The 108,012-nt window shown below is 40.2% G+C and carries 91 protein-coding genes, 2 tRNA genes and 1 riboswitch; of the genes, 52 read left to right on the top strand and 41 right to left on the bottom strand.

Annotation, left to right across the window (positions count from 1 at the left end):
• Nucleotides 1-249: 249 nt before the first annotated feature.
• From OCK74_RS21960 to OCK74_RS21935, 6 genes are all read left to right on the top strand, one after another.
• Complete coding sequence (locus OCK74_RS21960; protein WP_279299241.1) at nt 250-660, top strand: hypothetical protein; 411 nt, start codon at nt 250-252, stop codon at nt 658-660.
• A 1-nt stretch (nt 661) separates the two neighbouring features.
• Nucleotides 662-1,057 (top strand): VOC family protein, encoded by a 396-nt coding sequence (locus OCK74_RS21955; RefSeq protein WP_279299240.1) that lies wholly within the window; start codon nt 662-664, stop codon nt 1,055-1,057.
• Between the two features lie 91 nt (nt 1,058-1,148).
• Entirely contained in the window at nt 1,149-3,473 is a 2,325-nt protein-coding gene (locus OCK74_RS21950; protein WP_279299239.1) for a TonB-dependent receptor, read from the top strand.
• A 4-nt stretch (nt 3,474-3,477) separates the two neighbouring features.
• The gene (locus OCK74_RS21945) at nt 3,478-4,593 is read left to right on the top strand and encodes a PepSY-associated TM helix domain-containing protein (protein ID WP_279299238.1); all 1,116 of its coding nucleotides are present in this window, start codon (nt 3,478-3,480) and stop codon (nt 4,591-4,593) included.
• A 74-nt stretch (nt 4,594-4,667) separates the two neighbouring features.
• Nucleotides 4,668-4,741: transfer RNA gene (locus OCK74_RS21940), tRNA-Met, on the top strand.
• A gap of 333 nt (nt 4,742-5,074) precedes the next feature.
• Complete coding sequence (locus OCK74_RS21935) at nt 5,075-6,253, top strand: site-specific integrase (protein ID WP_279299237.1); 1,179 nt, start codon at nt 5,075-5,077, stop codon at nt 6,251-6,253.
• A 15-nt stretch (nt 6,254-6,268) separates the two neighbouring features.
• On the opposite strand, the gene OCK74_RS21930 is transcribed toward OCK74_RS21935, so the two are convergent.
• The 3 genes from OCK74_RS21930 to OCK74_RS21920 all read right to left on the bottom strand — a co-directional run bounded on the left by OCK74_RS21930 (nt 6,269) and on the right by OCK74_RS21920 (nt 8,088).
• Nucleotides 6,269-6,769 carry an NUMOD4 domain-containing protein gene (locus tag OCK74_RS21930; RefSeq protein ID WP_279299236.1) on the bottom strand — a complete coding sequence of 167 codons (501 nt, stop codon included), beginning with the start codon at nt 6,767-6,769 and terminating at the stop codon, nt 6,269-6,271.
• A gap of 128 nt (nt 6,770-6,897) precedes the next feature.
• Complete coding sequence (locus tag OCK74_RS21925) at nt 6,898-7,182, bottom strand: hypothetical protein (RefSeq protein ID WP_279299235.1); 285 nt, start codon at nt 7,180-7,182, stop codon at nt 6,898-6,900.
• Nucleotides 7,183-7,263: 81 nt separating this feature from the next.
• Entirely contained in the window at nt 7,264-8,088 is an 825-nt protein-coding gene (locus OCK74_RS21920; protein WP_279299234.1) for a hypothetical protein, read from the bottom strand.
• 464 nt (nt 8,089-8,552) lie between these two features.
• On the opposite strand from OCK74_RS21920, the gene OCK74_RS21915 reads away from it, so the two are divergent.
• Nucleotides 8,553-9,419: a hypothetical protein gene (locus OCK74_RS21915; protein ID WP_279299233.1), complete on the top strand. Its 867-nt coding sequence runs from the start codon at nt 8,553-8,555 to the stop codon at nt 9,417-9,419.
• A gap of 131 nt (nt 9,420-9,550) precedes the next feature.
• Nucleotides 9,551-10,636, top strand: a complete 1,086-nt coding sequence (locus tag OCK74_RS21910; RefSeq protein ID WP_279299232.1) for an AAA family ATPase — start codon at nt 9,551-9,553, stop codon at nt 10,634-10,636.
• Between the two features lie 58 nt (nt 10,637-10,694).
• Here the strand turns inward: OCK74_RS21910 and OCK74_RS28020 are convergent, their stop codons facing one another.
• Nucleotides 10,695-10,925, bottom strand: a complete 231-nt coding sequence (locus OCK74_RS28020) for a helix-turn-helix domain-containing protein (protein ID WP_423803172.1) — start codon at nt 10,923-10,925, stop codon at nt 10,695-10,697.
• Nucleotides 10,926-11,161: 236 nt separating this feature from the next.
• Between OCK74_RS28020 and OCK74_RS21905 the strand changes: the two genes are divergently transcribed.
• Both OCK74_RS21905 and OCK74_RS21900 read left to right on the top strand, forming a co-directional pair.
• Nucleotides 11,162-11,767: a DUF4339 domain-containing protein gene (locus tag OCK74_RS21905; protein ID WP_279299231.1), complete on the top strand. Its 606-nt coding sequence runs from the start codon at nt 11,162-11,164 to the stop codon at nt 11,765-11,767.
• Between the two features lie 1,480 nt (nt 11,768-13,247).
• The gene (locus OCK74_RS21900; RefSeq protein ID WP_279299230.1) at nt 13,248-13,778 is read left to right on the top strand and encodes a hypothetical protein; all 531 of its coding nucleotides are present in this window, start codon (nt 13,248-13,250) and stop codon (nt 13,776-13,778) included.
• 158 nt (nt 13,779-13,936) lie between these two features.
• On the opposite strand, the gene OCK74_RS21895 is transcribed toward OCK74_RS21900, so the two are convergent.
• Nucleotides 13,937-15,070 carry an NUMOD1 domain-containing DNA-binding protein gene (locus OCK74_RS21895; RefSeq protein ID WP_279299229.1) on the bottom strand — a complete coding sequence of 378 codons (1,134 nt, stop codon included), beginning with the start codon at nt 15,068-15,070 and terminating at the stop codon, nt 13,937-13,939.
• A gap of 390 nt (nt 15,071-15,460) precedes the next feature.
• On the opposite strand from OCK74_RS21895, the gene OCK74_RS21890 reads away from it, so the two are divergent.
• A complete protein-coding gene (locus tag OCK74_RS21890) occupies nt 15,461-16,222 on the top strand; it encodes a hypothetical protein (protein WP_279299228.1) in 762 nt (253 codons plus the stop codon).
• Nucleotides 16,223-16,386: 164 nt separating this feature from the next.
• Here OCK74_RS21890 and OCK74_RS21885 read toward each other — a convergent pair whose 3' ends face one another.
• Nucleotides 16,387-17,253: an abortive infection system antitoxin AbiGi family protein gene (locus tag OCK74_RS21885; protein WP_279299227.1), complete on the bottom strand. Its 867-nt coding sequence runs from the start codon at nt 17,251-17,253 to the stop codon at nt 16,387-16,389.
• Nucleotides 17,254-17,282: 29 nt separating this feature from the next.
• A complete protein-coding gene (locus OCK74_RS21880; protein ID WP_279299226.1) occupies nt 17,283-18,323 on the bottom strand; it encodes a hypothetical protein in 1,041 nt (346 codons plus the stop codon).
• Nucleotides 18,324-18,555: 232 nt separating this feature from the next.
• Between OCK74_RS21880 and OCK74_RS21875 the strand changes: the two genes are divergently transcribed.
• Entirely contained in the window at nt 18,556-18,903 is a 348-nt protein-coding gene (locus OCK74_RS21875; RefSeq protein WP_279299225.1) for a hypothetical protein, read from the top strand.
• A 34-nt stretch (nt 18,904-18,937) separates the two neighbouring features.
• Here OCK74_RS21875 and OCK74_RS21870 read toward each other — a convergent pair whose 3' ends face one another.
• On the bottom strand, nt 18,938-19,591 hold the full coding sequence (locus OCK74_RS21870) for an AbiU2 domain-containing protein (RefSeq protein ID WP_279299224.1): 654 nt from the start codon (nt 19,589-19,591) through the stop codon (nt 18,938-18,940).
• Nucleotides 19,592-19,656: 65 nt separating this feature from the next.
• On the opposite strand from OCK74_RS21870, the gene OCK74_RS21865 reads away from it, so the two are divergent.
• The 8 genes from OCK74_RS21865 (at nt 19,657) to OCK74_RS21830 (ending at nt 32,483) form a co-directional block, all read left to right on the top strand.
• Nucleotides 19,657-20,556, top strand: a complete 900-nt coding sequence (locus OCK74_RS21865) for an AAA family ATPase (protein ID WP_279299223.1) — start codon at nt 19,657-19,659, stop codon at nt 20,554-20,556.
• The gene (locus OCK74_RS21860) at nt 20,528-21,517 is read left to right on the top strand and encodes a DUF3871 family protein (RefSeq protein ID WP_279299222.1); all 990 of its coding nucleotides are present in this window, start codon (nt 20,528-20,530) and stop codon (nt 21,515-21,517) included. The genes OCK74_RS21865 and OCK74_RS21860 overlap by 29 nt, the downstream gene beginning before the upstream one ends.
• A 48-nt stretch (nt 21,518-21,565) precedes the next feature.
• The gene (locus tag OCK74_RS21855) at nt 21,566-21,796 is read left to right on the top strand and encodes a hypothetical protein (protein ID WP_279299221.1); all 231 of its coding nucleotides are present in this window, start codon (nt 21,566-21,568) and stop codon (nt 21,794-21,796) included.
• A gap of 258 nt (nt 21,797-22,054) precedes the next feature.
• Nucleotides 22,055-22,354 carry a helix-turn-helix domain-containing protein gene (locus OCK74_RS21850; protein WP_279299220.1) on the top strand — a complete coding sequence of 100 codons (300 nt, stop codon included), beginning with the start codon at nt 22,055-22,057 and terminating at the stop codon, nt 22,352-22,354.
• 4 nt (nt 22,355-22,358) lie between these two features.
• On the top strand, nt 22,359-25,436 hold the full coding sequence (locus OCK74_RS21845) for an Eco57I restriction-modification methylase domain-containing protein (RefSeq protein ID WP_279299219.1): 3,078 nt from the start codon (nt 22,359-22,361) through the stop codon (nt 25,434-25,436).
• A 3-nt stretch (nt 25,437-25,439) separates the two neighbouring features.
• A complete protein-coding gene (locus OCK74_RS21840) occupies nt 25,440-27,083 on the top strand; it encodes an N-6 DNA methylase (protein WP_279299218.1) in 1,644 nt (547 codons plus the stop codon).
• A 76-nt stretch (nt 27,084-27,159) separates the two neighbouring features.
• Nucleotides 27,160-30,933 carry a hypothetical protein gene (locus tag OCK74_RS21835; protein ID WP_279299217.1) on the top strand — a complete coding sequence of 1,258 codons (3,774 nt, stop codon included), beginning with the start codon at nt 27,160-27,162 and terminating at the stop codon, nt 30,931-30,933.
• Between the two features lie 596 nt (nt 30,934-31,529).
• The gene (locus OCK74_RS21830) at nt 31,530-32,483 is read left to right on the top strand and encodes a polyphosphate kinase 2 family protein (protein WP_279299216.1); all 954 of its coding nucleotides are present in this window, start codon (nt 31,530-31,532) and stop codon (nt 32,481-32,483) included.
• A gap of 410 nt (nt 32,484-32,893) precedes the next feature.
• Here OCK74_RS21830 and OCK74_RS21825 read toward each other — a convergent pair whose 3' ends face one another.
• Nucleotides 32,894-34,006, bottom strand: coding sequence for a hypothetical protein (locus OCK74_RS21825; RefSeq protein ID WP_279299215.1), 1,113 nt, complete (start codon nt 34,004-34,006; stop codon nt 32,894-32,896).
• A 272-nt stretch (nt 34,007-34,278) separates the two neighbouring features.
• On the opposite strand from OCK74_RS21825, the gene OCK74_RS21820 reads away from it, so the two are divergent.
• The 4 genes from OCK74_RS21820 (at nt 34,279) to OCK74_RS21805 (ending at nt 38,579) form a co-directional block, all read left to right on the top strand.
• Entirely contained in the window at nt 34,279-35,538 is a 1,260-nt protein-coding gene (locus OCK74_RS21820) for a BamA/TamA family outer membrane protein (RefSeq protein WP_279299214.1), read from the top strand.
• Nucleotides 35,539-35,571: 33 nt separating this feature from the next.
• Complete coding sequence (locus OCK74_RS21815) at nt 35,572-35,859, top strand: GIY-YIG nuclease family protein (RefSeq protein WP_341483215.1); 288 nt, start codon at nt 35,572-35,574, stop codon at nt 35,857-35,859.
• A gap of 25 nt (nt 35,860-35,884) precedes the next feature.
• Nucleotides 35,885-35,960: transfer RNA gene (locus OCK74_RS21810), tRNA-OTHER, on the top strand.
• Between the two features lie 426 nt (nt 35,961-36,386).
• Nucleotides 36,387-38,579 (top strand): amylo-alpha-1,6-glucosidase, encoded by a 2,193-nt coding sequence (locus OCK74_RS21805; RefSeq protein ID WP_279299213.1) that lies wholly within the window; start codon nt 36,387-36,389, stop codon nt 38,577-38,579.
• 14 nt (nt 38,580-38,593) lie between these two features.
• Here OCK74_RS21805 and OCK74_RS21800 read toward each other — a convergent pair whose 3' ends face one another.
• The 7 genes from OCK74_RS21800 to OCK74_RS21770 all read right to left on the bottom strand — a co-directional run bounded on the left by OCK74_RS21800 (nt 38,594) and on the right by OCK74_RS21770 (nt 46,183).
• Nucleotides 38,594-40,015: an FGGY-family carbohydrate kinase gene (locus OCK74_RS21800; RefSeq protein ID WP_279299212.1), complete on the bottom strand. Its 1,422-nt coding sequence runs from the start codon at nt 40,013-40,015 to the stop codon at nt 38,594-38,596.
• A 242-nt stretch (nt 40,016-40,257) separates the two neighbouring features.
• Nucleotides 40,258-40,839: a DUF4136 domain-containing protein gene (locus OCK74_RS21795; protein WP_279299211.1), complete on the bottom strand. Its 582-nt coding sequence runs from the start codon at nt 40,837-40,839 to the stop codon at nt 40,258-40,260.
• A gap of 52 nt (nt 40,840-40,891) precedes the next feature.
• Nucleotides 40,892-41,470: a hypothetical protein gene (locus OCK74_RS21790; RefSeq protein ID WP_279299210.1), complete on the bottom strand. Its 579-nt coding sequence runs from the start codon at nt 41,468-41,470 to the stop codon at nt 40,892-40,894.
• 118 nt (nt 41,471-41,588) lie between these two features.
• Complete coding sequence (locus tag OCK74_RS21785) at nt 41,589-42,809, bottom strand: ABC transporter permease (protein WP_279299209.1); 1,221 nt, start codon at nt 42,807-42,809, stop codon at nt 41,589-41,591.
• 6 nt (nt 42,810-42,815) lie between these two features.
• Complete coding sequence (locus tag OCK74_RS21780; RefSeq protein ID WP_279299208.1) at nt 42,816-43,562, bottom strand: ABC transporter ATP-binding protein; 747 nt, start codon at nt 43,560-43,562, stop codon at nt 42,816-42,818.
• A gap of 17 nt (nt 43,563-43,579) precedes the next feature.
• The gene (locus tag OCK74_RS21775) at nt 43,580-44,821 is read right to left on the bottom strand and encodes an efflux RND transporter periplasmic adaptor subunit (protein ID WP_279299207.1); all 1,242 of its coding nucleotides are present in this window, start codon (nt 44,819-44,821) and stop codon (nt 43,580-43,582) included.
• A gap of 9 nt (nt 44,822-44,830) precedes the next feature.
• Complete coding sequence (locus OCK74_RS21770; RefSeq protein ID WP_279299206.1) at nt 44,831-46,183, bottom strand: TolC family protein; 1,353 nt, start codon at nt 46,181-46,183, stop codon at nt 44,831-44,833.
• Between the two features lie 364 nt (nt 46,184-46,547).
• Here OCK74_RS21770 and OCK74_RS21765 point away from each other — a divergent pair, with 364 nt between their 5' ends.
• Nucleotides 46,548-47,051, top strand: a complete 504-nt coding sequence (locus OCK74_RS21765; RefSeq protein WP_279299205.1) for a hypothetical protein — start codon at nt 46,548-46,550, stop codon at nt 47,049-47,051.
• A 22-nt stretch (nt 47,052-47,073) separates the two neighbouring features.
• Here OCK74_RS21765 and OCK74_RS21760 read toward each other — a convergent pair whose 3' ends face one another.
• Together OCK74_RS21760 and OCK74_RS21755 are read right to left on the bottom strand one after the other, a co-directional pair.
• Nucleotides 47,074-49,278 carry an ATP-binding protein gene (locus OCK74_RS21760; RefSeq protein ID WP_279299204.1) on the bottom strand — a complete coding sequence of 735 codons (2,205 nt, stop codon included), beginning with the start codon at nt 49,276-49,278 and terminating at the stop codon, nt 47,074-47,076.
• 398 nt (nt 49,279-49,676) lie between these two features.
• Nucleotides 49,677-50,372 (bottom strand): LytR/AlgR family response regulator transcription factor, encoded by a 696-nt coding sequence (locus tag OCK74_RS21755; RefSeq protein WP_279299203.1) that lies wholly within the window; start codon nt 50,370-50,372, stop codon nt 49,677-49,679.
• An 83-nt stretch (nt 50,373-50,455) separates the two neighbouring features.
• On the opposite strand from OCK74_RS21755, the gene OCK74_RS21750 reads away from it, so the two are divergent.
• Nucleotides 50,456-50,911, top strand: a complete 456-nt coding sequence (locus OCK74_RS21750; RefSeq protein WP_279299202.1) for a hypothetical protein — start codon at nt 50,456-50,458, stop codon at nt 50,909-50,911.
• Here the strand turns inward: OCK74_RS21750 and OCK74_RS21745 are convergent.
• Nucleotides 50,908-52,902 carry a tetratricopeptide repeat-containing sensor histidine kinase gene (locus OCK74_RS21745; RefSeq protein ID WP_279299201.1) on the bottom strand — a complete coding sequence of 665 codons (1,995 nt, stop codon included), beginning with the start codon at nt 52,900-52,902 and terminating at the stop codon, nt 50,908-50,910. The genes OCK74_RS21750 and OCK74_RS21745 overlap by 4 nt on opposite strands.
• 187 nt (nt 52,903-53,089) lie before the next feature.
• On the opposite strand from OCK74_RS21745, the gene OCK74_RS21740 reads away from it, so the two are divergent.
• The 3 genes from OCK74_RS21740 to OCK74_RS21730 all read left to right on the top strand — a co-directional run bounded on the left by OCK74_RS21740 (nt 53,090) and on the right by OCK74_RS21730 (nt 56,012).
• Entirely contained in the window at nt 53,090-54,253 is a 1,164-nt protein-coding gene (locus OCK74_RS21740; RefSeq protein WP_279299200.1) for a GAF domain-containing sensor histidine kinase, read from the top strand.
• A 101-nt stretch (nt 54,254-54,354) separates the two neighbouring features.
• Complete coding sequence (locus OCK74_RS21735; protein ID WP_279299199.1) at nt 54,355-54,978, top strand: class I SAM-dependent methyltransferase; 624 nt, start codon at nt 54,355-54,357, stop codon at nt 54,976-54,978.
• 110 nt (nt 54,979-55,088) lie between these two features.
• Nucleotides 55,089-56,012 carry a carbohydrate-binding protein gene (locus OCK74_RS21730; protein ID WP_279299198.1) on the top strand — a complete coding sequence of 308 codons (924 nt, stop codon included), beginning with the start codon at nt 55,089-55,091 and terminating at the stop codon, nt 56,010-56,012.
• 13 nt (nt 56,013-56,025) lie between these two features.
• On the opposite strand, the gene OCK74_RS21725 is transcribed toward OCK74_RS21730, so the two are convergent.
• The 5 genes from OCK74_RS21725 to eat are packed head-to-tail and all read right to left on the bottom strand — an operon-like array spanning nt 56,026 to nt 62,006.
• Nucleotides 56,026-57,393: an aldehyde dehydrogenase family protein gene (locus OCK74_RS21725; protein WP_279299197.1), complete on the bottom strand. Its 1,368-nt coding sequence runs from the start codon at nt 57,391-57,393 to the stop codon at nt 56,026-56,028.
• Nucleotides 57,390-58,103 (bottom strand): gamma-glutamyl-gamma-aminobutyrate hydrolase family protein, encoded by a 714-nt coding sequence (locus OCK74_RS21720; RefSeq protein ID WP_279299196.1) that lies wholly within the window; start codon nt 58,101-58,103, stop codon nt 57,390-57,392. The genes OCK74_RS21725 and OCK74_RS21720 overlap by 4 nt, the downstream gene beginning before the upstream one ends.
• Before the next feature lie 11 nt (nt 58,104-58,114).
• Nucleotides 58,115-59,263 (bottom strand): iron-containing alcohol dehydrogenase, encoded by a 1,149-nt coding sequence (locus tag OCK74_RS21715; protein ID WP_279299195.1) that lies wholly within the window; start codon nt 59,261-59,263, stop codon nt 58,115-58,117.
• Between the two features lie 9 nt (nt 59,264-59,272).
• Nucleotides 59,273-60,643 carry a glutamine synthetase family protein gene (locus OCK74_RS21710; RefSeq protein WP_279299194.1) on the bottom strand — a complete coding sequence of 457 codons (1,371 nt, stop codon included), beginning with the start codon at nt 60,641-60,643 and terminating at the stop codon, nt 59,273-59,275.
• A complete protein-coding gene (gene eat, locus OCK74_RS21705; RefSeq protein ID WP_279299193.1) occupies nt 60,630-62,006 on the bottom strand; it encodes an ethanolamine permease in 1,377 nt (458 codons plus the stop codon). The genes OCK74_RS21710 and eat overlap by 14 nt, the downstream gene beginning before the upstream one ends.
• Nucleotides 62,007-62,166: 160 nt before the next feature.
• On the opposite strand from eat, the gene OCK74_RS21700 reads away from it, so the two are divergent.
• Complete coding sequence (locus OCK74_RS21700) at nt 62,167-62,862, top strand: 3-keto-disaccharide hydrolase (protein WP_279299192.1); 696 nt, start codon at nt 62,167-62,169, stop codon at nt 62,860-62,862.
• Nucleotides 62,863-62,900: 38 nt separating this feature from the next.
• On the opposite strand, the gene OCK74_RS21695 is transcribed toward OCK74_RS21700, so the two are convergent.
• Genes OCK74_RS21695 through OCK74_RS21685 form a run of 3 tightly spaced genes read right to left on the bottom strand, consistent with a single transcriptional unit; the run spans nt 62,901 to nt 65,043 of the window.
• Nucleotides 62,901-64,142, bottom strand: coding sequence for a S41 family peptidase (locus OCK74_RS21695; RefSeq protein WP_279299191.1), 1,242 nt, complete (start codon nt 64,140-64,142; stop codon nt 62,901-62,903).
• A complete protein-coding gene (locus OCK74_RS21690) occupies nt 64,139-64,597 on the bottom strand; it encodes a hypothetical protein (RefSeq protein ID WP_279299190.1) in 459 nt (152 codons plus the stop codon). The genes OCK74_RS21695 and OCK74_RS21690 overlap by 4 nt, the downstream gene beginning before the upstream one ends.
• Nucleotides 64,598-64,602: 5 nt before the next feature.
• Nucleotides 64,603-65,043 carry a helix-turn-helix domain-containing protein gene (locus tag OCK74_RS21685; protein ID WP_279299189.1) on the bottom strand — a complete coding sequence of 147 codons (441 nt, stop codon included), beginning with the start codon at nt 65,041-65,043 and terminating at the stop codon, nt 64,603-64,605.
• 306 nt (nt 65,044-65,349) lie between these two features.
• Between OCK74_RS21685 and OCK74_RS21680 the strand changes: the two genes are divergently transcribed.
• Entirely contained in the window at nt 65,350-66,885 is a 1,536-nt protein-coding gene (locus tag OCK74_RS21680; protein WP_279299188.1) for a tail fiber domain-containing protein, read from the top strand.
• A 79-nt stretch (nt 66,886-66,964) separates the two neighbouring features.
• Here OCK74_RS21680 and OCK74_RS21675 read toward each other — a convergent pair whose 3' ends face one another.
• The 3 genes from OCK74_RS21675 to OCK74_RS21665 form a co-directional block, all read right to left on the bottom strand.
• On the bottom strand, nt 66,965-68,605 hold the full coding sequence (locus OCK74_RS21675; protein ID WP_279299187.1) for a pectate lyase: 1,641 nt from the start codon (nt 68,603-68,605) through the stop codon (nt 66,965-66,967).
• Between the two features lie 163 nt (nt 68,606-68,768).
• Nucleotides 68,769-70,865, bottom strand: coding sequence for a RagB/SusD family nutrient uptake outer membrane protein (locus tag OCK74_RS21670; protein WP_279299186.1), 2,097 nt, complete (start codon nt 70,863-70,865; stop codon nt 68,769-68,771).
• A gap of 20 nt (nt 70,866-70,885) precedes the next feature.
• Nucleotides 70,886-74,278 (bottom strand): SusC/RagA family TonB-linked outer membrane protein, encoded by a 3,393-nt coding sequence (locus OCK74_RS21665; protein ID WP_279299185.1) that lies wholly within the window; start codon nt 74,276-74,278, stop codon nt 70,886-70,888.
• A gap of 369 nt (nt 74,279-74,647) precedes the next feature.
• On the opposite strand from OCK74_RS21665, the gene OCK74_RS21660 reads away from it, so the two are divergent.
• On the top strand, nt 74,648-75,667 hold the full coding sequence (locus OCK74_RS21660; protein WP_279299184.1) for a metallophosphoesterase: 1,020 nt from the start codon (nt 74,648-74,650) through the stop codon (nt 75,665-75,667).
• Between the two features lie 402 nt (nt 75,668-76,069).
• On the opposite strand, the gene OCK74_RS21655 is transcribed toward OCK74_RS21660, so the two are convergent.
• Entirely contained in the window at nt 76,070-76,276 is a 207-nt protein-coding gene (locus OCK74_RS21655; protein ID WP_279299183.1) for a hypothetical protein, read from the bottom strand.
• Nucleotides 76,277-76,826: 550 nt separating this feature from the next.
• Here OCK74_RS21655 and OCK74_RS21650 point away from each other — a divergent pair.
• From OCK74_RS21650 to porY, 4 genes are all read left to right on the top strand, one after another.
• A complete protein-coding gene (locus tag OCK74_RS21650) occupies nt 76,827-77,036 on the top strand; it encodes a hypothetical protein (RefSeq protein WP_279299182.1) in 210 nt (69 codons plus the stop codon).
• A gap of 860 nt (nt 77,037-77,896) precedes the next feature.
• Nucleotides 77,897-79,387 (top strand): trypsin-like peptidase domain-containing protein, encoded by a 1,491-nt coding sequence (locus OCK74_RS21645; RefSeq protein ID WP_279299181.1) that lies wholly within the window; start codon nt 77,897-77,899, stop codon nt 79,385-79,387.
• A 103-nt stretch (nt 79,388-79,490) separates the two neighbouring features.
• Complete coding sequence (locus OCK74_RS21640) at nt 79,491-80,168, top strand: response regulator transcription factor (protein ID WP_279299180.1); 678 nt, start codon at nt 79,491-79,493, stop codon at nt 80,166-80,168.
• An 18-nt stretch (nt 80,169-80,186) separates the two neighbouring features.
• Nucleotides 80,187-81,452 (top strand): PorY family sensor histidine kinase, encoded by a 1,266-nt coding sequence (gene porY, locus OCK74_RS21635; RefSeq protein ID WP_279299179.1) that lies wholly within the window; start codon nt 80,187-80,189, stop codon nt 81,450-81,452.
• 41 nt (nt 81,453-81,493) lie between these two features.
• Here the strand turns inward: porY and OCK74_RS21630 are convergent, their stop codons facing one another.
• On the bottom strand, nt 81,494-83,317 hold the full coding sequence (locus OCK74_RS21630) for a glycoside hydrolase family 15 protein (protein ID WP_279299178.1): 1,824 nt from the start codon (nt 83,315-83,317) through the stop codon (nt 81,494-81,496).
• A 132-nt stretch (nt 83,318-83,449) separates the two neighbouring features.
• Here OCK74_RS21630 and OCK74_RS21625 point away from each other — a divergent pair, with 132 nt between their 5' ends.
• Nucleotides 83,450-85,732 (top strand): PAS domain-containing sensor histidine kinase, encoded by a 2,283-nt coding sequence (locus tag OCK74_RS21625; RefSeq protein ID WP_279299177.1) that lies wholly within the window; start codon nt 83,450-83,452, stop codon nt 85,730-85,732.
• Between the two features lie 7 nt (nt 85,733-85,739).
• On the opposite strand, the gene OCK74_RS21620 is transcribed toward OCK74_RS21625, so the two are convergent.
• Nucleotides 85,740-87,386, bottom strand: coding sequence for a carboxylesterase/lipase family protein (locus OCK74_RS21620; RefSeq protein ID WP_279299176.1), 1,647 nt, complete (start codon nt 87,384-87,386; stop codon nt 85,740-85,742).
• A gap of 9 nt (nt 87,387-87,395) precedes the next feature.
• Nucleotides 87,396-89,765, bottom strand: coding sequence for a glycoside hydrolase family 3 C-terminal domain-containing protein (locus OCK74_RS21615; protein WP_279299175.1), 2,370 nt, complete (start codon nt 89,763-89,765; stop codon nt 87,396-87,398).
• An 89-nt stretch (nt 89,766-89,854) separates the two neighbouring features.
• Here OCK74_RS21615 and OCK74_RS21610 point away from each other — a divergent pair, with 89 nt between their 5' ends.
• The 12 genes from OCK74_RS21610 (at nt 89,855) to OCK74_RS21555 (ending at nt 99,969) form a co-directional block, all read left to right on the top strand.
• Nucleotides 89,855-90,634 (top strand): NUDIX hydrolase, encoded by a 780-nt coding sequence (locus OCK74_RS21610; RefSeq protein ID WP_279299174.1) that lies wholly within the window; start codon nt 89,855-89,857, stop codon nt 90,632-90,634.
• Between the two features lie 436 nt (nt 90,635-91,070).
• Nucleotides 91,071-91,272, top strand: a riboswitch (cobalamin riboswitch).
• Nucleotides 91,273-91,388: 116 nt separating this feature from the next.
• Nucleotides 91,389-93,326: a TonB-dependent receptor plug domain-containing protein gene (locus OCK74_RS21605; RefSeq protein ID WP_279299173.1), complete on the top strand. Its 1,938-nt coding sequence runs from the start codon at nt 91,389-91,391 to the stop codon at nt 93,324-93,326.
• Between the two features lie 30 nt (nt 93,327-93,356).
• The gene (locus tag OCK74_RS21600) at nt 93,357-93,953 is read left to right on the top strand and encodes a DUF6580 family putative transport protein (RefSeq protein WP_279299172.1); all 597 of its coding nucleotides are present in this window, start codon (nt 93,357-93,359) and stop codon (nt 93,951-93,953) included.
• Nucleotides 93,954-93,958: 5 nt separating this feature from the next.
• Nucleotides 93,959-94,900 carry an ABC transporter substrate-binding protein gene (locus tag OCK74_RS21595; RefSeq protein WP_279299171.1) on the top strand — a complete coding sequence of 314 codons (942 nt, stop codon included), beginning with the start codon at nt 93,959-93,961 and terminating at the stop codon, nt 94,898-94,900.
• A complete protein-coding gene (locus tag OCK74_RS21590; RefSeq protein WP_341483213.1) occupies nt 94,881-95,099 on the top strand; it encodes a cysteine-rich CWC family protein in 219 nt (72 codons plus the stop codon). The genes OCK74_RS21595 and OCK74_RS21590 overlap by 20 nt, the downstream gene beginning before the upstream one ends.
• Nucleotides 95,096-95,623: a bifunctional adenosylcobinamide kinase/adenosylcobinamide-phosphate guanylyltransferase gene (locus OCK74_RS21585; RefSeq protein WP_279299169.1), complete on the top strand. Its 528-nt coding sequence runs from the start codon at nt 95,096-95,098 to the stop codon at nt 95,621-95,623. The genes OCK74_RS21590 and OCK74_RS21585 overlap by 4 nt, the downstream gene beginning before the upstream one ends.
• Nucleotides 95,613-96,365, top strand: a complete 753-nt coding sequence (locus OCK74_RS21580) for a Dph6-related ATP pyrophosphatase (protein WP_279299168.1) — start codon at nt 95,613-95,615, stop codon at nt 96,363-96,365. Before OCK74_RS21585 ends, OCK74_RS21580 begins: the two co-directional genes overlap by 11 nt.
• A complete protein-coding gene (cobT, locus tag OCK74_RS21575; RefSeq protein ID WP_279299167.1) occupies nt 96,362-97,420 on the top strand; it encodes a nicotinate-nucleotide--dimethylbenzimidazole phosphoribosyltransferase in 1,059 nt (352 codons plus the stop codon). The genes OCK74_RS21580 and cobT overlap by 4 nt, the downstream gene beginning before the upstream one ends.
• Before the next feature lie 4 nt (nt 97,421-97,424).
• Nucleotides 97,425-98,210: an adenosylcobinamide-GDP ribazoletransferase gene (locus OCK74_RS21570; protein ID WP_279299166.1), complete on the top strand. Its 786-nt coding sequence runs from the start codon at nt 97,425-97,427 to the stop codon at nt 98,208-98,210.
• Nucleotides 98,195-98,776, top strand: coding sequence for an alpha-ribazole phosphatase family protein (gene cobC, locus OCK74_RS21565; RefSeq protein WP_279299165.1), 582 nt, complete (start codon nt 98,195-98,197; stop codon nt 98,774-98,776). The genes OCK74_RS21570 and cobC overlap by 16 nt, the downstream gene beginning before the upstream one ends.
• 83 nt (nt 98,777-98,859) lie before the next feature.
• The gene (locus OCK74_RS21560; RefSeq protein ID WP_279299164.1) at nt 98,860-99,132 is read left to right on the top strand and encodes a hypothetical protein; all 273 of its coding nucleotides are present in this window, start codon (nt 98,860-98,862) and stop codon (nt 99,130-99,132) included.
• Nucleotides 99,133-99,150: 18 nt separating this feature from the next.
• Nucleotides 99,151-99,969, top strand: a complete 819-nt coding sequence (locus tag OCK74_RS21555; protein WP_279299163.1) for a universal stress protein — start codon at nt 99,151-99,153, stop codon at nt 99,967-99,969.
• A 20-nt stretch (nt 99,970-99,989) separates the two neighbouring features.
• Here the strand turns inward: OCK74_RS21555 and OCK74_RS21550 are convergent, their stop codons facing one another.
• Together OCK74_RS21550 and OCK74_RS21545 are read right to left on the bottom strand one after the other, a co-directional pair.
• The gene (locus OCK74_RS21550; RefSeq protein WP_279299162.1) at nt 99,990-100,262 is read right to left on the bottom strand and encodes a hypothetical protein; all 273 of its coding nucleotides are present in this window, start codon (nt 100,260-100,262) and stop codon (nt 99,990-99,992) included.
• A gap of 193 nt (nt 100,263-100,455) precedes the next feature.
• Nucleotides 100,456-100,902 (bottom strand): response regulator, encoded by a 447-nt coding sequence (locus OCK74_RS21545; RefSeq protein WP_279299161.1) that lies wholly within the window; start codon nt 100,900-100,902, stop codon nt 100,456-100,458.
• Nucleotides 100,903-101,255: 353 nt separating this feature from the next.
• On the opposite strand from OCK74_RS21545, the gene OCK74_RS21540 reads away from it, so the two are divergent.
• Entirely contained in the window at nt 101,256-102,698 is a 1,443-nt protein-coding gene (locus OCK74_RS21540; RefSeq protein WP_279299160.1) for a glycoside hydrolase family 28 protein, read from the top strand.
• Nucleotides 102,699-102,828: 130 nt separating this feature from the next.
• On the opposite strand, the gene OCK74_RS21535 is transcribed toward OCK74_RS21540, so the two are convergent.
• The gene (locus OCK74_RS21535) at nt 102,829-103,140 is read right to left on the bottom strand and encodes a hypothetical protein (protein ID WP_279299159.1); all 312 of its coding nucleotides are present in this window, start codon (nt 103,138-103,140) and stop codon (nt 102,829-102,831) included.
• Between the two features lie 157 nt (nt 103,141-103,297).
• Between OCK74_RS21535 and OCK74_RS21530 the strand changes: the two genes are divergently transcribed.
• Entirely contained in the window at nt 103,298-103,858 is a 561-nt protein-coding gene (locus OCK74_RS21530) for an acyl-CoA thioesterase (RefSeq protein WP_279299158.1), read from the top strand.
• Between the two features lie 36 nt (nt 103,859-103,894).
• On the opposite strand, the gene OCK74_RS21525 is transcribed toward OCK74_RS21530, so the two are convergent.
• The gene (locus OCK74_RS21525; protein WP_279299157.1) at nt 103,895-104,143 is read right to left on the bottom strand and encodes a DUF2158 domain-containing protein; all 249 of its coding nucleotides are present in this window, start codon (nt 104,141-104,143) and stop codon (nt 103,895-103,897) included.
• Nucleotides 104,144-104,223: 80 nt separating this feature from the next.
• Nucleotides 104,224-104,544: a hypothetical protein gene (locus OCK74_RS21520; protein ID WP_279299156.1), complete on the bottom strand. Its 321-nt coding sequence runs from the start codon at nt 104,542-104,544 to the stop codon at nt 104,224-104,226.
• A 744-nt stretch (nt 104,545-105,288) separates the two neighbouring features.
• Between OCK74_RS21520 and OCK74_RS21515 the strand changes: the two genes are divergently transcribed.
• The gene (locus OCK74_RS21515) at nt 105,289-105,576 is read left to right on the top strand and encodes a hypothetical protein (RefSeq protein ID WP_279299155.1); all 288 of its coding nucleotides are present in this window, start codon (nt 105,289-105,291) and stop codon (nt 105,574-105,576) included.
• Between the two features lie 52 nt (nt 105,577-105,628).
• On the opposite strand, the gene OCK74_RS21510 is transcribed toward OCK74_RS21515, so the two are convergent.
• A complete protein-coding gene (locus OCK74_RS21510) occupies nt 105,629-107,716 on the bottom strand; it encodes a HEPN domain-containing protein (RefSeq protein ID WP_279299154.1) in 2,088 nt (695 codons plus the stop codon).
• Between the two features lie 20 nt (nt 107,717-107,736).
• Nucleotides 107,737-108,012, bottom strand: a 276-nt coding sequence (locus OCK74_RS21505; RefSeq protein ID WP_279299153.1) for a thiamine pyrophosphate-dependent enzyme, incomplete at its 5' end; no start/stop codon positions are given.

Here is a 108,012-nt window from a genome sequence, read left to right as displayed (position 1 = left end):
GAAACGTTAAAAACAACGAACCCGTCCATAATTTTTTTTCCAATTTCTTCATCAAAACTTAACATCCTGATAATCAGCAGCATCTTTCCAAGCCAGGGAACAGGGACTTTTGGACGAAAAGTAGAAGCCAGGGCCAATTTGCTAATAGGCAGGCTTGGGAATATTGATGACATATAAAATATTCCATATAATATTGTATCTTTTATAAATCTTATATGGAATATTTTATTGAACCAAAAAATCAATAACATGAAAAAAACATCTACTATTGTAATGCTCCTTCTCATTACTTTTTTGATCGTTTCATGTTCTAAAACTATTACCTTAACCAATTCTCCGGCTGTACCGGGAGCTGAAGGAAAGGTGAAGGTCACAAAAGACAAAAACAATAATTACAAGGTTGTCGTCGATGTGGTCAACCTGGCTGAATCAAAAAAGCTGTCTCCCCCGAGAAATACGTATGTAGTGTGGATGGATACCGAAGGAAACCCTCCCAGAAATATTGGCCAGGTCTCACCTTCTTCGAACATGTTCTCCAAATCAAAGAAAGCGCAACTGAAAGCGGTTACTACGGCAAAACCAACCAAAGTCTATGTTACTGCTGAAGACAGTGGCAATGTCCAGACGCCTGTTGGTGATACAGTACTCTCGTCTAAATAAGATGAAACAAAAAATAGCCCAGGTGGCCATTGTCGTTGATGATTATGACGAAGCCATTCAATTTTACACAGAGAAACTTCACTTTACATTGGTTGAAGACACCGTTTTAAGCGCTACTAAACGATGGGTCGTTGTGGCCCCTCCGGGCTCGTCCGGATGCCGGTTGTTGCTGGCAAAGGCAGCCAATGAAGAGCAGAAAAGCAGGGTCGGCAATCAGACCGGGGGAAGAGTTTTCCTGTTTTTACACACAGACAACTTGCAAAGAGATTATCAGAACCTGCTGGACCATAAGATCAAGATTATCAGGGAACCTGCTAAAGAAACCTGGGGCACAGTCACAGTATTTGAAGATCTATATGGAAACCTTTGGGATATGATTGAACCCAACACTTTATAAATTATTTTTTACCGATCTCGTAACAGCTTTTACCGATTCTGAAAACAGGACCTCTCTGTCCAGGATACCTTTGCGGAGCAAAAAATTAAAGATGAGGTTTACGATAGTTTTATTGTTCATAAGTGTTTTTAGTGTTGCAGTTAAGGCTCAATCGATTAAAGGCCGGATTATAGACGAACAAGATCAACCCGTACCAGATGCTTCTATTACTATTAAAGGCTCCTTTATAGGCGCTGTTTCAGACCGCGAAGGATTGTTCAAAATTTCTCTGAAGCAGCCCGGCACCTATACAATTATTGTACAATCAGTTGGATACCAGCCTAATGAACAGGTAATTGATGTACAAAATTCGGAAGCAGCCACCAGTTTTACCCTGGTAAGGGCGGCAGGCTCTTTAAAGGAGGTCACAGTTACAGCCAGCAGGAAAGCAGAAGTCGTGGACCGCACGCCAGCATCCGTGCAGGTGGTGAATGAAAAACAGCTTCAAACTCAGTTACTGGTTTCACCCAATTTGTCAAATATTCTAGGACAGATCGTCCCCTCACTGGCGTATAGCTCCAATGCCACCAGCAATACCGGTCAAACCCTGCGTGGACGTACGCCATTGATCCTGATTGATGGCATTCCCCAATCCACTCCGCTTCGTAACGGAGCCCGTGACTTCCGTACCATTGACCCTTCTGTACTTCAGAGAGTGGAGGTGATCAAAGGAGCCACAGCTGTTTATGGAAATGGGGCTGATGGTGGCGTGATCAACTATATTACCCTGCAGCCGCAAACGGCTAAAAAATTCAATGCATACTCCTCCATAGCCAGGACTGGCATGCTGGCCCACGCTGATGGAACGGGTGGTTTCCGGTTGAACCAGCATTTCACTGGCAAGGCTGGCAAGATTGATTATGCAGTAGCAGGCTTATATGAAAAGACTGGCGAGTATAAGGATGCCAAGGGCGGAATTATTTCGCCTGTCTATGGATTGGGAGAAACTGATATCGTGAATGTATTTTCCAAATTGGGCATTAACCTGAACGACAAGAACAGGATTGAAGTGATGTACAACTATTTCGGATCAGGACAGAAAAGTAAATACATACAGCAAATCGGTAAATATGGCGTAACGCCAACTATAGGTGTGGAAGGTGAGACAAAGGGCGAAAAAGAAGGTACCCGCTATAATCATAATGCTTATGTGAAGTTCTTGTCTAAAAAGCTGTTCCTCAATTCGACACTGGAAACCAGTGTGTATGGACAGAAATTCTATACGGTATATGGCTGGTCCGCCTCTTTTGAAAATGGAGGACAATCCACCATCCGCTCAGACAAGAAGGGTGTTCGTTCTACCATCAATACTCCCTGGTCAATTGGCAACAGCATCCGGAATGAAGTGCTGTATGGTGTTGACTACATGAATGATGTAACCTGGCAGGAACTGACCGATGGCAGGATCTGGGTGCCCAAGATGGACATGAACAACCTTGCTCCTTTTGTGCAACTGCATTCTACCATCAAGGACCACTGGATATTCAAAGCAGGATATCGCCTCGACCAGGTAAAAATTGATATCCCATCCTTCACACAGATCAAGACATCCACAACCACAGGCGGCAAATTGATCAACGGAGGCAAGCTTGACTTTACAGCTTCCACATTCAATTTTGGCCTGCGTTATGCGAAATGGGAGCTGTTCAAGCCATTTGCCAGCTTCACACAAGGATTTTCCATGGTGGACATTGGACATTATGCGCGTGGTGCAAAAGAGAATGACATTGCCAATATGAACCTGGAGCCTATTATCGCTAATAACTACGAAGTTGGTTTCTCATCCTCGGTTAATAAAGTTTCACTGAACATAGCGGCATTTGCCAGCACTTCTAAACTGGGTTCTACGCTTATTGAAAACAACGGCTTCTTCGAGCAACAAAGAGCCCCTGAGCGGATCTATGGTATTGAAGGTTCGATCGATGTTGCCAGTATTAAAAGTTTCCTGTTTGGCGTAGGTGGTGTTTATATGGAAGGAAAGGCTGACCTGAATAAGAACGGCAACTATGATGATGCTGCAGACGCTTACCTGACAGGGCGCCGCATTACCGCACCAAAGGTGACGACCTATGTGAAGTATGTGCCTAACAACAGGGTACTGGTACATGCAGAATGGTTGTATAGTGGCGACAGGAAGCGCTTTCAACCAAAAACAAACGGCACTTACACTTTCGGCGAAGGACCTGTAAACTCGTATGGGATTGTGAACCTGAGTGCCAGCTACAAGACGAAAAAGGATATTCATTTCTTTGGCGGCATTGAAAACCTGCTGAATAAGGACTATTACGCGGCATACGCCCAGTGGTATGCAATGAATGATTATTATATCAAGTCGAACGGTATCCGCTTTAATGCTGGTATCGGATTAAAATGGTAACCTGTTGAAAAGTTCTAAACGGATTTTTGCCTGGCATCATTGGTGCGGATTGATCGTGGGGTTCTTCCTCCTGGTCATGAGCACCAGCGGTGCCATTTTGGTTTTTTCGGAAGAAATAGAGGAAGTGGCTGACCACGCATGGGCAAAGGTGGACAATCCGGCGGGGACATTTGCATATGATGCCTCTTTTAAGGCTGTCCGTGAAAAATATCCTGAATGGGAGATCCGCATATATCCCCAGCACGGTCCCAATAGAGCTATAATTTATGACCTGCGGAAGAAAGAGCAGCGGAAGAAGATTTTTGCCCATCCTTTAAACGGGCAGATCCTTCATATTTCGGACAATGCGCATAAGGCATTTGAAAGACAGGTGTTGCTATTGCATTATACCTGGTTTGCCGGCACTCCGGGCAAGGTGTTCGTGTTTCTGATCGGCGTTTTGTTTCTTGTTTCACTGGTAACAGGTTTGTATGTATACCGGAAAGCGATTATCAAGACATTTTCCTTTAAGGTGCGCATAAACAGGAGAACAGCAAGGAGCTTCCATTCTTCGCTCCACCGCGTTGTGGGGGTGTGGTCGTTGGCCTTCAACCTGCTGATTGTCGCTACAGGGTTGGCGCTTAGCGGGAAAATTGCACTGACGGCATTAAAAGGGACAAAAGCGAGCGCTGCTGAACAAGAAAACACAGTTGTATCGATCGATAAGAACAAGAATTTTATAGATAAGAATTTCAGTCAATTCGAAATCCACCTCATAAGAAGCCGCCCGGGAAGTTCATCAGTTCAATTTTCTGGCAGGTACCTGGATGATCCTTTTTACTACGGTAACTACAACAGCAATTTTACTTTAAATGGAGCGACACAAGAGGTGGAAAAGAAACAGGTATTGCGGCAGTTGCCATTAGGAGAGCGTTTGCTGGCATTCAGCAGTCCCCTGCATTTTGGCGCGTATGGCGGTATATGGACAAAGGTGCTGTATTGTTTGTTGGGGCTCACACCTGGGTTGCTGAGTATTACGGGGTTTGTGTTGTGGAGGAGGAAAGCAAAATCACACCCCAAACCCTTAAAGGGGAATTTCAGCGCAGCACGCGAATCGGCTATTTCTTCTAAGATTTTCTAAGGGGAAGAAATTTTAAAAAATTGGTTTTCTTTTGAATAGCTGAAGTCCTTATCTTTGCAGCCCGCAAAAATGATGGCGAGGTAGCTCAGCTGGTTAGAGCATCGGATTCATAACCCGAAGGTCGGCAGTTCAAGTCTGCTCCTCGCTACGCTTTAAAGCTCTGGATGAAAGTTCGGGGCTTTTTTGTGCCCATACCTCAAGGCTTATTAAGAAGCCATTTTCTTTAATTGATTGGTTTTCAATAACATTTACAAAGCTTAGGGCACTTACTTTTTTACTTTCCACTTATTTCCCTCAACGGCTACAGCCTCCTTAACGCTATAAAAAGGTCACAAAACGAGAGGTTTCAATTCAAAAAAGGTTATGAACCCTGTTTCCGGGAAACCCTCTCCTGTCAACGATTTACATCCTATTAGATTCAAGAGGCTCACCGCTATGAAAAAGTGTGACCTCCATTTATTTACCTCCTAAAATCAGTTTTATGAACATATTATTCTGGCTATATAAATCAAGAATGAATAAAAAAGGGCTTGCTCCAATCATGATGCGGATTTCTCTTGAAGGAAAACGAATCAACTTTCCCACACAAATAGAAATAGAAGAAACCCAATGGGATAAAGACAGGCAAAAGGTTAAAGGTTCCAACGATTTGGTAAAGGCATATAATAAACAGCTTCTAATATTAAATACCAATGCATGGAATTACTATAATGAATGTTTGAGACAGCAAATGCCCCTTGCTCTCGGCGATATAAAACAGGCATTGCTAGGTGAGAACAAGTCTGAACATACCATTCTTGGCGCAATTGAGTATCAGATAGCAAACCTTAAAGCAAGAGTACATAATGATATTGCCCCAAGGACTGTAAAGAAATACGAAACAGTAAAACGAAAAGTGAAAGAGTTCCTTGCAGAGGAATGGAAAACAGAGGATATTCTACTTTCTCAGGTTAACCATCAATTTATTTTTGAGCTAGATACTTTCATGAGGGTAAAGCAAGGTCTTCATAATAATGGTGTAGCTAAGAATATGCAGCAATTGAAAAGGGTTATTCGCATTGCCATGTTGAATGAGTGGATGGAAAAAGACCCGTTTGCAAAGTACCAGTGCAAGTTAATTGAGCCAAAAAGAGTTCATCTTACCAATGAGGAACTGCAACATTTGGAACTTTTACCATTACCCAGTGAGAGGCTAATTAAGGTAAAGGACATTTTTGTTTTTGCCTGCTATACAGGTCTGGCATATGCCGATGTTTCAAAACTTTCAAAAGAACATATCCAGTGGATTAATAAAAGGAACTGGATAATTCTTGACCGAACAAAAACAAAAAACCAGTCTACAATCCCTTTGCTTCCTAAAGCTGAGGAAATCTTGAAGAAATACGGTGGGGAAAAGGGAAAAGAATTATTACCTGTCATTTCCAGTCAGAACCTAAATAAGTACCTTAAGGAAATAGCTGGTATGGCAGGGTTTAAAAAGAGACTAAGCTTTCATGCAGCTCGGCATACATTCGCGTCTTTAGCCTTAAACAATGGCGTAGATATTACTACTGTGTCAGCCATGCTTGGACATAAGATGCTGAAAACCACTCAAATTTATGCCCGGGTTAATCTGAATAAAATTGCAAATGATGTAGAGAAGTTCTATAAAAAGGGGTAGTAAACTACCCCCTCTTTAAGCAGCATATCGAAGGCAGGTGGGATTTGTACGCCCGCCATTTAAATAGTTCTTACAGGTGCTGTAAGCTATGTTCAGAGCTTTAGCCGCCTGACTAGCACTATCGTATACCTTATTGGTGCAGGTATCAATAACCTTCCGGCAACTTTTCTCAGGGACTTTACTTAGCCCAGTTTCATAGGCATGTTTTGCATTCTCACTCGGCGTACACCATTCCAAATTGCCAATTTCATTGTTTAGCTTATTGCCATCTTTATGGTTTATCCATGGTTTTTCTTCAGGATTTGAAATAAATGTAAAAGCCAATAACCTGTGTACAAACTCTGTGTAATCTTTTGCCCTTTTACTTAAGCTGACTGTCAAATAACCTCCCCTACCTATACGTTGGGGCATTATTTCATGAAAGTTTCTTTTATGGAGACTTCTTACTTCTCCTTTTTCGTTAATCTCATAGTACCCTTCATAGTTTTTTACAGGTACCCATGTTAATTCTTGCATTTAGGGTCTCGTTTTCTGACCCAAATAATTATGGTGTTATTTAAAAGCGACATTGCTCAAATTTTGTTTCTCTGTAGGTATGAACTACCTACTGCTTACCGGGCATCAAGTGATTTACGACTTCTATATCAATACTTTTTAAAATATCGCCAATAATCCATTTCCACTAAGTCAGCCTGCTTTTTACTCAATGGATATTTCTCCATCTGCCATAAAAGGGATTGATAGAACCTTTTCTTAGGATACTTTTTTATTAACTGTTTAAGCTTATCCTCCACAGACAGAGTTCTTCTTGAAGGAATAGAAGTTTGATACATCTTTTCACTATGTCTTTCTACTGAATCCAGCAATGCGGTACCACGTCCAGCCCAATTGGCTGACCATCTTGTTGCGTTTTGACTATTTACTTTCATTTTTCGGTTTTTATAATGTGCAAAAAGTGGGAATATTATAAAAGGATTTTAGTAGGATATTATGTACTACCAAACTCATTTTTATAAACACTCCTCATTTGCGATATTTAACCTTCTAACAATAGACTTTTGGTTTACAAATTCCATAAGAGAAATAATTTCGTCATAGCTTCTCTCTCGGAATTCATAATATACCCACCCATTACGCTTTCTTCTTTTTACATCGTAAATGCGGTTAGATGGTAAATTTTTGAATAAAGAGAAATCTGGCTTACTAGAAGTATGTATAATATTATACTTCGCCTTGGTTTTTATATACTTCAACTTACTCACTCGCTTTTTGATTCTATCGGCTTGTGATTTACTTACGCCCCATAGCTCTCCAAGCTTTTCAAGAGAAAGACCGATATAGACAGAAATATCACCATTTGCTTTCAGTTCGTGTAATGCTCTTCCTTTTTTTAAAGCGGAACTTCCTGCAATCTTGGCTACTTTCGAGTTACGACCCCTCATCCTTCTTTTGATTTCAAAGCATAATAAAACACCCTGAATAAATTCAGTAATATTTGCAGCGTCTTTGGAAACGTGGAATACGGCACTTAGGTACTTATGAAAGCCAGATTGTACTCTTAATGTTTTGAAACTTCTTATGTAATAGGTACGACTATTTTTATTATACCCAACCCAGTTCAATTGAATCAGCTTGTCCAAATGCTTTTTAAATGTGCGCACGTCTTTAAGCCCCAGAGCAGCCATTATACATGACCTTTGCTCTACGGATAGAAATAGATGACCATCACAAGATGCTTTCAAAAGCAAATAGATACCTAATGCTTCGTGCAACTTGTTATCATGAACTAAATGAACTAATTCGATAGGAACGTTAAGCGTATGTGTCTTAAACAACTGTCAGCCATTACTATTACGATAGGATTGTTTCGTTAACTCAAGGAATAAGCCATCCTGTGGGCTCAACTTATGTTGAAAAGGAATTCCGAAATTGGAAGTAGTGCTTTACAGAACTAGTCTGCGAGAGTAATTTCTAAATGCGATACAAAGATATGTAAAATTATTATATAATCCATATAAAATAATGAAATTCACTTATTTACATTATTAATATTATTACAATATCAACTAATGCAAACATAAAGAAGATTAAATTGGTAATTTATTATAGTGACCATTAAGTCATTGAATTAAGTCAATTATAAATTGATTAGGTCTTTAATTAAATAATTTACAAGGTTGCATATGTATAGCAGACGTACCATGATTTGTGCATTATAAAGCAAGAAGCTGTGTGAGCAAACTATTTTTGCAATACAGAATAGAATTAATAATAAAGGTCAGGAACGTAAATTAACCACATGAAAAGTGAAATAGATATACTTGCCAATATTGAAAACTTCCTTGTTAAAGGTGGTTTACAGGAGTTCATAAATGATTTTAGGAACCCTTCCATTGATGCGATGGTTCATGCACAAGCCGTATATATCAGAACTGCTGATATTCTAGGAACCACTATACATGGGTATTATGAATTTCCTTATGACTTCTGTTTAATAAGGTACTTTAAAGTGGAGCTGGAAAGGAAACTAAATAAACTTAAATCCGAAGCCCTGCACCTAGTTGAAAAATTCAAACAGAAACATAAAAACAATCCCAGCAAATTAAAGTGGCTTAACGATAACCTTGTTGAAGAGTTTAAGTCCAAGGAGCATCAACTCAAACAGGAGAAAGAGCTTAGCGAGTATTGGTCGTTGCTTGAAACCTTCTTATCAGAAACAGCTTTGGAATCTTTAAGTATCATTACTGAACAAGTAGCCAGATTACCTTTTAAACTCTCGTTCAAGAAGCGTTGCAGTGAGAAAACATTATCAGAGATTTATTATTTTGATATGAATAAAGGTTCTTTTATTGATAGAGATGGAACTACAAAAGAAGACTTCGTAACAATCTTTACTGCTACAAACATCTATGAGGTAGATGAAAAAATCAAGATTCACCTCGATTGCAATACCAGAACTGCGGCTTATATCCTTGAACAAATGGAACGTTTGTTTTTTACAAATCTTAACCGCAGAACTATAGGCCAGTCCGAAAAATTTTACTCCAAATGGGGAGGAATCATAACGCAAAACGGCTTGGAAGTTGCCCTCGATGAGAAAAAAGGTGAAGTAAAATACCAAAAGGATATAGATAAATTTTTCGCCAAACTCGTACTTGCTGATTAAAAACAGTAAGTATGCTTACTGTTTTGCTGTTTTCATTTTTTAAGCCTGATAAGTTTGCGTTGTATTCGGAATTTCAAGGCGCCTGCAATTCTGAATAGTAATTATTTACAGAACTTTAAAAATTAGGCTTTATGGAAACTTATAATACAGGAAAATCCTATAGAGTAGTTAAAAAGAACACCGCATACAATAGGCATACTAATGAATCAGGAAAAACTACACAAGAAAATGAGGGAAAGGAACAATCATCTGCGAGCACTGAAAGCAGGGTGGTGTATACTGGCAAAGATTTATTAGATATGAATATAAAAGAGATTCCTAAACTGTGGGACCCACTATTACAACAGAAAGGACTCGCCGGGTTAACAGGTTCAAGCGATTGTGGCAAATCAATTCTTTTACGTCAGCTGGCAATAGCTATAGCTACCAAGCAAAAGACTTTTTTGGGTTATCCTTTAAATGTCCGGTTTGGCAGAGCAATTTGTATATGTTCTGAAGATGACGCTCCGGGGATAGCTGCCCTTCTCAATAAACAGGCAGGGCATTTGGAAAGAGATTGTTTAAAAAATCTACATTTCATTTTTGATTGCGAGAACTTATCAGAAAGAATCAATAAACTCCTTTCTATCAAGAAAGCTGATTTAGTTGTTCTTGATGTCTGGTCTGATACCTTCACAGGTAATCCTAATAACTGGGCAGAAGTAAGAAATAATCTTGCACGCCTAAAACGAATTGCGGATGTTCACGGCTGTTTAATTGTCCTCTTGCATCATACAGTAAAAAACTCGGAAAAGCAAGCTCCGGATAAAAGTAAGCTGAATGGGTCACAGGCAATTGAGGCAAAGCTCAGGTCATTGCTTGAACTTAGAAATGGAGCAGTCGAAAACGAAAGAATTTTATACGTTTTAAAGAATAATTCCATGTCCAATAAGGAGAAGTCTAATGGCTTGGTATTAGAATTAAACTCTCAGAGTTTGAATTTTTCGTTTACAGGTAAAAAGCTATCTAAATCAGGCGAGAACAACAATAAAACATATGATATAAACATTTGGATGCCTTTAATGATAGCACTCCGTGACGAAGAGGGGCTTTCCTTTGAAAATGCCAGAAAAAAATTGGTTGAGAAACACACAGAAGAGGAAGTGCCGGGTTTAACTTGGTTCAAGAACAATTACAAAAGTTTCGGCGGTCAGTCTTCTACTACAGAAGAATCCTGACTGACTAGTTAAGGGTTGATTCGATTTAAGGCCTGTGCGGATCGCACAGGCCTTTTAATTATAAAAAATTAAACAAATCACATGGGGTTACGCCCAAATGCTTCGCAAGCAGCGCAACATGGCTGATTGAAGTGTTCACCTTGCCAAGTTCAATTCTGTTAATTTGGGAATATTCCAAGCCACAAGCAAGCGCAAGTTGCTCCTGAGATACGTTTTTGGACAGACGAATCTCTCTTAGCTTTTTGCCAAAATTCTTGATTGTTTTATCGTCTCTGTAATAAGGAGGCACAGTCGGCAAAGTGCTCTATTGCTTTTTACTGAACCAGAGCAAATTTGCCTTACTAAGAATATTTTTTATCTTGTATCGCTTTTAATCGTTCAAGAACTAACTTTTTTGAGAATGAAATCCTTTGAAACATTTGGGAAAGAAGCCCTGAAAACAGTAATAATTTCTACGCCAGAACAGAACCTAAATAGAACTTACAAGCTTAATTAAGCTATTCCGTAATCTTTAATAAAATAATAATGAGTCAGTACTTTTATAGCAAAGGTAATTACAGGTATGGTCCTGTTTCAGTGCAACAATTAAGAGAGCAGAAACTTTCAGCAGATGACCTTGTTTGGAAAGCAGGCATGCCTAAATGGATACCTGCAAATCAAATTGAAGAATTGCATGACTTATTTTATGAGACACCTCCCCCAATACAACATGGTAATGTTAACAACAAAAAAAAGGTAGCTAAGGAAGTATTATTATTCCAGTATATAGCAGGATACTCAGCCATCATTGCAATATTCGTGACCGTTATATGCCTTTTTGTTTTTCAACCATACAAATTTGATGGAGCAAAATATAAGGAAATTCAAGGCATTACTTCAGCTTCTATCTCAGATATAACTACTCCAATTTACTCGCCATTGTGGTGGTCTGAAGGATTCGACGAATATTGCGATAATAAGGTTGGATTCAATTCATATTCTCCACAGATAAGCTATGAGCAGAGAAAAGAATATTTAATCTGGAAAGCAATCAAGTTAGGATTGTATACATTTTTATTATGCCTTGGAGGGTCCTTTGCTTATAGGTACATGTCAAAAGCGCAAAGATGGATTATCAAAAATGCTGATTAGAATGTAAACAAACTTATTGCAAACGTGTTATGGTTCTAATTTTATAAAATTAGAATTTTACTAAAAACATGGCCTATTTAGGTAAAAATGGAGAATGGTGGACTTCTCTAATGGTAAAATTGATAAATGTTTATTATTGAGGATGTTTACATCTTAAAATTTTGGCTTTGTAAGAGTGTTTCATGATATAACTACAAAGCCAAAATTCAATTCTAAATAACAAGATTTGAATGTTTATAATAAAGCCAAATGTTTTTCATTATAAAATACATGAAGCTTTATAGCCAAATCAGCGTTTCACATTGCTAAGTTGGCAAGAATAAATTACCTGCTTAATAGAGGTGAGAGGGTTTAAACAAAGTCTTATTAACTAGCCCTATAAAGCAAGAATTTCATGCCTTGTAAGGAAAACGTTTTGCTTACCCTACTAAGCCAGAAGTTTAATACTTATAAACTATTTTCATTCTTAACAAGACATAAAAAGTCCCCTTACGATTTGAGTTTCCAAATCATAATTCCCGCCTTATAGCAATAAGGTGCACTTATAGGGCTGTGAAGTGCATGTTTCGTTCTTTACTTTCAGTTGCCCCGTTTCTAGCCTCATACTATAAAGGACTCCTCCTTTAAAGCACCTCGGTAGTTTAAACTGTTGTTCTCGTCATTTCGAGACCCCTCTGACATCTGCCAGAAATTGAAGGGTAATACCACCAAGCTGCAACCTTATATAAAAAACTTTCGCTTCCCGTAGAATAAAACTATCTCTTATGTTGCTCCTATTTAATAGAAGCGGTAGAGAATACAAATCCTACTGCCAATGGTGCTTCGCCCTTTTCATCAGGCTACCTTCCATCGTATGAGACCTCAGTCCTCTAGAAGCTTTATTGAATTCACCTCCGTTGGTAGGAAATTTTACACTGGAGGTTATTGAGAAAGAGATTTTTTTTCAATACTCTGCAATATACGACATTATTTTCGATTATCCAAATAATCTTTTGATTTCCAGCCGATTATAATTGAAATAATCAAATGCTATTATCTCAATTATTTACTCGTTCAATCAATTGTGTATTCTTAGAAAGGTATCACTTCAAAACACAGCCAAAAGTACGATTTGTAAACCGCTAATGAATGGAATAACCTATATATTATACAATAGCATTTTTGTATAATCACATGCAATATACTTTTAAGTTAGATAATACTTTTCCTACCTATACCTAATAAACTTACCGGAATAGAGGGAATAGGCTGATTAAAATGGCTTTAAACAAATGCTATTATACAAATGTGGAAAGTAAGAAGAAAAGGATTATGTTGGGTGCTACTATGAACATTACATCTAACTGATGTGATGGTGAAGTTTACTGTGGTCAGTCTTCTGTTAAAATAATTGCCTGACCGACTGAAAGTAAGGATGACTTATGCCGCTCTTACTTTTATTTTTTCAATTAGTATTTTTAGAAAATAAATTGATAGTCAAATGTCAACAACTTGGAAAGATATAGTCAAAGACTGGGAAAAGGTACCCGTCGAGGCATACAAGTTTTTATTCAGTCAGGCTAAGGACAGATACGATGAATTTATGTCAGAATCAGAGTCTATTACCAATAAAGCGATTACATTAACAACAATCACAGTAGCTGCAATATCTGGCTTTGTAAGTTATAAGTTTACTGCAAGTCCAAATAAAGGCTTTGTCGTTCTTTTGACTTTTTTATTCTTAGGAGATTTATTTTGCTTGGGAAAGTTATTATTCCCTAAACGAATTACTCAAAGAGGTTCGCCACCAAATGAAATATTTATTGATTACTTAGATAACAACGAACTAGAAGAAGATGATAAAACAAAGCTTGTTTACTACCATGAGCTAAAACGATACCAAGAAAATATGGATATGATGGAAAAAAGGAATAGTGTCCGACATTGGTTTTACGGAATAGCTTTGTGTCTAACTATTATCGCCACTGTAATTACAGCAGGCATCATTTTAAGCACTATTTACCACCCTTAGTTGATATTGTCGAGCCACTTGGTTTTGTAGTTCCTGTAGGTTTTGCAAAATGCATCATTAATAGTTTAAAAATGAAAAATAGCTTTTTAAGAATTGTAGCGGATTTAAATATATTGGTGAATAAAAGGAATAAAGTATCATAAACAAATTGACTGAGGTTATTTGCTAGACGTTTCCCATAAAAAACCTTTAGCCAGTTTTCCTTTATTTAATACTGTGCTGATGTATGTAGGACTGATACCATGTGCTGCCGCAGCATCTTTAACACTTGGATAAGTAGTAAGAAGCCTTCCTTCTGGGGAATATTGATACACTTGTTTGAATCTTTTTTGTGCTCTCAATGCTTCTCCAAAGACATAATTACTAAGGTCTATCTCTGGTTTACCCCATCCCTTTTTCCATATAAAACCACCTGCACTTCTCTGCTTTCCACTTAAAGCAGCACAAATACCATCACTCCCAAGTCCTGTGGCTCTTGCTGCATCGCTTATGGTAAGGAAAGTGGCTACTCGTTTACCTTCAGGACTGTACTGAGTTACTTTCTGTCCTACAAGCTTCTTACGGTGAAGGCTTCTCTCTTCCATTATCGCTTTCATGTCTACCCGTTTTTCCTCGCCATAACGCCAGACATACCCGCCACAGGAAACCTGCCTGCCTTTCAAAACACTGTTTATTCCGTTTTCAGAAATACCCAACACCTGAGCAGCCACCTGTGTACTGGGGTATGTCTGGATTCTCTTTCCTTCCAACGTATACTGTGAAATCTGTTTACAAAAGGGATTAGTGGATTTTGTTAACCCTTGGCTGACAAACTCATCGTAAGCATCGGGTAAATGCTTTATAAGGCGTCCCCTATCAAAAATCCGCTGTTGTTTCTGGCTTATATCTACCAGTTTTAAGTTTTTGGGATGAATATTTTTACCGTTCCCATCTTTGGGTATCACTACTAAGGATTGGTTTGAGAGGTCGAAGTTTTTAACAAATGAATAGTAGACTAGTCTTGCTACACTGAAGTTATAAACCACACCAGCTTGCATAATTTTAATCCGCAGGAAGTAATTCTTGTCATTTACAGAATGGTTCTCTTGTACCGCTAATTCAGGTGCTAATATTTTTTCTTTAATGCGGCGAATCTGACTATTGCTACAGAGGATTTCAAAGGCCATTCTTTTAGTGCGCCCCAAGTTAGAAATACGGTAATATCCATCCAGACCGGGAATATCTTCCCATTGTTCTCCCTTTATATCGGTTAAGTCAAGATTTTGATATGGGTATGTAAGTTCAGTTTCCATTCAGATAAAAATAGTTTTTCTTTATATCAATTATAGGAAAATAAAATATCAGAGGGGTAGAGTGAATAAAATTTTCTTTTATTCATGCAGCAGGAAGCCAAAGCGTGGTTATTTAAAACAGTAATTCTTGATAGACATTATAGGAAATATAGTTCAATATGGAGTATAATAGTCAGTCAGTCACTGGTATAGGATTACGACTGACTGACTATAAAAGGTGGATATACATTGTTTTTTGTTTTACCCATTTTCAGAAGAAAGGGAGCCCAATAACGCAAACCCAATATTATGCTAATACAAATACTCTATGGAAACATGGAATGTATCTCAATTTAGTTGAACTATATGTAAGTAAATTAGTATGCAGTTCGCTACTTAAACTAATAAATTATGAATATTGAACAGGAATTTGAAGACCTGAAGAATTGGGCAGAAAAAAATAGTATTCTACTTGCAGAAGGAGATTTTACGCAAGGAAAGTGGTCTTCTATTGTTGAGCTCCCTTATAAGGGAAAGGATTCGATTGAACTCTTCAAGCAGATTGTTAAGAGACTTAACGTTAAACTGATTGTTTATGAGTTGGTTTCTCTTGATGCGAAAAACTATGAAATCCTAGAGGAGACAATTGAATACCTTAATGATGAAGAAATAAAAGAAAAATTTGAGCGAATCCACAACTACCAGAATAAGTTTTTTGGTTACACCCTTCATTTCTTTGAAAATGGAATGACTTTTAAAATTGAGAATTACGTTAAGGAAACTGACGATTATTTGGATGTTAAAGATTCTGTTTATGAATTTATTGAGGAAAATGGAACTAGATATAAAATTCTTCCACAGGAAAGAGTTATAGAGCTTGGTAAACAGCTTGCATTACATGAGAATTACCCAAAGCTGAAGAACAGGACACAAAGAGTAAATCTAGCAGAGCAGCTGTTTAATAAACAATTCGATGAAATTAGCGTACAACATTCTTATGGAGCTCGTTTGGTTGTAGCACAGGCGGAAACCTATTATGAAACAGTAATCAAGCCTAGGAAGGACAAGGAGTTAAAGAAGAAAATCAAAGAGTTATTAGATGAAGGCTGGACTAAAGTGAAAATTGCAGCAGAATTGGGCATTTCAAAAGATATAGTAAATAAATATATTTAAAATGGGAACAATTTTGAGAATCTCCAGCTATCTCCCCAAAACATATGGATATTTATGCTGGTTGTCATTTTATACTTCGACTTTGGAGACACTAAACATTACATATAAAGCTATGTTCTATAAGTTTTTAAAACTTATAGCTCTTATTTGAGACTCATCTTGTGTTAGAAATTATTTTTCTCAAGAGTTTCTTTTGTTCCAATTAATAAAGACCTTCTACTAACCAGTTTATCAATCAAGTCATCTCCGTGCAAACTTTTTAATTCACTTACTATTTCATAAATTTCTTCCTTATTTTTCACTAAAATAGCTTTTACATCTTTGATTGAAAATTTCAAAAGGAATGGCTCATTGTTAAAATGTGGTTTTGGTGCATTTATCCAATGAGTATAATTTTCTTCCCCTTCAAAAAGAATATCCAACTCTGGATACGATTTCCTCCATTCCCTATCATTATAAGCAATGAATTCCTTATCCTGAACATTTTTTACTTTATACTGCTTCGTTATTGCAAATATTTGAATGTTCTTTAAATGGATAGCTCTTGAGTGTGCGGATATACTATCTATGAGTTCGTCTTTATAATTAAGTGTCAAGTAGTCTAATAAATCCAGTGCTTCTTTTGTGGTATTGGTTAAATTAATGTGAGATGAGAATTTCATTCCATTTGAATTGAAAAGTTTGAGCTTGTCTCTAAATTCTGTAATGAAACTCAAGAAAACCGTGTTATCTAAAAAGGATTTTAAATTGTTTTGCAATAGCCCATTTTTATACGTATATACCACTGGGTTGAATTCATTCCTTATACCCCATTCTCTTTCAAATCCAATTGCATATTCACCATAGTTAAGTACCTCGACATTACCTACGTCTCTTAGTAGGATGTTACTGAATGACACCATTGGTACTAAAACATTACTGTCTGCTAATGTCTCACGTGCATACGATGGTTTGAATCCGGTATTTAATATTTCTTTTAATGTATTCAGCTCTGTAGTAAAATGGAAGATATGGTCAACTTGCTTAAGCATTTCACTATGATTTTGTATTGTTGGTTATTTCATTTATTTCCAATGATTTCTAAATATGCATTATTGATTCCTTCTAAAGCATCAGTGCCCTGCGCTTTAATGAGTTCCAAGCGATTTTGTAGAAATTCAGCTGCGTTTTTTAAACTTATTCCAGTTTCCGCATGTATTCTTTGAGCAACGACAAATAAGTATTTTTTTGAATACTCTGCCACAAACTGATAATTTATCTCTTTCCAATGTGTTTGATTAATATAAAGTGTTTTTATTGGAGAATTTGCATTTCCGTTTTGATAATTTCTATTTATCAGTTCAGGCTTTACAACTAATTCTTTTGTAGATATATCTGTAAAATTGTGATACATTAGTACTATATACCTCCCCAAAAAAAACATTTCTGGATTTGTTTCAATTACGTTTGGATTAATGTAAGTTGCTGATTCAATGTCTATGCTATCATCAGTTAATAAAATAAATGGATAGGGAAGTTCAATGGAAGAATGTTTGATTTGATGTTTTGTTTTATCAATATAAGGAATTAATGTATCTGCCAGTTTCTGTTCGAACTGTGGATTAATTGGACTTTCATAATTATTCAACCTTTGTTGAAGGCACATTCGCCATATCAAGGAATATACAAACAGATTGATAATGTTTGCATCAACTATTTTTGAGACTTTTAGGTTATTGCCATCTCCCAAATCTTCTACTTTAAATTGTTGCTCAAATCGCTTATTTCTTAGCTTTTCATTGAAGAAATTGCAGCCCTCGCTTTCCAAGGTACTAAAGTAGCTTTCACATTGCTGGCAAAATATATAATCCTCTGTATGGGGATTAGGTGTAATAATGGTTGACGGGCTATTTTCTCTTCCGAATGAAACATCTGCAGAAGTTTCCGAGGCGTCTATTGAATAGGCGGTATAACTATTTCTTTTACCGATAGTATGACTGAGCATACATTGAGAGACAAAATGTGAGCCGGAGGCATTTGCTTTTCTTATATTGCAAAGCAGACAATATTGCTCTTGGTTTCGTTTGATATTCTTTACGATTTTGATTGGCTGCCAAGTCATTATCTTATACTTGTGTTTTTACTTATCGCGAAAAATAATTTCAAAAATAGAATTTAAACTGTATTCGATAAAGAACACTATAGGCCCAGAATCCTGTATATCTTAAACATAACCTCCCCGGTACCAACACCTCCGCCCCCATAAAAACAGCCACCGGTACTGCCCCGGAGGTAATCTTTTTCAATTCTTATAGGGCAGATATTTCTCATCAAAAAAATCAATTTTAATTATTATGGTAACCATTATCAATTATTCCATTCGGGAGAATGGAGAAGGAAAGTCTTTTGTCTCATTGGAACTTCAGGGTGACGTTGAGATGATACAATCAGCCCAGACTGGTCGTTTTTATGCTACTGCAAGGAGGTGTACAATCCCATCTACCTTCACCGAAGACATTGCAAAAACGCTTATTGGCAAACAAATTAGAGGTAGGATTGAGAGGGTACAAACTGAAGGCTATGAATATACAGTTAAGGAAACAGGCGAAGTAATCACCCTCACACATTCCTACACCTACAATCCAGAAGAAAGGGAATCAATGCCATTATCAAAAGCCTCAAATGCTTTGATAGGTGCGTAGTAAGTGCAAAAGCGAGGAGAAATCCTCGCTTTTTTTAAAAGGTCTCATCTGGACGGTACTTCTTTATCCATTCCTTTGTGGATTCAACTAATTGCTCCATTGTCTTGAATGTATACATATACGCATAATCAGACATGCAAACTCTCATGCTTCCTTGATTTACTTTATTATAGTGAAACCCTATTATTGATTGGAGTGCTATTAGTATGTCTTCTAAATCTTCATACGTATTTGGGAAGTCCTCCTTGATTTTGTTTTGCTTTAAAAAATACTCTTTGTCAGCATGCGCATAATATTTATCACGCTGTTTTTTTATTCTGGTTATTTGTTCATTGGTATCTGTTAATAGCTGTTCTTGTCTTTGCAATGCTGATTCGGATAAATCAGGGTATTCTTCTTTAAGTACAGGGAGATTATCTTTTACAAAAGCAATAAAATTTTGAATAGTCCTCGCTGACCTCGACCCTTCAGTTATTTTACTAACTGTTATTACACAATCCACATGGAGCGATTCTAACATAAAATATAGAAGTGGAAAACTTTTAATTGTTCTTTCCATATCTCTTTTCATGTATTCATCAAACCCCTTAAATGTCGCAAGCTTCATTGCTATGTTATCATAGATGATGCTGACATATTCATTTGTGTATCTCTTATACAATTCAATTGTTTCTTCTCTTGAATTCAAGGTTAATCATTTAAGGATGCTAAAATAATACACAATATTTTTTTTTAAAACTAAACAGTCATTTTATGGAATTACAAATTGCAAAACGAAAACAAGCCAAGATTAAGCTTGGTATTCAAGGCTGCTCCGGTAGCGGTAAAACAATGGGGGCATTACTGATTGCCTATGGTTTATGCAGTGATTGGGGTAAGATAGCAGTAATAGATACCGAAAACTATTCGGCATCCCTATATGCTCACTTAGGTGGATTTTCAGTCGTGAATATAGCAGCTCCTTTTTCACCTGAAAAATACATAGATGCCATTAGGCTCTGTGAAACTGCAGGCATGGAGGTTATAATTATTGATAGTATTTCCCACGAATGGGAAGGTTCTGGCGGAATACTGGATATTCATGGGAACATGGCGGGTAATTCTTTCACAAACTGGTCTAAGATTACCCCTCGCCACAATGCCTTTGTTCAGGCAATCCTTCAAAGTACTGTACACATTATCGGCACTATCCGTAGTAAGCAGGAGTATGTACTTAATGAAAAGAATGGTAAGCAAGTGCCGGAAAAGGTGGGGATGAAGGGGGTTCAAAGAGATGGACTTGATTACGAGTTCACCATTGTTCTGGATGTGGACATAAAGCACCATGCTTTGGCATCCAAAGACAGAACTGGTCTATTTATGGACAAACCTGAGTTCAGAATCACCACGGATACAGGCAGGTTGATACAAGGTTGGTGTGGTCAGGGTATTCCTATAGAAACAAAAAAGGATGAATTTACAGACCGGATTAATGCCTGTAATAGCATAGCAGAATTAGGCAGGCTCTATATTCTCTGTCCACAGTACCAGCAATCCCATAACGCCCATTTCAGCAGACGCAAAAGGGAATTGCAGCCAGTTCAACCAATTGTAAACAATTTATTAACCCAAAACATTTCAACTAATGGAAACGGAAGTATTCAACAGCCATGATGTTATCTTATTTGAAGAACAATCGGAAGTACAAGTTATTTCAACTGATAAACCTTTTATTCAGGCTAACACTATTCAAAGTTCTCTGAAAGAAGTTAAAAGCAAGCACGTTATCCCGGTATTTATAAAGGACAACGAGCCTGTAATCTCACACTCGGATTTCATTCAGTGCACAATGGATGTGGCGTCTGAAGTATTCCGTGGAGAAATGATTTTAAGCCCCTCTGTAAGGCTCTCCCATCCTATCAAAGGAAGAATACCAACAGCAAAAGATAAGCCAGCCAAGGAGCTCTTAGAGTATGAGAAAACGCTTTATTATGAGCGCATGGCGTTTGCCATTGAGCTGCCATCTATAAGTGATGAAATTGATGGAAACCAGCTTTCTCTATCCATTGGCGGGGTAAAAAGTTATAGCCTTGATAACCTATATAATAAAAAGGGCGTAGACGAGCATTTTAAGGTTTTTATAGGCTTTAAGAACAGCGTTTGTACCAATCTGTGTGTCTGGTCAGAGGGATTTGTGGGCGATTTGAAGGTGAAGAATCTGGAGCAGCTTATGGCTTGTATGCGTACGCTGTTTGAAAATTACAATGCCACCACCCATATTCAGGCATTAAGGAAGCTAACCGGCTATAGCCTAACCGAACAGCAATTTGCTTTACTCATTGGAAGGTGCAGAATGTATAATCATCTTCCCAATCCTGCCAAAAATGATATAACCCCTTTGCTCCTTAGTGATACGCAACTGGGTATGGTGGTGAAGGATTTTTACCGGGATAATTCCTTCTGTAAAGGAGAAGATGGCAATATCAACCTTTGGCGGCTGTACAACCTGTTTACAGGCTCTAATAAATCCAGCTACATTGATACATTCTTGGACAGGTCGGTAAACGCCTTCCAGTTTGTGGATGACCTAAGAGATGCACTTGACAACAGGACGACAAATTGGTTTCTTAATTAAACAAAGGCTGGTTTTCCAGCCTTTTTCTTTTCTATGGAAAAATTACTTATGGCAAAATACTGTGATGCCAACAGTATTCTATTGGTAAATGGTATGGGGCATTTACGTAAGCTATATTGTCCATTCAGGATAAGATGCATTAGTAACGCCGGTACATTTAAACAAGGGATGTATCTCTGGGTAGAGGAGGTAGCCACAAACTCAAAAGATGAACTATTCTACTGGATATTAGGTAAGCCCTACCTATACACACATTTTGAAATCAAAGCCAACTTCTAATGTATCACAGGATTATGCTGTATTTTCTTTACTGCAATTCTTTTAGTCAGTCACTCAACTAGCATATACCACTGACTGACTGCAGGTTTCTTTTGAGACGGTTTTGTCTGTGATACTCTAATTTGCAAAACCACTGAAAAGAAATTCACTTTAACAACATGGTTGTTAACATTTGTTAATAACTTGACCCCTTTCTTACCCGTTTGCTAAATTTATTAGCTTATATTTGTCAATATTTGACAAGTCAACTCAAGTAAAGTGACAAAACTCGGTGAACGTATAAGGCAACTTCGTGAGGAAAACAATTTCCTTCAAAAGCACATAGCAGCTCAGTTGGATGTAGACACACCTATGCTTAGCAAAATCGAGCGAGGAGAAAGAAGAGCAAAGAAGGAGCAAGTTTTGGTTCTTGCTTCTATTTTGAATGTTCCCCAAGCGGATTTGTTGACGCTCTGGCTAGCTGACCAAGTCTATGAGATAGTGAAAGATGAAGATGTTGCTTTAAAGGCTATTCAAGTTGCGGAGGATGAAGTAAAATTTAAGCAAAAGAAGAAGTAAATAAATGGCATATTTAATTGCGAAATCTAAAGCGGAAAGCTTTGAACAATTGAAGGGATTAATTGCATCTTTCGACAAGGAATATTCTGTTTTAAAATCTGCACAATATTCAGAAGCGCAGCTACGTATAGATTTTTTAAATCCACTACTTAAAACCTTTGGGTGGGATGTTGATAACGAAGAATCAAAAACGCAATTCCTTCGAAACGTTATACAGGAGGAAAGCATTGATGTAGAAGAAGACGATACTATAACAAAAAAGAATCCGGATTATACTTTGCGTGTACAGGGTACAAGAAAATTGTTTGTTGAGGCGAAAAAAGTTTCTATTGAAATTGAGAAATCGTCAAAGACTTCATTTCAGACCAGAAGATATGGCTGGAATGCTAATTTGGGAATCTCGATACTCACAAACTTTGAACGTTTAATAGTTTATGATTGTAGGCATAAGCCTCAATCTATGGATGACCCTAAAATAGCCCGGTACAAGAACTTTCATTATACTGAATTTCTTAATGAGTTCGAAACGATTTATCAACTATTCTCCTTTCAGTCTGTATCATCAGGATACCTAGATGACTACTTTTCAGTTACTGAAAACGATACAATAACCTTTGATGACTTTTTTTTAAAGCAAATCGAGGGATGGAGAACGCGCTTGGCAGCAGATGTTATTTTAAATAATATAGACTTTAGTGAGGAAGATATTAATTTCTTAATTCAGCGTCTATTAAATCGCATAGTATTCTTGCGAATTTGTGAGGACAGAGAAATAGAAAAATACGAGACACTCAAAGCAATAAAGACTTACGATGAATTGAAAGACCTGTTCATTCAATCTGATAAGAAGTATAATTCTGGATTGTTTGATTTTATCGAAGACAATTTTACTTTAAAAATTGTCCTTAATTCAAATACACTTATATCAATTTTCAATGAGTTGTATTATCCAGAAAGTCCTTATGACTTTGCTGTTGTTGACCCCACAATACTTAGTCAGATATATGAAAGATACCTCGGGAGTAAAATAACTATTGTAAGCCCAACTGAAATATCTATAGTAGAAGAGCCAGAAGTTGCTGCTTCCAGCGGCGTTGTACCAACGCCAAAACTCGTCGTTGAGAACATAGTAAAGGAAACATTGAACGTTTTGTTTGACGGCAAAAATTTGGAACAAATTGAGCAGCTAAAAATTGCAGATATATGTTGTGGTTCCGGAACTTTCTTGATTTCAGTTTATGACTATTTATTAGAAACATTTACTCTTGCTTTTTTAGATGCAGGTATTACAGACAACGAAGTGATTTATCAAACAGCCTCCGGTTCTTTTAATTTGACTTTAAAGGCAAAGCATACATTCTTATTAAACAACATCTTTGGTGTCGATATTAACCCTTATGCAGTAGAGGTTACAAAGTTCAGTTTGTTACTGAAATTAATTGAACATGAAAATGCAGCTTCAGTTAATTATTACTTAACTAAGTATCAGCAAAAGGTCTTGCCAAGTCTTAGCGAGAACATTAAAAACGGCAATTCATTAGTCGATGATACATATTTCAAGTTTGATAAAGGTGCTATTGCCGATGATGAAAAACTATTTAAAATCAAGCCTTTTAATTGGCTCAGTGAATTTCCTTTTCTGAAAGAAACAAAAGGCTTTGATGCTATAGTCGGTAATCCACCGTATGTGCGTATTCAAAATATGGTAAAATATTTAAGGGAGGAGATAAAGTATTATCAGGATAAAAGTTCGGGCTACATAGTTGCACAAGAAGAGACATTCGATAAATACTATCTTTTTATTCAAAGGGCTATAGAACTTTTAAATACAAATGGTGTTTTAGGTTATATTGTTCCTAATAAGTTTTTCATTGTTAAAGGCGGGAAAACTCTTCGTTCATATATTACAACAAACGGTTCACTGAATAGAATTGTACATTTTGGGGTTAGTCAAGTCTTTCCCAATAGGAGTACTTACACTGCCGTTTTGCTTTTGGATAAGAAGCAAAGAGATGTATTTGGTTTCAAAAGAGTTAGGAAAATAGTTACAGAATTTGTAGCTGGTCAAATCGGTTATGCAGAATATAATAATGCAGATTACACGGATAAGCCTTGGATTTTTGTTTCAAAAGAGACAGAGGAAGTCTTTTCCAAAATAAAATCACAAAATGTAATCGCATTAAAGAACATCGCTGAAATACCAGTAGGACTGCAAACAAGTGCTGATAAAATATACATTATAGAGCCAGAGTCTGAAACAGATTCAACCTATAAATTTACCAAGCTCAAAGTTCAATATGAAGTAGAGAAAGCGATTTGCAAACCCTGTATTTATGATTTAACTTTTGGTCTTTTTGATACAGTGAAGCCGAATGCACAAATGATATTTCCCTACAACATAGTAGATGATAAAGCTGAAGTTCTGTCTGAACAAATATTTCAATCAGAGTTTCCTTTGGCTTGGGAATACCTCAACAAGTTTAAAGACCTGTTGTCAAAACGTAGTATAAACGGTTCTAAGGAACCCAAATGGTATCAGTTTGGAAGGTCACAAAGTCTAACTAAGTTCCATAATGCTCCAAAGCTTATTTGGTCGGTGTTATCTACCAAGCCCGGATATGCTTATGACCAAATGAATATACAGTTTACCGGTGGCGGAAATGGTCCATACTATTCTTTAATAAGCAGCTCTCAGTATTCACCACTTTACATTTTGGGTATTCTTTGTCATCCGGTTTTTGAGGCTATGGTGAAAGCAGGTGCAAGTGAGTTCCAAGGGGCATATTACTCTCATGGCAAACAATTCATAGAGAATATACCAATAAAGGAGATTGACTTTGGGAAGAAAGATGAAAAACAGAAACATGATGAGATTGCAAAAACAGTGCAGCAGCTAATTGCTTCAAAAGCATCTTACAAAAGTGTTTATATAGATGCTAAAAAAGCTGTTTTAAAGAGAAAACATGATTATTTATTTGGTAGTCTTGTAGAGCAAGTAAATGCTCTTTATTGTATTACCGAAGCAGATGTAACAACAGTAATGAACGATGAAATGTTTATTGCTGAAATAAACGAAGAATAGAAAATGGAAGCAACAATTGATAAAAGCATAGCTCAAAAGTTACGAGGCGGTTATTATACACCCAAAGCTATTACTGAATTTATTTGTAAGTGGGCAATAACCATACCAACACAAAAGGTATTGGAGCCAAGCTGTGGTGATGGTAACTTTGTAGAATCAGCTATCAAAAGATTTCTTGACTTAGGAGTTGAAGAGAAAAACCTCTTTGGCTTAGTTAAAGGAATAGAGTTAATAGAAGAGGAAGCTATAAAGTCAAAACAGAGAGCTGCAATTTTTGGATTGAATTCGACTACTATTATTAATTCTGACTTTTTCAATTATTTATTAAGTTATGCAGAGGAAAAATATGATGTTGTTGTAGGCAATCCACCTTTTATACGGTATCAAAATTTTCCCGAAGAACATAGGTCGAAAGCTTTTGAGATGATGGAATCTCTCGGATTGAAGCCTAATAAGCTTACAAACATTTGGGTGCCTTTTCTTGTTTTGTCTGCTAATTCGCTAAATGAGAATGGTAAACTTGGAATGGTGATTCCTGCGGAACTTTTTCAGGTTAAATATGCTGCTGAAACAAGAATTTTCCTGTCTAACTTTTTTGATAGAATCACAATTGTGACCTTTAAAAAACTGGTGTTTGATGATATTCAACAAGAGGTAGTTTTACTTTTATGTGAAAAGGGAGTTGCAGAAAGGCAAGGAATACGCGTTGTTGAGCTGAATACACTAAACGATTTACAAACATTAGAAATTACTGAGATTCATAATACCGAAGTAAAAACTTTAGAGCATAATTCAGAGAAATGGACTAAATACTTTCTTGATGAACCTGAAATTCAATTGTTAAGAAGGATTAAGGCTGATACTAGGATTAGTACCTGTGGAGAAGTAATGGATGTAGATGTAGGTATAGTTACTGGTCGAAATGAATTTTTCATGATGAGCAAAGAAGATGTTGAAAAATGGAAATTACAGCCTTATACTCAAAAAGTGGTTAGCAAATCTAACCATTTGCGAGGAGTGGTTTTTAACGACAATGATTTCCAAACTAATTCTGAGGCTCAGCATGATGGGTATCTTTTCATACCCCCCAATGAAGATTTTGATAAGTTGCCACAAGCTTGTAAAGAATATATTAAGTATGGTGAAGGATTGGAGTATAATACGGGTTATAAATGCAGAATACGTAAACGTTGGTATATCACACCCTCACTTTGGTCACCAGATGCTTTTGCACTTCGACAAGTAGCGGATTATCCAAAAATAATCATCAATAAAGCAGGCTCTTCATCTACCGACACGATTCACCGTGTTAGATTAAGAGCAGGAATAGAACCAGAAATTGTTGCAGCTTCGTTCTTAAACTCACTTTCGTTTGCTTTTTCAGAGATATTAGGTAGGAGCTATGGCGGAGGCGTGCTAACTTTTGAACCTACTGAAATTGAAGAAATACCATTACCATTATTAGTTTATGATAGTATTGATTTTAGGCAGATAGATTTACTTATAAGAGAAAAAAGAATTATTGAAGTTTTGGACATTGTTGATAAGGAGCTATTAATAAAACAATTAGGGCTTTCTGATGTTGAAGTGAGAATGTTACGAGGTATTTGGCAAAAACTCAGTAATAGGAGATTGAATAGAAAATAAGAAAGTACCTAAATAAAATGGAATAATCTATATAATAATGTGTATAGGTTGTTCCATTTTTCAATTAAATAAATACATGATGGATATATCTACAATAGCTTTAGCTACCGGCAAAAAGTTGGTTTTTGGGTATCTTCAAAAAAGGGGTGACAGCTATATTAAGAACTTTTTTGGAAATGTAACCAAATTTGAACAAGAGTTAAGTGGTGTTATAAACGAAAGTTTAACACAGTATCAGAGTGTCCATAAAATAAATGAAAAAGATAACAGGATAGCTTTCTATATTTCACAAGCATTTGTTGAAGAACTTCTGCATTTTTCATTTTTTAATGAATTTGACGTTAATGCATTGCAAAGATTATTGCTTGATAAGCAGCATATAATACCACCAACTATAGAGGAGTTAAACGATTTTTTTGACTTATTCAGAAGCAATTTATCGAAACATAAGAATCTTAAGAAATTAGAAATAGAGTTTACTTATAAGGACAAAATTTTCCAAATATATGAGCAGCTAAACCAATTGACGAGTTCTTTGAGTAGGACTGTTCTTCAAATTGACGATTCTTTAAAAGGAGAGTATATCAGGCAGCTTAAAGAAATAAAAGATGACATAAAATCTTTTAAACATAAAACTGCTCTTCGAAGACTTGAATCATTGGAAGCAAGCATTAAGGATAATGGGAAGATGACAGATGAAATACAATGTAAAGTTTATTTTCTAAAAGGATTATGTTGGGAAGACTTAGATGATGAAGCTAATACTCAAAAAGATTACTATATTAAAGCCTATAAATACAACAAAGGAGATTTAGATTACACATTAAGAGCTGCTATTGAATATCTCAACAATGGCGATATTGATAAATCAAATGAATTAGCCACAATTATAATTGATAAAGATGACTATAACCCTAATGCATGGTTTATTAAGTTCAAACTTACTGAGGGAGATTTTTTACATAAAATAAGTACTATTCCGAAGAAAGTTTTAGAAGATAAAGTGTTTATAATACTTATTTATCATTTATATATTTCACTGAAAGATTTTGATGTAGTATTTAAACTTCAGAATGAATATTTAAAGGATAATATAGTCATGCCTCTTATTCCAGATAATCTTTCTTATCAAAATAAACATTATTGGAGTTTAATAGCAGCGATAAATTTAAATCTTTACCATCAAGAGAATTCTTCCCATCCATTCGATTTTGATGATGAAGTTCTAAATAATAAAAGAGTGCAGTATCTGAAAGAGCTATTAAAAATCTTTGAAGCTACTTTCAGAGAGAGCGAGATTAAGGAAAAGTACAAGCTTTATTTTTATTATAATAGCTATTTCACTGCTTTATCGGATTCAAGTTCGGACTTGTACGAATTAGAAAGAGATTTCTCTGTACTTAAGAACCCGGTAGTAGGAAATATAATGTGCCTAATTCAAATACTTATTCAAAAAAATGAATTAGATAAGGCTTTATACTACATTTCAAGTTTTTCACCTACTGAGACTGAGAACAATTCAGGTTTAAAAGAGCTAATCAGCTGTATTCTACATAAGATAAAAGGAAATAAAGACCTAGCTTTAATAAATCTTAAAGGTTATGTAGATTGTTTTAATATAATAGATGCAACTGTATTATTTAATCTTTTGAATAATGTTGAAGATGTTTTTATTAAAATAGAAGATGTTTCATCATTCAAAAAGTACATTTCTAATTCTAAACAGTTCTCTAATCTTTATTTATCTCAAATTTTCGACTTCTTTATTAATGCACTGCTTGGAGAGGATGGTGAATGTAATTCAAGATTTAATCAAATCCTTTCGATTAAAGAAAATACTATTAAGCCAGCAAAATCTTTTGATTTTTTCATTGCTAGAGCACTTTATAAATACCGCCTTTTAGGTGAATGTATTTCATTTCTGAAAAGCTATGTAAATACAACGGTCCCAAGTAAAGATTTGTATTTATATATATGGTGTTTAATTGAATATAAGGAAGCTGATAAAGTTGAGCTTATTAAAATATTGAAATGGTGGCGCATAAATGTTAGTTTAAAAATAGATTTTTTAAAAACAGAAATCTATTACAGACAATATATTGAGGATTGGACAGAAATTGAAAAAATTGCGGAACTCGGATATAAAATATTCCCTAACAATAAAGAATTTCTATCTCTACTTTTGTTGGCCTTAAATAGGCAGGATAAAAAACAATTATTACATGAATTAAGTAATACAGTTAAAGGAGTATTATTTGATAATGAATTTGATGCAATTAATAGTTCAAATATCTATGCGCAGAGTGGCTTATTTGAAATTGCATTAGATATATTATATAAGTGTGCTTCTAAAAATGAAAATAAACGTGCAAGACAGGCTTTTATATCCAATACAACTCATTTTCCAGAAACTTTATTTGAAGACTTTCCAGAGGTTGTAAGTGGTTCATTTGTGTTGTACGAAATTGAAGGAATCGAAAGAATAATTGAAATAAATAAAAAAGAGTCAAACAGCATTTTGGTTGACTCTTTTTTAGGCAAAAAAGTTAATGATGAAGTTTTTTTGAAAGAGTCAATAGGATTTTCATTTAAAAAAGCAATCATAAAAAAGGTGATGAATAAATACTCTGCTCTTTTCAATATAATAATTAGAGAAGCAGAGAATCCTACATCTGATTTGCAATTGAAAAAGTTTTCTTTAGAAGGTGACAATTTTAAAGATTTTGAAAAACAGTTAATTGAAGCTTTCGGTGCTCAGGGGAGCATGATGGAACAATTTATAAATGAACAGCTTAAATCTTATTACAATGGAACTCTTTCATTTACAGAAATAACTGCTTCTGTGTTTAAGGGAAACTTTATTGACGCTTATAACTTTTTTACTTCAGCAAATTCGAGTGAAGGATTTATTACATTACCAGCTACATTCAATATTAATCATGAAGTGTCTACAAATGGAAAGTATATATTAGATGCTTCCTCTATCATATTATTTTCAAAGGTCTTTACCGAGTTAAACATAAAATATTCAGAAAAGTTTTATGTTTCTCCTTTTGTAATTGATTATTTTAAGAGTCAGATTGTTGAGGTAAGGTTAGCAAAAGAAGCTAAGCTTTCGTTGAAAATTACAGTTGAAGGTGTTCAGCCTCAATTTTATCCTGATAACTACAATGAAAAGAGATTAGAACATCTAAATGATATACTAAATTGGATAAATAATTATTGTCTTCCTTTGATTATCGATAAAAGAGTTTCCTTCCATTCCTTTTTGGCAAGGGAAAAAGGTGATAATGAGGTTTTGAAATCTCTTGTCGACTCCTTAGTTGGTCTGGAAGATGAATACTATTTAATAACAAGTGACTTTTTCTGCGTAAGAAATTTTGCTCAGTTTACTAAAAGAATTTTGTCTCCACAGTCTTTTATTTCAAATCTAGCACCGGAAAAAATAGAAAGTATTTCAGAATTTTTACTAACCCAAAGGTATATTGGTATAAGTCTAAATGAAAAACTAGTTTTTGAAGAGTTTAAAAAGAATAAGAAAGGGCAAACAAACTTTTATAGCTATGCTTTACTTAATTTAAATCCCTACTTTAACCCTAGTCCAGAGGTTTTTGGTGTCACAATAAGGTTAATCAAATTATTGTATCTCAATTCATTATCGACCGATGAGGAGCTTGGGATAACTATTCAAAGAATTTTACTATCAATGCTGAGTGGAATTATTCATAATGAGAAGCTCATAAGATTGATTCGTATTATAATATATCGTGAATTTAATTTAATGGGAACTGCATTATTTATTGTGATGAATGAATATGAAAGAGCAGTTGAAATATTAAAGGGCAATTAAAGAGTATCTATCACTTTTTTGCTTTTAAATTCTTATCTTATTCAAGTTTTATATCCTATTTGTTGCCCAATAGTCTAAAACCAATTAATATTTAATAACAATTGCTCGGCACTTTAAATTAAGAAGTTATCTCAGATTTATAGGCCTTAATTAGTTGATTAGGTTTCAAAAAGGGTATCAAAATGAACTCATATCAATATAACTTATTGGTTTTCATAACCCGAAGGTCGGCAGTTCAAGTCTGCTCCTCGCTACGCTTTAAAGCTCTGGATGAAAGTTCGGGGCTTTTTTGTTTCTTGCCCCATTTGAAAAGCTTCCTTTGCCAGTTATCTTTAATGTACGGTATGGTTTATACAGTGTACATTCTATATCCCCCAAGTTGTGGCAAGATTTACATAGGTTTTACTTGATCCAAATCTTATTGAACGATTCAAGAGCCTTAATGAGTTGGGAAAAAAGGGATGAACTATCGTTTATATTAAAGATAAACTCGCTCAATCGATGCCGATAGTAAGGGAAAGTTACTATATTTATTAAGATTTGTTTGAATGACTGAGCCCCGGCTAACAGTAGCATCAACATAAAATAATTGTTTTATGAAGAACGACAACACAAACAAAGACGCGCTTGCAGAATTGCCCGAAATAAGCAGGAAGGAGCTTATTCGCAGGGCTAAAAAATTCTCTAATAAGTTTTGCGTAACCGAAGGAAAGGGCTTCAAGCTGAAAGATTATGACCCTGATGACGATGGCGGTTTGGGACCGGAAGACAAGCCCCTTGTCAAACAGGCTCTTGAGCTGGGAGTGGATGCACTGGCGACGTTGCAGGATATCTTGTACGCTCAGGATAAATGGTCGATACTACTGATATTCCAGGCCATGGACGCCGCCGGAAAGGATGGCGCCATCAAGCATGTAATGTCGGGCATCAACCCACAGGGCTGCCAGGTAAGTTCTTTTAAAACACCTTCGTCAGAAGACCTCGACCATGATTACCTATGGCGCTGTCAGAAACATTTACCCGAACGTGGGCGCATTGGCATTTTCAACCGTTCTTATTATGAAGAAGTACTGGTGGTACGTGTGCACCAGGAATTGCTAGCCAGGCAAAAGCTTCCCCAAAAACTGGTGACAAAAAATATTTGGCAGGAACGCCTTGACGACATCTGTAATTTTGAAAAATACCTGAACCATAACGGAACAATGGTTTGTAAATTTTTCCTGAATGTGTCAGCCAAAGAACAAAAAAAGCGTTTTCTCGAACGGATCGATAACCCCGATAAAAATTGGAAGTTTTCTGCTGCTGATGCAAAAGAAAGAAAGTACAGGAAGCAGTATATGGAAGCCTATGAAGACCTGATCAGGAACACAGCCACAGAAGATGCTCCCTGGTATGTAGTTCCTGCCGACAATAAAGGCTTTGCAAGAGTGGTAGTGGCATCAGCAATTATCAATACGCTTGACTCTTTAGATCTTGAATATCCCAAAGTGAGTGATGAAAAATTGGCAGAGCTGGCCGGAATAAAAAAAGAGCTGCTGGACGAAAAATGAGCAATGCGGCCGGCAGTTCAAGTCTGCACCTCGCTACTAAGAGAGCTCTGGACGCGTAGTTCAGAGCTTTTTTATGCCCCTACGTCAAGGGCATACTGGGTAAAAGTCAGGCCTGTAAAGGGTTTCCTCAGACAGCCTCGGTACTGCTAGCCACATCGGTTGATGGCAAGCCGTTACCATCAGGAGAAGGGCCTTTCAGGATAGTTGCACCTCAAGATAAAAAACACGCGCGATGGGTTAGAGAAGTAGCATCCATCAAGGTTTTATTGTCAAAAGATTAAGGAACGTATGTTCCCACATTAAACATGATCAATACAACGTTTCGCCTATTTCTTCTGAACCGACAATATACCGAGTAAGTAAATTCCCGATGATCGGTCTAAACTACAGAAGTCAACGATACATTTCAGTTACAATCCAAATCGGTATTGAAGTCCGCCAATAAACTGATTCCGTGATCCCAGAAATCCATACTCACCTCTGATCATCCAATGCTTATTGATTTGATATTGGGCGCCCACCGTAAAGTTCCATTTATCTTTCGGCCGTTTATCCATAGAATAGCTGATTGTACTTTCTTCTATATGGGTTGCAGCTTCATCTAACCCAGTCAGTAATTTTCCTGCTGCATCGAAAACTCGATTCGCCGCTGTATAACGCGCTTTGTTAGCTGGATTGCGCTTTTCAGATTCGGAAAGGTTATTCCACCACATCTCCACTTCAGTATAACGTTGATCCAATGCGTCGAGTCCTTGATCAACCTTTGCCTGGAAGGTTTCGGTGTCGACTACTTCATCCAGTTTGAAAACGCCTTCCGTACCTGAGTTTAAACTTAATCTGAATGCCCCTACCCAGAAGTTAAGGTTACGTGCAGGATTTTTAAAACGAAATGATTTACCAAAACGAGGGCCCATCACGAACGCAAAAGCCGGACTTGATAATGTGGGGATATCGGTCCAGGTAAAATTCATATCCCAAGCCATCCATCCTCCGCCTACTCCAATGGTGGGCGTAATGCCAAACCCCACCGATGTAGCTTTATTAGCAGAATTGACTTGAAATTCAACCACCTGTTCAAAATTGCCAGTGGAATCCGGTAAAAAAATTCCAACGGAAGTGGTAGTGGAGGGATTGGATTGAGCTAAAATACCGTAGAAGTTCAAAAAGGGTAAAATCCATAAATCTGGACGAATATTGACTGCATGTAATTTTGTGATGGTATTATACAAACGGGCAAACTCGCTTACATCAACTAACTCACCGTCGTTAATTGCGGCATGAAGATTATCGATTACTACTTCCGACTCTTGCCAAACATACTGTGTGCTGATGCCTGCCGAGAGCGGTAGCGTATAACCCGCCTTGTGAGCCTTTTCACCCCAGATCGGTAGCACATAGGGATATTCCGAATTCTTAAGGCTATCAATTAAATCAATGTTTTTTTTTCCCACCTCTTTATTCGAATACACCTGGCCAAATCCATGGATGGAAATGAAAATCAGAATAACCAGAACTTGTTTCATAATGAATAAAATAATTCATTAGTTAAAAAAGCAAATAAGGTTATTAAAAATTCTATTAGATTTTGTAAATCTAATAGATAAAGTCGTAAGCTTCCCATGAGTAGCTATTGTTCCCTAAAGTTAAAAATTCCTAATTTTAGATCCTTCGTTTTTTAGCGAAGCATATGAAGTGACCAGTAATGTTGGAGCAAACTTTGATTTTACAGTTTAGATAAAACTGAAGAATTGAAGTGTATAGTGGACTAACAATTATCGTAGAGACTATTCATCCAATGAAGCACTGCAAAATAAATTTAGTCATTGTTTTATTAATCCTCTCCTGGAATGCCGGGGCTCAACCGTTAACGAAGGATCTACGCGATGCTTTAGGGGGAAGTAAAAAGTCCCGCGACACCTCCAAAGTTGAAGTAGTAACTGGAAAAAATTATGTCACCCTTCTCCCTGTAATAGCTTACGGACCCGCTAATGGATTTGCGCTGGGTGCTTCCGTTAGCCTGAGTCGTTTATTTGATGGCGGCCTTACAAATCTTTCCTCAGCGTTGATGAATGCTCAGTTCACTACGAAAAAACAAATAATGGTCAACATCCGAACAAAAGTATTTTTGGATCAAAATAAATGGAACCTGCAAGGCGATTGGCGATTTCTGATATTTACACAACCTACCTATGGCCTGGGATTGCGTTCCAGCGAAAATACCCAAAATGATTTTACAGTCAACGATGTGGGCACCAGTAAACATCCACTGGCAGAAGATATGAACTTTAACTATCTACGATTCTATGAGGATGTTTCACGTAAACTGGGCCAAACACCTTTTTACCTGGGCCTGGGTATTGCCATAGATTACCATTTTGCGATTGACGACCTTGAACTAAACCTGTCTGCCGACTCCAGCAACCGGTATGAGACCCAACACTATCAATACTCCACCGGACGAAATTTCAACACCGAAAACTACGTGACCAATGGAATAAAATTTATCGCAATAGCTGACACGCGTGATCACATAATTAATACCTACAAGGGTTATTTGTTGTCACTGTCAGCGCGTATCAATCCAGCGCTTTTTAAAAACTCACAGGCCAGTACCTTTCTTACCTATGATGCCCGTTATTTCTTGCGTCTTAGCAGGGAAAAATTCAGGAAGATTTTGGCCTTTTGGAGCACTGGAAATTTTACTACTTCAGGTAACATTCCTTACCTGGCCTTGCCAGCCATCGGGTGGGATGCCTATAACCGTTCCGGCAGGGGTTATGTTCAAGGTCGCATACGAGGAATTAATTTATTATACAATGAGATGGAATACCGGTTCCCCGTTTCACGTAGCGGATTTTTTAGTGGTGTAGCCTTTATCAATGCCACCCAGGCCAGCAGCGATTCACAAAAACTATTTGATGGTGTAGCATTGGGCACCGGCATAGGATTGCGAATGCTGATGGACAAACGCACCCGTGTTAATGTCACTTTAGACGTTGGATATGGAATGGATGGGAGTTGGGGAATATATCTCTACCTTCAAGAAACTTTTTAATACTATCATCACGCATTATAGCTGCTATTATTAATGTACCGTATGGTTTATACAATGTACATTCTATATTCTCCAAATTTTAGCAAGATTTACATAGGTTTTACTTCCAATCTTATTGAACGATTTAAGAGCCATAATCAATTAGGGAAAAAGGGATGGACCATAAAGTTTCGGCCATGGACAGTTATTTATTGCGAGCATTTTGAAATAAAAAGTAAGGCAATGGAAAGAGAGGCTTTTCTAAAAAGCGGAAAAGGAAGGGAATGGATACACAAGAAAATTACAGCTGATTACATGCAAACAGGTTTTATTTCCAAGTGAAGTAAATAGGTACAGTTCTATAAGTAATTAGGTAGCTCAACTGGTTAGAGCATCGAATTCATATCCGCCTGAGGCGGTCGGCAGTTCAAGTCTGCTCCTAGCAGAACGAAGGGTATTTTGAAAGATCACAGCAATTCTGTAGAAACCTTACGCCCCGCTGCGCAAAACTCCTTTTACACCAATATGATGGATAGCCTGTTCCAGAATCCGTTCAACACCTGGCATTTTCAGGCAGGGTCTCCCCTGAGAAGGATATTGACAAGGTTATAGAAATAGCGAAAAAAGCTAGAATTAAACTTAAAATAGCAGCTAAAATTGATAACGCGGGAAAAGAATATTTTGACAAGGAAATGGCTCATTTATTGAATCACATTTTGATTGAGTGCATGAGAGAGATAAGAGAAAAAGATAAAGATGAATTTTTAAATGATTGCTTATAAACGTGGATAAGTACCTGAAGTAATAGATAATGGGAAAACAAGATTTATTGTGAATGCTTTAGACGAGTATGATTTTTCAAAACTAAAATGAGCAATAAAATAATGGCTCAACAACAAGAAAAAATAGTTAAAATAAAAGATCAATATTATATCGCAGCGGAATCTACTTATGCAGATGACCGAGTAAAGATATTAAACCATGCAGACACATTTGGAATATTTGACCGCTGGGGAGATATACAACCTATTGGGCTTCATGTGCAAGGGATCTATTATGAAGATACCCGTTATTTATCAGCTTTTGAATTACTAATTAACGGGCAAAGACCTCTTCTGTTAAGCTCCACCTTAAAAGAGGAAAATGAGATACTTAGTGCCGACCTTGCTAATCCTGACATATGGAAAAATGATGAGATAATTATCCCCAAAGGTGAGATTTATATCTTTCGTAGTAAGTTCATCATGCAAGGCAGATGCTATGAAAAAATAAAATTGGTTAATCATGGAACTGAGTTGAGGGATATAGAAATTTCTTTTACCCTGGAAAATGACTTTAAAGACATCTTTGAAGTACGCGGAGTGAAAAGACCCAGGAAAGGAGAAATTAAAGCACCTAAATTTGAGCATGGGCACATTGTGACATTAAGCTACACCGGCTTGGATAATATTATCAGGAATACTGAAATTAACTTTTCTCCTAATCCCGATAGCTTTAACAATAATGAAGTGATTTATAAAATCAAGTTAGGGTATGTTTTCCTGATTGATATTTCTTTCAATTTTATTAAAGAAAAAGAAACCGGTAAACCGTTGTCCTTTAATGAAGCCTTCAATGAATTTACTCCGGAATTAAAGGGACTTAATGAGCGAATAGCGGATATATCTACTTCCAATGCGGAATTTAATCATTGGGTAAGGCGTTCCAGAGCAGACCTGGTCTCTTTAACTGCAAGAACCCCTCACGGAAATTATTTTTATGCGGGAGTACCATGGTACAATACTGCTTTTGGAAGAGACGGAATCATTACCGCTTATGAAACGCTATGGGCAGCTCCAATTTTTGCCAAAGATGTTTTGCTTTACCTGGTTAAGACACAGGCAAAAGAAAATGAACCCTATAAAGATGCCGAACCGGGAAAAATTTTCCATGAAACCCGTAAAGGGGAAATGGCTGAGATAGGAGAAGTACCTTTTAAGTTGTATTATGGAACAGTAGATGCTACTCCTCTCTTTATTATGTTAGCATGGGCTTACTACCAAAGAACCGCTGACCTGGAAACAATTAAAAATATCTGGCCCAATATTCTGGCGGCTTTAGGTTGGATTGAAAAATATGGCGATATTGACGGGGATGGTTTTGTGGAATATATTCATAAAACAGCAAGTGGACTCACCAATCAAGGCTGGAAAGATTCTATTGATTCGGTCTCTCATGATAATGGTAATCTGGCTATCCCTCCTATTGCTTTATGTGAAGTGCAAGGGTATGTTTACGATGCAAAGAAAAGTGCTGCAAAATTGGCTGAAGCCCTGGGATATAAAGAATTAGGGGAAAAGTTGATAAAGGACGCAGAATCGCTGAAGGAAAATTTCAATAAAACTTTTTGGGATGAAGATCTGGGCACTTTTGTACTGGCATTGGATGGGAACAAGAGACCCTGCCGGGTTAATTCTTCTAACGCAGGACAATGCTTATTTACCGGTATTGTTGATGAAAAATATGCCGGGAAATTGGCAGAAGCGCTCTTAAGTGAAGAAATGTTTACCGGATGGGGTATCAGAACTTTAGGAAGAAATTCGTTTCGGTATAATCCCATGTCTTACCACAATGGTTCTGTTTGGCCGCATGATACTGCATTAATTGCCTATGGCTTATCCAGGTATGGTTATCAGGAAGAAGCTTTAAAAATTTTACAAGGATTATTTGATGCTTCCTTATTTATTGATTTACAGCGCTTGCCGGAATTGTTTTGTGGTTTTGAAAGAAGGCAGGGCGAAGGCCCCACTGCTTATCCGGTGGCATGTTCTCCACAAGCCTGGTCGGTAGCGGCCGTATATCTCTTATTAAAAACTTGTTTACGGCTGGAAATTGATGCCACAAAAAAAGAAATGTATTTCCATCATCCCATCATGCCTGCTTTTTTAGATACTATTTCAATTAATAATTTAGTTATTGGTGATACCAGAATAATGATAGATTTGAACAGGTATAAAAATGATGTGGGCATTAATGTACTGGAGAAAGAGGATCCTGAATGGAAAGTAGTGATTTATAAGTAATACAGTAAAAACTTTCAAATCAATCCATAATCACCAATCTCCAACTCTTCTTCCGGCTTATGCAATTGTATTTTTCCAATCCCAGGGAATGGTCTATCCCCGTTCCAATGCAAGTGTATAATTGCAGCGGCCCCTAATGCAGAAGCCCTGCTTATTATAGAAGTGTATACTTTTAATTTAGGATAGCGACTTGCAATTAATTTAATAAACAGTGAATTATCACAAAATCCACCCGAAATAAACAGCTTTTTTACCTTCGTTTTGCCCATAGCTAAATTTAAAGAAATCGCTTGCAGCGCCATCAGGTCGAGGTTCAATTGATGGTACGCTTCTTCATAGTTTTCGAACAACTCCAATTTCACCTTCCTTCGTGGGAGTTGGGGCAGAAAACCCGCGACGTTCACGCTTTCAGGGATGAACTGCTTCTCCGGATTATTTTCCCTGACAAGCTTTTGAATGAGGCTTTTGTCAAACTTTACCTGTTGGTGATAATTCCCATTTTTATTAAAATGAGCAGCTATTTTCTTTACCTGGTAATTATGCTCATAACCGAGATGTATGCGGGAAGCTTTAACAGGCTTTCCCAGGAAGTTCAGGTAATAGTGGCAACCCCGTTTCAAATCTTCTGCAGTGAGTAATTCTTCACTGAAGGGATTAAAAGCTATATTCCAGGTGTTTGTGGAAAGTAATAAAAAGGGCTCTTTAACATTGAGAAGATAAGGTACCAGGGAAGCGGAGCTATCGTGGATACCAATCCCTGCCACCAGTTTTTTATTTCCTGAAATCAAATCAACATCAGAATTGGAGGGCGCAATGGGGGGGAACAAGGCATCAATCCCCTCTTCAACAACCCAGTGATGATACTGGTTTTCCTTATAATTCCAGAGGGCTGTATGGCAACCAATGCTAGTAATTTCCGAAAATCGCCTGCCTGTGATTAAATAACTGCAATATTGAGGAAAATGTAAGGAGCGTTTTATCCTTTTAAAAAAATAAGGCTTATGGTGCTTTAACCAATAAAGTTGTAAACCGGAATTGGCCATACCCATCGGGGGAGAAGCGGTTTGCAAGGCTATGGTTTCTTTACTGCCATATTTTTTATAAAACTGATCCAATAAGTCTTCCGGATAAGGCTTTAAATTGAAGTACAAAGGGGTTACAGGAATTCCTGAGTCATCTAAATGCACAAAACTTGCCCCGTAGGTGGTGAAATTGATTGCATGAACATTAAAATCGGGGTTTTGCAAGGTTTCCTCGAAGGTATTTTTGATCCAAGTGGTAAGCTGATGCAAATCTTCACAGTCATACCCATCGTCATCAGTAGTTTTAACGACTTGGTATTTCTTGGCAAATACTACTTGGTAATCCCTGTCAAATAGCAAAAATTTCATATCCATTCTAACCAGGTCAAATACAGCTATTACTTCCCTGCTCATAACAATTAATTTTCTTTGATGATTTTGTAATAACGGTAATTACGCTCTTCAAAAAATAAAAGAAAACATCAATTAATTCTGTACTCTTACTTACTTAAATATAATAAGAATACAATTATTACTACTTTGACAATTTTAAATGGGGAATATGACAAATTGTACCGGGGTAGCTTAACCACAAACTCTGCATATTCTCCTTCCATTTTATCCACCTACAGGGCCTTTGGGGACATCATTAGTTCTTATGAGCTGGGATAATTGAACTTTTTAAATATAGATTTCACTTCAGCGGTGGCCTCTTTTGAAGTAATCTTCCCGCTGTTGATATCACCTTTTGCCCATCCCTGCCAGATAAGCTTATTTGTCTTTGCATCAAACATATTTACCGTAAGTTCACCTTCTTTGAATGGCACATTGTAGGCATGGTAACCTAATAAGACTGAAGGATACCAGATGGTATATATTTGCCTTCGGCCATACACATAATGAGGGAAAGGGGAAGAATAAACCGGCTCGGTCTCCCGTGTCATACCTCTCTTAACAACTACTGTATAATCAAGCAAAACATCCGCGTTGCTATCTGTTTCAATCCATCCCTTTTTCTCTAATTCTTCGCTCACAGAATTTTTGATGTTATTGTCAATGATATCATTATTTGCTCTGTCCGCCTTTTTTTCGTTTCCTGGATTTGCCCAGGCAAATGTTTGGTATTTTGAAAAGTCAATACCAGCTGCTTTTTCGGTATGACTGGCCACACTACAACTGGTAACTCCCACTCCTGCAACCAGGATAACCAACATTGGCTTAATTAGTGAATGTTTCATAGTTCTACTATTTATAGTTGATTAAAGAGATAGGAAATAAGTAATAAATACTTTACATCTTTTTAAAGAAACGCACATTTCCATTCGTATTTACCTGGAGGATGATTGTTTGGTTATCTTTTTTAAGGACTACAAAATAATTGTCCTCATCGTCAAATTGACTACCGTATAAATACATATCATTTTCATTGAACTGATTATCATCAAAGAAAATAACATCGTCTTTATTGTATCTTCTGTATTTTTTATTGATGTAATGCTGAGCGCTGGGCGGAAGATCACTGAATTTTTTATGCATAGTGGTTCCTACCAATTGTGCATCAAAATCGTAATAAGCGATCATTCTTTGTCCATCTTTGGTGAATGTTGCTTCATCAAAATATGTCGACCTTGTCCAGGTAGTCCCGGGCATATCTCCAAAATCCCTGTAAAAAGCCTGTTTGGCCTGATAACTTACTTCATTCCCTTCCAAATTCTTTAGCTCCTTTTTATCCCCCTTAATTTCATTCTTGATCACCTTCTCCTCTCCATGTAGTTTTTTCAAGTCATTTTTCACTACCATATCAGATTGGGCATTAACGGCTGCATTCATCACCACAGTCGTTGCAAATAGAAAGAGGATCTTTTTCATTGTTTTAGATTTTTGATTGTTTTAAAAGTTTTTGATCAAGCGAATCTATATTTCATTAAAGCCTGTTTCAAAATACCAATCGGTAACGGGGCAAGATCAATCGGCAATCAGGCATTTATCATTCATACCGCAGTGCCTCAATGGGATCAAGTCTTGAGGCCTTTTGCGCCGGGTAATACCCAAAGAATACACCTGTAGCAACACATACCAAAAACGATAGCCAAACCGAAGAAGGCGCTACCAGTGTAGGCCATTTAAGCAGGGCGTTGACGAGCCAGGAACTGAACATGCCAAGCCCAATCCCAATAATGCCACCGGTAACACTAATGAGAATGGATTCTACCAGAAATTGCAGAAGAATATCTCTCCCCATTGCACCAATAGACATGCGCAAACCAATCTCCTTGGTTCTTTCCGTTACTGAAACATACATGATGTTCATGATGCCGATACCGCCAACAAGCAGCGAAATGGCAGCAATGGCAGCCAACAATACAGTTAGCAATTGGCTGGTAGCACTAAAGGTCTGAATGAGCTCAGCCTGTGTCCGTACCGTAAAGTCATCTTCATCCTGCGACTTTAATTTGTGAGATGCACGCAAAACGTAAGCTATTTCTTTTGAAGCCTGGTTTGTACTGTTTTCATCCAGGGCTGAAGCAAAGATGTTTTGGAAATATTGTGAGCCGGTGATGCGCTCTTGTACTGTTGTATAGGGAGTCAAAATGATGTCATCCTGATCCTGGCCAAAAGCGTTTTCGCCTTTTTGTGTCAACACGCCAATCACCCGGAATGGAATTTTATTGAACCGTATCACTTGTCCTAATGGATCTTGTTCGTTGGAAAAAAGGTTATCTACAACAGTTTGCCCCAGCATACAGACTTTAGCAGCAGTAGTAAGGTCAGAAGCACTAAATGAAACACCTTCTTTAAGTGGCCAGTTACGAATGGCAAGGTACTCTCCACCCACACCTTGTATAGTCGTAGGCCAGTTGCTGTTGCCAAAAATGGCCTGCCCCCTTGCTGATGACGCCGGAGAAATATACCGGAGGTTGCGTGCCTTTTTTTTCAGAGCATCTACATCCTGCTGTGTAAGCGTTTGCACATTGGAAAAATCAAGCCTTGCTCCAGCGGTTATATTGCTGTTAGGCCGGATGGTGATCATGTTGGAGCCCATGTTGGAAAGCTGGTCCTGTATGCTCTTTTTCGATCCCTGGCCAATTGCGATCATGGCAATAACAGCACCCACACCAATGATGATGCCCAACATAGTGAGAAAGGCCCGTACTTTGTTTCGTTCCAGGGCTTTGAATGCAATACGCAAAAGGTTCAAGGTATTCATAACAAATCAATACTCGTTCGTTACTGGCATGGCAGTCAACATGTCTTTGGCAGACCGGACTTGTTGGTTCATTACATCTTTTAGAATCTGCCCATCACGCAGCATTATGGTGCGCCGACTGAAAGCAGCTATATCCTGCTCATGGGTAACAAAGATGATTGTCTTGCCCTGATGATTGAGTTCTTGCAGCAATGCCATAATCTCATATGAAGTTCTGGTATCAAGATTGCCGGTTGCCTCATCCGCTAAAATCACAATGGGATCATTTACCAAGGCCCTGGCAATGGCCACCCTTTGTTGCTGTCCGCCGGAAAGCTGGTTGGGATAATGATACATCCGGCTTTCCAGCTTCACGGCCTGCAGGGCTTTTTCTGCTCTTTCTTTTCTTGCTCTTGCAGAGACAGCTGCATTGTAATACAACGGTAACTGCACATTTTCCAGGGCGTTTGTGCGAGGAAGAAGATTATAAGCCTGAAATATGAAGCCGATCTTTTTATTGCGTATTACGGACAGCTCATTGCGGTTTAACAATCTTACATTGATCCCATCAAGAAAATATGTTCCCCCGGATGGCTTATCCAAACAACCAAGTATATTCAGCAAAGTGGTTTTTCCTGAACCACTGCTGCCCATGATGGTAAGGAATTCACCTTCTTCAACGTCAAACGAAATTCCTTGCAAAGCTCTTACGGTTTCATCTCCCATGATAAATTCCCGTTTCAGATCGTCGATCTGTACTATTTTCTTTTTCATCTCTTGACTTTTATTTTTTACCGCCCATTACGGCTACTTCTTGTTGGTATAAACGGACTTCTTTCTTCGGTACTTGCCTTGCCAGGACCCTTATTTGCATTGATACTTGTCACTACCAGGTCATCTGGACTTAGGCCTTTAATAACTGCTTCCTGAACATCATTGGAAAGGCCTGTTATGATCTGCTTTTGTACCAGCGTATCACCCTTTTTTACCCACACCCTGGCCTGGTTACTGATCATAGAGAAATGATTGCCAGCCTTCATACCGCTCTTATTATTGGCAGACCTTTGTTGATGCGCTCCTGGCATCAGTGGCCTAATCATGAATTGCTTCGATAATGACATGCCCGGTACGAACTGAGTAGCTATTTGTGGTATCAAGAGCACATTGTCCTGCTCCTGGGTGACGATATCGATATTGGCAGTCATACCTGGTTTGAGCTTAAGGTTAGCATTATCAGCTTCAATGATGGTGGTATAGGTAACCACATTTGCAGTTACTGAAGGTTCCAACCTAATCTCTTCCACTGTACCGTAGAAAATCTCATCAGGATAAGCATCAACTGTAAATTTTACCCTTTGTCCTTTTTGTACCATACCAATGTCGGCTTCGTCAACCGACGCTCTTACCTGCATATGGGTGAGATCGTTGGCAATGCTAAACAAGGTGGGTGTATTGAAACTGGCTGCAACCGTTTGCCCAACGCTAATATTTCGCGTTAAAACCGTTCCATCGATAGGGGAATAAATACGGGTAAAGGAGAGGCTTTTCTGCGCTGCTCTCAATTGGGACAGAATGCTGTTGACATTATCCTGGGCTGCACGGTACTGGTAAGTAGCTGTTTCTATTTCAGCCTTACTAATGGCGCCAGCATTATATAATTGCTGTTGCCGGTTATAGTTGGCCGCTTGGTATGCAAAGTTAGCTTTTGCCTGTTGCAGGTTCGCCTCGATCTGGTGCTCCTGGGCCAAAAATAGCACTGGATCTAATTCGGCCAGCAATTGTCCTTTTTTCACCACCGAATTAAAATCTACAAAAATATTCTTGATAGTTCCTGACACCTGCGCGCCTATAGCTACGGTATCCACAGGTTGTAAAGTACCGGTGGCTGTTACTGTTTTCGAAAGGCTTCCAAATGAAGGTTTTTCAGTGAGCAGCTCAACAAGGTTTCTCTTCTCTTTAAAGTTGATTATCCACGAAAGAGCTGCAAGGGCAATCATTGAAATAATTACAATTATCAGCGTTTGTTTTTTCATAATAAATGTTTATAGTTCAATAGGATCACCTTTGTAAAAACGATACACTTGAACAGCGATCTGCGCATTGTACTTTGCCTGCAGGTATAATTGCATAGCTTGCACATACAGGTTCTTTTGTACTAAGAAGTCAATAGCCGTAATGGCACCAAGCCGCAATTGTTCCTGTGAAATGCTGAAGGATTGCTCGTTAGCGTCCAGTTGCTTTTGTGCCGCATCCAACAGGGCCTGAGTATTAAGACTATTGATATAAGCCTGTTCAACCTGCTGTGACAATATTGTTTGTGTATTGCGCAGGTCCACATCGGACTGTTCACTGGCAATTTGTGCTTTGGCTATATTGGTTTTTACGGATCGGTTATTGAATAAGGCAAAAGAAAGTGTTAATCCAGTCCTTCCATATATGTTATGATCAATCTGGCTACCGTAATCTTTTGGCAAGTTGTTGCTGTAGTTTGAAGCAAGACTGCTGTTTAGTATGAGCAGTGGTTTACGGGCTGCTACCTCTTTCAACAACTGATAATGCGCAGCCTTCCTGGCTATTTCACTGCTTTTAATTTCCGGTCGCTGTTTTAATGCTGCGTTCTCTGCATCAGTCAAAGAGGTATGATCGGCGATGACATGCAGTGTATCAGGCATCTCGATCTGAAAGTCAGCGTTAGCAGGCAGTTGCAACAACTGTTTGAGGTTGAAAATAGCTTGCCGTTCGGTATTGGTCGCATTCACCAGCCCGTATTGATCACTGGACAGTTGCGATTGTAACTGGGCCAGCTCAGTTTTAGCAATGGAACCAGCCTTGAACTTCACTGTTGCTTCCTGGGTTTGTGCCTGCGCTGTTTGCACCAGGTTAGTGAAATAAGTAACATTTTCTTTTGCCAGTATAATTTGAAGGTAAGCCTGTGTAATTTGCAGGATGATGTTGTTTTCGGTTGCAAGAACGTCTTGCTGCGCTGCTTTTACCTGCAGGTCTTTCTGCCGGATGTCATTGTTTAGGTAATTGCCATTGTACAAGGTGAAGGCTGAATTGAGCAGATAGGAGCCGCTAAAGCTGCTGTTGGATGTGCCGGCAGAAAAATTATTTGCATTGCTGTTGCCAAGTGCTTGCGTAGCAGTAGCAACAAGGTTGGGATATTTCGCAGCCTTTGATAACAATAAATCCTGTTCAATAGCTTGTTCGTTAAGTCTACTGCTGGTTACCTGGAGGTTGTTTTGCCTGGCATAGGCGATGCATCGTGTCAGGCTCCACACACTGTCGGCATCATTGGTTTGCTGAGCATAAAGATCACTGGTTGCAAAAACGATTGATAACTTTATTACTATAATTACAATTAAACGAACTTCTCGTAACAAACAGGATCTCATACTGAAGATAATTTATAGGTTATTGCCGACCTGTCTTTTCCCATATCCTGATGAAAGTTTTTATTTAGATCCCCTTTCATGAAGCGAATCTATATTTCAGTAAAGCCTGTTTCAAAATACCAATCGGCAAGGGGGCAAAATCAATCGCCGATAAGATGCGACCAACATCTTTACTTTTCTTACAGTGTAGAGTATTCCTTCAACCTGAAATATATTCGGCAGTAAGCATATGGTTACCGATCAATTATTCCTTCCTCACCCGGCTACAGGTTTTGCCTATTCGGCTATTGGATAAACATTCAGGCATTGGGCAGATGTAGCTTTACTCCAGCAATCAGAAACCAAACAATTAAAAACTATAAATATGAGAAACCCATTACTCCTTAAACAGTACATACATTCGATACCCGCTTCATCTTTAGCGTTACCGGCAATGTCTAAAAATGTTAATAAAGGCTCTTCGGAACAACAGCCATTGATGCAAGTGATGCTCGACTTCGAAAATGGCCATTTAAAACTCGAAGGCGACTGGCAATTTTTAATAGCATCCAATGAGAAAAATGATGCAGCCTGCGTTAACTATAACCAGGAAAGAATTTCACTTGATGCGGCTATCTATCCAGCTTTGCCCATCAACCTGGATGATGAAGAAAGTAACGGCCTGGTGTTGGCATTGGAGGGGCGTATTAAAGAAGGTGCCTTTTTTAGTTACTGTACAGGTTTATTGGTCATAGACAGTATCCGGACCGGATTTGTTGGCCCCCAATTGAACATTACATTCCTTCTGTATGACTTACAAGTTAAAAACAGTGAGCTAACCTTTAAGCTACCGGTTTATACAACCGTTGATACTAATTACAATAATTGAAGCAACTTCCAAACGGATATGGCTACGACCTGATGGATGCCAGATAATGTTTTGCTTCAGGCAGGGCATTGGAGCAAATACGTTTTACATTTTCTACATTTTCCTTTAAAAGTTGTTCATTCCCTTCTCCGTTTTCAATTCCATCGAGGTAAGCCTGGAGAGTTTCATTCAATCCCATCACCGATATGGTTGTTTTCAAATTGTGCGCAATCCGTCGCAGGCTTCCTGTATCATTGAGCTCTACTGCTTTTTCCAATGCTGCTAATTCCTGTGGAACAGCCTTTATGAATTGAGCCGTTACATCCTCTTCGTACTCCTTGTTCCCGGCACTCACCGCTTTCATATAGGCGAGGTTGATATATTGATAGGTGTGATGAATAGGTGCATCAACCATTTCTGTTTCCGGGGCAATTATTGTTTCCAGTGAATAGAATTGTGTTATTAATTTCCTTAATTGTTCCTCTTGAATTGGTTTAGAAATGTATTCATTCATGCCGTAGCTCAGGCACTTTTCTCTTTCGCCTGCCATAGCATGCGCGGTCATAGCAACAATGGGCGTATTTAATTTTAAATGATTCCTGATTTGCCGGGTAGCGGTATATCCATCCATTTGTGGCATTTGTATGTCCATCAGGATAAGGTCGTAAACATTGGCCCTCAATTTTTCTATCGCTTCTATTCCATTATTGGCAATTTCAAATTTTACCTGCCAGTTTCTAAAAAGATGTTGAAGAAGGGTTTGGTTAACCTCATTATCTTCAACAATCAGGACATTGATATTTTGTAGAACTGCAGGTTCTGTATCGATTTGTGTATTGACAGTATTGTCAGATGGGAACTGTTCCCCGGAAATCCTGTACGGAATGATCAAATAAAACGTGGCACCTTTTCCGGGTTCACTTTCTGCATGGATACTGCCCTGCTGTAGCGCTACCAGTTCTTTTACAATAGAAAGGCCGAGCCCGGTTCCGCCATACTCACGGGTTACGGCATCGTCGGCCTGCTGAAAGCGTTCAAAAATATATTCGAGCTTTTCCCTTTGTATGCCGATGCCTGTGTCATTAACTTCAATTTCTACCGTAACTATATCGGCTTCTATTCCTTTATTCCTGATCGATATAGCAACTTTTCCCTTAGCCGTAAACTTTATTGCATTACCAATAAGATTCACCAAAATCTGCGTCAGCCTTGTTGCATCTCCTTCCAACCTGTCTGGAAGTGATTCATCTACATGGGTAAAAAATTGAATTCCTTTTTCATCCGCCTTTGTCCGGAACATAGCATCAATGGAATGCACCAATCCCCGCAGACTGAAGGGCGCTCGTTCTATCCGCAACATTCCAGCTTCAATTTTGGACAGATCTAGAATGTCATTTATAATAGCCAGTAAATTTTCACCTGAGCGTTGAATGGTTTGTATATAAGAAGCCGATTCTCTATCAAGATCTTTGCGCTGTAACAAATTGGTAAATCCCAAAATGGCATTCAGCGGTGTACGGATCTCATGGCTCATGTTCGCTAAAAAATTCTCCTTAACCTTAGCAGCCTCCTTTACTTTTTTTTCTGAATCGCTGACTTGTTGAATTAAGTGGCTTTGAATGCGGATGGTACTGAGAATGTACCAAAATAAAACAGCAGCGCTTATCAAGACAAAAACAATTAGAAAAGTATCCAAACGCTGCATTTGTTTCACCCTATCGTCAATGACCTGGCTCAAACGGGAAAGGGTATTCTGCCTAACATTGCTGATTTTTTGGGTGAGTAACAATATAGAGTCGGTAAATCTTTTTCCCCGCTGAGTAATTAAAATGGCTTCCGCAGCTTTTTTACCTTCCTTTGTATACACATCGAGTACTTGATCATTGAATCTTAACTTTTCCCGAACTAAAATATCTAACTGATCAATATATTCTTCAGCGCTGTCTTCGTCCTTTATCTTTTGTAAATCATCCAGGTCAGATTTCACTTTGGCCATTTGCAATTCCACTCCTTCCATATAAGCAGTATCATTGGTGGCAACCGTTCCTCTTACTTTGCTTTCTACCAGCACAACATCCCTTTCCATCGTTTTCAGCTGATTGTTTACACTAAACTCATCCAGCAATTTTTCGTTATCATCAATCAGTTTATCAATGTTCTTATCCGAGTTGTATTTTATAAAAATCAAAATAAGGTTACCCGCAATAAAAGCAGCTACGATGAAGTATATAAGCCGGTTGGTAGCCATTTTTCGTATAAACTTCTAATTTAAACAAATTAATGTTGCCTTTTGGACCCAGGAAGTTTTAGAAACCGCACCATTATATAAACAAGGAGAATGATACAAGCAACCATGGCGCAGAGGAGAGCCATAAAGGTGAGCTCACCAGTTCCTGTATCGGATGATTTCAAAAAAAAATACGTAACTAGGATCAGCGCCAGCGTATCTAAAAAAAATAATATTGTATATAGTGCCTTCATGCTTTTTTAAGTAAGGACCTGTAAAGCTGGATCGTTAACGGAAGCAACTGTTTATAAGAGCTTTGAATTACATCTTAAAACTATCGCCTTCTTAACCGGCGGAAAAGCGCGAAGAGGCAGTAAAGGAAAATGAATCGCTAAATAAGAAAAATGAATCGGTGATGATTACAGGATGTTCAATCTCTTATTTAAAGTTGCCCTGTAGGCATCTGCCACCGGCACTGGTTTGCCATTGATAATTAACGCCCCCTCCTGAATGGTATCGATTTTAGCTACTGACACCATAAAGGAACGGTGCACCCGTAAAAATTTATCAGCGGGTAGCCGTTGTTCCAACTCTTTCAGTGTAGTGTGAATAGCAAAAAAACGCTGAGGGGTATATAGTTTTACATAATCGCCCATAGCCTCTGCATATAAAATCTCATCAAGCTTCAGTCGTTTCACAACGTTGGAATCACGTATAAAAATAAATTCGTCATGACTCATTTTCACTTCCTCTGACCGACTCTGTAATATGTCTCTTGCCTTATCAATGGCCTGAATGAAACGGGCCGGTGCAATCGGTTTTACTAAATAATCAACAACGTTCAAATCAAAAGCTTCAGAAGCATAGTCTTTTTTGGAGGTAATAAAAATGATGATTGGCCGTTTACCACCAAGGTTACGAGTTAATTCCAGTCCCGACATACCAGGCATTTCAATATCCAGCAAAATGATTTCCACCTGTCGCTCCTGCAACAGATTGTAAGCTTCCATGGCATCGGCACATTCTCCAACAACCGTAATGTCCTTTATGCTGGAGGCCAGTTGACGCAAAGTTGTTCTGGCAATTTGATTATCGTCTACTATGAGACAGTTCATGTACTAAAATTAAAAAATTAATACATTACTTATATTCCTAACCTATATTCGGGCAAGTCTTAAACCTTTTAAATCTATCAAATATGAAAGAAAAACAATTTACACTGGTCAAAATCACACTCTTCCTCCTACTGCTGATTTCAACTACTCACCTTCTTGCACAGCAAACTCCCAAGAACCCGGATGAGACCTTCACTATTGAAAACTACTATAAAGTAAAGTGGGGATATGCCGATGAATTTATTTCCCTGTGGAAGAAGAATCATTATCCGCTGTTGAAGAAAGCAATAGAGAAAGGCGACATTGTAAGTATCGTTGCCAGTCGTCCCCGCCTGCATGATTCAGAAGAAAGCCGCTGGGACTTCAGGGTAGCTATTGTATTTAAAAATTCAGCCCTGGCTTATGATGACAATCTGCTTACTCCTTACAAAAAAGCAATTTACCCAGACGAGGAAAAATTAAAAAAAGAGGAACAACACCGCTTTGAACTTCTTTTGGCACATTGGGATGTCGAAGTAAAAAAGGAAAATATTGATTAAGAAGCACAAGGCACAACCACTTCCACCTTGCAGCCATGACCGGGTTTGCTTTCCACTTCAAATGTTCCATTGAGATTTTCAGCTCTTGTCTGCATGTTCATTAGACCAATGCCGCTTTTATGACGGTGAACCACAAAGCCCCTGCCATTGTCTTTTATGGAAAGCCGGAGCTTGCTACCATCATGCTCCAGATGAACGAACACTTCTGAGGCTTCGGCATGCTTCAACACGTTATTTAACTGTTCCTGCAAAATACGGTATACACCAATGTGCACGTCCTTTTTCAGCAATTGGCTGTTCAATCCAGATAACTGGCTCGTAATCTTTACTTTACTGGTCAGGTTGATCGATTCAATCAAATCTTTTACCGATTCCTCCAGGCTGATTTTCCCCAGTGTTGGTGCCGACAGGCGTTTCGAAAGGTCCCTGATCTCACTGATGCATTCCTGCAAATATTGAGATGCCCGTGGCAAAAGTATTTTAGGATCTCCCACTCCTTCAAGTACCATTTCATTATGGAGCTTTACCGTGGTCAGCACCTGGTTGATATTATCATGCAGCTCCAGTCCAATCAGGGACCGTTCACTTTCCTGGGCCTGGATAACAGCTTCAGTTATCAGTTTATGGCGTTGTTCTGCTTCCTCCTCCCGCGCAGCCTTTTGACGCTTAATTTCCTGGTTCAATGCCAATGAAACGGCCAGGTTTTTTTTGCTGCGGCGATAGGTCTGATAAACCAGGTAAATGATGACCAAAGCCATGCAAGAAATCACAACTGTAACCAATAAAGAAACCAATGCCAGTTGCTTATCCTTTTTCAGTGTTGTGATCTGGAGCTCCTTTTCTATATCAGTAAGCTGGCGGGTAAGATCAGCTGCGGTAAGCTTCTTTTGTTCTATGGCAATTGAATCTTTGAGCGAAGTATAATTTTTGAAAAACTGAAGCGACAAACCTGGCTGGGAAGTCTGTTCGTAATAGGATGCCATGAGCCGTCTCCATTCAAGGTGCGTCGCGGGGTCAGCGTGCCTGATCCTGTCCTTAAGGCTATTGAGGATTTCGAACATCGCAAAAAAATCCTTTTTCCTGCTATACACTTCTACTAATTGCAGCATCACTTTTATGGCATCTTCTACTTCATATCCTTCGCGGTAGTTGAGTGCTATACTTTTTTTGGACAATTGCTCAGCTTTCTTCACCTGATTTTTTGCAATGAACACCTTTGCCATATTTCCATAGACCACCCCGTAAATCCTGTCCATAGATGCTGCCCCAAGTGAGTCTTTATATTGATCGGCGATTTGCAGTGCCTTTTCAAAATGAACCATAGCACTATCGTAGTTCTTAAGCTGAATGTGGCACAAACCAATATTATCTTGGATTTCTTGTTGCTGCAGCACTATAGCTGTGGTTAGCGGTGAACAGGTTGACTGTAAGGCATAGGCTTCCTCAAAATAGTTCAGTGACGCTCTAAAGTTCTGCTGCTGGTACAAAACCATGGCAATACTATAATTGTAGGCCTTTCTCTCACAGGGATCTAAATGGCTGTCGGCCAGCATTTTGGCCTTAAAATAATATTTATTAGCCTTATTGTACTGGGAAAGACGGTAAGCAATCTCCCCGCCAAAAAGCAAGTAACCAACATAGGTTCGCGGATAGCGGTCCTGTAGATTCGAAGTATTATATAAAGCGAGCGCTGAATCTATCATTCTTAACGTCGCTTCATTATCCGGTGTAAAAAAATAATAGTAGTTGGCGATCATGCCGAAACGAGCAGCCTTTGGGTACACGGTTATGTCATCTGCTTGTTTCAATGAGGAATCATAGTATTGAAGTGCCTTCGCAGTATCCTCATTCTTATACAACAAGCTATAAGAAGAATCAAGGAACCTGGCGTTCCAATACGCCGTATCCTCGAGTTCAGTTTTGGTGTTTTGCCCACAGGATAGGATCAATATAGATACCAGCAACATGAGACTGATAGCAGGTCTAAACATGTATTGTTCGTTTCATAGATATATTAAAGCTGCAAAATTAGTCGGAAAGCAAACCCAAAAGCCAATGGAAAACCATTAGTTTATGCTAATATTATATAAACAAACCGCCTTGATTTAACACCTGTTTTTCAGATTCTTTTCAACTCGCAATTAATTTTATGCCGTCACCGGAAAATCCAAAATGCTTATGCAATGCGCCCCACGACCTCTCAATGAGGAAATCAGGCTACTTGATCTAAAGAGCTACAATATACTGGATTCGGCTCCCGAAAAGGAGTTTGAGGAACTTCTTGAACTGGCGGGACAGGTGTGCGATTGCCCTATTTCCCTGATTACATTTATAGATGCCGACCGACAGTGGTTCAAAGCCATCAGGGGCACCGAATTGATGCAAACATCCCGTGATGCAAGCTTTTGCACCCATACCATCCTGCAGCAGGATATTATGGTAATTCCCGATACACTCCAGGATGACCGTTTTTTTGACCATCCACATGTCGTGGAAGGGATGAAGATTCGCTTCTATGCAGGGGTTCCGATTACCTCCGCCGCTGGCTATAACCTTGGTTCTGTTTGTATTATTGACCAGAAACCACGAACGCTTACCCCTTTACAAGCCCGGACGCTTACTATTATTGCGCACCAGGTCACCAAGCTATTGGAACTGCGGGTAAAAAATGACCTGATTCGCAGACAGGCCGAAGAAATGCTTTTAAAACAAAAGCAAGTACTGCTTAAAAATCTGACAGCACAGGAAAAGGAGCGGCAGTCTATAGGCAGGGAACTGCATGAAAACATTGCACAGACACTTGCTTCCACACAACTTTACCTGGATATGGCTGAAAATGTTGAAGAGATGCGGCTGCCTTTATTAAGAAAGGCAAAAGCACAGCAAATAAAATTGCTGGATGACATACGCCATCTTTCCCAGACCATTACACCGACGACTTTAGAAAGTACAGATCTGCAAAGCATGATCGAGTTCTTTATCCAAGGAATGAGATACCAGGTACCGTTCAATATTCATGTCACATTCAGCGGCGATACAGAAAAGATTGAAAGTGACCGGGCCTTAGCCTTGTTCCGGATTGTGGAACAACAGCTTACCATGCTGCGGCAAAGAACAGATGTGCAGAATGTACACATTGAGCTCCACGTATGGGAAGAAGTAAGCCTGATGATCAGGGATGATGGAAATGGTATCAACAATGAAAGAGATGAAAAAATGAGCGCTAACTTAATCGAGAACAGGGCGGAATTGCTGAATGGTTCTGTGCAGCTAAAGACATCTCAACAAGGCAGTACTTTGATCGCTTTAATTCCCTTGGTAAATGAACCTGCATTAAATTAAAAATAGAGGGATTGTTGATTTCCTGATTTCAGATCAGCAGCCTTCATCTTTGCGTGATAAAGGTCACGAAACAGGTTTCTTTAATTCCAGACCTTTACTACATGAGTAATCATTCAAAAGCGCACTGGGAAAAAATATACGAGACGAAGTTACCCAATGAATTGAGCTGGACACAGGAGATACCAACCACCTCTCTTCAGTTCATCCACAGCTTTAACTTGCCAAAAACTGCAAAGATCATAGATATTGGTGGAGGTGATAGTAAACTGGTAGATTATCTTCTGGCCGAAGGCTTTGATGATATTACGGTACTGGACATTTCTGAACATGCACTACAACGTGCAAAAGATCGCCTGGGCGAGCGAGCGCTCCAGGTAAAATGGGTCGTAAGTGATATAACTGAGTTTAAACCAGAGCGTACTTATGACATATGGCATGACCGTGCTACTTTTCATTTCCTTACAACCCCTGAAAAGGTGAGTAAGTACCTGGATATTGCAAAATCTGCGGTGAACAGTTATATGATCATCTGCACCTTTTCTTCCAATGGCCCACAAAAATGTAGCGGCCTTCAGATCAAACAATATAATGAGCAAGATTTGACCAAAGAGCTTCAACCAGTTTTTACTAAGATCCGGTGCATTACAGAAGATCACATTACTCCGTTTAATACAGCACAAAACTTTCTGTTTTGCAGCTTCAGGCGAACTGGTAATACTAAATAATTCTTCCTAAAAGCTTTTAATTCTATTCTAATTTTTTTATTTTACCTGCGCTAACTATAGGTTAACGAAGATCGATAACCTTTCATTTCCTTAACCCTTAACACACCAAAATGAAAATCATTACACAAGCCGCATTCCTGTGCTTTATTTTAACGCTTGTTTCTTCTTGTAGCAAGGATGATTCTTCTGAACAAAAAACACCAGAACAATTGAAGAATCCAGGTTTTGAAGACTCCCTGAAAGGATGGCAGGTTGGAACTTCCGGAGGTTTTACCCCCACTTCTATAGCTGCGAAATCAGGTCAATATGGTTTACAATTTTCTGCACCTTTTACGCCCTGGAATGGAACCATTACCCAGACCGTTCAAAATCTGCCAGATGGCAATTACGCTTTCTCAGTTTATGGAAAAGCCTCCGGCATAGGTATGTATTTATGGGCTGATGGTGGCGGCGAGGTTATTTCAGCCCCAATTCAGCAAGCATATCCTGATAGCAGTTATCCTTTACCATTGAACGCGGTTAACTTCAAAGTAACCGGCGGCACTGCTAAAGTTGGGTTTTTATGCATCAATGCCTCGCCTGATACAATCCAACAACGCACCACTATTCTAGAAGCCGAATCTGCAGTATTAAACAAGGCTGTAGTCGCCGCTGATCGTGCAGGTTTTACCGGTACAGGCTTCGTTGATTTCATCAACAGCACCGACGACTATATTGAATGGACTTTTAACAAAGTTGACTCTGGTTCTGTTGTGCTCCAATTCCGTTATGCGAATGGCTCTACTGCTGATCGCCCTCTAAAATTTGAAGTGAACAATGTAGTGGTCAACACAACACTGTCTTTTCCTCCAACTGGCAGCTGGACGAATTGGTCAACGGTTTCGGATACAGTTCATTTAGCTTCGGGTTCAAATAAGATCAAGCTGACATCCACTGGATCTAATGGGGCTAATATCGACAATCTTGGCTGGCGTAACGTTTTATTGACACCCTATTTTTACGCTGATGATGTTCAAATCAGCAAACTACCATAACGAATTTCAACTGTTATGAGGTTTTTAAATGATACGCTTTAGGCTTTACAAAAGCCTGCAGGCCGGCATGTGAAAGTGTGGTTCCAAAGCCTGAATGTTTCCTACCACTCCAGGGCAGGGCTGCACTTACCCGGTCGCAGCAATTCCAATAACCGGTTCCTGCATTGATCTGCTTCAACACTTTTTCTGCCCTGGCTTTGTCACTGCTGTATACAGAAGCCGTCAACCCGTATTCTGTATCTTTCATCAATTCAACGGCTTCATCATCACTATGCACTTTCATAATGCCAATGATCGGTCCAAAGGACTCTTCTTTCATCACCTTCATGTCATGGTTTACATTGGTTAAAACAGTTGGCTCAAAATAATAGCCCTTACGTTCTATCGGCTTGCCACCAGTGAGCAGGGCTGCATCTTTTTGTAAAGCATCCTTAACCTGTTCCATCAGTACATTCAATTGATCCTTTCGGGTCAAAGGGCCAATATATACACCGCCTTCTTTTGGCAAACCAATCTTCCATGATCTTACTTCTTTGATAAATTCATCCACATATTGATCATATACGTTTTCATGAACATAAATTCTTTCAACAGCACAACAACTTTGCCCGTTGTTATAAAATGCACCATCAGCAGTACTGGCAGCTACAGCTTTGATATCAGCAACATCATCTGCCACGTACAAGGGATCCTTGCCCCCTAATTCACACTGGCAGGGCACCATTTTCGGAGCTACTCTTTCATAAATATATTGCCCTGTTTTATAGGAACCAGTAAAGAAGTATCCATCAAAAGGAAGCTCCAACAACAACGCCCCTGTTTCTTTTGCACCTAAGGCCACATGAAATACATCTGCAGGTACGCCTGCTTCTTTCAGCAGTTTTTCGATTTCTATCCCGGTCAATGTTGCGTATTCTGACGGCTTATACATCACTGCATTCCCGGCCAGCAAAGCCGGCACAAAAACATTGACGCCTACTAGGTAAGGATAGTTCCAGGCAGAGATATTACAGATGATGCCCAACGGTTCATAGGCTATCTTTTCTTCCAGTCCATTTTCTGTATACATCACTTCATCGGACAGGTATTTCAATGCATGAGCCGTTAGCCATTGGATCCTCTTTCGCGCCCCTGCGATCTCGTTACGCGACTGCTGCAAAGGCTTCCCTACTTCAGAAGTCAACACGACTGCCAGTTGCTCATTATGTTGATCCAGGAGAAGGGCGAAACGCTTGAGCACTTCTATCCTTTTTTCTAAAGCAACTTCCTGCCAGGCGGGTTGTGCTGCCTGGAGCAGCCTAAACTTTTCATCTACTGAGTCATAGGAGTCTTCCTGAACTTCAGTGATCAATTCTTCTGTGGCTGGATTAATAATTTTCATTGACCACCTCCTGACTTTTTCATTGCTTCGATAAACAGGCTACGGATACCCTTGGATAAAGGAGAGTTCTCCAATTTGAATTGATACATCCGTTCAGGATGCCATTGAACGCACAAAAGGAATGGCTTGCCGGAAGCATCAGCCCATTCAAATCCTTCAATAGTTCCATCAGCAGCGGTGCAATTCACACGAAGGCCTTTACCTAGCTTTTCAATTGCCTGGTGGTGAGCGCTATTAACTTCAGAAAAATCGGATTGGACCAATTCATAAAGCAGCGTATTTCTTTCAACCTTTACTTCATGTATTTTATCATTTGCTGGGTCATCCCAGTGCGTACTGTTCAACTCTTCACCCAGGTCTTGTTTCAGTGTACCATTCATCATGCAATTGATCAACTGCATCCCTCTGCAAATACCCAATACAGGTAAATTCTTCTCCTGGGCCATCACAAATGCACCTGCTTCGAATTCATCTCTTTTAACATCAAATTTGCTGGGTGCGTTCGGATAATCTGTCCGGAAATTTTCATAGTTCTTTGGATGAAGATCTATTCCTCCACTTAAAACAACCCCATCACAACTCGCTATTTCGTGCAGGTTACTGTCTGCAGCTGATAACTTTACCACTTCCAGGTCATCATCCCCTTTTAACCACCTGGCATATTCCTCGTGTTTTTTATCAGAATCCGGGTATAATAAAGCAATTTTCATTTCTATTGTATTTATAAAGCTTTCAAATAGAGTTGCCGGAAATCCGCTCTCGTAACAGGTTTTGGATTATTGGGGTGAGCGAAATCGGCAAAGGCCAGGTCAGCCAGCGTTTCTATATGGTCTTCTTTCACACCAATGGCTCTTAATTGATGAGGAATACCTATTCTGGCATTCAGGTCAAACAAATAATCCACTACCGCTTCACCGCTTTCTTCTTTCAACTCAAGGCTTCTCGCTATATATTTAAATCTGTCTTCAAATCCGGCGATGTTAAATTGCATCCCATAAGGAATATTGATCGCATTGGCCAGGCCATGATGCGTATCCAGCAGGGAAGAAAGGGGATGCGCCAGGGAATGCACCACACCCAATCCTTTTTGAAAAGCAATTGCGCCCATCATGGAAGCGATCAGCATTTTGCCGCGCGAGTCAAGGTCAGGGTCTTTAACTGCCTTTTCCAGCGATTGGCTGATCAAAGCAATCCCCTGAAGGGCAATGCCTTCACAAATAGGATGAGGCATTTTTGCCAGGTAAGCTTCCATATTATGTGTCAGCGCATCCATGCCAGTGGCCGCCGTAATAGGAGCCGGAAGCTCCATTGTGAGCACAGGATCTGCAAAAACGATCTTCGCCATCAGCTTAGGAGAGAACAATATTTTTTTCTGCTTTGTTTCATCATCTGCAATAATTGCGCTTCTTCCTACTTCACTTCCTGTTCCTGCCGTTGTGGGAATCGTGATAAAATGAGGCACCTCGTTGGTCACATAAACATCACCTCCTATCAGATCGTCGTAAGTAAATAAATCTTCGCGATGATTTATCCTCAGCACAATGGCCCTTGCTACGTCCAGTGCAGCCCCACCACCAATACCAACGATGGCATCCCGCCTTGTTCCATCATATACCTCTGTGCCCTTGTAGACATCTGACTTCAGCGGGTTTTTATGGATCTCAGAAAATACTTCTACGGAAATATTTTTCTTTTCAAAGTTGCAGATGATGTCTTTAAAAAATGAGAGCTGTGCTACAGTGGAATCTGTAACCAACAAGGGATTTGATAGCTTATTTTTTATCAGGTAATCACCAAGCTCTTTGCTGGCCCCTACTCCGAAGCGGATGGTAGTCGGAAAGTTATACTGGTATATACTATCGAATGTCATGCAGCATCTTTAAATGATTTCAAAATATCTTTTATACTCCCAGTCAGTTACAGCCTTTAAATGTTGTCGCCACTCCCATTCACGGGTTTGGGTAAAATGTGCAGTAAATTGTTCCCCGAGAATTTCATTTGCTACATCAGATTGTTTCATCAACTGCGTAGCCTCATCCAATGTACGTGGCAGTGTCCCGTTGCTGTAATCTCTGTAACCATTACCAATCGTTACAGGTTGCTTTAATTCCATCCCATTTTTGATACCGTAAAGACCACTCGCTAAACAAGCAGCCATGGCCAGGTAGGGATTTACATCAGAACCTATCACTCTTGTTTCCAACCGGCACGACTTTTTACTTCCTGCCAAAACCCGGAGCGCTACCGTCCTGTTGTCTATGCCCCAGGTAAGGGTAGTAGGTGCCCAGGCACCTTCCACTAATCTCTTATAACTGTTGATGGTTGGGGCAAACATGGGCAGTATATGGGGCAAACAATACAACTGCCCGGCAATGTAGCTTTTCATCAAAGCACTTATCTTCTGCGCATCTTGATCTTCATAAAAGAGATTGTTGTTCTCTCCATCACAAAGGCTCTGATGTACATGTCCGCCACAGCCCGGAAGATGCTCACTTACCTTTGCCATAAATGTGGCCATGATCCCGTTTCTGTAGGCAATTTCTTTTACTGCCGATTTGAACAACGTTGCCCTGTCTGCAGCCTCCTGCAATCCGCTAAAAGCGATGGCGGCTTCATAGGTACCTGGGCCAGTTTCTGTATGTAATCCCTCCAATGGAACATTGAACTTTTTGAGCAGATCAAAGAGCTCTGTAAAGAAGTCGTTCTTCAATGAACTGCGCAAGATGGAATAGCCAAACATACCCGGCGTCAGCGGCTTCAGATCTTTATATTGTTTGTCGCTTACGCTTTGTGGTGTTTCTTCAAAGTTGTACCATTCAAATTCCTGGGAGAAATACGGAATAAACCCCATTGACTCAGCTTGTTTCAAAACCTTTTTCATGAGTTGTCTTGGGCAGACATAAGCAGGCTCACCATTCTTGTTGATCAACTCACCTAAAAAGAAGGGTACGTCATATTCCCAGGGGATCTTTCTGAACGTAGTGGTATCAATTCTTGCAGGTGCATCCGGATAGCCCGTATGCCAACCAGTGAATTCCGCATTATCATAGGCGGCATCATTGGCATCCCACCCAAAGATCACATCACAAAAGCCGGTTCCACTTTCTACAACTGAAATAAACTTTTCAGATGAAATATATTTCCCACGTAAAATGCCATCGATATCAGTAAAGGCAATCTTTACTTTTCCTAAAGGATGACTTTTAATGTATTCTATGATCTCGTTGATGGTCATATCAGGAGTATTCACTTTGAATATTTTTGTCTTCTACAGTATGTTGATCCATTTCAGTGACACTTTGAACAGCTTGGCGATTCAATAATTTGAAAACGAAATAACCACCGCCCAGGATCAGGAAAAAGATCACAGCCAGCCTTGTATTGTATACAGTCATAGCAACGAATGAAAAAACTGCAATGACTAAAGCTGTAACTGGGAACAATGGATAAAGCGGAACCTTGAATGGACGGTTCATCTGTGGCTCTTTCTTTCTTAGGCGCAGCAGGGCGATCATGGAAATGATATAAAGGGTAAGTGCACCAAACACGGAGATAGTGATGATCTCTGATGTTTTCCCGGTAAGTAAGGCAACGATCCCGACGCACATATTCACCAGTAGTGCATTGGATGGTGTTTGAAACTTCTTGTGCACTTTTCCCAGGAAGGCAGGAGCAAATCTTACTTTTCCAAACTCGTAACTTGACCGGCCTGCTGCCAGGATTATGCCATGGAAGGAGGCAATCAATCCAAACAAACCTACTGTGATCAATAGGTGGTAGAGCATGTTGTTATTACCCACAATCTGCTCCAGGGCCATTGGCAAAGGAGAGTCGGACATACTCCCATCGCTTTTAAATACGATTTTCTCCCATCCTGCCACGCCTATAGAACTTATAAACACAAGAATGCATAAAATAACCAGCGTTAGGATAGCCGAACCAAAACCCTTTAAAATGGTACGTTGCGGATGCAGGGCTTCTTCTGCAACGTTGGCAACACCTTCAATGGCAAGGAAAAACCAAATAGCAAACGGAATCGCTGCAAACACGCCCTGCCATCCATTGGGAAATGCATTATGCTGCAGGTTTTCCATTTTAAAGTGTGGCAGGCTAACGCCTGTGAACAGCAACAACTCTCCAACAGCCAGGATGGTGATAACCAACTCAAAGGTTGCCGCAGCTTTTACTCCATACACGTTCAATGCTGTAAAAACAACATAACTGAAGATAGCTATGGCCAGTATGGGTATTTGAGGAAAAAATAAGTTGAAGTAAGCTCCTATGGCGAATGCTATGGCCGGTGGGGCAAAGATAAACTCAATGTTCTGTGCCATGCCGGCAATAAAGCCCAATTCTTTTCCCAAAGCACGGTTGGCATAATCAAAGGCACCGCCTGCTTTTGGGATGGCGCAGGCCAGTTCCGTATAGCTGAAAGTGAACGTGATGTACATCGCCGTAATAAAGAAAGTAGCAATGGCTAAACCCAGTGTGCCTCCTTTTTCTAAACCAAGGTTCCAGCCGAAATACATGCCCGAAATGACATAGCCCACACCCAACCCCCACAACATGATTGGTGTCAGTGTCCGTTTCAATTCGTTTGATGTCTGAGACAATCTGAAAAGTTTTAATGGCTTAAAAAACAGCGATCATTTACCTATCCGATGTTATGTCACACTTTGAATTTACACTAAAACTTTTAGAAGAGCTACAATTGGATTATCTTTTCAATACATACATCCACTTTTACCCAGGTTAAAACAATGGATTTCTTTGATGAAAAATTTGCTTCTTAGTACGATCACCCTGTTCACTTTTTTATCCTGTGCTGTCCATAAGCAACAACAATCCTATAGCCTATTTAATGGTAAAGATTTGACCGGATGGCACGTAGATGTTCCGGAAATGGATACCAATTCCGCAGCCAAAAACCCGTTTATCGTCAGGAATGGCATGCTTGTAAGCCTGGGAAAACCTAATGGTCACCTGGTCACCGATGCTGTCTACCAAAATTACCGGCTGCAAACGGAGTATCGCTTTGCTGGCGAACCGGGCAACTGTGGCATTTTGGTACATGCTTCCACCCCACGTGCACTTTATAAAATGTTTCCCAAATCCATAGAAGTACAGATGATGCACCAGGATGCAGGAGACTTCTGGTGTATTGTGGAAGACATCACCGTACCTGATATGGAAAAGCGGCGGGGACCTAAAGAAAACTGGGGCATTACAGAGGGCAAAGAGCGCCGCATCCTTAATCTGACTGACGGCTCGGAAAAACCACTTGGACAATGGAACACCATGACCATTGAATGCCTAAAGGATACGATAAAGGTTTGGGTCAATGGAGAACTGGTGAATTACGGCTATAATGCGACAGCTCAAAAGGGCCATATTGCGGTGCAGGCAGAAGGATCTGAGGTGGAGTTCCGTAAATTGGAATTAACTCCCATTACAGCCATTTCAAAATAAACTATGCCTCTTGCTCTATTCATCATTGACCAGGAGCGTTAAGGCTTTTTCAATTGTTGTAATGCCATCTCTAAGATTACATCATTAGTGGCATGGTTGTCAGAAAGTTTCACAAGAACTTTCGGCAGAAAGTCTTCTCTCGGCCTGCCATTCACATGAAAGATCTTTTCCACAGGAAAGGAAAAACCTATGCCTGTATTCGGCATCGTATAAGAATAATTAGCGCCATTTAGTCCAGCCATTTTTGTTCCCATTACTGTTGCTCTTTGCAGTGCATCAAAACCAATAGCGATCCCCTCCCCTACACTTCCTGTCCAGTGATCCACTAATACAATCAAAGGCTTGCTATAAAGGGCCGCCCTTGGAGAGACGATTTCTACCCAGCTCCTTTTCACCCCATACTGCCGTTGTTCCGCAGTAAGTTCATGCTTTTGATAAAACATTTCTTTTGTAATGAATCTTCCAAGGATAGCCCTGGCCACTGTTGTATTGCCGCCGCTGGGCGTTTCCCTAAGGTCTACGATCAGGGCTCTTGTATGCATCAGGCTATTCAATGCTGAATCAAAGGATACTATAACGTTATTATCCCCAAGACTGTTATTGATTTTTAGGTAACCAATATCACCGTATGACCTGACGGCTAAATTCCCCTCATAACGGTGCTCTTCAAGCAGGTTCACAGGCTGGTCAGGATAAAAATCATAGAGCATACCCTTATCTTTTACGGAAACCTTTCTGTTCCCAAGATGCGTTCCGGCTAATAACACTCTTAGAGCATAACTTTTAGCTTCAGGTGTAACCGTCTTCAGGGATTTGCCCAGGAAGGGTTGAATAGCTTGCTCTATGGGCACATCATTAAAGGCATGCAACTCCATGCCTGCTTTTAATCCCGCCTTGTATGCTCCAAAGTCTCTTCTTACTTCTGTAATGACAGGTTTGCCATTGATGTATTCTGCCCACAGATCTGTGCCGGAAGGAACTAACCTTTGTGATGCTGCCGTATTCGTATTTAATGAAGCATGATGATCGTACAACTCGTAAAAAAGCTTTTCCATCAGCAAAACAAAACCGCCTTTGGCGGTAATTGTATCTAATGCGGGTATATATATAGCTTTCACTTTTTCCCAATCTGTTTGCTTTTTATCCCAGTAGCAATAATCTTCTTTGATCGTATTCAGGAAATAGTCAAAATCTTTTGTATACTGCTCCTTGGTCCATTGCTGTGCATGCGAGGTAAAGTATAGCAAAGCAATCATGAGCAGCAACATAGAAATTCTCATATTCCGTATACATCTTGGTTAAACAATTCTTTGACTACCTGTTCGGGATTGACCAGGGGAATATAAATATCCTGGAATGCAGTGCCCATAGCACTTTGCGCCAACAAAGCACGGCTATGAGCAATAGAAATACTCAATAGGGTGGATAGAATGTTATCCGGAATATTGATAACATCAGGTTTCTTTGGATCCACCATTCTTTTCAAATCTTTGATGACAAATATATTCTGCACAATACCATTCATCAATATTCTATCTGTCGATTTGGATGAAAAGGTAATGTTCAACAGCAAGAAGAGGATATCATCCTTTGTTGAAAAAGAAAGGTTTTGCTCTATGAGCACATTGAGATCATCAGCATCTGGCACTTCGACACTTTCATCTATACCAAAGCTTAATTGTTTTACTTTCTTTATTGATATCTGGAATGGTTTGCTTCCTTTTCTTTTCGCCATAACTATTAAGCGATTTTGGTTTCAGAGGGTGTTATTGTATTCACCTGGTGCGCATCCAGGGCAACGGTTATACCACTCAAATTTCCCTGCAATGACAGTTTAGTTTTCCCGGTTTTCATAACCAGGTATTGATTTCCTGTAAGATTGATTTCACGTTTAAGGCGCTTGTTTTCTTTATGAAGAAGGTAATCATTTATTGATTTGAATTGAATATTGGGCACAAGACCTACGGCTAGGGAAAAATCAATGAGCTTACTAAGCGTATAATTGAATTTTCCTTTCAGCACCTGTGCTATAAAACTTTTGTTGACACCCAGTTCTGTGGCCAGTTGCGATTGGTTCATTTTTTTTTCATCCATATACTTCTTCACATGAAGCGACAATTCATTTTGAATGAACTCCATCCAGTATTCAGATGTGTTGTATGGTTGATCGTTGGTTCGCATAGTTGAATCTGTTAGACAAAGCTAAGGGTTCTTATAGTGAGGGCTGCTGCCGAGTAAGATGAGGATTCATTTTCATTGAATAGCTCCACAGTATACCTACGTACTTATTATACAAAAATTCTACGACATCTTATAAAAATAATGTTTAATAAATGCCTTTACCTTAGAGGAAGAATGCTTCCACATAATACCGCTCCCTACTTAAGCAAAACTCTATTTTTTATCACCTGCCCTTTGTACTATTCCAACTCCTTTGAATGAGCCGCGTCAGCAACAAAGCAATTTTTCACTATAAAAGCTACAACCATGAAAAAACATCTATTTCTGCTTTTAGGTACAGCTTGTATCGGCATTATCGAACCAAGTGCCCAAAACTGGGTGAATGGTGGCAATAGCCTTGCTGCCAATGGCTCCTTGGGTACCAACACCAACTTTTCCCTTATCTTCAAGACCAATAATACCGAACGGGGGCGCATTACCAATGGAGGCAACTGGGCCATTGGTTCAACCGGCACCACTTCCAAATTCACCGTCAACAGCGCTGCCAGTACCAGTCCTTTCCGGGCACAGATAAACGGTTCAACAAAACTCATTGTGGGCACCAATGGTGGGGTGTCTATAGGTACTGCTACTGCTGGCCCTGCTAATGGATTGTATGTAGTGGGCAGTGTAGGCATTGGTACTGCTACACCTTCCTATAAACTGCATGTGGAGGGAGGGACAGGCACTGCGATTTTTGGCAACAGTAGTAATTATACCCCTAGTATTTATGGATATAACACCTATTCAGGCGGCACGGCAGTTGAAGGCATTTGTCCTAATATAGGCGTTTATGGGTATGCAGGCAATTATGGGGTTTATGGTGTCGCTACGAGTGCCGGTGGCTACGGTGTTTATGGCGTTAATAATAGTGGCTCTACCAGTAATGGTCGTGGTGTATATGGCTCTAGTAGCTGGATAGGAGTTGATGGTATAGGTAACACTTTCGGTGTTCGGGGAAACGTTTCAGGGGCTAGTGCCTATGCAGTTGGCGCTATTTCCTCTCAATCTATTGGCTTATATGCCTATACTGGCAATAGCAGTTCTTATGCAGGTTATTTTGCTGGCAGAGTTTACAGCTCTGGTGGCTATACCAGCTCTGATCGAAATCTGAAAGAAGATATCGTAGATGTAAGTAATGCAATGGACGTTATCAACCAACTCAAGCCCAAGAGCTATAAGTTCCGCCAGGATGGTAACTATAAATTGATGAACTTACCACAGGGAAAACACTTTGGACTAATAGCCCAGGATGTAGAACAGATACTTCCCGACTTAGTAGCAGATGCGGAGTTCGATCCCGGCAGAATACCGCAGCAGGCAAAAGAAGGAACTAGTACAACTGGCACACCTCAGCCGCCAGTACAGGAAAGTAAGGGAGAGATTATTAACTTCAAAGCGCTGAACTACACAGAATTGATTCCTATCATGGTCAAAGCCATGCAAGAACAACAACAAGTCATTACTGAACAGCAAAACCGTATCGAAAAATTGGAACAACTGGTTTATAAGCTGTCCAATGGTCTAAACATCGGCACTAATGTAAACAATGCTAAGTTAGGTGATGTGAGTCCCAATCCGGTAAAAGGCACTGCATTGATTTCGTATTCAATTCCTGAAGGAAGTAAAACAGCACAACTGCTTATTTCAGATGCCCTGGGACGGCAAATAAAGGTGGTACAGCTTTCTGCTTCAGGCGTAATTAATGTGGATGTTTCTGCGCTCGCAAAAGGCGTTTATAATTACTCGCTGATTGTAGATAATTCAATAAGAGACACTAAAAAAATGACAGTAATACGTTGAAAAACCCCGTACACAAAAATGTTCCACATCTTCATCAGCCCTTGGAATGTTCGATTCCTTTGAAGATGTGGAATATTTATTATTTCCCACTTGCCACCATATCCTTTTTCCCCAACGGTTTCTTTTCTTTAGCAGACTTCAGGTAATTGATCAGTAAGGTCATATTTCTTGCATATTCCTGCGTTGAAATATATAGCTGGTCTGATGGATCCCTAAAGGGAGATGTATCTGTTTTGTCCCCTGCATTGACGGATGCAAATTCGTCTGTCAATGTTCTATTTTCGCCATCTCCAATGTATGGATTAGAGACCATTGCATGCTTCACCAACCAGCGATGATGACTATCCAGCGCATCAATCACCTGCTTTACTTTCGTATCAGCAGGCAACTCAGTGAAAAATGAAGTGCCCCTGTTCAATTGATAAAAATTCTGAGGTAAACCTTCCTCCTTAAAGTTACCTGCTTTAATAGGAGAATTCTTTGTAGCCTCTTCAGTAGATAGGGCACTGATCCTGTTATATTCTTCTTTTAGCCTTTCGATATTGATTATTGTTTTACCACCATAATGTGACAATAGTTTATTGTCGATACTGTCCACATAATAGTATCCATAATTGACATTAGAGCCAGTACGATGCACAAAAACCGGCTTTCCTGATGCCACATCAATAAAGGTAGGATGTGTGTACCTGCCGTTTTCCGTCATTTGTTCCGGAAGGCAGCTTTTTTCCAGCCAACGTATAGCATCGGGTACATGTGCGAGGTATTTCAGGTCGCCAGTATACTGGTAGAACCGGAGCAGCAACATGGCATTGCCAAAAGTAGTTGATGGTAACAACGCAGCAGGTTCATAGGTACGCGCACTGGTGGGTTCCATGGCCATGTTGTATTGTTGTCCCCAACCGCCACTCCCATGCTGTGAGATGACATAGAAGTTCATTCCCCGATTGATAGGATCAAGAAAACGCTCTTCTCCCAAAGTCAAATAACATTGAATGAGGAAATTCACATTCTCCCAGGTCACATCATCATTGAAAGTATAAAAGGAAGAATAATCAGGATGTCCCTTTTTACTGAAATCATATTTCAAAGGATAGCGTTGGGGCCATCCTCCTAATGGATACTGGCTCTTTATAATGAAATTAATGGCTTTATCAAGCGCAGGTTTGTATTTAGGGTCCAGCTTCTCAAGGTAAATCCTTAACAGGAAACGGGCGGCATTGGAGGTCACATCATCATCAAAAGTATCGTTGCCATAATAATGTTGAAACTCTTCCAGTCTCCAGCCATTTTTACCAATGGTGCTGTACCATTTTTTCAGAGATCTGTCACCGGCAAAATCTATCATGTAATTCCAGCCGCCTGCATCGCTTTGTCCCCATATCAAAGCAGCAGCAGCCTTCTCCGCAGCCTGGTAATAGTATTCATTGCCTGTCGCCCGGTAAGCATCTAAAAATATATGTCCCATACCTACCGTTCCGGCATCTTGTGTCCATATCATGGTCTTATATGCTTCCATCTCGCCCCAACGGCGGGAGAGATCGGGCAAATAGTACCATACATAGCCGCCATTGGTGCTCACTTCTTCCACCATATACTTTGTGGCTCGGAGCATAGCTTGTTCGGCTTCTTTAGCCAATTTGTCGGGTTGAGCGTTTACTGTTGTAGTAAAGAGAAAAACAATTAAAGGCAGTGCGCGAAAGAAAGTAAAATATTTCATGGCCTATACGTATATAAGTTGATAGAATCTAATACGCATGAAGCAATCGGCAATCGTAAATGATAAAAACAGGAAAGAAAAAATGCCGTTTAATTAATGAATCAAATGTAACGAAACGGCATTAAAAGTAAATGGTGAATGAAACTCATTCACCATTTAAACTTTATTGTTGTGCAAAACCATAACCATTCGTAACCAGTCCATTTGACTTAGCGATAATCTCTGAAGCCAAAGGCATTAAATAGCGGGGTGGAACACCGGCGCTATAATATGCATCCGGATATCCTTTGAAGATATTATTGGTATAATGATCTTCATACTTTACAATGTTAACACCCCAGTCTGTCTTTTTATAACCCTGGGCCACTAAAGCAGCAGCCTCTACTCCATTGGGATCAATATAATTAAACAACCCCTTGATGGCGAGATTCCGGTTTCCGGAAGTGGCTGTTCCAATCGTAGTCCACAAGTCACAGTTACCGCGCCAGCTTGGGAATCGAACAGGATAAGTAGGATCTGTTTCAGCTACAGTACATTGTGAAGTCAACATTTTAGTCATTCCCAGGTCGGCAACATTTACCGCTTTTACATAAATGTAACTGGAGATGGTATTACCGTTAGGGAAGGTGTAATATCCATTTGTTTTTAAGCCAGCCACCATAGCTTTTTGCCTATCGCGCAGAAGCTTGATTTTCTCTGGCAGTTTTCCATTTCTGATGAGGTCTTCACGACGCATGCCTTCACCTGCTAATTCCAGTTTACGTTCCTCCAGAATGGCTTCTTTCAGTGCGTCACCAGACAGGGCGTTGATATAGGCATCCACTTTTGTTGTCTGGTCAGCTGTAGCAAAAGCACGGCTGCGTACTTTTCTCAATTCAGCTTTAGCAGAACCCTCATCGCCCAATTCAGCATAAACTTCCGACAGCATCAGGATCACATCTGCCATACGCATCATTGGCCAGTTCACACCAGATTGACGCTGACTAGCCGTCCATGGATTTTGCATACGGCTTTCATCCCACTTGTTATTTGGCAATCCACCCAAATCACGGGAACCAGGAGCAAAGCTGATCAGCTTTTCTGAAGCACTGCCCGAATTAGCAGAAACAGTAACAGTCACATCCCTGCGCAAATCTTTGGGATCAAAATCCCCATAATAGAAAACAGGATACATGCGGCTCTGGCCGTACGATTTACAGGGATAGGCGTTTGCACCGCCACCACCGGAAGGACGCCCGAATGCGTATGGACGTTCTGAGAACTGGCCTTGTGTTTCACCTATTTCAAACAATGATTCTGGACTCACCATTAAGTTCATGTTGTACTGGAAGTTCATCTGGAAAGGATTTCCATAACCAGCACCGCGCGAATCCTGGGTGATCAGCATCGCAGAACCAGGGTTTTCAATACAAGCCTTCAGGTATGTTTTGGCAATTTCATAGTACTTCTTATAATCTGTACGGCGAACATACTTTGCATTCCACTTTTCAGTACCAATCTGTGTGAAAGTAACACCAGGATAAGTAAAGTCTGTACGGCGCAGACTGTATCCACCTGCATACAGAGCCATTTTACCAATCAGCCCCTGGGCAAAGGTTCTTGAAAATCTTTCTGCACTGATGCCACCTTGTCCCAAACGGTACATCAGGGGTTCCACTTTGATCAGGTTTGCTATTTCACCATCATAGATGATATCGCGGGAAGTTAGCTTAGCGCTATCTGCCTCGCTTGCAGAATGGACAGAAGCAGGCAGGTAGGGAACATCGCCAAAATAACGGATCAGGTTATGATAGGCGAAAGCACGGAAAACGGCGGCCTCTCCATACATCTGGGTCCAGTCATTAGCCTTGCCTGCAGCAACCGCATCCTTATACTCCTGCTTTTCAGCGATGGCTTCCATAATGATATTGGCACGGCTGGCCACTTTATACATATTGGCATATTCACTACTTGAACTTGAATAATTAATGGCCAGTTCAGTTGCATACAATCCCTCAGGAATATGCCGGGTTTGAGCGTCATAACTTTCAGGATGAGATTCAGCATCAGAGCCTACTACATCGATGTCATAAAACATCCCGTTGTTACCATCCCGCCATGAATTATAAACACCAGCTAACACCTTCTGCGTTTCACTAGTAGAAGAAAACACAAAGTCCTCGTCGACAGATGAAGGTGACTGTACATCCAAAAAGCTTTTCTTGCATGATGAATTGGCCAACACCATGGCTCCTAACATTATATAGATAATCCTTTTCATTGCAATCAATTTGAAACTAATTAAAATTCAACATTTAAACCTGCAGTAAATGACCTCGCGCGCGGATAAGCACCCCAGTCAAGTCCAACAGTTGGATATTGTGCACCACCCTGGCCGGTATTTGTATTCACTTCAGGATCCAGGCCTTTATACTTTGTAAGAGTCAATGCATTGAATATTGATGCATAAACGCGCAACTTATTTATCTTCATTTTTTGGATCAGTCCTTCAGGCAAAGTATATCCCAAAGTCACCGTATTCAAACGCAGGAACGATCCGTCCTGGATACCCATAGTTGATACAACAGGATTTTCATGATAAGGAAGGAATGTAGTTGCATTAGCGTTCAAGGCATTTAAAGCTGCAGGATCTGTCACTTTTACGATTTGCCCATTTTGTATATCGTATATTTTGTAAGAAGTTGATAAATAATCCAGGCGGTTTTTGTACAAGCCATCTTCTTTGCTTCCGTAGAAGGCAGCCAGGTAATTGGCATTGTATACCTTGTTGCCATAACTCCAGTTGAAGTTCATGGCGAAATCTATATTCTTATAAGAAGAATTCAGATTGAACCCGCCTGTATGTTTGGGATTCATGTCTCCAATAATGGTTACATCACTCTCATTCACAATACCATCTCCATTAGTATCCTTGAACTTGATCACACCAGGATAAGCCACTTGTCCGCCAGGCTTATTGGCAGTAGTTCCGTAAACTGTTCCGATGATACCCGAACCGATATCAGCAACACCTTTTTTCAAAGTATAGATACCGTTCGCATAGTCAAAATCATCAACTGAATACCAGCCATCATATGTATATCCTCTCACCTGCCCAACGGGCTTGCCAACCTGGAGAATGTAATCCCCTGTATTGGGCTGGGTCATAGTAGAACCCCATTGTGATTTGTAAAGGCCATTCACACCAGGAGCCAATTCCTCAACTCTTCCTCTGTTGACACTGATATTAATGCTGGCAGTCAGGTTGAAATCTTTCTGATGAACGATATCACCACTTAATGCCAATTCAACCCCTCTGTTGCTGGTACTTCCTATATTTTCATACATTCCGGAGAAGCCGGTTTCAGGCCTGAGAGAAGTCAGCATCAAAAGGTCCTTAGTTGAGTTTTTATATACGTCAAGCGTACCATTGATTCTTCTGTTCAGGAAGGAGAAGTCTACGCCAACATTGCGGGTAACTGTTGTTTCCCATTTCAAATTGGGATTGGGCATGGTGGATTGAGGAGAGTATGAAGACTGTTGGGCTTCATTGATGGAATATCTTGTCAGTCCATCTGAGCTCCATTGTGATTTCCAAAGGTTGGGGCCGATACCATCATTACCTACTTCACCATAAGAAGCGCGCAATTTCAGGTTATCAAGCCACCGAACATCCTTCAGGAAGTCCTCATCTGTCATACGCCAGCCGATAGCAGCAGCCGGGAAATAGGCCCAGCGGTTACTAGGAGCAAAACGGGAAGAAGCATCCGCACGTAAGGTAGCTGTAAACAGATATTTATCCTTCAGGGTATAATTCGCACGGCCAAAATAAGAGGTTAACCTGTTAGGCGTTGCAACATCTGAACTATAACCATAGTTTACCGTAGTGGTGCTGGCAAGATATTGGTTCATCATAGCGAAAGCACGCTCTTTATCAAATGAAACAGGGTATTTGTTACCCCAGATGCTAAAGCTTTCTCCATCTGAGTTATTCACTTCCTGTCCTGCAGTCACACTCAGGTCATGGTCTTTACCCAGGTTTGCAATCTGGTAATTCAAGGTATTTACCCAACGCAATCCCCAGCCTTCAGCACTTTCCAGGGCAGCATTACCCGCATAAGTTTTATTTCCAGCAGCATCCAGGTAGTTGTTGTATACGGCACCTGACCAAGCCTTCCCTCTGTGCCAGTACATATTATACCCAAATTCAGATCTTGCCGTCAACCCTTTGATAATATTCCAGGATAATGACACATTGGAACGCAGGAATCTCCTGCGTTCCAGAGGCTCATAATCCTCCATCAATGCAACGGGGTTAAACTGGTCTTGCAATACCCGGTCATACAAGCCAAGTTGCGTGTTTTTAGTATCATCCAATTCACCTAAAACATCAGCAGTAGCTATAGGCCTGAATTGATAAGCTGAAGAGAGAATGGAACCTCTACCATTGGTAGTTCCCTCATTACTCATCCGCTCGAAATTTGTAAAGCGTGTATCAAACCCAAGCGTCAATTTATTGGTCAGTTTCTGCTCTAACTTGAAAAAGGCATTGGCACGTTTGAAATAAGAGTTGATCTTCATACCGTCATTATCCGTATAGCTCGCCGTCAACATGTATTTTGTCTTAGCATTACCATTACTGATACTCAGGTTGTGGTTCTGAGAATAAGAAGCATTATAAGCTTCTTTTGAATAATTGGTTGCAGATACATTTTTGTAATGGTCAATACCTTCCGCATTGTTATAGGTTGCGGCTTCGCTTCCTATAGCCCACAACTTTTCCCATGCCTTGGCATAGTTATCATTGATGGCTTTAGCATATGCCCAGTTGTAAGCAATGTAATTATAGGCATTCATTGTTTCCAGGTACTTGGTCGGCTGGTTGTACTGAAAATAATTGTCGTAATTGATGGTAAACTTACCAGCCTTGCCACTCTTGGTGGTGATAATAATAACGCCATTAGCACCACGCGCACCATAAATGGCGGTAGATGCAGCGTCTTTCAGCACATCGATGCTCTCGATCTGGTTTGGCGGAACGTCGTTGATAGAGCTAGCCGGAAATCCGTCAACAATGTAAAGAGGCTCATTGCTTTGGGAAATAGAACCACCACCCCGTACACGAATGGAAATGGAGGCATCCGGACGGCCATCTTGTGAAGTCACGTTTACACCTGGTAGTTTCCCCTGGAGTGCCTGGGCGGCATTGGCAACCGGAACGGCAGCAAGGTCTTTCCCTGACACAGAAGATACAGATCCTGTCAGATCCTTCCGCTTTTGGGTGCCATATCCAATCACCACCACTTCATCCATGCTGTTAGCCACTGGTTGCATGACAACACTTGATACATAGGTATTGTTTGCCCTCACCTCCTGGGAAACATATCCTACATATGAAATCACCAATAATGAATTTGGCTTGGAAACTTGAATGGAAAAACTTCCATCCTCCTTTGTGAGCGCCTTTGCAGTACCTCCCTTTTCAGCAACAGTAGCGCCTGCCAGCGGCTCCCCGGAGGCTTGGGTGATTTTACCAGTCACCTGTTGCGACTGGGCATTGGCAACATAAACAGTAGATAGAAACAGGAAAAAAAGGAGTAAAACACGGGTTATCTTCTGTGAGCAACCCAAAATAATAGCAGTGCAGGGATTCCATCGTTTGGGTAACGATGCCCTTCTCAAAGCAATCATCATTTGTTGTTGTTTGAATTGTATATAAAAATTGAATCTTACTTCTGATCAAACCATTCTATTACAATCCGCATTCAAACAATACTTGTCAATTTTCATATAAGCGCTGAATGCAATCGTTTTCTTAACCGGCAATCATCTCTTGAATCATATAATTGGATAACAAATTATCTGGCTTTTTGCTTTCTTTTATAAAAATTTATGCAATCGTTCCCGATAACGTTTGCAGTAAAAAGTGTAATCGTTAACACATTTTTTTGTTTCCGGGCGAAATCAAATGCCAGTCCCCCAACTTTCAACAACAAAAGAACGTCTATGAGTAAATTGTTTAGTAACTTAATAAGAAGAAGAAGATATAAAATATAAATACCAATGAAACAGGTACTCCTTATAATGCTTGTCCTGTGTTGTACATCTTTGACGGCTGGGGCCCAGGTACCATTCTATGAACATTTACAGTACCAGGCCAACGCAAGAAAATCTACGGTAGAATTACCCGACTTCAGCGTACCGCTAAAAAAGAAATACAAAGTAGAAAAAGCCATTTACAAAAGTCCTTCTAAAATATTTGTGGTTTCGGATATAGAAGGACAGTACGAATATTTTAAACAGATCCTCCAGGCCGGGGGCGTTATGGATAAAAACTTTAATTGGACTTTTGACAAAGGAGCACTGGTAATAGTAGGCGACGTTTTCGACCGCGGCAGCCAGGTAACAGAATGCCTCTGGCTGATTTACTACCTGGAGGAAAAAGCAAAAGAAACAGGTGGCCAGGTGCACTATATCCTGGGCAATCATGAAGTAATGAATTTGAATGGTGACCTCCGCTATGTAAACCCTAAGTATATAGAATTTGCCAAACAAACAGGGGTGCCCTATTTGAGTTTCTATGACACCCAAACAGAACTGGGCCGCTGGCTGCGCACAAAAAACATGATGGAAAAGATCGGCGACCTGCTGTTTGTTCATGGTGGCGTTTCGCAGTACATAAACCAACTGGGACATAGTATTGATTCCATCAACATCCTGGCCCGGAACTACTATGATAGGTCCGCGGAATCTATGCCGCAAGTAGAACAGCTCCTGCTTCTTGATGATGGACCTTTATGGTACAGGGGATACTTTATGGCGCCACTGGCAACAAAAGAACAAGTAGATTCAACCCTTAGGATTTTCCAGGTAAAAAAGATCATTCTTGGCCATACCCCTGTTGAACGCATCAGTACTTTTTATGACGGTAAAATCATCAATGTGGATGTGCCGCACGCCAAAGGAGCATCTGAGGGCCTATTGGTAGATAATAAAAAGTATTATAAGGTAAATCTGCAGGGAGCGAAAGAACTGTTGGAGGATGGAACAAAGAATGTGGCTGGGGTGGAGAATCAACAATAAAAAATTACAAACGCCACGCAACCTCAATATCTTTCCTTTTAGGAAATCATAAACATTTCAAATGAGCATACAAGCTCTACTTTAGGTACCTTTATAACAGGTTTAAATCCTTATTCTTTATGATTACACAGTGACAACTGGGAAAGAGTTGTTCAGATAGATTTTCCACCAAAAACAAATTACTATATGAAAAACAACACACATATTCATAACCAAACTTTATTAGTATCGTTAACAATCATTAACAAGACTTCCTTCATCAGGCAATTCATCAGACGACAAGTAGAGAATTTCATTAAACAGAAGAAAGAATCTTTTAGTCAATTTCTTACTCCCATTAAAAATAAATCCTTGAAGTTCCAGGTCCTGACTCAAAGAAGTTTTATCGGAGGCTATGGAGGATTATAGCTCCCCTTTTACAAGTCCATTATAAAAATTAAAAAGTATCGCAATCCTTTTCTGATTGGCAATCCACTCTACAAAAGAGAATTGTTTGCCAATCAGAAAAGGATTGCTTGCTTTAATGATATCATTTAGTACCATCATCTCCACCTCCCTCTCCCATTTCCAGACACCCAACTCCCATTTCTTTATATCCTGGGCAACCATGAAATAATGAATTTGAATGGTGACCTCCGCTATGTAAACCCTAAGTATATAGAATTTGCCAAACAAACAGGGGTGCCCTATTTGAGTTTCTATGATATACAACAGCTCGATGTTGCAACGTCAAATATCATAATATATATTTTTATTTCCTCTCACAGTAAACAAATAAATTCTCTCATGTTTTTTTACATCTTTTCCTTACAAACACTACGTAAACTCAATAATTTTCGTTCTTATTAGCAAAATATAAACATTTAAAATTTGCATATATACTGTATACAGAATACCTTTGCACCAGATTTAAACAACAGAAACAACTAAGAGCTGTAAGATTAAACAAGAACCACCTTTCATTTTTCCCAACAGCTGCTTCCCGTTCCCAAATCCTTAATCTTTATGATCGCACTGTGGCAACTTGCAAAGAGTTGTTCAGGATGATTCTGTACCTAAGCGAAATTGCTAACGAGTTTTAACCATACGAAACGCCTATTGGCAAGCCTTAGTTTAAAAAGGTTGGTCAGGCAATTAATCCCTTTATAAAACCAAGTTTATGATAAGCAACGCACACGTACACAACCAAACTTCAGTAGTATCGTTAACCACCAGTAACGAAACGCCCTTTAAAGGACAACAAGTTGAGAATTTCACCAAACAGAAGGAAGAAACTTTAGATCAGTATCTTACTGCCAGTGAAATGAATTCCTTGAAGCTTGAGATACTGTCTCAAAGAGGCCACATCAAAGGTTACAGAGGATTGTAATCCCCTTTTACAAGTACCATTATTAAAACTAAAAAGTATCGCATTTCGCGACAGATTGCCTGCCACTCCACAAAGAAGAATTGCTTGCCAATATGAAAAGGATTGCTTGCTATAATGATATCCTTTAACACCATCATCTCCAACTCCCTCTCCCCTTCATTCTGTACACCAAAATCCAGGTCTTCCTCGTTGCAGGAGCATACTTGGAGTATGGATACTCCCTAGATACGCCCTACCATAGCCCAGGATAAAGCATGAAAATGCAAATTTCCCCCATCGTTCCCGTCCCCTAACCTCCTAAATCCAGGTTTCCAATAATTCATCTTCCGTTGCTTCAGTATACCATCAGTATAGATACAGTATACTTAAAGTAGGGCTAGGATATTCCAACAGTACCCATCCATTCTCTCTACTTACCCCATAGATACTCCGTACCAACTCCATACCTAAGCCGTACTTTAGCTATACATCAGCCGTACTTAAGGCTAGGCTACTTCGACCATCCTTCGACCATCCTTCGACCATCTTTCGACTATGCTTCGATCTGAATTGAGCAAATGCTCATAAATAAGGGGAAAACAACCTACAGGCAGAACGCCCTAAAAAGCCCTGAACGGAGTCAATGGAACTAAGTCTAAAGGTACAAAACCAACCTCCACTTTCCAAGTTTTGCCCCCCTCATTGTACACTTCCCTTTTTATTCATCATTCTACCCGCCTTCTCTCTTTCCTCCAATTCACAATTGACCATTCACCATTGACCATTCGTCATTCCTTTAACTCCCCTTTTACAGTTTTCTACAGAATTGCTTCAGAAGTGGAGAGTAAGATTGCATTATAAAATAAAAAGGGAATATAACCATGACATTAAAACAATCACTAGCAGCAACTTTAGTCATTGCAGCGACTTCCGTAGGAAGTATCTGGGGTTATGGGCAGTTACAAAAGAGAAATGACCAGGCAGTGAGTGGCCCCGGGGATTCTTCTACTTTTAAGGAAGCCAGCTATTCGCAACCGGCAACCGGCCCAATAGTAGATTTCGAAAAAGCAGCGAATAAAGCTGTTCCGACAGTAGTACATATCAAGACAGTAACGAAAGCAAAACAGGTATCAGGAAATCCCAACATGCCTATGGACCTTTTTGATGAATTTTTCGGAGAAGGTTTCGGCGGCAGAGGCACATTTTCTACCCCTGAATCCAGAGCTTCGGGATCTGGCGTTATTGTCAGCCCTGACGGATATATTGTAACTAATAACCACGTGATTGATGGTGCGGACGTAGTAACCGTTACCCTCAACAACAGGAAAGATTATAAAGGAAAAGTAATCGGCAAAGACCCCAGCACCGATCTGGCAGTAATCAAGATTGAAGCTAAGGACCTTCCCGCTCTGGCATTTGCCAACTCTGATGACGTTCATTTAGGACAGTGGGTACTCGCTATTGGCTATCCCTTGAACCTGGAAACAACCGTAACCTCCGGTATTGTTAGTGCTAAATCGAGAAGTATAGGCATTAACAGCCGTCAAAGCAAGACTCCTGTTGAGTCATTTATCCAAACCGATGCGGCGATCAACCCTGGCAACAGCGGTGGCGCCCTGGTGAATGCAGAAGGAGATCTTATAGGTATCAATAGTGCTATTGCTTCTCCTACGGGTACGTATGCCGGTTATGGATATGCCATCCCTTCCAACCTGGTGAAGAAAGTGGCAGGCGATATCATCAAATATGGCAGCTCAAAAAGAGCTTTCCTTGGTGTCATGTTTGGCAGCGACCAAATGACAGAGGAAGATCGTCAAAAGAACAATGTAAAAGATGGAGATGGTGTATTCGTAATGGACGTTGCTGAAGGAAGCGCAGCACAGGAAGCTGGCATTAAGAAAGGCGACTTCATTACAAAGATCAACGGCACCGTTATCAATACAGGTACTGAATTGCTTGGAAGAGTGGCCACCTTACGTCCTGGAGACAAGATCTCTCTGACATACCAACGCGATGGGGTTGAGAAGACCACAACAGCAACCCTGAAAGGAGATGCAGGTACTTATGCCAGCATAAAAGCACAGGCTATCGAACAACTGGGTGCTACCTTTGAAAACCTGGATAGAAACATAGCAGCACAGCTAGGTATTTCTTCCGGTGTAGTGGTGAAAGACATAGAAGATGGCATCATTGCTGAACAGACAAGGATCAAAGAAGGATTCATTATCACTAAGGTGAATAACAAAAAAGTAGGTACCGTAGAAGAATTGAAGCAGGCAATAGGTAATTCAGGAAGCAGCGCTATTATCAGTGGGATTTATCCTAATCAACCTGACAGAGAATACCAATATGCTTTGAATGACTTACAATAGTTTCTTATAGGCTGGATGATTGGTTTTGGTTATCCGAACATTCCCCATCTCAATGAGGTGGGGAATTTTATTTCAATGACAGGTTAGCAGTACTTTTATAGATATGAAAGTTTTAATCATCGAAGATGAACAGGCTTTACAGCAATCCATCCAAACCTACCTGGAACATCAGGGATTTATCTGTGAAGCTGTAGGAGACTTTTTAACAGGTATAGACAAAATACATCAATACCAGTATGATTGCGTGGTGGTCGACATAGGCTTGCCTTATGGTAGTGGCCTGGACATCGTAAAAGAATTAAAGAATGTAGAATCCAAGACGGGTATTATTATTATTTCTGCAAAGAATGCACTGGAGGACAAATTGAAAGGATTGGAATTAGGATCGGACGACTACCTTACCAAACCCTTTCACTTATCAGAACTCAATGCACGCATCCATGCTATTATTCGCCGGCGCAACTTTGGCGGCAATAAAACCATAATGTTCAACGAGATCAGCCTGGAACCGGAAGCGCTGCAGGTAGCCGTCAATGGAAAGGCTGTTGAACTTACCGACAAGGAATACCAGTTACTTGAATATTTTATAGCCAATAAAAGGCGTGTGCTCACCAAAGCAGCCATTGCTGCGCACATATGGGGTGATGAATACGAACAGGTAAGTAGTTATGACTTTATTTATACCCATATCAAAAACCTCCGTAAAAAGCTGATCGATGCAGGAAGCGGAGATTATATCAAAACAGTTTACGGCACCGGCTATAGATTTACAGACAGTTAACGTTCACCATTCACCAACATGAAGCTACTCACAAAAACGACATTGTATTTTTTGATCGCCATGATACCGCTGTTGGCAGCAGGTGGGTTCTTCCTGTTCCATCAGTTCAGCAAGGAAATCAATCAACGGGTTGACAGGGAACTCATTCATGAAGAAATCCAATGGATAGAATATGTTGAGTCCGCAACCTGGAATGGTGGCAACTTTATCTTACAAACCCCCGACATTCTCATTTATCCTGTAAGACAGCCTGTTACCGAGTTTCCCTCCATATCCGATACGTATGGCTACCGGGCAAAAGATGATGTTCAAATACCTTTAAGACAATTGACCCATGTTGTATCCATCAATGGCACCCCTTACCTGATTACCATCCGCAGATCGCAGGAACAAAAAACTGCATTGGTTGCCAACGTTACATGGATCATGCTTCTTGTTTTTATCGGGTTATTTATTGTCACGTTGATCTTCAACTGGATCATCAGCAAAAGCCTTTGGCAGCCGTTCAGGTCTTCCCTCCAAAAGGTGAGGAATATTGAGTTGCAGAAACTGGAGAACATCCATTTTGAGCAAACCGATACTGCAGAATTCAATGAACTGAATGCCTCGCTTAATACGATGACCCAAAAGATTTACAGTGATTATGTAAACATGAAGGAATTCACCGAGAATGCGGCACACGAAATGCAAACACCACTGGCCGTAGTGCAATCCAAAATGGAGTTACTCCTACAGGACAGCAACCTGAATGAATCACAGGTAGAAGCGATCCTGCAAACCACTACAGCTTTGAGTCGCCTGAGCAAACTGGTTCAGTCCCTGCTGTTGTTGGCAAAGATCGAGAACAACCAATATGAAACTACCAAAAGCCTTAGCCTGGCAGATACCACGAAAAAATACCTGGAGCTTTTTGATGAATTGATCAAAGACAAGGATATAACAATAGATACAAGCTTCACTGGAAACTTTATGATCAATCTCCACCCGCTATTGGCCGATTCCCTGGTCAGTAACCTGCTGGGAAATGCGATCAAATACAACAAGGCAGGTGGCAATATAAACATAAGCATCAGCGATCAGGAATACAGCATCAGCAATACCAGTGATTTGCCTAAGATAGACCCACAATATTTATTCAAGCGATTTAAAAAACCGGCTAATAGTCCTGAATCATCAACTGGCCTGGGGCTTTCTATTGTCAAAAAAATTATAGACACCCACCATCTGACTATTTCTTATGAGGCGGAGCACGGGATACATAGGTTTTGTATCAAAAGGCGATGAGAGTAATCAATGAGTAAAACAGAACAAATCTTCAGGAGCGCTTAGTAGTTTACATTCTTATTTCTGCTATCATTCAACTGCTTGTTTAGATTATAAGCAGCACTGATCAGCCCCATATGCGTAAAGGCCTGGGGAAAGTTGCCTAAATGTTCGCCCTGGTATCCTAGCTGTTCTGAATAAAGGCCTAAATGGTTTGCATAACCCAGCATCTTCTCAAAGTAAAAACGGGCCTTTTCCAACTGCCCCGAACGGGATAAGCATTCTACATACCAAAAAGTGCACATGGAAAAGGTACCTTCATGGCTGAAAAGACCATCCGGAGCAGCAAGGTCATACCTGTAACGATACACCAGTGAATCCGACACCAATTCCTTTTCAATCCTGTGTAAAGTGGACAACCACCTGGGATCTTTTGGACTTATGAACCGGATCAACGGCATCAGCAGGGTTGAAGCATCCACAGTTTCAGAGCCGGGAAACTGCATAAACGCACGCTTTTTCTCATCCCAGAAATCAGTATAGATACTGTTGTAGATGGTGTCCCGTTCTTTTTTCCATTGTTCATTCACAGGAAATGAGCGTGCTGCCGCGATCTTGATGGCTCTATCGAAAGCAACCCAGCATAACAAGCGTGAATAAAGAAAATTCTTATCGCCGCCTCTTATCTCCCAAATACTTTTATCCGGCTGTTTCCAATGATCACTTAACCAGTCGATCTGCTTTTCCAGGTTTTTCCAGAAATCATAAGCAATGGGACTACCATACTTATTGTACAAATAAACCGAGTCCATCAATTCACCATAGATATCCAACTGAAGCTGGCTATAAGCATTATTACCAATGCGTACTGGTTTTGACCCTTTATAACCTTCAAAATGATCTAATTTCAGTTCATTTAACTGCCTTTGACCATCGATTGAATACATGATGCCGATTTGCTTCTGTCCCTTGATATCCAGGCAGCTCTTCTCCACCCAGTTCATAAAGTCACCGGCTTCTTTTGTATAACCCAATCTTATCAATGCATATACAGTAAATGAGGCATCACGGATCCACGTATAGCGGTAGTCCCAATTTCTCTGGCCGCCAATAGTCTCAGGCAAGCTAAATGTAGGAGCAGCTACAATAGAGCCATAATTGTAAGAAGTCAATAATTTCAAAACCAAAGCAGAACGGTTCACGATCTCCATCCAGCGGCCCTGGTACTTTGACTGCGCCACCCAATTCTTCCAGTAATTGACAGTTTGAAACAAGCTTTCGGTAATGAATGCTTCAAAGTCCCTTTCCCCGGAATGCCTCTTATCAACATGTTCTAATTGAAAGTCTGCTTTTTCCGTCGCAGATAAAGTAAACTCCGAAACCACATCACCATCCTTGATTTGCAGTGGTACAGAGCTTTTCAACCTGATTACCGTCTTATCTTCGCCATTACTTGAAAAAAGTATTTCATTTTCACTGATCACTTCTGTTTGATGACTGCTCCTTCCATAATTGAACCGGGGCATGCAGCGCAGTTGATAACACACTTCACCGCGAACGGTAGTTACCCGGCGAATCAGTTCTTTTCCATTGTATAATTCCTCCACAGGCATCAAATCTGTGATCTCGCCGACACCTTTAGAAGACAGAAAGCGGGTCAACAGCACATTGGTATCTGGCAGATACAGTTGCTTTGCTTTGACGTCGTCAAATAAAGGTGAGATTTGAAACCTCCCGCCTTTTTCATCATCCAGAATTGCTGCAAAAATGCTTGGTGAGTCAAAACTGGGAAAACACATAAAGTCAATAGAGCCATTTAAACCTATTAATGCGATCGTATTCAAATCGCCAATGATTCCATAGTTCTCTATTGGCTGATATCCCATAATCGCCGTTTATTGATTACCCTGCAATCATCGTTCCAGCCCAATTGGCCATTATTTTTTCTTTAATTAACTGGTAGAAAAAGTATCGTTATATACTTAAGATATTTTACTTTGCTGCCTCTTGTTTATCATATGCAGACATTCCCATACGAACATTCTTTTCACGAGGAGGTATTAGAGAGCTTGCCAGACTCTGTTATTTGGACAAAACCAGTGACAGATGACAATGACCATATCATTGACTTCGAGATTCACTACGCTAACCAAAAAGCAAATGAACTGATTAACCATCACAATGGCTCCCTGAAGGGGCTTTATATCAAACGCGATTGTATCCCGCATAGAATGGCGGCGGAGGAAAACTTTCGCAACTTTTTAAAAGTATACCAAACGGAGCAGCCTGATGAATACACATTTTATGCTACCAGTACCATTACAAAAGTGGAAACCCTGCGGAGAAAGTTCCGTGATGGCGTATTGAGCACTTCCCGTGACCGCAAGGCCCAAAGAGAAGCAGAACGTAATGAACAGGAAAAAAGCCTCCTGCTGAACGGCATTATAAACAATGCACCTTTGGGCATCCTGGTTTATGAAGCGGTAAGAGATGGAGCCGGAAACATCTCCGATTTTCGTATTAAATTATATAACCAGGCTGTCCACCAATTAACTGGAATCTCTGAAGAAGAGCGCAGCCGCTATACCTTTAAAGAATTGCTTGAGGTGGTGGGTGCTCCTGAATACCTGCAACGTTATATCAACACCGTGGAAACAGGTGCATCAGCTGCATTTGATTTTTTCTCTCTGCGTATGCAACGCTGGCTCCGTATGTCGGTAGTAAAAATTGGCGATGGTTTTTTGATCATGCAATCAGACATCACCGAAATAAAGAACACACAGGAGGCATTACAACAACAATCGGAATACCTGAACGGCGTTTTGAATGCTTCATTAAACGGCATCTATGTGTTGGAAGCAGTAAAAGATGATGAAGGTAATGTAGCAGATTTTATATTCACCACTTGCAACCAAAAATATGTGGAACTCACCGGAGAACCAGTTGAGCAGGTTATAGGAAAATCATTCCTGAACCTGTTTCCCCATACAAAAAGCGGAGCTTTTCAATTATTATCCCAGGTCATCGAACGGGATAAAGTATATCGACAGGAAATGTATTATGCACAGACATTCAATAGATGGTACGACTTTATTGCCGTTAAATTAGGCACCAATAGCATTGTAGTCACTTTCCAGGAAATCACCAGGCAAAGAGAAGCCGCCATTGAAATAGAACAGCAGAAAATATTGGTGGATAACATCCTGAAAAACTCTCCCAGCGGCATCACAGTTTATGAGGCAATAAGGAACAATGATGGAAAGATTGAGGATTTGCAATGTATTATTGCCAATGATGCCGCCGAGCAGATTACTCAAATACCTAATAAGTTACGTCTGGCAAAACCAGTCAGCCAGGCCTTATCAGGTTTTTACTGTTCCCCTCTATTCCAATTGGCAATTTCCACCCTGGAAACCGGCACACCGGTTAAAACGCAGCACTTCCACACGCCAATTCAGAGATGGCTGGAGTTTTCAGCAGCCAATATGGATAAAGACCGGCTGATCATAGTTATAACAGATATTACAGAGACGAAAGAGACTCAATTTCAATTACAAACCCTGGTTGATGAGTTAAAACGGTCGAATGCAGACCTTGAAGATTTTGCACATGTGGCTTCTCATGACCTGCAGGAGCCCTTGCGTAAGATCCGCACCTTCTCAGACCGGCTGAAGATCGAACTCGGACCACAGCTTTCGGATGAAAACAGACAGATGTTTGAACGGATGCAATCTGCTGCTGCCCGCATGAAAACCCTCATCCATGATCTGCTTGCCTATTCACAGGTAAGTAAGAATCCGGGTGTTCTTGAACAAGTGGACCTGAACGATATTATTCATAACGTATTGCAAGATATTGAAGCATCCATTCATGAAACAGATGCAAAAATAGTTGTGGATCACCTGCCCACTATCCATGGTATTGACCGGCAACTGAGGCAAATGTTTCAAAACCTTATTGGCAATGCTATTAAGTACCGGCAACCAGGCACCAGACCGGAAGTGATCATAAAGTGCAGGTTGATCGGGGAAACAGATCCTCTGCGCAAAACATTGCCTGCAACGACAAAGGAAAATTATTACTGCATTGAAATTTCAGATAATGGAATTGGTTTTGAACAGGAGCATGCACAAAAGATCTTTAAGGTGTTTCAACGTCTCCACGGCCGGTCGGAATACGAGGGAACCGGCGTTGGCCTTGCTATTGTTCAAAAAGTAGTAGCCAACCATAAGGGCTTTATCAGTGCACAAAGTGAACCCGGCGAAGGTGCTACTTTCCAGGTGTTTTTACCGGCGTTGTAAACAGCAATCACTTTGCAGCTCGTTCCATAAACAAGTAGCGTTCCCTGTACTTTTCGGGTTCTACTCGTGTATGTACATCAATGTGCATGACAGGCACAGGATTGCTTGTGTTTACAGCTGGCCACTCAGATAATCCGGCTCCATTGGGATTACCTGTCTTAATAAAATTGGCAAAATACTCCTGCATGATGCGGGAAACTTTGTAATCATCTTCGGTCCATGCATATACCTTGTTGGTAGAAAGGTTGCCCATCGCATATTCGATCTCGGCTGAATGAACTGCCCCTTTTGCAGGAGGAGCTGGCGCAGCCGTTGTGTTTAGCTGCACACCACCAGCCAGGCCAGCCGAAGCATTCCCCATTTCAGGCCTCATGGCAGGCCGGGGTCTTTCGTATAAATAGCGGTAAACAGGTTTTCCTGCCGTCTTGTTGTGAACATCGGACCATTTCCAGGTACTGAAGGCAATGAAGCGATCTCCGGCAAGGCCTGTAGCTATACGCTCCACTTCTTCTTCTGTTGCCGGGTTGTAAAGCTTCAACACTTCTTCTGCCTGTGAACCATAGAGCCGCTGAACCGCTTTAGCAAAGTTTTCTTTTGTGGGACTCTCATTTCCCAGGATTGCCTTATAGTTCATTTCTTCACTGTTCCAGCCAACGAGCAAGGGCACACGGGCTTGTTCGCCTGCTTCAAAAATTGCATATGGATTCTTCGGGAAGAAATAGCCATCAATAGTTCTTGGAAAGCGGAAAGGATCCTGTTTGGTAGAAGCCTTCAACAGTGAGTCCGCATTCATTTCCCTTAGCTCGGCCAGGGAATTGGCATTTATGCTTTTAGCAAATTGAACTCCGACTTGCTCTCCTTCACTGAGCGGAACAGCAGACAATGTCCCTAGCAAAGAACCACTTTCGCCAATGGCACCTGCAATTAGGTTCTTGGAGAGCGGAGAAGCCATTTGAGCGCTGACAGAAATAGATCCTGCGGATTCTCCGGCAATAGTCACTTTCTTAGGATCACCACCAAAAGCAGCAATATTCTGTTGCACCCATTGTAAAGCAGCGGCCTGATCCAGCAGGCCATAGTTGCCAGAGGCATGGTGAGGAGATTCCTTTGTTAATTCCGGATGGGACAAGAAACCAAATACACCAAGACGGTAATTAACTGTTAGTGCAAGAATACCTTTTTGAGCCATACTTTCGCCATCATATCGGGGTTCGGAACCATCGCCAGCGACAAAGCCACCGCCATAGAAATATACCAGCACAGGTAAGAGTTCCTTCCCTTTCCTGGTGGACGCCCAGACGTTCAGGTACAAACAATCTTCGCTCATACCATTGGAACGGAAATTCATGTCGCCAAAAATGGGTGCCTGCATGGCCCTTGGCCCAAACTGGTTTGCCTTACGTACACCCTGCCAGTTTTGTACAGGCTGGGGCTCTCTCCACCTCATTGCGCCAACAGGAGGAGCAGCAAAGGGAATTCCCTTGAACGAGCGAACACCACTCTTTTCCAGTACCCCTTCAACAATACCATTCACTGTTCTTACTTGCAAACTATTGTTATCAGAACCTTTTGTAGCATCCTGTTTTTTACTTTGAGCAATACCGGCCATCAGCAGTAGTGTTGTAAACAGACAAAGAAGCAAAAACTTTCTCATAAAAAATACTTATTTAGAAGCTGTTTTCAATTCATTGATGGGTTTTTCAGGTTCTAATACCTTATGTACTTTTTCAACCACAACATCCTTGGACAAGGCAAGGGAAGCCGTTTGTTTGATATCCTTAGAAGAAGCACCTATAGCCACTTTGTAATTACCGGCTTCGGCTATCCAGGCAGATGCGTTTGGATGAAAAGAAGCCAGGTCATCCGCCCTGATCGTAAAGGTAAGCTTTTGAGATTGTCCGGGTTTCAGCAATGCGGTTTTTGCAAATGCCTTTAATTCAGCGGCGGGTTTATCCAGGCTTTTTGAAGGAGCTGTAATGTATAGCTGCACGACTTCCTTGCCAGGCAGTTTGCCATTATCGGTGACCGTTACCGTTGCATTGAATTGCCCTTTTTGGTCAGGGGCACTCAACTGTAAGTCGCCATACTTGAAATCTGTATAAGACAAGCCATACCCAAATTCATAGGCAGGCTTTACATTGAAAGTATTGTAATAGCGGTAGCCTGTGTAAATACCTTCTTCATACACCACTTCGGCGGCTTTATCATTTATAAAAAAGGAGCGGTTGTTTGGATCTGGACCTTCCAGTGTTTTCCCGGGAAAGTTTTGAGCAGAAGAAACATCTTTATAATCCATCGGAAAGGTTGTAGCCAGCTTACCGGAAGGTGTTACCTTGCCACTCACTATATCAGCAATCGCATTTCCGGCTTCTTGTCCTGGCTGCCAGGTAAGTAGTATGGCATCAACCCCATCTCTCCAACTTGCCACTTCGATGACGCCGCCCACATTCAATAACACCACTACCTTTTTTCCTTTGGCATGAAAAGCATCCGATATATTTTTCAGCAGTTCTTTTTCTATTGCAGAGAGATAATAGTCGTTCTCTAATTTTCTGTCAGCAAACTCGCCTGAATTCCTTCCGATAGTCACCATGGCGACATCCGTAGCTTCGGCCATTTTTGCAATTATGTCTGCCGGTACATTGTATTCTTCAATTGGGGGCGGCAACAGGAAAAAATTGCGCGTTTTAGGCCTCTTTGCCTTTTGTTCTGATATGTAAGTATGATAGGGCATACTTAAGGATTCATCGGGTGAAAGACCAGCTTCTTTCAGACCATCGATCAGGGAGACGGTATAAGCTTCATTGACATCACCACTGCCAGTACCCCCCGTTACCATATCATAGGTCGCATTACCGAAGACAGCTACTTTGGCTGCGTGCGGCAGCGGAAGTACAGCACCTTCATTCTTTAACAACACCATACCTTCTGCAGCAGCCATTCGTGCAATTTGAGCGTTGCCCCTTAGGTCAGGCTTGTTGGAGTATTTGTACTTTTTAAAGCTTGGTGTTTGCAGTACAATCGTGAGTAAGCGTTCTACATTCTGGTCCAACACTTTCTCATCGAGAGTATGGTTTTGTACCGCTTCCAGTATTGCTTTTTGCTGCTTGGCTGTCCCTGGCATCAACAAGTCATTGCCAGCTTTCATTTGAGCCACGGCATCACTGCCACCAAACCAATCGGTCATTACAAAACCTTTAAAACCCCACTCATCCCTGAGCACAGTGGTCAGCAGGTCATGGCGCTCTGATGTATAGGTACCATTGATCTTATTGTAGGACGACATGACTGTCCAGGGTTTTGATTCTTTCAAAGCGAGTTGGAAGCCGCGCAGGTAAATTTCTCTCAGCGGTCTTTGTCCAACAATCACATTAATAGTATTTCGGTTCCATTCATGGTTGTTGGCAGCAAAGTGTTTTATGGAAGTGCCCACACCTTGCGACTGCACGCCATTGACCATAGCTGCTGTCATTTTACCATTGATCAGGGGGTCTTCTGAATAGTACTCAAAGTTTCTGCCTCCTAAAGGATTGCGATGGTTGTTCAGAGCTGGAGCCAGCAGGATGTCCACACCATATTCTTTTACTTCATTTCCCATAGCACTGCCTACTTTCTTCACCAGGTCTACATCCCAGGAAGAAGCCAGCAAAGTGGCGATAGGAAAAGCCGTACAGAAATAAGATACAGAGGAATCCTTACCCCGATATGGAGCAATACGCAAACCGGCAGGACCATCAGCCAGTACTATGGAAGGGATACCCAGGCGGGAAATAGCAATGGTGGTACCTGCGGAACCAGGCACTTTATTTTCTGTTTGACCAACAACTGGTCCTTGCATATCAGGAGAAAGTCCCGGGAAATTCATGCCGGTACCAACTACCATAGACACCTTCTCTTCAAGTGTCATGGCTTTCACTACTTCCTTTACAGGACTGGAGCCTAATTGGGGAACATTTTTGTTTTGCGCAAACAAAGAGGAAGTTACAAGGACGAATAGCAAACAAGTTGCTAACTTCAAATTCGGGTTCTTCATGGCAAGTAATGTTAGAGGGTTATATTGTGTCAGCTTGACACAATATAAATGATAATTTTGGAATCCATAAAATATTTTTATTTGCATACATGCAGCATCAAGAAACAAACTTCTTTAAGGAACAGCTTAGAACGGGTGAAGCATTGTATTTACCTTCTATATCTGTTGACTGTGTCATTTTTGGCTTTCATGCGGGCCAATTCAAAGTATTACTGTTAAAATACAAGCACAACAACAAATGGGCGTTACCAGGAGGTTTTGTTTATAAAGATGAAGATGTAGAAAATGCAGCGATCCGGGTATTGAACGAGCGCACCCAATTAAAAGACATATTCCTGCAACAGTTCTATTTGTTTGGAGATGTCGAACGCAGCAAAGAAAAGCATGCAGAAAAGTTGCTGCAGGAGGAAGGCATTGAAGATATAGATGCCCACTGGCTGCAACAGAGATTTGTAACTGCTGGTTATTATGCACTGGTAGAATATAATAAAGTAAAGCCAGTACCGGATGCGTTGTCCAGTGAATGTACCTGGCATAGCATTACTGACTTACCTGATCTCATCATCGATCATAAGCAAATTATAGAAAAGGGGCTCCAGGTACTCAGGAGGCAGTTGAACTTCCAACCTGTGGGTTATAACCTTCTTCCGGAAGTATTTCCGATTAAAGAGTTACAATTGATTTATGAGACGATTCTCGGTAAGAAACTGGACCGGGCCAACTTCCAGCGGAAGATACTGAGTTACGGCATACTTGATAAAAAGGAAAAGCATTATTCGGGTGGTGCGCACAAAGCTCCTTACCTGTATTCTTTCAATAAGGAAAGTTATTTCAAGGCATTGGAGAATGGACTAGCGAAGGAGTGGTAGGAACCGAGGGAATGACGAATGATTCGAATCAGGAATGGGGTATTGAGGTTTGGAGTTTGAGGTTTGGAGTTTGGAGTTGGAAGTTGGGGGGATTCAAAACTTGGAGGGTGGGGGTTGGTTGTGTATCTTTAGACTCAGTTCCATTAACTCCGTTCAGGGCATTGAAGGCGTTCTGCCGGTAGGTTGTTTTCCCCTTATTTAGGAGCATTTGCTCAATTCAGATCGAAGCATAGTCGAAAGATGGTCGAAGGATAGTCGAAGGATGATCGAAGGATGGTCGAAGGATGGTCGAAGTAGCCTAGGCTTAGGTATGCTTAAAGTATAGCTAAAGTACGGCTATGGTACGGCTTAAGTAGGGAGTATCTATGGAGTAGGTAGGGAGTAAGTAGAGGGAATGGATGGAGTAAGTATTACAAAAAGTTGAGGAGAAAGTATATATCTTCGCGGCATACATGGTTCCTGCTTTCATGATTTTATGAAACGGGATTAAAAGGGAAACCGGTGTAAATCCGGTGCTATCCCCGTAGCTGTAAGTTCCTTCAATAGTTGTTGATCCTCTTTAGTCACTGTCGGTTTGCGATGGGAAGACTTTCAACAATGGAACGAGCCAGAAGACCTGCCAGGTATCATTTATAATTCACGGCTTTCGGGTGAAAAGCATGGAAAGTAAATAACCTCCTACTGGCAGGCCATTTATATTTCATCGGTTTTTTCTTTTCTCGGAAGCTCATTGTTCACTAATTAATTATCAACAATGAGCAAAAAATTAGGACTCATTACCTCCAGCCTTTTAGCAGGCATCTGTGCGATGGCACAAAAAGACAGTATTTCTTCCAGGGACTTACAGGAAGTGATTGTAACCGCCAACAAATTCCCGCAAAAACAAAACACGACTGGAAAGGTGATTTCTGTGATCACAAAAGAGCAAATTGCAAGGAATAGCGGGAAGACACTTGGCCAGCTTTTGAATGAGCAGGCTGGTATCACCATCAATGGAGCATTGAACAATTTAGGAATGAGCCAGTCGCTATTTATGCGCGGTGCGGCATCAGGAAGAACGCTCCTATTGGTTGATGGTGTACCAGTATATGATCCAACCCTTATTAACAATGAATTTGATTTGAACCTGATTGCGCTGAACCAGGTAGAATGTATTGAAATATGTAGGGGTGCACAATCAACATTGTACGGTTCTGACGCTGTAGCCGGCGTTATCAACATCATTACTGCCAAACAAAAAACATCGAAGCCTTTTCATTTGAATGCAGGTTTCAGCGGAGGCAACTACAATACCTTCAAAGGTAATCTCCAGGTCAGCGGGCAGGAAGGAAAGTTATCGTATGCAGCCAAGTACTCAAAGATCAGGACAGATGGATTTTCATCAGCTTTTGATAGTTCGGGCAAACAGGATTTTGACAAGGATGGCTATCATGGAGATGTTGTGAACACCTCGCTTAAATACCAGGTAAATCCGGCTTTATCGATCAGGACCTTTGCGCAATACAGCCGTAACAAAACGGAGTTGGATGCAGGTGCTTTCACCGATGAAAGAGACTACTCTTTTACCAATAAAGCAGTGCTGGCAGGAAGTGGTGTTGCTTACCAAAAAAACAAGGTAAGCCTAGCACTCAATTACCAGTATGGAGACAACAGGCGTGACTATCTAAACGACAGCCTGCATGCTGAAGGCTTTGCCAAATATTCAACGGATCACTACTATGGCAAAACACAGTTTGTTGAAGCGTTTTCCAACATAGACCTTGGAGGCGGCTTTAGTTTCCTGCAAGGTGCTGATTACCGCTTCAGCAGCATGAACAGCCAGTATTATTCTTTAAGTTCATATGGACCTTACCAATCTGCATTCAAGGACACCTCTCACAGCCAGGCGTCTGTATATGGCTCCCTGTTTTACAGTGGATTGAAGGAAAGATTGCATGCAGACCTGGGAGGGAGAATTAATGTGCATTCACGATATGGAAGCAATAGCACTTTCTCATTCAATCCATCATTTGCGATCACGCAACATTATAGGGTATTTGGTAGCTATGCAACCGCATTTAAAGCACCTACCTTATATCAATTGTATTCAGCTTATGGCAACCAGGAACTGAAACCTGAGCAAGCCCGTACTTATGAACTGGGAGCGCAGCAACAGCATCTGCATTTCAGCAACCGGGTTGTATTCTTCCAACGAAAAATCACCAATGGATTAGACTTTAATTATCTCTCTTACAAATACTATAATATCAATCAACAAACAGTAAAAGGTATAGAGTGGGAAAACACCATCCAGGCAGTCAGGAATCTGACCATTGGAATCAATTACACCTATTTACAACCAAAGGAGCATTCACAAAGCAGGACCACTTACCAGGATACTGTATACAAGTACATGCTGAGAAGGCCACAGCACCAGGTGAATATCAATGTGGGTTATCAATTCACTGATGCATTATTTGCCAGCGTGAGTGCGAAATATGCCAGCAAGCGATATGATGTAGGCGGCTATCAAAAAGAAGACGTGGCATTGGATGATTACCTTGTTGTAAATGCGCATGCAGCATACAAGTTCAAAAAATTTGTGCAATTGTTTGTGGATGCCCAAAATGTTACCAACAGGAAGTTCTTTGACGTTTGGGGTTATAATTCTATTCCATTGCTCGTGAGTGGCGGTTTCACATTTTCATTGTAAACAATTATTCATCATCATAAACAAACATTTATGTCCATTCAAAAAATCGATCCCCGGTTTACAGTTTTAATCCTCCTTATGATTGCAGCAGCAGCTATGCGTATTCCAGATGCTGCATGCGTAACGCCCTGGTCAAACTTTACGCCAATCGGTGCAATGGGTTTGTTTAGTGGCGCCTATTTTACCAAGAAGTGGAAAGCTGTACTGTTTTCAATGCTCACTTTATTTGTCAGCGACCTGATCATCAACATCTTCATACATGAAGGCAAATTTGGCATTATGTATAACGGATGGTATGTGATCTATGGGATATTTGTGTTGATTTGCTTTATCGGTAATTGGCTGATTACTACAGTCAATGTGAAAAATGTATTAGCGGCAGCTATTGTAGCTTCGCTTAGTCATTGGCTGATCGCTGATTTTGGAGTATGGGCAGGCGGAGGATTAGACCTGAGGACCATGCAACCATTGAGCCGCAATTGGGAAGGTTTACTTCAATGCTATATGCAGGGGTTACCTTATATGAAGAATTTTTTAGCAGGCACGATCATTTATAGCAGTATTTTGTTTGGTTCATTTGAATGGATGAAGCAAAGAAACACTTCTTTACAATTAACCATCAACTAAGATCAATGAAAGCTTGTTCTTTTTTACCTGCAGCCACACAAATGATCTATGACATGGGATTAGAACAAGAGTTGTATGGAGTGACATTTGAATGTCCCTCCATTGCACTCCATGATAAACCCAAAGTAGTACGTTGTGTACTGGAAGGCAAGCAATATTCCAGTGCTGAGATTGACAAGATCTTTTCTGCCTCCAAAGCACAGGGAAAGAGCTTGTATTATGTAGACGAAGAACTGCTGCAGTCCATAGAGCCAGACATCATCTTTACACAGGATGTATGCGAAGTGTGCCAGATCGATACGGTTTGCACTAGTGCTGCTGTAGCCAAACTAAAAAAGCAGCCTGGGGTTATTTCCTTAACGCCACAAAGCCTGGAAGATGTTTATCAGTCTACTATTATCATTGCTAAAGCCTTGGGAAAGGAAGAAGCTGCATACAATTATCTTGCTTCTTTGCAAAAAAGAACAGACAGGATACTGGATGTATTGCGTTTACACCGCATGCCATTGAAGAGAGTAATGGTAATGGAGTGGATGGATCCCATCTATAATTGCGGGCATTGGATCCCCTTCCAGGTTGCACAAGCAGGTGGTGTGGACATGCTCAGCAATCCTGCAGGTGATTCTATTGTAACATCCTGGGATAAGTTAGTGAAGTATGATCCAGAAGTATTGGTGGTGGCGCCCTGTGGCTTTCATATTGACCGCACAGCAGAAGAAATACACCTGCTGACAGAAAGGAAAGAATGGAAGCAGTTGAAAGCAGTTCAGGAACAGCAGGTTTATATGGCAGACTTTGACTTGTTTACACAACCCAGTGCCGGCACCCTTGTAGACGGCATTGAGTTGTTGTCTGCATTATTTCATCCGGAACTTTTTCATGTTCCTGAGCATTTGCAACATAAAGCAGTGAACCTTTATCAATCCAATGCATATGCCCATACATGAAGATAAAAGATGCCCCAGGTGCAGCAACGTTTTTGAGTGTAAGGCAGGAAGCATCGCCCAATGCGATTGCAGTAAAATTGTTTTAAGCCTGGAAGAAAGAGCATTTATAGAAGACAAGTACAAAGATTGTCTTTGTCTCAACTGTTTGAAAGACCTGAAAAACAAATACGTCTTTTTTAAAGAAAAATATTTCGGATGATCAGTTTAATTACAGGCGGTGCCCGTAGCGGCAAAAGCACCTATGCTCAGAAGGCTGCACTGGCACTGTCCAATACACCTGTATATGTAGCCACCTCCCAGGTTGCAGAAGAAGATGAAGAATTTGCAGCAAGAGTAGGACGGCACCAAAAGGAAAGGGATCAACGCTGGACCACCTATGAAGAGCCTATGCACCTTGCAAAATTGCCATTATCAAAGCAGACTGTTGTAATCGATTGTGTGACCCTATGGCTCACCAACTTTTTTACATTTTATGACAGCGACGTTGATCTCTGCCTGGAAGCGATACAAAAAGAGATTGATCACCTGTCCACGTTGGATGCGTCGATTTTCATTGTGAGCAATGAATTAGGAATGGGTTTGCATGCCTCAACAGAAGCCGGACGTAAGTTTACAGACCTCCAGGGATGGGCCAATCAATACATTGCACAAATGGCAGATGAAGTCATCTTCATGGTAGCAGGTTTACCCGTCACGATTAAACCCAATCAACATGGCTCATAAATCATACTTCAACTGGAGTGGCGGCAAGGATAGCTCGCTGGCTTTGTACCATGCATTGAAAGATAACAACTATAGCATAGAACGCCTGCTCACCAATATCAACAATCAATACGGACGTGTATCCATGCATGGCGTACAGGAAGCTTTGATGGAACAGCAGGCAGAAGCTATTGGCTTGCCACTGCAAAAACTGGTATTGCCCGATCAACCATCGATGAGTGAATATGAAGCGTATATGATGCAGACACTACAAGGATTAAAGGAGGAGCAGTTTACCCATGCTTTCTTTGGTGATATCTTTCTGGAAGACTTAAAGGTGTACAGGGAAACGCAATTGGCCAGGATTGGTGTCAATGCCGTTTTCCCATTATGGAAGAGAGACACGACAGAGTTGCTTCATGAATTTATAGACCTGGGTTTTAAAACGATATTGGTTTGCATCAAAGCAGAATTACTGGATCAGAGCTTTGCGGGCCGTATTATAGATCGGGACTTTATCAAGGACCTGCCCAAAGGAGTTGATCCATGTGGAGAAAACGGCGAGTTTCACACTTTTGTTTTTGACGGGCCCATCTTCCAAAAACCAGTTCTCTTTGAAAAAGGTGAAGTTGTTTTCCGAGAATACAAAGCACCCAAGGAAGACAGTGACAATTGTTTTTCGGGGCAACCGCCCCGTCCGGCGAGTATGGGCTTTTGGTTTTGCGATCTTTTACCCGTTACACAAAAAGAATTCATTTCATGAACCAGGAATTTAATAATATGAAAGAAGAATATTTGGAACAACAACTCAGGCAAAAGATCAACAGCAAGACAAAGCCAATAGGAGCGTTGGGCTATTTGGAAAATATTGCCTTGCAGGTTGGATGCATACAACAAACTTTATCGCCTGTTATTACAAATCCCCATGTCATTGTTTTTGCAGGAGACCATGGTGTGGCACAAACTGAATTGGTGAATCCATATCCGCAGGCGGTTACAGCTCAAATGGTGCTCAACTTTTTAGAGGGAGGAGCTGCCATCAACGTGTTTTGCCGCCAGCATCAAATTGCATTAAAGATAGTAGATGCAGGCGTCAACCAACAATGGAGCGAAGCGATACAGCATGAGGATTTTATCCAGGCAAAAATTGCCTATGGTACCAGTAATTACATTGATCACCCGGCCATGTCGGAAGCCGAGGCAAAAAAGGCTATTGAGGAGGGTAAAAAGATCGTAAAACAAGTGGGCTTGCAAGGTTGCAACACCATAGGATTTGGAGAGATGGGGATTAGTAATACCTCTTCAGCCTCTTTGATCATGAGTATCCTGCTTCAGTTGCCCATAAAAGAATGTACAGGCAGAGGAACAGGCGCTTCAGACAGCCAGTTGGAAATCAAGAAGTATGTATTACAGAAAGTAATTGATAAACATGAATTGAACAACTTCATCGACCAGCCCATAAAACTATTATCAATAATTGGAGGGTTTGAAATCGCCATGATGGTGGGTGCTTATCTGCAGGCTGCAGAAAACAAAATGGTTATTGTTGTCGATGGTTTTATTGCAACAGCAGCTTTACTGGTGGCCCATCAGATCAATAAAAACGTATTACAGTTCTGCATATTTGCGCATGCTTCAGAAGAGCAGGGACACCAGAAGATGTTGCACTATTTACAGGCAAAACCTTTATTAACCTTAGGCTTGCGACTAGGCGAAGGCACCGGTGCGGCATTGGCAATACCACTCATACAATCCGCCGTTGCTTTTTTAAACCAGATGGCTTCTTTTGAATCGGCTGGCGTCAGCACTAAAATGTAAAGCATTGAGAAAAGAAATACGCATATTTTTTACAGCCCTGATGTTCCTGACACGCTTACCTGTACCACAAATGACGGATCATTCGCCGGAATATTTAGAGAAAGCCGCCAAGTACTTTCCACTGATCGGTTGGATCGTTGGCAGCATCAGTGTATTGATGTTCTTCCTCTGTTATTCCTTTTTATCTATTGAGCTTTCTGTTTTGGCTTCTATAATTGCAGGTGTGATCACAACAGGCGCTTTTCATGAAGACGGCTTTGCTGATGCCTGTGATGCCTTTGGAGGCGGCTGGACTAAAGAAAAGATATTGGACATCATGAAAGATAGCCGGCTCGGCACTTTTGGGGTAATCGGTTTAATAAGCATGCTGGCAACGAAGTATTTATTGCTTAGAGAAATAACTGCCTTATTTGTTTCTACATCTTCGACATTAACCATAGTGGGCATCTTCCTGATGGCACACGCGCTTAGCCGGTTTATGGCAGTTGTAGCCATACAAACGTCTGTTTATGTTTTTTCGCAGGAAAAAAGTAAGTCGAAGCCACTGGCTTCGAGGAGATTGATGACTTTTGAACTATTGAGCGCGGGCTTATTTAGCTTATTGCCTTTTATTGTCTTACCTTCCCAATACCTGCTTGTCATCGCCCCTATGCTGGTTACAACCTTTTTACTCATCCGTTATTTTAAAAAATGGATCGGGGGGTATACGGGAGATTGTTTAGGCGCCATTCAACAAGCAACAGAAGTGGTTTGTTATTTGTCAATAATCTTACTATGGAAATATACCTGATCAGGCATACAAAACCCAATATTACCAGAGATACTTGTTATGGGCAGGCAGATCTTGACGTAGTGGAATCATTTCATGATGAAGCTAAATGCATCCGGGAGTACCTGCCTGAATGTATTGAAAAAGTGTACAGCAGTCCTTTGAAAAGGTGCAGGCAACTAGCTGAACATTTATTTCCGGAACACCATATTCATTTTGATGACCGGCTGAAGGAAATCAATTGCGGGGAGTGGGAACTGAAATTATGGAACGATATTGATCAGGACATATTGAAACAGTGGATGGAAGATTTTGCCAATGTTGTGATACCTGGTGGTGAAAGCTACACGCACCTTTATGAGCGCGCTAAAGCGTTTTTTCAATCCCTGCATCCTCAATTCAAAAGGATCGCTATTGTTTCACATGGTGGTGTCATCAGGAGCATTTTATCTTTTATAGAGAATGTTGCGTTGGTAGATTCTTTTAAGATGTTTTCCTTGTTTTATGGATGCGTGGTCAAGGTAGAAGTCAAAGCGCAGCAATATGCGCATACCATACTTTATAACAGGCAGCCTGTTGAAGGATAAATTCTAAAAATGCAATGACGTAACACTTTCCATTTGAACAGTTTCAATACTTTAGCTTTTCAATCCAGTTAGAAGGGCGCAGTATGTCATTTATCAGAACTTATACATTCAAAACTCAAATAGCCAGGCCAGCACTTTTAGATTTTATAGCTAAAACACCTCCGGAGTACTTCTATTTCCTGGTAACTGGCGGCCCTCACGTATACGGCATGTTCCTGACGGATGACGTGGTTGAGTACTTTACCAATGAATTTCCTGTTCAATCCTTTGAAATTGTGGAACCAGGAGCGCTCAGGGAGATATTATCACAACCGGGATGCAAGATATGGGGGAATAGGGAGTTGGTGTATCTTTAGGATATAAAGCTAATTGAAATGAAAAAGATCCTGGTTATCCTTAACGCAGGGCATTTTCCGCAACATGTCATTTCAAGCGCAATTGATATTGCCAAGAAATCCTCTTCTTTTATCTATGCAGTTTTCCTGAACGATCTGAAAACATCGCCGGAATTTGATTATCCTTTTCCTAACGACCTTGCACTGGCCGGCACGAATGTATTAACAGAACAGGCCAAGTTGGAAAACAGGAAAAGAATAGAAAGCGAACTCCAGGTATTCAAAGATGGGTGTGATGTCGAGGGGATTCCTTTCTCTTTTGAAATTGATGAGGTAACTTCAGTAAGTCATTTATTACACATCAGTTCTTTTTCGGATCTCATTATGGCTGATGCACGGTCAGATTCAGATGAATACTCTATTAAAGACATCCTTATTGGTGCACACGCGCCTGTGCTTCTTGTCTCACGAGAATGGAAGTCCCCTGAAAAGATCATTTTATGTTATGATGGAAAGTTATCCAGCATCTATGCTATAAAAATATTCAGCTACGTCTTTCCTGAATGGACGGGATTACCAGCAAAGATTATATATGTAACTTCAAAGCAAGACGAGCAACTTCCTCATGAAGGTCATTTTCAAAACTGGATAAACCATCACTTTAGTAACCTGGAAAGTGAAATCCTGCATGGAAATGCGGAGGAACAAATCGTCAATTATATACACCCGGATTCTGAAGGCAAAATAGTGGTGATGGGGTCGTATGGAGAGCATACGTTGTCCCGGATTTTTCACACGAGTTTGTCTAATGCAGTAAGGACACAGACCTATGCATCATTATTCATTACGCATGAATAATGAAGTGAAACCTGGAAATATCAGGAGCCAGTCGGTTCTGGCCTTGATGAAGATGGTGAACTGCCCCTCTGACGGGCATCAATTGCCCTCCCCAATTCATCAATAAACTCCTGGACATCATAACTGCCATTCCAGCGGCGTATACCTTTAACAAGCACAATATCTTGTGGAGGTGTAACACCAGGCGCCCCTTCATATTTTAAGAGGCGGGCGTAATAAATTCCAGACCGGTCCGTAATTATTTTATAATGCGCAGGGTCTCCCAAAAAACGCACAACAGCTTTCCACTCCATAGGTTACGACATTTAAAACCCAAAAGTTCTTGTGCAAAAAGGATACCCTACTGATCAGGAAATATCAAACAGAAAGCCTGATTGCGTATGATCCACTTACCTTCCACAGTAAGTCTAAATTCATACACAACCAGGCTTTGCTTCAGATGCGTCAATTATGGACAACAGTCCACAATTGTATCTTACAATTATTTTAACAACAATGTTCCGTGGCAACACTTTCCTTGCAAATACTGCAAAACCGCAACAGTTGCTGGATCATTTGCTGGTGACCTACAAAGTCATCTGGCTTTGTAAACATTTCCACGCCAAAGCGGCGGCAGAACATCCGGTCCATTTCGCTGCTGGAGGTTGTAAAAACCACTACAGGTATTGAGCTGTATTTCTCCTCGCTTTTTAAGATCGCTAAGGTTTCACGGCCATTTAATATAGGCATATTCATGTCTAAAATAATAAGACATGGAAACTGGGAAGGATCTTCAATGCTACCCAAATGATCAAGCACTTCACGACCATTATTAGCCTCTGTTATTTGATGATGATGATCAATCCCTTCTAATGCTTCACGCATCAGCATCAGGTCATCATTGTCGTCGTCGGCCCAAAGAATATGATGTTGTCTCGTATGTTGTGTCTTCATAAATACGTTTAGCAAACATTTTAACAGGCTTAGTTCTGGGGAGAAGCTTAAAAAGGGTACTTAAAGGATTGACTACAAAAGTATCTTATATACATAAATACCGTTGATTCATTCGCCCTAAAGCCCTTTTTGTCCGTTGAGCCCAGTTCTTTACCTGTTGATGCAAAAGAAAAAATAAGTAAAAAGCGAGAAAAATACAAGAGGTTGTTACCGAATTGGTTAAATGATTGAAAACACCCTTCTTTAACAACAAAACAACGTTCTTTGCAAACCTGCTAAAATGATCTTATAATCCGGCTAAAGAAAGCTCATTCATTGATCAATGGTTCAACATTTATATTAATTTCAGCACTATGAAGAGTTATTTAATTTCTTGTTCTACTTTCCTGATGCTCTTGGTTGCACTGCTGACAACACCAGCCTGTACCCCTAAGGTTTCGAAAAGCCTGACCTCTGATGATGTTTGGAACGAAGTGCCTCGCATCCTGCAGCAAATCAAGGCCCCAGATTTCCGCGATAAAGACTACGTAATTACCGCTTATGGAGCAGTTGGAGATGGTTCTGCTAATTGCTCTGATGCTTTTAAAAAAGCTATTGCAGCATGTAACAAGGAAGGTGGAGGAAGAGTGGTTGTTCCACAGGGCACCTTTCTCACAGGTCCTATTCATTTGAAAAGCAATGTTAATCTCCATGTAGTGAAAGGAGGCAAAATTCTGTTCTCTACCAAACCGGAAGATTACCTGCCTTTGGTATATACCCGATGGGAAGGCATAGAATTGATGAACTACTCTCCTTTTATCTATGCTTTTGAACAAAAGAACATTGCTATTACCGGTGAAGGTATTATTGACGGGCAATCCAATGAAACGAATTGGTGGCCATGGAAAGGTAACCTTCAGGATGGTTGGAAACCGGGAACGCCGAACCAGAATGACAAGGATAAAAGACCGGCCTTATTTGAGATGGCTGAAAAAGGGGTGCCGGTAGCAGAACGTAAGTTCGGACCAGGCTTTTATCTGCGTCCGCAATTTGTGCAGCCTTACCGTTGTGAGAATGTATTGATTGAAGGGGTAACCTTCATTAACTCGCCAATGTGGATATTGAATCCTGTATTGTGTAACAATGTGACGATACAAAAAGTAAAGGTTGAAAGCCATGGTCCTAACAACGATGGCTGCGATCCTGAATCCTGTAAAAATGTACTGATCAGGGATTGTTACTTCAATACAGGTGATGACTGTATTGCCATTAAATCAGGTAGGAATGCTGATGGCCGCAAGATCAATATACCCAGTGAAAACATCATCATCCAGGCATGCAAAATGGCTAATGGTCATGGCGGTATTGTGATCGGCAGCGAGATTTCGGGTGGTGTTCGTAATGTATTTGCAGAAAACTGCAACATGAGCAGCCCGGAATTGGACAGGGCGCTCCGTATCAAAACCAGTTCTGCACGTGGAGGCGTTACAGAGAATATCTATATGCGGAATATTGAAGTAGGACAGGTAAAAGAAGAGGTAGTGATTGCTACTATGTTGTATGAAGATGCGGGCAACTACATGCCTACCATCCGCAACATTGAAGTAAAGAACATGAGAGTAAGACAGGGCGGGAAATATGGTGTGCGCCTCGAAGCTTACAAAGAATCACCTATTCAAAACATTCGCTTGATCAATGTCACAATTGATACAGTAAAGACTCCATATAAATTCACGAATGCACGTGATGTTCGCTTTGAGAATGTAAGCATTAATGGGCAGAAGGTGGAGGTGAAACAGGTGAATGGAGAATGGTGAATCAATAATGATCAATAGACGATCATATTGAAATATTAAGTGGCGAACTGATTGGAAGATAAAAAGCATCACGTTTTTCGTGGTGCTTTTTGTTGAAGGAAGCATCAGCACATAGGCGCTAATTTGTAGATTAAACTTCAAAATCTATTTCACATAAATCGTAACCTGCTTTGAAAGCAGCTTCAAAGATTCCATTGTAAACTTTATCGAGATCTTTTGGAACCATATCCCACCAAAGCGCATATTTGTTCAATATACCTGATGGAACCAGCTTTAAAAATGCCGGGCTATCTGATTGGAACATCCAATCAACACGATTACCTTTTAAAATACCGCTTACAGATTTGCGCTTGATGGTAAAGGAAAGTACGACACTTTGGTAATGGCTCCGGAAAGAATCCACACCAAGCTTTAACTGCTTGTATCGTTTGGAGGTCGGCATGGGTAAGTAAGTATCTCTTGAGCTCCAACTTATTGAAAATCAAACCACAAATGCCATACCAAATATAAATTGATTTATATATCCTTTTATTATTCATACGATAAATACATTCGCAGAAGATAACTGGCTTAAACCACCGGTTTAAATTTCAACATTTATGGCAGACGGATACAAAACAGTTGCATATTCTCAAACCACTTTATCAGAATTGATGATACCTTCTTACTCCAATTTCGGAGGAAAGATACATGGAGGTGTGATCCTGTCATTAATGGATAAAGTAGCTTATGTGTGTGCAGCCAAACATGCAGACGCTTATTGTGTGACAGCTTCAATTGACACAGTAGACTTCCTGGCGCCGGTGGAAGTGGGAGAAATCGTATCTCTGCTAGCATCAGTAAATTATGTTGGGACCTCTTCGCTCATTATAGGTATTAAGGTAGTATCAGAAAATGTAAAAACACGTGTTATGAAACATACCAATACCAGTTATTTTACAATGGTAGCATTGGACGATAACAACAAACCAGTGCAGGTACCGGGCCTGATCCTGCAAAATAGCAATGAAATCAGGCGTTTTTATGAGGCTACAAGACGAAAGGAATTTAAGAAGGTCTATAAGGCGGAACAAATAAAAATTAAAGCATCTACAGACATTGAAGATTACCTGGAGACGCTTAAGGATGAACGTTGTGTTATAGAGGGAAAGTTTGCTTGAGAAATGAAGCAATAATCGCCAATGGAGAATGAAGAACTAACCCATGCTAAACCCAAAGTTGCTACTGGTTTCTACAACATTGAGCGTATTCACTTTGAAAGTGCCGTCATTCAGCCTGTTCCCTTCAAACCATTGGCAAATAACGTCGCCGTCCTCAAATCCTTTCATCTTTAAAAACTCGTCGGCAGCCTTGAGTCCAAAGTTTGATTTGTCTGAACCAATCACCCTTTGAACAGTCATCCTGGGGCCGCCGGATTTCAATTGTACAATGTCACCTGTTTTCATCTTACTATTTATTAGGGTGATGATACATGCAGATTACATTCATAAAGTTAATGGTAAATACACTCAGGAACTGCCATTTTTTAAAAATGAGGCAGGTCTGCATCCATAGTCTGCTGATCGATCGTTTTTACGCTTTCATTTGCATTCTCAATTGAAGACAGTTTTATAGAACTAATGGCTTTACTGTTTTTTGAAAAGCTGATATGAGGATAGAGTTCCAGGTGATTTTCTGCTGATCCTTCCAAAATAATGTCTGCATATAATCCATTCTCTTTCATATACAAGAAAGCAGAACCAATTGGTGGGCTATCATAATCAAATTCCTTTGTTACCTTAACAGGATTATCAAACATCCAGTACGTGCTCGGGTCCAGATATATATACTTTAATACTGTTTTCATGCCCGCTATGCGCAATAACAAAGCCAGTATGGATGATACCTCCTTCTTTTAAAGACTCTTAACATATATATACAAGCAATCGTTAAAAAAAATTGGCATGTTTTTGTCAATATATACAATGAAGCAAACCTACATGTGATGGAAGCTACAAGGTACATAACGACAGTAAAGAACAAATGGACCGGTCTGAAGAAGGGCAACCATCTTTTACTTCAACTCTGTTTATTACCAATTACGGGGAATGACCCTTTACTGTTTTATTTTTTCTTAAATAGCTTTACCTACCTCAAACAAAGAGCCTCAAGTGCGAAAACAGCTTATTCTGATAAGTTCAAAATATTCATGCACAACCTCAACTGAAGGCAATTAATTAGATTCCTTTCAAACCACTCTTCATTGAACTTCTGATGAATGAATAGGGAAATTAAGTACACATTTATTCCTTAAAATGAAAACATAAGGAACTCATACATATATCAAAATCATGGCTTAATTATTGAATAATAACAAAGAAATCAGGTTAACCAGGGAACATTTACTTTAAAACTTGAAAAAGAAACGCTCAATCAACAAATAATAGCTTTAAAAAAATATATAGAATTAATTAAGATACTAAAGGATTTCATATGGCAAGCAATCGTTCTCGCCCGCTATTTCTATAGCGGGCTTTTAGTCAATGAGTCAGTGCTATTGATAGTGCACTCAATGAACAGCCTTATTTATTCAATTTGTAAATATTAGATAATGGAAAAAATTGCAAGCTTCACAATTGAAGTTCCCTACCGCACACCAGGAAATAGAATCATCAATAAAAACATCGACTTTGATATTTTTAAAGACGGTAACCATTACACGGCTGCACCATTGTGTGGCCTAGAAGAAAGAAGAATAGCAAGCCTTCCGCCTGAATTGAGTTTTGAATTTAAAAATGGCAAGCCGCTGTCAAGCAGGGGCATCAAAGAAGGAAATATTGAAGTGATTAACAGGATTGCCGGTCTGCTTAAGGAACACGACTTAATTAATGGCACCTAATTATCAAGTACGAGTAATGGGTACCCTATACCCATTACTCATTACTCATCACTCATTTTTCTTCCGCCATTAGCTTTTGAAGGAAGCTCCCAGCCTGGTTACAATAAGATTGCCCGAATGTAACTTCTGGTTCAAGCTGGTTGATCTGTAGTACCAGGTCATGAAAACTAGAGAAGTCCGGATCATCAATGATGCCGGCAAAGTACTTGTCAAATTCATCAATGATTCCCAGTTGTGTGCCGCAATTCACTTCTTTCTTCAACAATGCCGCTTTCGCAGCAATGATCATTGTGCTGTAGGCATAATAGATCGCGTCTGCATATTCACCTGAAACCAGGGCAGCTTTTGCCTTCTTTAATTTTTCATTTGCCTCATTGAATAGAGAAGCAGTCAGGTCGATGATCACACCAGCACATTCACCTGTACCGATAGCCGTTTTAAATGGCTCATCGTTGCCCCAATCCACATAATCATCATCAGTCAGTAATGATGTATCTGTCATGGGTTTCAGCATTTGATAGAAATAGTCTTTCCCATTCCGGATATAATATTGTTGAAAATTTTCTCCTCCAAATGCATAGGCAGTATAGTCATCCAGTATAGAAGTAAGTACTTGTGGCGCCCGTTTGGAAGGCACTTTAATCACCTTATCAGCAATCCTTCCCCGGCCATCGCCCATTACTCCACCACCTAACAGCACCTGTACTGCCGGAACAACCTTATTATTGGCCTTAATGGAACTTCCATGAAATCCAATCTGTGCTAAGCCATGATGCCCGCAGGAGTTCATACAGCCGCTTATTTTGATCTTGATATCTCGATTATAGATCAGGCGCTCATATTTTTCGTAGATCAATTGCTCCAGCACACCCGCCAGTCCCAGGCTATTAGCGATACCCAGGTTACAAGTATTTGTCCCCCTGCAGGTAGTGATGTCTGCAACACTGTCGCAGCCCGGTTCTGCCAACCCTAGTTGATCCAGATTGCTGAAGAGAACAGGCAAAGCTTCTTTGTTGGCATAGCGTAACACAAAGCCCTGTGTTTGTGTAATACGGATATCATCTGCAACTAACCCTTGTATAGCACTCACAAATTTCCTGGCCAGCTCTGAAGTCATATCACCACCATTGATCTTAACAGCGATCCCATAAAAACCCAGCTGTTTTTGAGCAATTACGTTCGTAGCCAGCCAATGCTGGTATTTAGGGGAATGAATAGTTGATGCACCGTATTGAATCGCATCTGGTCTGGGCAAAGACAAAGGTTCTGACGTAAAGTCTACCAAGTAAGCTTCCGGATTAACCGCGACCTGCTCCTTTTCAATCAGTCGTAACATTTCTTCTACGCCTAATTGGTTGACCAGGAACTTCAGTCTTGCTTTATGGCGGTTGTTTCGTTCACCATAACGACCGAAAACTCTTAGCGTTGACTCTATAAATGATATCAACTCTGCTTCTGGCAAAAACTCTTTGGCTACTGGAGCAAGGGCAGGTTGTGCCCCCAACCCACCACCAACCAGCACTTTAAAGCCACGCTGCCGGGCACCATTCACCAATTTGATTTTAGGAATAAACCCTAAATCATGAATAAAGGAGAAAGCAGTATCATCTTCGCTGGAAGAGAAGGAGATTTTTACTTTACGACCCATTTCCTGGGCAACTGGATTGCGGAGGAAATATTTATATACAGCATATGCATATGGGGTTACGTCAAAAAGCTCTGAGGAATCAATGCCTGCAGTAGGTGAAGCCGTAACGTTCCGCACGGTATTCCCTCCTGAGCCTCTCAGGGTAATGTCTTCCTGTTCTAAAGCAGCCCAGAGTTCGGGCGTCTTTCCAAGGCTGGCACCATAGATCTGGATGGCCTGCCGCGTAGTAAGATGCAGGTATTTACTGGCATATTTGTCTGCAACATCAGCAATGCACAACAATTGTCTGAAATTGAGCTTTCCCATCGGCACTTTGATACGGACCATTTGCACACCAAATTGCCGTTGGCTATATACGCCTCTCGCTGTACGCATGCCACGGAATTCATCGTCCCTGATCTTTCCCAGTGCGAAATCAAGTATTTTATCTTTCAGGTCTTGAATATCCTGTACCACTAGTGGGTTTTCTAGTTGACTTATCAATGTCTTCATCTTCTTTCTCTTTTAAAAATTTATAAAGCTTTCAATGCTTCTATGCGTTGCCAGCGTTTACGCAAGCCTTCGTTTGCCAAATCCAAAAATTCACTCGCTCTTTCTGGCGCACTGTTTTTTATGGTGGCAAACCTGTTCTCTTTGTATAAGAATTCTTCCAATGCTACAGAAGGATCTTTACTATCCAGTGTGAAGCGTTCCCCTTGATCTTTCAGCGGATTGAAGCGGAACAGTGGCCAATAACCTGATTTCACTGCAAGATCCTGCTGGATTAGGCCATTCTGCATTTCATAACC

The sequence above is a fragment of the Paraflavisolibacter caeni genome, from assembly GCF_025628885.1.
Classification (GTDB): domain Bacteria; phylum Bacteroidota; class Bacteroidia; order Chitinophagales; family Chitinophagaceae; genus Flavisolibacter; species Flavisolibacter caeni.
Note: the sequence above shows the minus strand (reverse complement) of the source record. Positions and strands in the feature narration are given on the sequence as shown.

What these genes read in the sequence shown, in the direction of transcription:
- OCK74_RS21960 (WP_279299241.1), top strand. Translation starts at nt 250, where the DNA reads ATGAAAAAAACATCTACTATTGTAATGCTCCTTCTCATTACTTTTTTG.
- OCK74_RS21955 (WP_279299240.1), top strand. Translation starts at nt 662, where the DNA reads ATGAAACAAAAAATAGCCCAGGTGGCCATTGTCGTTGATGATTATGAC.
- OCK74_RS21950 (WP_279299239.1), top strand. Translation starts at nt 1,149, where the DNA reads ATGAGGTTTACGATAGTTTTATTGTTCATAAGTGTTTTTAGTGTTGCA.
- OCK74_RS21935 (WP_279299237.1), top strand. Translation starts at nt 5,075, where the DNA reads ATGAACATATTATTCTGGCTATATAAATCAAGAATGAATAAAAAAGGG.
- OCK74_RS21930 (WP_279299236.1), bottom strand. Translation starts at nt 6,769, where the DNA reads ATGCAAGAATTAACATGGGTACCTGTAAAAAACTATGAAGGGTACTAT.
- OCK74_RS21925 (WP_279299235.1), bottom strand. Translation starts at nt 7,182, where the DNA reads ATGAAAGTAAATAGTCAAAACGCAACAAGATGGTCAGCCAATTGGGCT.
- OCK74_RS21915 (WP_279299233.1), top strand. Translation starts at nt 8,553, where the DNA reads ATGAAAAGTGAAATAGATATACTTGCCAATATTGAAAACTTCCTTGTT.
- OCK74_RS21910 (WP_279299232.1), top strand. Translation starts at nt 9,551, where the DNA reads ATGGAAACTTATAATACAGGAAAATCCTATAGAGTAGTTAAAAAGAAC.
- OCK74_RS21905 (WP_279299231.1), top strand. Translation starts at nt 11,162, where the DNA reads ATGAGTCAGTACTTTTATAGCAAAGGTAATTACAGGTATGGTCCTGTT.
- OCK74_RS21900 (WP_279299230.1), top strand. Translation starts at nt 13,248, where the DNA reads ATGTCAACAACTTGGAAAGATATAGTCAAAGACTGGGAAAAGGTACCC.
- OCK74_RS21895 (WP_279299229.1), bottom strand. Translation starts at nt 15,070, where the DNA reads ATGGAAACTGAACTTACATACCCATATCAAAATCTTGACTTAACCGAT.
- OCK74_RS21890 (WP_279299228.1), top strand. Translation starts at nt 15,461, where the DNA reads ATGAATATTGAACAGGAATTTGAAGACCTGAAGAATTGGGCAGAAAAA.
- OCK74_RS21885 (WP_279299227.1), bottom strand. Translation starts at nt 17,253, where the DNA reads ATGCTTAAGCAAGTTGACCATATCTTCCATTTTACTACAGAGCTGAAT.
- OCK74_RS21880 (WP_279299226.1), bottom strand. Translation starts at nt 18,323, where the DNA reads ATGACTTGGCAGCCAATCAAAATCGTAAAGAATATCAAACGAAACCAA.
- OCK74_RS21875 (WP_279299225.1), top strand. Translation starts at nt 18,556, where the DNA reads ATGGTAACCATTATCAATTATTCCATTCGGGAGAATGGAGAAGGAAAG.
- OCK74_RS21865 (WP_279299223.1), top strand. Translation starts at nt 19,657, where the DNA reads ATGGAATTACAAATTGCAAAACGAAAACAAGCCAAGATTAAGCTTGGT.
- OCK74_RS21860 (WP_279299222.1), top strand. Translation starts at nt 20,528, where the DNA reads ATGGAAACGGAAGTATTCAACAGCCATGATGTTATCTTATTTGAAGAA.
- OCK74_RS21855 (WP_279299221.1), top strand. Translation starts at nt 21,566, where the DNA reads ATGGCAAAATACTGTGATGCCAACAGTATTCTATTGGTAAATGGTATG.
- OCK74_RS21845 (WP_279299219.1), top strand. Translation starts at nt 22,359, where the DNA reads ATGGCATATTTAATTGCGAAATCTAAAGCGGAAAGCTTTGAACAATTG.
- OCK74_RS21840 (WP_279299218.1), top strand. Translation starts at nt 25,440, where the DNA reads ATGGAAGCAACAATTGATAAAAGCATAGCTCAAAAGTTACGAGGCGGT.
- OCK74_RS21835 (WP_279299217.1), top strand. Translation starts at nt 27,160, where the DNA reads ATGATGGATATATCTACAATAGCTTTAGCTACCGGCAAAAAGTTGGTT.
- OCK74_RS21830 (WP_279299216.1), top strand. Translation starts at nt 31,530, where the DNA reads ATGAAGAACGACAACACAAACAAAGACGCGCTTGCAGAATTGCCCGAA.
- OCK74_RS21825 (WP_279299215.1), bottom strand. Translation starts at nt 34,006, where the DNA reads ATGAAACAAGTTCTGGTTATTCTGATTTTCATTTCCATCCATGGATTT.
- OCK74_RS21820 (WP_279299214.1), top strand. Translation starts at nt 34,279, where the DNA reads ATGAAGCACTGCAAAATAAATTTAGTCATTGTTTTATTAATCCTCTCC.
- OCK74_RS21815 (WP_341483215.1), top strand. Translation starts at nt 35,572, where the DNA reads ATGTACCGTATGGTTTATACAATGTACATTCTATATTCTCCAAATTTT.
- OCK74_RS21805 (WP_279299213.1), top strand. Translation starts at nt 36,387, where the DNA reads ATGAGCAATAAAATAATGGCTCAACAACAAGAAAAAATAGTTAAAATA.
- OCK74_RS21800 (WP_279299212.1), bottom strand. Translation starts at nt 40,015, where the DNA reads ATGAGCAGGGAAGTAATAGCTGTATTTGACCTGGTTAGAATGGATATG.
- OCK74_RS21795 (WP_279299211.1), bottom strand. Translation starts at nt 40,839, where the DNA reads ATGAAACATTCACTAATTAAGCCAATGTTGGTTATCCTGGTTGCAGGA.
- OCK74_RS21790 (WP_279299210.1), bottom strand. Translation starts at nt 41,470, where the DNA reads ATGAAAAAGATCCTCTTTCTATTTGCAACGACTGTGGTGATGAATGCA.
- OCK74_RS21785 (WP_279299209.1), bottom strand. Translation starts at nt 42,809, where the DNA reads ATGAATACCTTGAACCTTTTGCGTATTGCATTCAAAGCCCTGGAACGA.
- OCK74_RS21780 (WP_279299208.1), bottom strand. Translation starts at nt 43,562, where the DNA reads ATGAAAAAGAAAATAGTACAGATCGACGATCTGAAACGGGAATTTATC.
- OCK74_RS21775 (WP_279299207.1), bottom strand. Translation starts at nt 44,821, where the DNA reads ATGAAAAAACAAACGCTGATAATTGTAATTATTTCAATGATTGCCCTT.
- OCK74_RS21770 (WP_279299206.1), bottom strand. Translation starts at nt 46,183, where the DNA reads ATGAGATCCTGTTTGTTACGAGAAGTTCGTTTAATTGTAATTATAGTA.
- OCK74_RS21765 (WP_279299205.1), top strand. Translation starts at nt 46,548, where the DNA reads ATGAGAAACCCATTACTCCTTAAACAGTACATACATTCGATACCCGCT.
- OCK74_RS21760 (WP_279299204.1), bottom strand. Translation starts at nt 49,278, where the DNA reads ATGGCTACCAACCGGCTTATATACTTCATCGTAGCTGCTTTTATTGCG.
- OCK74_RS21755 (WP_279299203.1), bottom strand. Translation starts at nt 50,372, where the DNA reads ATGAACTGTCTCATAGTAGACGATAATCAAATTGCCAGAACAACTTTG.
- OCK74_RS21750 (WP_279299202.1), top strand. Translation starts at nt 50,456, where the DNA reads ATGAAAGAAAAACAATTTACACTGGTCAAAATCACACTCTTCCTCCTA.
- OCK74_RS21745 (WP_279299201.1), bottom strand. Translation starts at nt 52,902, where the DNA reads ATGTTTAGACCTGCTATCAGTCTCATGTTGCTGGTATCTATATTGATC.
- OCK74_RS21740 (WP_279299200.1), top strand. Translation starts at nt 53,090, where the DNA reads ATGCAATGCGCCCCACGACCTCTCAATGAGGAAATCAGGCTACTTGAT.
- OCK74_RS21735 (WP_279299199.1), top strand. Translation starts at nt 54,355, where the DNA reads ATGAGTAATCATTCAAAAGCGCACTGGGAAAAAATATACGAGACGAAG.
- OCK74_RS21730 (WP_279299198.1), top strand. Translation starts at nt 55,089, where the DNA reads ATGAAAATCATTACACAAGCCGCATTCCTGTGCTTTATTTTAACGCTT.
- OCK74_RS21725 (WP_279299197.1), bottom strand. Translation starts at nt 57,393, where the DNA reads ATGAAAATTATTAATCCAGCCACAGAAGAATTGATCACTGAAGTTCAG.
- OCK74_RS21720 (WP_279299196.1), bottom strand. Translation starts at nt 58,103, where the DNA reads ATGAAAATTGCTTTATTATACCCGGATTCTGATAAAAAACACGAGGAA.
- OCK74_RS21715 (WP_279299195.1), bottom strand. Translation starts at nt 59,263, where the DNA reads ATGACATTCGATAGTATATACCAGTATAACTTTCCGACTACCATCCGC.
- OCK74_RS21700 (WP_279299192.1), top strand. Translation starts at nt 62,167, where the DNA reads ATGAAAAATTTGCTTCTTAGTACGATCACCCTGTTCACTTTTTTATCC.
- OCK74_RS21695 (WP_279299191.1), bottom strand. Translation starts at nt 64,142, where the DNA reads ATGAGAATTTCTATGTTGCTGCTCATGATTGCTTTGCTATACTTTACC.
- OCK74_RS21690 (WP_279299190.1), bottom strand. Translation starts at nt 64,597, where the DNA reads ATGGCGAAAAGAAAAGGAAGCAAACCATTCCAGATATCAATAAAGAAA.
- OCK74_RS21685 (WP_279299189.1), bottom strand. Translation starts at nt 65,043, where the DNA reads ATGCGAACCAACGATCAACCATACAACACATCTGAATACTGGATGGAG.
- OCK74_RS21680 (WP_279299188.1), top strand. Translation starts at nt 65,350, where the DNA reads ATGAAAAAACATCTATTTCTGCTTTTAGGTACAGCTTGTATCGGCATT.
- OCK74_RS21675 (WP_279299187.1), bottom strand. Translation starts at nt 68,605, where the DNA reads ATGAAATATTTTACTTTCTTTCGCGCACTGCCTTTAATTGTTTTTCTC.
- OCK74_RS21670 (WP_279299186.1), bottom strand. Translation starts at nt 70,865, where the DNA reads ATGAAAAGGATTATCTATATAATGTTAGGAGCCATGGTGTTGGCCAAT.
- OCK74_RS21665 (WP_279299185.1), bottom strand. Translation starts at nt 74,278, where the DNA reads ATGATGATTGCTTTGAGAAGGGCATCGTTACCCAAACGATGGAATCCC.
- OCK74_RS21660 (WP_279299184.1), top strand. Translation starts at nt 74,648, where the DNA reads ATGAAACAGGTACTCCTTATAATGCTTGTCCTGTGTTGTACATCTTTG.
- OCK74_RS21655 (WP_279299183.1), bottom strand. Translation starts at nt 76,276, where the DNA reads ATGGTTGCCCAGGATATAAAGAAATGGGAGTTGGGTGTCTGGAAATGG.
- OCK74_RS21650 (WP_279299182.1), top strand. Translation starts at nt 76,827, where the DNA reads ATGATAAGCAACGCACACGTACACAACCAAACTTCAGTAGTATCGTTA.
- OCK74_RS21645 (WP_279299181.1), top strand. Translation starts at nt 77,897, where the DNA reads ATGACATTAAAACAATCACTAGCAGCAACTTTAGTCATTGCAGCGACT.
- OCK74_RS21640 (WP_279299180.1), top strand. Translation starts at nt 79,491, where the DNA reads ATGAAAGTTTTAATCATCGAAGATGAACAGGCTTTACAGCAATCCATC.
- porY (WP_279299179.1), top strand. Translation starts at nt 80,187, where the DNA reads ATGAAGCTACTCACAAAAACGACATTGTATTTTTTGATCGCCATGATA.
- OCK74_RS21630 (WP_279299178.1), bottom strand. Translation starts at nt 83,317, where the DNA reads ATGGGATATCAGCCAATAGAGAACTATGGAATCATTGGCGATTTGAAT.
- OCK74_RS21625 (WP_279299177.1), top strand. Translation starts at nt 83,450, where the DNA reads ATGCAGACATTCCCATACGAACATTCTTTTCACGAGGAGGTATTAGAG.
- OCK74_RS21620 (WP_279299176.1), bottom strand. Translation starts at nt 87,386, where the DNA reads ATGAGAAAGTTTTTGCTTCTTTGTCTGTTTACAACACTACTGCTGATG.
- OCK74_RS21615 (WP_279299175.1), bottom strand. Translation starts at nt 89,765, where the DNA reads ATGAAGAACCCGAATTTGAAGTTAGCAACTTGTTTGCTATTCGTCCTT.
- OCK74_RS21610 (WP_279299174.1), top strand. Translation starts at nt 89,855, where the DNA reads ATGCAGCATCAAGAAACAAACTTCTTTAAGGAACAGCTTAGAACGGGT.
- OCK74_RS21605 (WP_279299173.1), top strand. Translation starts at nt 91,389, where the DNA reads ATGAGCAAAAAATTAGGACTCATTACCTCCAGCCTTTTAGCAGGCATC.
- OCK74_RS21600 (WP_279299172.1), top strand. Translation starts at nt 93,357, where the DNA reads ATGTCCATTCAAAAAATCGATCCCCGGTTTACAGTTTTAATCCTCCTT.
- OCK74_RS21595 (WP_279299171.1), top strand. Translation starts at nt 93,959, where the DNA reads ATGAAAGCTTGTTCTTTTTTACCTGCAGCCACACAAATGATCTATGAC.
- OCK74_RS21590 (WP_341483213.1), top strand. Translation starts at nt 94,881, where the DNA reads ATGCATATGCCCATACATGAAGATAAAAGATGCCCCAGGTGCAGCAAC.
- OCK74_RS21585 (WP_279299169.1), top strand. Translation starts at nt 95,096, where the DNA reads ATGATCAGTTTAATTACAGGCGGTGCCCGTAGCGGCAAAAGCACCTAT.
- OCK74_RS21580 (WP_279299168.1), top strand. Translation starts at nt 95,613, where the DNA reads ATGGCTCATAAATCATACTTCAACTGGAGTGGCGGCAAGGATAGCTCG.
- cobT (WP_279299167.1), top strand. Translation starts at nt 96,362, where the DNA reads ATGAACCAGGAATTTAATAATATGAAAGAAGAATATTTGGAACAACAA.
- cobC (WP_279299165.1), top strand. Translation starts at nt 98,195, where the DNA reads ATGGAAATATACCTGATCAGGCATACAAAACCCAATATTACCAGAGAT.
- OCK74_RS21560 (WP_279299164.1), top strand. Translation starts at nt 98,860, where the DNA reads ATGTCATTTATCAGAACTTATACATTCAAAACTCAAATAGCCAGGCCA.
- OCK74_RS21555 (WP_279299163.1), top strand. Translation starts at nt 99,151, where the DNA reads ATGAAAAAGATCCTGGTTATCCTTAACGCAGGGCATTTTCCGCAACAT.
- OCK74_RS21550 (WP_279299162.1), bottom strand. Translation starts at nt 100,262, where the DNA reads ATGGAGTGGAAAGCTGTTGTGCGTTTTTTGGGAGACCCTGCGCATTAT.
- OCK74_RS21545 (WP_279299161.1), bottom strand. Translation starts at nt 100,902, where the DNA reads ATGAAGACACAACATACGAGACAACATCATATTCTTTGGGCCGACGAC.
- OCK74_RS21540 (WP_279299160.1), top strand. Translation starts at nt 101,256, where the DNA reads ATGAAGAGTTATTTAATTTCTTGTTCTACTTTCCTGATGCTCTTGGTT.
- OCK74_RS21535 (WP_279299159.1), bottom strand. Translation starts at nt 103,140, where the DNA reads ATGCCGACCTCCAAACGATACAAGCAGTTAAAGCTTGGTGTGGATTCT.
- OCK74_RS21530 (WP_279299158.1), top strand. Translation starts at nt 103,298, where the DNA reads ATGGCAGACGGATACAAAACAGTTGCATATTCTCAAACCACTTTATCA.
- OCK74_RS21525 (WP_279299157.1), bottom strand. Translation starts at nt 104,143, where the DNA reads ATGAAAACAGGTGACATTGTACAATTGAAATCCGGCGGCCCCAGGATG.
- OCK74_RS21520 (WP_279299156.1), bottom strand. Translation starts at nt 104,544, where the DNA reads ATGAAAACAGTATTAAAGTATATATATCTGGACCCGAGCACGTACTGG.
- OCK74_RS21515 (WP_279299155.1), top strand. Translation starts at nt 105,289, where the DNA reads ATGGAAAAAATTGCAAGCTTCACAATTGAAGTTCCCTACCGCACACCA.
- OCK74_RS21510 (WP_279299154.1), bottom strand. Translation starts at nt 107,716, where the DNA reads ATGAAGACATTGATAAGTCAACTAGAAAACCCACTAGTGGTACAGGAT.